This window comes from Moorena producens 3L (genome assembly GCF_000211815.1).
GTDB lineage: Bacteria > Cyanobacteriota > Cyanobacteriia > Cyanobacteriales > Coleofasciculaceae > Moorena > Moorena producens.
In genome coordinates this window covers 1-115343 of record NZ_GL890964.1, presented here as the reverse complement: position 1 = coordinate 115343, position 115343 = coordinate 1, and the positions used below count along the sequence as shown (strand labels likewise).

Annotated in this window: 99 protein-coding genes and 4 pseudogenes (1 of these 103 running past the window's edge); 59 read left to right on the top strand and 44 right to left on the bottom strand. The window is 43.1% G+C overall.

Features of this window, described 5'->3' with window-relative positions:
- The 3 genes from LYNGBM3L_RS26375 to LYNGBM3L_RS26360 form a co-directional block, all read right to left on the bottom strand.
- Positions 1–1302, bottom strand: the 5' portion of a protein-coding gene (locus LYNGBM3L_RS26375) for a TMEM143 family protein (RefSeq protein WP_008188605.1). It extends 12 nt beyond the left edge of the window; only the first 1302 of its 1314 coding nucleotides appear in the window; the start codon lies at positions 1300–1302; its stop codon lies beyond the left edge, outside the window.
- Positions 1303–2601: 1299 nt separating this feature from the next.
- Entirely contained in the window at positions 2602–4218 is a 1617-nt protein-coding gene (locus LYNGBM3L_RS26365; protein ID WP_008188599.1) for an iron uptake porin, read from the bottom strand.
- Positions 4219–4629: 411 nt separating this feature from the next.
- Entirely contained in the window at positions 4630–6423 is a 1794-nt protein-coding gene (locus LYNGBM3L_RS26360; RefSeq protein ID WP_008188598.1) for a sensor histidine kinase, read from the bottom strand.
- Between the two features lie 515 nt (positions 6424–6938).
- On the opposite strand from LYNGBM3L_RS26360, the gene urtA reads away from it, so the two are divergent.
- From urtA to urtD, 6 genes are all read left to right on the top strand, one after another.
- Positions 6939–8222 carry an urea ABC transporter substrate-binding protein gene (urtA, locus tag LYNGBM3L_RS26355; protein WP_008188596.1) on the top strand — a complete coding sequence of 428 codons (1284 nt, stop codon included), beginning with the start codon at positions 6939–6941 and terminating at the stop codon, positions 8220–8222.
- Positions 8223–8463: 241 nt separating this feature from the next.
- Complete coding sequence (locus LYNGBM3L_RS26350) at positions 8464–9633, top strand: ABC transporter permease subunit (protein WP_008188594.1); 1170 nt, start codon at positions 8464–8466, stop codon at positions 9631–9633.
- A 14-nt stretch (positions 9634–9647) separates the two neighbouring features.
- The gene (locus tag LYNGBM3L_RS44350) at positions 9648–9824 is read left to right on the top strand and encodes a hypothetical protein (protein WP_154659923.1); all 177 of its coding nucleotides are present in this window, start codon (positions 9648–9650) and stop codon (positions 9822–9824) included.
- Positions 9808–10974 (top strand): urea ABC transporter permease subunit UrtC, encoded by a 1167-nt coding sequence (urtC, locus tag LYNGBM3L_RS26345; protein WP_008188592.1) that lies wholly within the window; start codon positions 9808–9810, stop codon positions 10972–10974. The genes LYNGBM3L_RS44350 and urtC overlap by 17 nt, the downstream gene beginning before the upstream one ends.
- The gene (locus tag LYNGBM3L_RS49025; protein WP_267872103.1) at positions 10964–11095 is read left to right on the top strand and encodes a hypothetical protein; all 132 of its coding nucleotides are present in this window, start codon (positions 10964–10966) and stop codon (positions 11093–11095) included. The genes urtC and LYNGBM3L_RS49025 overlap by 11 nt, the downstream gene beginning before the upstream one ends.
- Positions 11096–11277: 182 nt before the next feature.
- Positions 11278–12414, top strand: coding sequence for an urea ABC transporter ATP-binding protein UrtD (urtD, locus tag LYNGBM3L_RS50630; RefSeq protein ID WP_008188589.1), 1137 nt, complete (start codon positions 11278–11280; stop codon positions 12412–12414).
- Positions 12415–12434: 20 nt separating this feature from the next.
- On the opposite strand, the gene LYNGBM3L_RS49020 is transcribed toward urtD, so the two are convergent.
- The gene (locus LYNGBM3L_RS49020; protein ID WP_267872102.1) at positions 12435–12566 is read right to left on the bottom strand and encodes a hypothetical protein; all 132 of its coding nucleotides are present in this window, start codon (positions 12564–12566) and stop codon (positions 12435–12437) included.
- Positions 12567–12738: 172 nt separating this feature from the next.
- Here LYNGBM3L_RS49020 and urtE point away from each other — a divergent pair, with 172 nt between their 5' ends.
- The 3 genes from urtE to LYNGBM3L_RS26325 all read left to right on the top strand — a co-directional run bounded on the left by urtE (position 12739) and on the right by LYNGBM3L_RS26325 (position 14398).
- Positions 12739–13440 (top strand): urea ABC transporter ATP-binding subunit UrtE, encoded by a 702-nt coding sequence (gene urtE / locus LYNGBM3L_RS26335; protein ID WP_008188588.1) that lies wholly within the window; start codon positions 12739–12741, stop codon positions 13438–13440.
- 301 nt (positions 13441–13741) lie between these two features.
- Positions 13742–13966 carry a hypothetical protein gene (locus LYNGBM3L_RS26330; protein WP_008188586.1) on the top strand — a complete coding sequence of 75 codons (225 nt, stop codon included), beginning with the start codon at positions 13742–13744 and terminating at the stop codon, positions 13964–13966.
- Positions 13967–13972: 6 nt separating this feature from the next.
- The gene (locus LYNGBM3L_RS26325) at positions 13973–14398 is read left to right on the top strand and encodes a PIN domain-containing protein (protein WP_008188582.1); all 426 of its coding nucleotides are present in this window, start codon (positions 13973–13975) and stop codon (positions 14396–14398) included.
- Between the two features lie 137 nt (positions 14399–14535).
- Here LYNGBM3L_RS26325 and LYNGBM3L_RS26320 read toward each other — a convergent pair whose 3' ends face one another.
- Complete coding sequence (locus LYNGBM3L_RS26320; protein WP_008188580.1) at positions 14536–15021, bottom strand: PIN domain-containing protein; 486 nt, start codon at positions 15019–15021, stop codon at positions 14536–14538.
- The gene (locus LYNGBM3L_RS26315) at positions 15014–15265 is read right to left on the bottom strand and encodes a UPF0175 family protein (protein WP_008188577.1); all 252 of its coding nucleotides are present in this window, start codon (positions 15263–15265) and stop codon (positions 15014–15016) included. Before LYNGBM3L_RS26315 ends, LYNGBM3L_RS26320 begins: the two co-directional genes overlap by 8 nt.
- A 282-nt stretch (positions 15266–15547) precedes the next feature.
- Here LYNGBM3L_RS26315 and LYNGBM3L_RS26310 point away from each other — a divergent pair, with 282 nt between their 5' ends.
- The 3 genes from LYNGBM3L_RS26310 to LYNGBM3L_RS49015 all read left to right on the top strand — a co-directional run bounded on the left by LYNGBM3L_RS26310 (position 15548) and on the right by LYNGBM3L_RS49015 (position 18889).
- A complete protein-coding gene (locus LYNGBM3L_RS26310; RefSeq protein ID WP_008188574.1) occupies positions 15548–18154 on the top strand; it encodes a COR domain-containing protein in 2607 nt (868 codons plus the stop codon).
- A gap of 250 nt (positions 18155–18404) precedes the next feature.
- Positions 18405–18629: a hypothetical protein gene (locus LYNGBM3L_RS26305; RefSeq protein ID WP_008188571.1), complete on the top strand. Its 225-nt coding sequence runs from the start codon at positions 18405–18407 to the stop codon at positions 18627–18629.
- A 125-nt stretch (positions 18630–18754) separates the two neighbouring features.
- Positions 18755–18889: a hypothetical protein gene (locus tag LYNGBM3L_RS49015; RefSeq protein ID WP_008188569.1), complete on the top strand. Its 135-nt coding sequence runs from the start codon at positions 18755–18757 to the stop codon at positions 18887–18889.
- Positions 18890–18979: 90 nt separating this feature from the next.
- Here the strand turns inward: LYNGBM3L_RS49015 and LYNGBM3L_RS26300 are convergent, their stop codons facing one another.
- Both LYNGBM3L_RS26300 and LYNGBM3L_RS41775 read right to left on the bottom strand, forming a co-directional pair.
- Positions 18980–19192 carry a hypothetical protein gene (locus LYNGBM3L_RS26300; protein ID WP_131827246.1) on the bottom strand — a complete coding sequence of 71 codons (213 nt, stop codon included), beginning with the start codon at positions 19190–19192 and terminating at the stop codon, positions 18980–18982.
- Between the two features lie 197 nt (positions 19193–19389).
- The gene (locus LYNGBM3L_RS41775) at positions 19390–19665 is read right to left on the bottom strand and encodes a hypothetical protein (RefSeq protein ID WP_008188565.1); all 276 of its coding nucleotides are present in this window, start codon (positions 19663–19665) and stop codon (positions 19390–19392) included.
- A gap of 152 nt (positions 19666–19817) precedes the next feature.
- Between LYNGBM3L_RS41775 and LYNGBM3L_RS46720 the strand changes: the two genes are divergently transcribed.
- Entirely contained in the window at positions 19818–20408 is a 591-nt protein-coding gene (locus tag LYNGBM3L_RS46720; protein ID WP_008188564.1) for a pentapeptide repeat-containing protein, read from the top strand.
- Here LYNGBM3L_RS46720 and LYNGBM3L_RS46715 read toward each other — a convergent pair.
- Complete coding sequence (locus LYNGBM3L_RS46715) at positions 20362–20529, bottom strand: hypothetical protein (protein ID WP_202799261.1); 168 nt, start codon at positions 20527–20529, stop codon at positions 20362–20364. The two genes, LYNGBM3L_RS46720 and LYNGBM3L_RS46715, sit on opposite strands and share 47 nt — an antisense overlap.
- A gap of 4 nt (positions 20530–20533) precedes the next feature.
- Between LYNGBM3L_RS46715 and LYNGBM3L_RS49985 the strand changes: the two are divergent.
- Both LYNGBM3L_RS49985 and LYNGBM3L_RS46705 read left to right on the top strand, forming a co-directional pair.
- Positions 20534–20662 (top strand): annotated as a pseudogene (locus LYNGBM3L_RS49985) (pentapeptide repeat-containing protein); the annotation flags it as partial.
- Positions 20663–20785: 123 nt separating this feature from the next.
- Entirely contained in the window at positions 20786–21916 is a 1131-nt protein-coding gene (locus tag LYNGBM3L_RS46705) for a pentapeptide repeat-containing protein (RefSeq protein WP_008188561.1), read from the top strand.
- A gap of 122 nt (positions 21917–22038) precedes the next feature.
- Here the strand turns inward: LYNGBM3L_RS46705 and LYNGBM3L_RS26290 are convergent, their stop codons facing one another.
- A complete protein-coding gene (locus LYNGBM3L_RS26290) occupies positions 22039–22596 on the bottom strand; it encodes a Uma2 family endonuclease (protein ID WP_008188559.1) in 558 nt (185 codons plus the stop codon).
- A gap of 522 nt (positions 22597–23118) precedes the next feature.
- Here LYNGBM3L_RS26290 and LYNGBM3L_RS26285 point away from each other — a divergent pair.
- From LYNGBM3L_RS26285 to LYNGBM3L_RS26270, 4 genes are all read left to right on the top strand, one after another.
- Positions 23119–23301, top strand: a complete 183-nt coding sequence (locus tag LYNGBM3L_RS26285; protein ID WP_008188557.1) for a hypothetical protein — start codon at positions 23119–23121, stop codon at positions 23299–23301.
- Positions 23294–23458, top strand: coding sequence for a hypothetical protein (locus tag LYNGBM3L_RS26280; protein ID WP_008188555.1), 165 nt, complete (start codon positions 23294–23296; stop codon positions 23456–23458). Before LYNGBM3L_RS26285 ends, LYNGBM3L_RS26280 begins: the two co-directional genes overlap by 8 nt.
- Before the next feature lie 503 nt (positions 23459–23961).
- Positions 23962–24126, top strand: coding sequence for a hypothetical protein (locus tag LYNGBM3L_RS26275; protein ID WP_008188552.1), 165 nt, complete (start codon positions 23962–23964; stop codon positions 24124–24126).
- 307 nt (positions 24127–24433) lie between these two features.
- Positions 24434–28750: a type I polyketide synthase gene (locus LYNGBM3L_RS26270; RefSeq protein WP_008188550.1), complete on the top strand. Its 4317-nt coding sequence runs from the start codon at positions 24434–24436 to the stop codon at positions 28748–28750.
- Between the two features lie 141 nt (positions 28751–28891).
- Here the strand turns inward: LYNGBM3L_RS26270 and LYNGBM3L_RS46700 are convergent, their stop codons facing one another.
- A complete protein-coding gene (locus LYNGBM3L_RS46700) occupies positions 28892–29077 on the bottom strand; it encodes a hypothetical protein (RefSeq protein WP_008188549.1) in 186 nt (61 codons plus the stop codon).
- A gap of 936 nt (positions 29078–30013) precedes the next feature.
- On the opposite strand from LYNGBM3L_RS46700, the gene aroF (LYNGBM3L_RS26260) reads away from it, so the two are divergent.
- From aroF (LYNGBM3L_RS26260) to LYNGBM3L_RS26195, 15 genes and pseudogenes are all read left to right on the top strand, one after another.
- Complete coding sequence (gene aroF / locus LYNGBM3L_RS26260; RefSeq protein WP_008188548.1) at positions 30014–31111, top strand: 3-deoxy-7-phosphoheptulonate synthase; 1098 nt, start codon at positions 30014–30016, stop codon at positions 31109–31111.
- Positions 31112–31217: 106 nt separating this feature from the next.
- Positions 31218–31796, top strand: a complete 579-nt coding sequence (locus tag LYNGBM3L_RS26255; protein ID WP_131827247.1) for a chorismate--pyruvate lyase family protein — start codon at positions 31218–31220, stop codon at positions 31794–31796.
- Between the two features lie 39 nt (positions 31797–31835).
- Positions 31836–33374, top strand: coding sequence for a class I adenylate-forming enzyme family protein (locus LYNGBM3L_RS26250; protein WP_008188546.1), 1539 nt, complete (start codon positions 31836–31838; stop codon positions 33372–33374).
- Positions 33375–33423: 49 nt separating this feature from the next.
- Positions 33424–33678 (top strand): acyl carrier protein, encoded by a 255-nt coding sequence (locus LYNGBM3L_RS26245; RefSeq protein ID WP_131827248.1) that lies wholly within the window; start codon positions 33424–33426, stop codon positions 33676–33678.
- Between the two features lie 84 nt (positions 33679–33762).
- Positions 33763–36363, top strand: coding sequence for a condensation domain-containing protein (locus LYNGBM3L_RS26240; protein WP_008188544.1), 2601 nt, complete (start codon positions 33763–33765; stop codon positions 36361–36363).
- Positions 36364–36431: 68 nt separating this feature from the next.
- The gene (locus tag LYNGBM3L_RS26235) at positions 36432–38159 is read left to right on the top strand and encodes an NAD(P)/FAD-dependent oxidoreductase (protein WP_044494878.1); all 1728 of its coding nucleotides are present in this window, start codon (positions 36432–36434) and stop codon (positions 38157–38159) included.
- An 83-nt stretch (positions 38160–38242) separates the two neighbouring features.
- Complete coding sequence (locus LYNGBM3L_RS26230; protein ID WP_008188542.1) at positions 38243–39445, top strand: 4-hydroxybenzoate 3-monooxygenase; 1203 nt, start codon at positions 38243–38245, stop codon at positions 39443–39445.
- A 129-nt stretch (positions 39446–39574) separates the two neighbouring features.
- Positions 39575–41035 carry a cupin domain-containing protein gene (locus tag LYNGBM3L_RS34295; RefSeq protein ID WP_161603191.1) on the top strand — a complete coding sequence of 487 codons (1461 nt, stop codon included), beginning with the start codon at positions 39575–39577 and terminating at the stop codon, positions 41033–41035.
- Positions 41036–41128: 93 nt separating this feature from the next.
- Positions 41129–41434, top strand: coding sequence for an FAD-dependent monooxygenase (locus LYNGBM3L_RS46695; protein WP_008188540.1), 306 nt, complete (start codon positions 41129–41131; stop codon positions 41432–41434).
- Positions 41435–41601: 167 nt separating this feature from the next.
- Positions 41602–41787: a hypothetical protein gene (locus tag LYNGBM3L_RS46690; RefSeq protein WP_008188539.1), complete on the top strand. Its 186-nt coding sequence runs from the start codon at positions 41602–41604 to the stop codon at positions 41785–41787.
- Complete coding sequence (locus LYNGBM3L_RS34290; protein ID WP_008188538.1) at positions 41784–42959, top strand: cupin domain-containing protein; 1176 nt, start codon at positions 41784–41786, stop codon at positions 42957–42959. The genes LYNGBM3L_RS46690 and LYNGBM3L_RS34290 overlap by 4 nt, the downstream gene beginning before the upstream one ends.
- Positions 42960–43072: 113 nt before the next feature.
- Positions 43073–44161, top strand: coding sequence for an SGNH/GDSL hydrolase family protein (locus LYNGBM3L_RS26205; protein WP_008188537.1), 1089 nt, complete (start codon positions 43073–43075; stop codon positions 44159–44161).
- A gap of 299 nt (positions 44162–44460) precedes the next feature.
- Positions 44461–44541, top strand: a pseudogene (locus LYNGBM3L_RS49010) (glutathione S-transferase family protein); the annotation flags it as partial.
- Between the two features lie 99 nt (positions 44542–44640).
- Positions 44641–44946 carry a glutathione binding-like protein gene (locus LYNGBM3L_RS47885; protein ID WP_008188536.1) on the top strand — a complete coding sequence of 102 codons (306 nt, stop codon included), beginning with the start codon at positions 44641–44643 and terminating at the stop codon, positions 44944–44946.
- Between the two features lie 500 nt (positions 44947–45446).
- Positions 45447–46520 carry a sulfite exporter TauE/SafE family protein gene (locus LYNGBM3L_RS26195; RefSeq protein WP_008188534.1) on the top strand — a complete coding sequence of 358 codons (1074 nt, stop codon included), beginning with the start codon at positions 45447–45449 and terminating at the stop codon, positions 46518–46520.
- Positions 46521–46659: 139 nt separating this feature from the next.
- Here LYNGBM3L_RS26195 and LYNGBM3L_RS26190 read toward each other — a convergent pair whose 3' ends face one another.
- Together LYNGBM3L_RS26190 and LYNGBM3L_RS41765 are read right to left on the bottom strand one after the other, a co-directional pair.
- Positions 46660–47766 carry a glycosyltransferase gene (locus LYNGBM3L_RS26190; protein ID WP_008188533.1) on the bottom strand — a complete coding sequence of 369 codons (1107 nt, stop codon included), beginning with the start codon at positions 47764–47766 and terminating at the stop codon, positions 46660–46662.
- 123 nt (positions 47767–47889) lie between these two features.
- Positions 47890–48084, bottom strand: coding sequence for a hypothetical protein (locus tag LYNGBM3L_RS41765; protein WP_131827249.1), 195 nt, complete (start codon positions 48082–48084; stop codon positions 47890–47892).
- A 2-nt stretch (positions 48085–48086) separates the two neighbouring features.
- Here LYNGBM3L_RS41765 and LYNGBM3L_RS26185 point away from each other — a divergent pair, with 2 nt between their 5' ends.
- Positions 48087–49487: a hypothetical protein gene (locus tag LYNGBM3L_RS26185; protein WP_008188531.1), complete on the top strand. Its 1401-nt coding sequence runs from the start codon at positions 48087–48089 to the stop codon at positions 49485–49487.
- On the opposite strand, the gene LYNGBM3L_RS41760 is transcribed toward LYNGBM3L_RS26185, so the two are convergent.
- On the bottom strand, positions 49450–49635 hold the full coding sequence (locus LYNGBM3L_RS41760) for a hypothetical protein (RefSeq protein ID WP_143764235.1): 186 nt from the start codon (positions 49633–49635) through the stop codon (positions 49450–49452). The two genes, LYNGBM3L_RS26185 and LYNGBM3L_RS41760, sit on opposite strands and share 38 nt — an antisense overlap.
- Before the next feature lie 146 nt (positions 49636–49781).
- On the opposite strand from LYNGBM3L_RS41760, the gene LYNGBM3L_RS26180 reads away from it, so the two are divergent.
- A complete protein-coding gene (locus LYNGBM3L_RS26180) occupies positions 49782–50816 on the top strand; it encodes a sulfotransferase family protein (RefSeq protein WP_008188530.1) in 1035 nt (344 codons plus the stop codon).
- An 81-nt stretch (positions 50817–50897) separates the two neighbouring features.
- Here the strand turns inward: LYNGBM3L_RS26180 and LYNGBM3L_RS26175 are convergent, their stop codons facing one another.
- The 3 genes from LYNGBM3L_RS26175 to LYNGBM3L_RS49005 are packed head-to-tail and all read right to left on the bottom strand — an operon-like array spanning position 50898 to position 52831.
- A complete protein-coding gene (locus LYNGBM3L_RS26175) occupies positions 50898–51473 on the bottom strand; it encodes a DUF4276 family protein (RefSeq protein ID WP_008188529.1) in 576 nt (191 codons plus the stop codon).
- Complete coding sequence (locus LYNGBM3L_RS26170; RefSeq protein WP_008188528.1) at positions 51473–52657, bottom strand: AAA family ATPase; 1185 nt, start codon at positions 52655–52657, stop codon at positions 51473–51475. The genes LYNGBM3L_RS26175 and LYNGBM3L_RS26170 overlap by 1 nt, the downstream gene beginning before the upstream one ends.
- A gap of 51 nt (positions 52658–52708) precedes the next feature.
- Positions 52709–52831 (bottom strand): hypothetical protein, encoded by a 123-nt coding sequence (locus LYNGBM3L_RS49005; protein ID WP_008188527.1) that lies wholly within the window; start codon positions 52829–52831, stop codon positions 52709–52711.
- Between the two features lie 216 nt (positions 52832–53047).
- Between LYNGBM3L_RS49005 and LYNGBM3L_RS26165 the strand changes: the two genes are divergently transcribed.
- Positions 53048–54250, top strand: a complete 1203-nt coding sequence (locus tag LYNGBM3L_RS26165; RefSeq protein WP_008188526.1) for a glycosyltransferase family 4 protein — start codon at positions 53048–53050, stop codon at positions 54248–54250.
- Positions 54251–54452: 202 nt separating this feature from the next.
- On the opposite strand, the gene LYNGBM3L_RS35095 is transcribed toward LYNGBM3L_RS26165, so the two are convergent.
- Positions 54453–56738 (bottom strand): alpha/beta fold hydrolase, encoded by a 2286-nt coding sequence (locus tag LYNGBM3L_RS35095; RefSeq protein WP_008188525.1) that lies wholly within the window; start codon positions 56736–56738, stop codon positions 54453–54455.
- A 1357-nt stretch (positions 56739–58095) separates the two neighbouring features.
- Between LYNGBM3L_RS35095 and LYNGBM3L_RS26155 the strand changes: the two genes are divergently transcribed.
- A complete protein-coding gene (locus tag LYNGBM3L_RS26155) occupies positions 58096–59247 on the top strand; it encodes a DUF1972 domain-containing protein (protein ID WP_008188523.1) in 1152 nt (383 codons plus the stop codon).
- Between the two features lie 398 nt (positions 59248–59645).
- On the opposite strand, the gene aroA is transcribed toward LYNGBM3L_RS26155, so the two are convergent.
- Together aroA and LYNGBM3L_RS26145 are read right to left on the bottom strand one after the other, a co-directional pair.
- Positions 59646–61007, bottom strand: a complete 1362-nt coding sequence (gene aroA / locus LYNGBM3L_RS26150) for a 3-phosphoshikimate 1-carboxyvinyltransferase (protein ID WP_008188522.1) — start codon at positions 61005–61007, stop codon at positions 59646–59648.
- Between the two features lie 294 nt (positions 61008–61301).
- Entirely contained in the window at positions 61302–61691 is a 390-nt protein-coding gene (locus LYNGBM3L_RS26145) for a hypothetical protein (RefSeq protein WP_008188520.1), read from the bottom strand.
- Between the two features lie 139 nt (positions 61692–61830).
- Between LYNGBM3L_RS26145 and queA the strand changes: the two genes are divergently transcribed.
- Entirely contained in the window at positions 61831–63015 is a 1185-nt protein-coding gene (gene queA / locus LYNGBM3L_RS26140; protein WP_008188519.1) for a tRNA preQ1(34) S-adenosylmethionine ribosyltransferase-isomerase QueA, read from the top strand.
- Between the two features lie 216 nt (positions 63016–63231).
- Positions 63232–63975, top strand: coding sequence for a Uma2 family endonuclease (locus tag LYNGBM3L_RS26135; protein WP_008188518.1), 744 nt, complete (start codon positions 63232–63234; stop codon positions 63973–63975).
- A 161-nt stretch (positions 63976–64136) separates the two neighbouring features.
- Here LYNGBM3L_RS26135 and LYNGBM3L_RS50625 read toward each other — a convergent pair.
- From LYNGBM3L_RS50625 to LYNGBM3L_RS48990, 4 genes and pseudogenes are all read right to left on the bottom strand, one after another.
- Positions 64137–67378, bottom strand: a pseudogene (locus LYNGBM3L_RS50625) (efflux RND transporter permease subunit).
- Positions 67379–67627: 249 nt separating this feature from the next.
- Positions 67628–69223 carry an efflux RND transporter periplasmic adaptor subunit gene (locus LYNGBM3L_RS26125; protein WP_008188515.1) on the bottom strand — a complete coding sequence of 532 codons (1596 nt, stop codon included), beginning with the start codon at positions 69221–69223 and terminating at the stop codon, positions 67628–67630.
- A gap of 520 nt (positions 69224–69743) precedes the next feature.
- Positions 69744–70541: a PEP-CTERM sorting domain-containing protein gene (locus tag LYNGBM3L_RS26120; RefSeq protein WP_008188514.1), complete on the bottom strand. Its 798-nt coding sequence runs from the start codon at positions 70539–70541 to the stop codon at positions 69744–69746.
- 1148 nt (positions 70542–71689) lie between these two features.
- Positions 71690–71812: a hypothetical protein gene (locus tag LYNGBM3L_RS48990; RefSeq protein ID WP_267872101.1), complete on the bottom strand. Its 123-nt coding sequence runs from the start codon at positions 71810–71812 to the stop codon at positions 71690–71692.
- Between the two features lie 367 nt (positions 71813–72179).
- Between LYNGBM3L_RS48990 and LYNGBM3L_RS44345 the strand changes: the two genes are divergently transcribed.
- Complete coding sequence (locus LYNGBM3L_RS44345) at positions 72180–72326, top strand: hypothetical protein (protein WP_154659922.1); 147 nt, start codon at positions 72180–72182, stop codon at positions 72324–72326.
- A gap of 135 nt (positions 72327–72461) precedes the next feature.
- On the opposite strand, the gene glyA is transcribed toward LYNGBM3L_RS44345, so the two are convergent.
- Positions 72462–73745 carry a serine hydroxymethyltransferase gene (gene glyA, locus LYNGBM3L_RS26115; protein ID WP_008188512.1) on the bottom strand — a complete coding sequence of 428 codons (1284 nt, stop codon included), beginning with the start codon at positions 73743–73745 and terminating at the stop codon, positions 72462–72464.
- Positions 73746–73971: 226 nt separating this feature from the next.
- The gene (locus LYNGBM3L_RS26110) at positions 73972–75231 is read right to left on the bottom strand and encodes an RNA-guided endonuclease InsQ/TnpB family protein (RefSeq protein ID WP_008188511.1); all 1260 of its coding nucleotides are present in this window, start codon (positions 75229–75231) and stop codon (positions 73972–73974) included.
- 730 nt (positions 75232–75961) lie between these two features.
- Here LYNGBM3L_RS26110 and LYNGBM3L_RS26105 point away from each other — a divergent pair.
- Together LYNGBM3L_RS26105 and LYNGBM3L_RS26100 are read left to right on the top strand one after the other, a co-directional pair.
- Entirely contained in the window at positions 75962–76159 is a 198-nt protein-coding gene (locus LYNGBM3L_RS26105) for a hypothetical protein (RefSeq protein ID WP_008188510.1), read from the top strand.
- Positions 76160–76328: 169 nt separating this feature from the next.
- Entirely contained in the window at positions 76329–76805 is a 477-nt protein-coding gene (locus LYNGBM3L_RS26100; RefSeq protein WP_008188509.1) for a Tic20 family protein, read from the top strand.
- Here the strand turns inward: LYNGBM3L_RS26100 and LYNGBM3L_RS26095 are convergent.
- Positions 76802–77602, bottom strand: a complete 801-nt coding sequence (locus tag LYNGBM3L_RS26095) for a fumarylacetoacetate hydrolase family protein (protein ID WP_008188508.1) — start codon at positions 77600–77602, stop codon at positions 76802–76804. The genes LYNGBM3L_RS26100 and LYNGBM3L_RS26095 overlap by 4 nt on opposite strands.
- A gap of 564 nt (positions 77603–78166) precedes the next feature.
- Between LYNGBM3L_RS26095 and rpsF the strand changes: the two genes are divergently transcribed.
- Positions 78167–78496, top strand: a complete 330-nt coding sequence (gene rpsF, locus LYNGBM3L_RS26090; protein WP_193374718.1) for a 30S ribosomal protein S6 — start codon at positions 78167–78169, stop codon at positions 78494–78496.
- Between the two features lie 424 nt (positions 78497–78920).
- Here the strand turns inward: rpsF and LYNGBM3L_RS26085 are convergent, their stop codons facing one another.
- Complete coding sequence (locus tag LYNGBM3L_RS26085; protein ID WP_008188506.1) at positions 78921–81593, bottom strand: carboxypeptidase-like regulatory domain-containing protein; 2673 nt, start codon at positions 81591–81593, stop codon at positions 78921–78923.
- A gap of 286 nt (positions 81594–81879) precedes the next feature.
- Here LYNGBM3L_RS26085 and LYNGBM3L_RS26080 point away from each other — a divergent pair, with 286 nt between their 5' ends.
- Positions 81880–82410, top strand: a complete 531-nt coding sequence (locus LYNGBM3L_RS26080; RefSeq protein WP_008188505.1) for a hypothetical protein — start codon at positions 81880–81882, stop codon at positions 82408–82410.
- Positions 82411–83387: 977 nt separating this feature from the next.
- Here the strand turns inward: LYNGBM3L_RS26080 and LYNGBM3L_RS26075 are convergent.
- Positions 83388–84212 carry a fimbrial biogenesis chaperone gene (locus LYNGBM3L_RS26075; RefSeq protein ID WP_008188503.1) on the bottom strand — a complete coding sequence of 275 codons (825 nt, stop codon included), beginning with the start codon at positions 84210–84212 and terminating at the stop codon, positions 83388–83390.
- Here LYNGBM3L_RS26075 and LYNGBM3L_RS26070 point away from each other — a divergent pair.
- Both LYNGBM3L_RS26070 and LYNGBM3L_RS26065 read left to right on the top strand, forming a co-directional pair.
- Positions 84199–84414, top strand: a complete 216-nt coding sequence (locus LYNGBM3L_RS26070; protein WP_008188502.1) for a hypothetical protein — start codon at positions 84199–84201, stop codon at positions 84412–84414. The genes LYNGBM3L_RS26075 and LYNGBM3L_RS26070 overlap by 14 nt on opposite strands.
- A gap of 535 nt (positions 84415–84949) precedes the next feature.
- Entirely contained in the window at positions 84950–87034 is a 2085-nt protein-coding gene (locus LYNGBM3L_RS26065) for a tetratricopeptide repeat protein (protein ID WP_008188501.1), read from the top strand.
- 274 nt (positions 87035–87308) lie between these two features.
- Here the strand turns inward: LYNGBM3L_RS26065 and LYNGBM3L_RS37135 are convergent, their stop codons facing one another.
- On the bottom strand, positions 87309–89600 hold the full coding sequence (locus tag LYNGBM3L_RS37135) for a DNA polymerase III subunit gamma/tau (protein WP_008188500.1): 2292 nt from the start codon (positions 89598–89600) through the stop codon (positions 87309–87311).
- A gap of 1008 nt (positions 89601–90608) precedes the next feature.
- Between LYNGBM3L_RS37135 and LYNGBM3L_RS26055 the strand changes: the two genes are divergently transcribed.
- The 6 genes from LYNGBM3L_RS26055 (at position 90609) to aroF (LYNGBM3L_RS26030) (ending at position 95789) form a co-directional block, all read left to right on the top strand.
- Positions 90609–90911, top strand: coding sequence for a hypothetical protein (locus tag LYNGBM3L_RS26055; RefSeq protein ID WP_008188499.1), 303 nt, complete (start codon positions 90609–90611; stop codon positions 90909–90911).
- 410 nt (positions 90912–91321) lie between these two features.
- Positions 91322–92578, top strand: a complete 1257-nt coding sequence (locus tag LYNGBM3L_RS26050) for a GNAT family N-acetyltransferase (RefSeq protein WP_008188498.1) — start codon at positions 91322–91324, stop codon at positions 92576–92578.
- A gap of 109 nt (positions 92579–92687) precedes the next feature.
- Positions 92688–93143: a Holliday junction resolvase RuvX gene (gene ruvX / locus LYNGBM3L_RS26045; RefSeq protein WP_008188497.1), complete on the top strand. Its 456-nt coding sequence runs from the start codon at positions 92688–92690 to the stop codon at positions 93141–93143.
- A gap of 60 nt (positions 93144–93203) precedes the next feature.
- Positions 93204–93473 carry a 30S ribosomal protein S15 gene (gene rpsO, locus LYNGBM3L_RS26040; RefSeq protein WP_008188496.1) on the top strand — a complete coding sequence of 90 codons (270 nt, stop codon included), beginning with the start codon at positions 93204–93206 and terminating at the stop codon, positions 93471–93473.
- A gap of 35 nt (positions 93474–93508) precedes the next feature.
- On the top strand, positions 93509–94018 hold the full coding sequence (locus LYNGBM3L_RS26035; RefSeq protein ID WP_008188495.1) for a PAM68 family protein: 510 nt from the start codon (positions 93509–93511) through the stop codon (positions 94016–94018).
- A 706-nt stretch (positions 94019–94724) separates the two neighbouring features.
- On the top strand, positions 94725–95789 hold the full coding sequence (gene aroF / locus LYNGBM3L_RS26030) for a 3-deoxy-7-phosphoheptulonate synthase (RefSeq protein ID WP_044494869.1): 1065 nt from the start codon (positions 94725–94727) through the stop codon (positions 95787–95789).
- A gap of 98 nt (positions 95790–95887) precedes the next feature.
- Here the strand turns inward: aroF (LYNGBM3L_RS26030) and LYNGBM3L_RS26025 are convergent, their stop codons facing one another.
- The 4 genes from LYNGBM3L_RS26025 to LYNGBM3L_RS49525 all read right to left on the bottom strand — a co-directional run bounded on the left by LYNGBM3L_RS26025 (position 95888) and on the right by LYNGBM3L_RS49525 (position 98778).
- Positions 95888–96700: a carbon-nitrogen hydrolase family protein gene (locus LYNGBM3L_RS26025; RefSeq protein WP_008188493.1), complete on the bottom strand. Its 813-nt coding sequence runs from the start codon at positions 96698–96700 to the stop codon at positions 95888–95890.
- A 113-nt stretch (positions 96701–96813) separates the two neighbouring features.
- Positions 96814–97134 carry a universal stress protein gene (locus LYNGBM3L_RS26020; RefSeq protein WP_229414721.1) on the bottom strand — a complete coding sequence of 107 codons (321 nt, stop codon included), beginning with the start codon at positions 97132–97134 and terminating at the stop codon, positions 96814–96816.
- A 160-nt stretch (positions 97135–97294) separates the two neighbouring features.
- A complete protein-coding gene (locus LYNGBM3L_RS49530; RefSeq protein ID WP_324293513.1) occupies positions 97295–98176 on the bottom strand; it encodes an alanine/glycine:cation symporter family protein in 882 nt (293 codons plus the stop codon).
- Positions 98146–98778 carry an alanine:cation symporter family protein gene (locus LYNGBM3L_RS49525; RefSeq protein WP_008188489.1) on the bottom strand — a complete coding sequence of 211 codons (633 nt, stop codon included), beginning with the start codon at positions 98776–98778 and terminating at the stop codon, positions 98146–98148. Before LYNGBM3L_RS49525 ends, LYNGBM3L_RS49530 begins: the two co-directional genes overlap by 31 nt.
- Positions 98779–99054: 276 nt before the next feature.
- Between LYNGBM3L_RS49525 and rplU the strand changes: the two genes are divergently transcribed.
- Both rplU and rpmA read left to right on the top strand, forming a co-directional pair.
- Positions 99055–99492 carry a 50S ribosomal protein L21 gene (gene rplU, locus LYNGBM3L_RS26010; RefSeq protein ID WP_008188488.1) on the top strand — a complete coding sequence of 146 codons (438 nt, stop codon included), beginning with the start codon at positions 99055–99057 and terminating at the stop codon, positions 99490–99492.
- A gap of 76 nt (positions 99493–99568) precedes the next feature.
- Positions 99569–99841 carry a 50S ribosomal protein L27 gene (rpmA, locus tag LYNGBM3L_RS26005; protein WP_008188487.1) on the top strand — a complete coding sequence of 91 codons (273 nt, stop codon included), beginning with the start codon at positions 99569–99571 and terminating at the stop codon, positions 99839–99841.
- Positions 99842–100266: 425 nt separating this feature from the next.
- Here the strand turns inward: rpmA and LYNGBM3L_RS26000 are convergent, their stop codons facing one another.
- The 5 genes and pseudogenes from LYNGBM3L_RS26000 to LYNGBM3L_RS25985 all read right to left on the bottom strand — a co-directional run bounded on the left by LYNGBM3L_RS26000 (position 100267) and on the right by LYNGBM3L_RS25985 (position 105358).
- Positions 100267–101178 carry a CoB--CoM heterodisulfide reductase iron-sulfur subunit B family protein gene (locus tag LYNGBM3L_RS26000; protein ID WP_008188485.1) on the bottom strand — a complete coding sequence of 304 codons (912 nt, stop codon included), beginning with the start codon at positions 101176–101178 and terminating at the stop codon, positions 100267–100269.
- Between the two features lie 82 nt (positions 101179–101260).
- Entirely contained in the window at positions 101261–102007 is a 747-nt protein-coding gene (locus LYNGBM3L_RS25995) for a sulfotransferase family 2 domain-containing protein (protein ID WP_008188484.1), read from the bottom strand.
- Between the two features lie 154 nt (positions 102008–102161).
- Positions 102162–102305 carry a hypothetical protein gene (locus LYNGBM3L_RS46120; protein ID WP_165691865.1) on the bottom strand — a complete coding sequence of 48 codons (144 nt, stop codon included), beginning with the start codon at positions 102303–102305 and terminating at the stop codon, positions 102162–102164.
- Positions 102284–103972, bottom strand: coding sequence for a glycosyltransferase family 39 protein (locus LYNGBM3L_RS25990; RefSeq protein WP_008188482.1), 1689 nt, complete (start codon positions 103970–103972; stop codon positions 102284–102286). Before LYNGBM3L_RS25990 ends, LYNGBM3L_RS46120 begins: the two co-directional genes overlap by 22 nt.
- A gap of 187 nt (positions 103973–104159) precedes the next feature.
- Positions 104160–105358: pseudogene (locus LYNGBM3L_RS25985) on the bottom strand (glycosyltransferase).
- Between the two features lie 1063 nt (positions 105359–106421).
- Here LYNGBM3L_RS25985 and LYNGBM3L_RS25980 point away from each other — a divergent pair.
- The 4 genes from LYNGBM3L_RS25980 to LYNGBM3L_RS25970 all read left to right on the top strand — a co-directional run bounded on the left by LYNGBM3L_RS25980 (position 106422) and on the right by LYNGBM3L_RS25970 (position 110467).
- Complete coding sequence (locus LYNGBM3L_RS25980; RefSeq protein ID WP_008188476.1) at positions 106422–107111, top strand: glycosyltransferase family 2 protein; 690 nt, start codon at positions 106422–106424, stop codon at positions 107109–107111.
- 10 nt (positions 107112–107121) lie between these two features.
- On the top strand, positions 107122–107310 hold the full coding sequence (locus LYNGBM3L_RS41755) for a hypothetical protein (protein ID WP_008188473.1): 189 nt from the start codon (positions 107122–107124) through the stop codon (positions 107308–107310).
- A gap of 9 nt (positions 107311–107319) precedes the next feature.
- On the top strand, positions 107320–109335 hold the full coding sequence (locus tag LYNGBM3L_RS25975; RefSeq protein WP_008188472.1) for an ArnT family glycosyltransferase: 2016 nt from the start codon (positions 107320–107322) through the stop codon (positions 109333–109335).
- 307 nt (positions 109336–109642) lie between these two features.
- Positions 109643–110467: a metallophosphoesterase gene (locus LYNGBM3L_RS25970; RefSeq protein WP_044494886.1), complete on the top strand. Its 825-nt coding sequence runs from the start codon at positions 109643–109645 to the stop codon at positions 110465–110467.
- Between the two features lie 559 nt (positions 110468–111026).
- Here LYNGBM3L_RS25970 and LYNGBM3L_RS25965 read toward each other — a convergent pair.
- The 5 genes from LYNGBM3L_RS25965 to LYNGBM3L_RS48985 all read right to left on the bottom strand — a co-directional run bounded on the left by LYNGBM3L_RS25965 (position 111027) and on the right by LYNGBM3L_RS48985 (position 114768).
- Positions 111027–111446, bottom strand: coding sequence for a hypothetical protein (locus LYNGBM3L_RS25965; RefSeq protein ID WP_008188465.1), 420 nt, complete (start codon positions 111444–111446; stop codon positions 111027–111029).
- 758 nt (positions 111447–112204) lie between these two features.
- Positions 112205–113872: a CTP synthase gene (gene pyrG, locus LYNGBM3L_RS25960; protein WP_008188463.1), complete on the bottom strand. Its 1668-nt coding sequence runs from the start codon at positions 113870–113872 to the stop codon at positions 112205–112207.
- A 195-nt stretch (positions 113873–114067) separates the two neighbouring features.
- Entirely contained in the window at positions 114068–114334 is a 267-nt protein-coding gene (locus LYNGBM3L_RS41750; RefSeq protein ID WP_154659921.1) for a hypothetical protein, read from the bottom strand.
- A complete protein-coding gene (locus tag LYNGBM3L_RS25955) occupies positions 114321–114527 on the bottom strand; it encodes a hypothetical protein (RefSeq protein WP_044494884.1) in 207 nt (68 codons plus the stop codon). The genes LYNGBM3L_RS41750 and LYNGBM3L_RS25955 overlap by 14 nt, the downstream gene beginning before the upstream one ends.
- 109 nt (positions 114528–114636) lie before the next feature.
- On the bottom strand, positions 114637–114768 hold the full coding sequence (locus LYNGBM3L_RS48985; protein WP_267872100.1) for a hypothetical protein: 132 nt from the start codon (positions 114766–114768) through the stop codon (positions 114637–114639).
- Positions 114769–115343 lie beyond the last annotated feature (575 nt).

Here is a 115343-nt window from a genome sequence, read left to right as displayed (position 1 = left end):
ATTATCCCAAACATAATCGATCAAGGTTTTAGCCTCCTGTAGGGGTAAGACTTGACAACGACCTTGGTGATCATAGGTCAGCAGAGGGATTGGACATCTACTCCCTTGTTCTAGGTTATCCTTTACAATTTTGCCCTCTATTTCTTCGAGGTTACGCAGGCAATTATTGATATCAAAGTCAATTTTGGTGTCAAATTTATCATCCATCCATGCTTCAATGTGGTTATCCAACTCTTTAGGGTTAAGTAGCTTTTTACTAGTTAATAAATGATAATAAACTAGAATAATCTCCTTACATTCTTCTTCTTCAGCGTCATCAATCAAAGACTTAAACACACCAGCATTAATGGCCAAATTTTTGAAGAAAAGGGTCTCGGTAACACTTTTTTGAAATTTAATCTGCTTATTTTGATAACTTGTGTACTGTTTAAATGCAAATCCGCCGAAGGCGATCACCACAGATAAAGTAGTGAGCAGTACAGCCATAATATCATGGGATTTTTCTTGGTCAATTCTGAAGCTTTCCACTCCCATAGCGAACAAAATTATTCCCAGGATAAAGATAAGTTGGGGTAGAACTTTGACCAGAAGAGGAATGGCAGCTCCAATGGCAGGTAAACCAAATAATAGGCGGTCTTTCCAGGTCATTCCTATTTGAACATTTGGAAATAAGAATTCTAGATCAAATTTGGGAATATTGCCATAGAGATAAACATAAATTTTACCGGGAACAAAGTTGAGATTTTTCAGTTTTTTAGAAGTTTTTGATTCAAAATAAGATTTATCTTTGAATTTAATCAATAAAACTACTCGTTCATAGATTTCAATGTTTTGTTCAGTTGGTTTTAAAAGTTTGTTCAAAAAATAAATTTTAGATTTGTCTCCTCTACCATAGCAAACTAGTTCCTCAAAGTCATCAAAATCTATCTCAGTCTTTAGTTCAATCAATGAGTGTTCTGACACAGCCTGTTCCAGGATATTTTTAGGTAAGGAAAAGTAATTTGCACTTTTCAGGAGAGTTGTCAAGGTCGATATCAATTTAGTTTCCCTCTCACTCTTCTGATCTGGAGTCAGTTCCTTGATCGACTTGGTGTCAGCATCAGGATTAAAGGGAGCAAAGTTATCCTTTAAATTCTCCAGGGTTTCATGGAAGTTAAAATGATAATAGGCTGACAGAATTTCGCAAAAATCCCGAAACTTCTGGGAGTTGGTAGGGTCAAGTTTTCCATCTTCAAGACAAAGTTCGATCAAATCGGTTCGACGGTAAGGGATAAAGGCTTCCCGGTCTTGATATATAGCCATCATTGTCCCACTAAATTGCTGTATAGTTCACGTTAAAATTATGTTGGTTAGAGAATGAGCACCGGTTAACGAACAAATTGACTGGAGCTATAGTTATTGAGTTACCAGCCAATCCTGGAAAGCTAACAACTCACCAGGACTAAAATTAAAATTTTTTTCTAATCAATCAATGGTCTAAGCTAGAAGCTTCCGAAAAGTTGTTCAGCCTTAGGATTGGAATTGTCTAGGATTGCTTAAATGATGAGTAACTACTATCATCAAAATAACCCACAACCGCCAGACCAGGTTAGTCTGGGTTAGGTTATTATCTAACCACCTAAGCTGTTTCCAACTTTTAGATTGGGAAGTTATTTCAGAATTGATATAATTAATTTGTTTATTTTTGTTAAGTTGAACCAACATTAATTGCTGGCTCGGTTTTTTTATTGTGATCATGTTGCTACAAACTTACCCTTTCCCCCTAACCATAATCAGGTATGACTACACTAGCCAAGTCGGCTTAGTGGGGATGAGGGGGAAAGGTCGATCTGGATTTAAGTTATTAATTTATAGTAGAACCAAGGGTAACCAGCTTAAACAGCAAGAACAAAAATCTTAAAAAAGCTTAATACCCGGTATTGATTGACAAATGACCAAGATTATGCATAGAGGACAAAGAAGCGATCGCAATTTCTGATCGCAATTCCTGAGACAGTGAGCGCTCACTACCTTATTAGTTACAATAATTCAAGCAAATTAACAATAAATAATTCGATAAGATCAAGCATTGACAGCAATTTCTAAATCATTACTGGCAATGCTATCCACATATCTGAGGGACTGGAGTAGTAATCGATTTCATCCACGCGATAGCGACAATCTTTAGCTAGCTGAAGCGGCTTAAACAAGTTTAAACAAACTGAAAAAAATCTTAAGACGTCTCAATAATTGTAAGCTATCAGCTATCAGCTATCAGCTCTCAGTTATTAGCTATTAGCATATGCTTATATCAGGTTCGGATAATTAGTTATAAAAAACTTTATCCCTTGAAACCTTACTCCTTTACTTCTGCCATTCCCCTCCTGGGAGGGGTTAGGGGTGGGTTCCAAATGCCAAATGCCTTGCTTTCGCCCCTAGTATAAGTATTCAAGCGGACATGATATTACTAATAATTTGCTAATACCGAGCCCGGTTAACTTCTTATAATTTTTTGCTTTTCGTGACTTGAAAGTTAACAATTTTCAATTTTCAATTTTCAAGTCATGAAAAGCCATGGGTTCTACAGTATTATAAGTGATTAACCGGACTTGGGATCAGGTCTTAGAATTTGAAAGTAGTTCTAAGAGCACCAATCACGACATCCTCGTTATCACTGTCTCCAAAGGGAGCAGCAATCCAGATTAATCCGGGAGTAATCGAGATATTATCATTTACCTGATACTTGTAGAAGCCTTCAACATGAATGGCGGTATCATCATCACCACCAACATAAGGCTCAGAACCGGCAACTATACCAAGTAAGTTACCTTCTTTGCCAAAGTCTGGTAATGCCAGTCCTAGACCGTAGTACCAAATCTCAGCATCACCGTTGCCACCAGAAGCTTGTTCAGCATCGGTGTAGCCGCCATAGGCATTAATTACTAAATTGGGAGAGAATTGAAAAGAGGCTTCTACGCCGTAGGAGTTAGTGTTTGCTGTGACATCTCCTCCATCACCAAAGGGTGCCCTGGCGTTTTCAGTTCCAACACCTGTATCAAAGATAGCGTTGTCATCATCAAAGTCATTGAAGTAGGCACGAACGTAAGTGAAGGCTAACTGAAAGCTGTCGCTAGGGGAAAATGTCAGCTGACCTAAGGCAGAAAACTCACCGTTGAATAAACCCTGACCTTCAGAGGGGTCAAAGGAATTGCCACCAAAGTAACCTGCACTCAATACTACGGCATCGGCGAGGCTAAAGTTGATGCCTAGTCCACCACCTGCGCCTAAACCAATTTTATAGATGGGGCTCGATTCAGCATAGCTGGAAAGAACACCGCTAGCGCCAGTGAAGTCATCCAGGTAGGGGCTGATGGTGGGGACAAAATCTTGCCAAAGGGGAAAGGCAGCTGGCAGATAGACATCAATATTATCCCCAATCGGGAAGTAGTAGGCTAGCCAACCAATACCCAGGTCGTTGCCGCTGTCAAAGCTGTAAGTAAAGGCACCTTGGTCTGTGCCATCAAAGGTAGCTGCATTACCGGCATCCAGACGGGTGTAGAGGGCATCTTTACCGGTGAAGCTGGAGACAAACGCTAAACGTACCCGGTCTTGGAACACGACTTGGTTGTCACTGTCTTCACCAAAGGCGTTGGCAATAGAGAAGACCACTTCCCCTTCTAGCTTGGTGGTGGTAGAAAACTGATGGTCTTCTAAAAATGCCACCCGTCCTTCTAAGTTATCCACTCGTGCACCGAGAGTAGCCAATTCTGATTCAAACTCCTGAATCAGCCGTTGCAGGGTTTCTAAGTCCTCACGAGTGATAAAATCGGCGGTAGACGCAGCAATTAAACGCTCAATCTGGTTCAAGCAAGCATTTAAACCAGCGGCAAATTCATACCGGGTTGTTGCGCGATTCCCGCGAAAGGTGCGATTGGGATATCCTGCAATACAACCGTAGCGCTCTACCAAACTCCGTAGCGCTTCATAAGCCCAGTCTCCAGGAGATACATCACGCAGTTGGGAAACACTGGTGACTTGACCCATGGAAGCTGACTCTTGTTTACTCTGTTTGATCAGTTTATCAACTGACACCTGCTTTGATTGTGCAGGCATTTGCCCCAGGTTTACTGGGTCAAGGTTTGGTGAAACCTCTTGTGCGATCGCGACCTTGGATGCTGCCCATTGGGATACCAACATCAATGGACTCATCAGTAACATCGCGCGTAATTGTTTATTCATTGTTCTCACTCACACCTGTCATCAGTCTAATGGATGAAAGTAACAAACCTCTGACCAGGTGTTTGTAGTCCTTGATACAAAATATTACTTATATAGTTGACTGTTGATGGTACGCTGTCAGGACTTAGGCTCAACTGCGCACGAAACCCTATAAGTAATAGGAATTCTTTACTTGTAAGCATTCAGCCGTCAGCTATCAGCTAATGGGTTTGGTCCGATGCGTCGAAGCTTGTGCCACCAGCTAGAAGCCTGTGCTACCAGCACCCCCGATTCTTGTTTACGACCGTTGATTAGCTGACTGCTGACGGCTGATAGCTGATAGCTTACCTTTACTTAACCCTTGTCGCAGAAGGTGCGACCTGTGGCGAATTTAATTCTTAATGGGTCAATCGCACCTGAGGTTTTCAGATTTTATCTTGGCAAACTAATGACAAACTCGGCTCCCTGACCTGGTTCTGAAGCCACCTCAATTTTTCCTCGATGCTGGGTAATAATTTGGTAGGTAATGGCGAGTCCCAAGCCAGTTCCCTGGCCTGGGTCTTTGGTAGTGAAAAATGGGTCAAATATCCGGTCTTTAATGGCTGCGGCAATCCCAGGGCCATTGTCAGCGATTCGGATAACTACCCAGTTTTGATCAACTAGCTCCGTTTGAATCCGAATGGTGAAGACTGGGGATGGGCAAGATTCGACACTCTTGTGTTCTATAGCCTTGTGTTCTGTAGCATCCTGTTCTATGGCATCAAGGGCATTTTCCAAGATACTCAAAAATACCTGATTCAGTTGAGCTGGGTAGCAATCCACCACAGGTAAATCCCCATACTGCTTGATCACCTCAATCCCTGGCTTGAGGCGGTTGCTGAGCAGAACGAGGGTATTGTCAATTCCTTCATGGATGTTAACCGGTTTGATCTCGGCTTCATCCAATCGGGAAAAATTCCTCATCGAAAGCACAATTTCACGAATGCGCTCAGCTCCGCCTTTCATGGAAGCGATGATTTTAGGCAAGTCTTGGGCCAAAAATTCCAGATCAATCTCTTCGAGCCGATTTTTAATCTCTGGGTCAGGGTTGGGATAATACTGCTGATAGAGTTCCACCAGAGAGAGTAAATCCTCAATATAATCGCTGGCAAAGAACAGATTGCCGTAGATAAAGTTAATCGGATTGTTCATTTCATGGGCAATACCAGCAACCATAGTACCCAAACTGGACATTTTTTCGTTTTGAATCAGCTGGATTTCCGTTTGCTGGAGTTCCTGGGTGTAGTCAGCCATACCGTGAATCAGCTGATTGAGAGAAGTGGCTAACACACCCACTTCATCTCGGGTCGTGACTGGTGCTTGCAGGGTAAAGTTAGACTCCTGTTTGACCTGTTCGGTGATCTCAGTCAGGCTTTTGATTCGCTGTGCGATCGCATTACTGGTATGAATAGCTAATAGGATTGCGATCGCAACTGAGGCGATCATACTGCTGACAATGATCCCAAAGCACAACTGATCAGCACGGTTAAGGGCGCTCAACCCTTGCTGCTGTTTGACTTGAGCTGCTCTAATCAGCTGGTCTGACTGCTCAAAAAAGCGTTCTAGGGCAGTGGTTAATTCAGGATTGTTCTGTGGCAACAGTTGCCTTTGGGCAAGTTTAAGCTGATCATCAGGTGCGCTTTCCGGCAACAGGGATTGAATGAGAGTGTTGTAGGAATCAATAATTATCCTGTAGGTCTTGAGTAAATCCAGTAAATGATTGGTATTTGTTTTAGAACAGGTATCAAACTCTCTGACAAACCGTTGCGCTTCCAACAGCAGTTGCTGAGCTTGGTCAATTTTCTCTTGAAGCGGCTGTAGGTCTTCCAAGGGCACAGCAACAGGAGGTGCGACCCGTGATGGCGAGGGATTGCTCGCCATCACGGAAAGCGCACCTAAGTAGGGATAGGAACGTAGGTCTAAAATCGCGATTTGTAAATTCTTCAGCAGATGTTCTTGTTTTTGGGCACGAGTGAGTTCAGCTAGTGCTGACTTTTGGTAATGCTGGCCAATCCCTAATCCAGTCGTTGTTCCCAAAATGGCCAAACCAATGGAGAGTGCATAGCCAACAAAAACTTTCTGCCGAATGCTCGCACTGGCTAGGAATTGATTGATCCAGTTGATTCTGGATGCCCCTGAGTTCGGGTGACATCCAGTGTGACATCCTTGGAAATCCTCCCCTGACAAAGCTTAAATCTCGCCAAATGTTAGCGCATGAGTCGTTAGTGTTTATTAATACATCAACCTTATGGTCAATCTGTACACTGAGTTACAAGACAATAGGTTACAAGACAACCGTAAGTTTAGAAGTTGAGCAATAAAGCTTGAATAGATGATGCCTAATGGCGGCAATATTATATTTTTAGGCAAAAATAGGCTTTTTTCGAGGTTATTGAACCATAGTAACCGGTCCTGGCTTCGCCTGCTCTCTCTTGCTTTTGTAAAGGAGGTTTTGCTTATCCAGGCTGTAAAGAGTTCATTAACAGAATGTGAATAGATAGTGCTCAGCATGGGTAGATCTGATTCAAAAAAATGTTAAAAAATGTTAAAAAATGTCAATTTTTCATGAACTGATCGAAAGTTTAGCTTTTTTGTATCCTAATTAACAGTTTACTTGCAATCCTAGGTCTAATATCACACCCTAGCTTCGCAATTTTTTCAATGAGGCTACGCCTAAATTTGGTAGAGGATTGTACGAAAGTATGGTAAGTGGATTAGGACGACGTAAATTTCTGCTTTATAGCTCAGCGGCATTGGGAACTAGTCTTCTGTTGAAGGCTTGCTCCACAGCCACCGAGAGTTCAGATGCTAGTGGTGAAGACACGATCAAAGTGGGTATTCTCCACTCCCTGACCGGTACTATGGCAATTAGTGAGACCACTGTGGTGGAAGCTGAAAAGCTTGCCATCAAGGAGATTAATGAAGCCGGGGGGGTATTAGGCAAGAAAATTGTGCCTATTGTTGAGGATGGTGCGTCTGACTGGCCAACCTTTGCTGAGAAAGCTGCCAAACTGATTGATAAGGATCAAGTTGTTACTATTTTTGGTTGCTGGACATCGGCTAGCCGTAAGGCTGTGCTACCAGTGTTTGAATCCAAAGACCATATGCTTTGGTATCCTGTGCAGTACGAAGGGCAGGAGTGTTCCAAGAATATTTTCTACACAGGTGCTGCACCAAATCAGCAGATTGAGCCAGCGGTAGATTGGTTGCTGAAAAACAAGGGCAAAAAGTTTTTCTTAGTGGGCTCGGACTATGTTTTCCCTCGTACCGCTAACACAATTATTAAGGAGCAACTCAAAGCCCTGGGTGGAGAGACCGTGGGCGAGGATTACCTTCCCCTTGGTAATACAGAAGTTACCCCGATCATTTCTAAGATTAAAGCCGCCCTACCAAATGGTGGCGTAATCTTCAACAGTCTCAACGGGGATAGTAACGTCGCCTTCTTTAAACAACTCAAGGGTGCTGGACTCACTCCAGACAAATATCCCACGATGTCGGTGAGTATTGCAGAAGAGGAAGTCAGGCAGATTGGTCCAGAATTTCTAATTGGTCACTACGCCGCCTGGAACTACTTCCAATCTGTTGATAGCCTCGACAATAAGCAGTTTGTGGAAGCCTTCAAAGCCGAGTATGGCGAAGACCGGGTAACCAACGACCCCATGGAAGCGGCTTACATTATGGTTTACCTATGGAAGCAGGCGGTAGAGCAAGCTGGAACTACTGACCTAGAGCCTGTGCGCAAAGCTGCTATCGGTCAAAAATTTGGCGCACCAGAAGGAGCAGTAGAGATGTATCCAAATCATCACATTTCTAAGACAGTGCGCATTGGTGAAATCCAAGCCGATGGTCAGTTCAAAATTGTCTCATCCACACCTAAACCCGTTCCTCCCATCCCCTGGAATCAATATGTAGCAGAAACGAAAGGGTATGGGTGTGACTGGAGCGATCCCAATAAGGGAGGGAAGTACAAAAAGGAGAAAGCATAAGTGATCAAGGATGAATTATGACCTATGAAGTAAACTACAGGCGCGACCCAAGGCCGGGTTCCCCGGCCATTGGAAAGCGCGCCTTAAGGCATTTAAAATTGAGTTTTGTTAGTTGAGTATTGAGTGCTTACTATAAACTTCAAAAACATAAAAATCAAGTAGTTTTCACCATTCATAATTCATAATTCATCCTTCATAATTCACCCTTCATCCTTCATAATTCATATTTAATTATTAAATTGTGCTGCCACTTTTAGAAGGAATTTTTAACGGGATTAGTATTGGCTCCGTGCTACTGATCGCTGCCCTAGGACTAGCTGTTGTCTTTGGACTGATGGGCGTGATTAATCTTGCTCATGGCGAGTTAATGATGTTGGGCGCTTATACAACGTATGTTGTCCAAAATACCTTTAAAGCCTTTTTTGGCGATTCGTTGTTTAATGTCTACATCTTATTTGCCCTGCCCATGGCTTTTCTGGTGGCAGCGTTGGTAGGACTGGTATTGGAGAGGGGGGTCATTCGTTATCTATATGGGCGACCGTTGGAAACCCTTCTCGCTACTTGGGGGGTAAGTTTGATATTGCGGCAGTTTGTCCGCAGTGTAAATTGGGTATTGGTGATTGGAATTGCGGTATTTTGCCTGCTGTTTTTTGGGTCAAGGTGGGTTCTCAGCCGTCGTTTAGATTGGCAGAGAATTCGCAATTGGACGATGGCTTTGATGGTATTCTTATCTCTAGGAATTGCGATCGTAACTGGGGTGTTGTTAGGACAAACGGGTCAACGGGGAATTACTCGACCTTGGTTTAGTGCCAGAAATGTAGACGTGACTGCACCAGCATGGCTTCAAGGGGGATTTCCGATTGGTAACTTCCAATTGCCCTATGCCCGGATCTTTATCATTATTTTGACGATTATTTGTCTATTGGGAACCTACTGGTTCTTAAATCGCTCCAGTTGGGGATTACGGATTAGAGCTGTTACCCAAAATCGCAATATGAGTGCTTGCTTAGGTATCCCTACACAAAAGGTAGATGCGTTAACATTTGCCCTAGGTTCTGGTTTAGCTGGTGTAGCAGGTTGTGCGATTACATTACTAGGTTCTGTCGGTCCCAATACTGGTCAAAATTATATCGTCGATACCTTTATGGTGGTGGTGGTTGGCGGTGTCGGAAACTTATTCGGAAGCATAATAGCCGCCCTAGCAATTGGTACACTTACCTATATTATTGGTTCGGGAAGCATAGCCTTTATGTTGATGCCAGTAGAGTTTCTTAAACCGGTAACGGACTTCTTTACCTTCTTTGCGACCACCAGTATGGCAAAAGTTATGGTCTTCGCTTTAATTATTACTTTTTTACAAGTGAGACCTTCAGGAATATTCCCACAAAAAGGACGCACGGCGGAATTATAGCGTTTTCAACATTTATGAGGTACAGTCAATTTTATTCCCCCGATTCCCTATTCCCGATTCCCTACTCCCGATTCCCTACTCCCGATTCCCTACTCCCGATTCCCTGTTCCCTGCTCCCTTTGCTAACGTACCTCACCAAATTGATAAATGCTATAGTTGCTATTTTCAGAAATTATGACCTATGTATCTAGAACACAAGCCATTAAAAAGCAGCGGCGACGAAAGTTAATTATAGAAATAGTAGCAATCGTAGCAATTGCTCTAGTTTTCGCGTTATTAATGCCAGTGATTTTGCCGGATTTTCGCCTCAAGCTGTTGGGGCGTTTTTTGTCATTATCTATTGTCGCGATAGGGATTGACCTGATTTGGGGGTATACCGGACTGCTGAGTCTAGGACATGGTATATTTTTTGCGTTGGGGGGCTATGCCTTTGCTATGCACCTCAAACTGCAATTACCAGAAGGAGAAATACCGGAATTCTTTACCCTCTATGGTGTAAAGGAACTGCCATTCTTCTGGCAACCATTTTATTCCTTTCCTTTTACCCTAATTGCTATTGTTTTAATTCCCAGTATCGTGGCTGGATTGCTGGGTTATCTGGTATTTCGTAACCGGATTAAAGGGGTTTATTTCTCGATTTTAACCCAAGCCGCACTGCTGGTTTTATTCAATTTTTTCAATGGACAGCAAAAGCTAATTAATGGTACTAATGGGTTAAAAACTGATACAGAAACCCTGTTTGGGATGTTAGTAAGTTCCAAACAAGCTCAGTTAGCTTTCTACGAAATTAGTATCCTGTGTGTGGTTCTGATCTACTTATTGTGCCGTTGGTTAACCAGTGGACGTTTTGGTCGGTTGTTAATTGCCATACGGGATGATGAGAATCGGGTGCGTTTCTCTGGCTACGATCCTACCGGATTCAAAGTCCTGGTATTTGCGGTTTCTGGGGGAATCGCTGGAGTGGCTGGGGCCCTTTATACGGTCCAATCAGGGATTGTTACCCCCAGCTATATGGAAGTAGCGTTTTCCATTGAGATGGTGATTTGGGTGGCTGTGGGAGGACGAGGAACTCTAATCGGAGCAATTCTGGGTACTTTATTAGTCAGACTAGGTCAAACCTTGTTGAGTGAGCAATTTCCCGAAGTTTGGCTATTTTTCCAGGGCGCGCTGTTCCTAATTGTAGTGACAGTACTGCCTAATGGTATTGTCGGCTGGTTGCGAGACGAGGGAATTGAACAAATGCGATCGCTTTTTGGTACCGAAAAACCAGTGATAACAACTTATCCCAGCCTAGAAAAAGACCCACTAGTCCAACGGGAAAAAGAAGAGATTGGTCATTAAGCTGGTCTTGATTTCCATTGCATGGTTATTACAGCAAGGGAGTAGGGAGCAGGGAGCATTCAGCCGTCAGCTGTCAGCTGTCAGCCGTGAGCTAAAAGCTCACGCTACGCGAACAGCTTAAAATAAACCCAGCGTAGCGTGCGCCGATACGCAAACGAGAGAATTTTATACGAGATTCATGAGATATTGAAAGTCTGGGGAAAAGCCCATCTAAGCATATGCTGATAGCTGATAGCTGATAGCTGATAGCTGATAGCTGATAGCTTACAACTTCTAAAGTCATTAACCATTAGCAAACTACAAATGAACTCAAAAATTCTTGAAATTGATAACCTAACGGTAAGTTTTGATGGCTTCAAAGCAATTAACCAGTTTAACTTTAGTATGGATGCTGGGGAATTGCGAGTGATGATTGGTCCTAATGGTGCTGGGAAAACTACGTTTCTGGATGTAGTGACTGGGAAAGTACAGCCAACGGAGGGACGGGTGTTGTTTAAGGGAGAGGATTTGCGAGGCTTATCTGAACACCAAATCTCTCGCTTCGGCATTGGTCGAAAATTTCAGACACCACGAGTCTACCTAAATCTAACGGTTCGAGAAAACTTAGATTTAGCCTGCAATCGTGATAAGAATGTGTTTTCCACCCTGTTTGGACGTACATTACCCGGGGAAAAACGGACAGTAGCAGGTTTGCTGCACACCATTGGTTTAGTGGAAAAAGCGAATTTACTGGCGGAGTTACTCTCCCATGGAGAAAAACAGCGGTTAGAAATTGGGATGTTAGTGGCTCAGTCTCCGGATTTATTACTAGTAGATGAACCGGTGGCTGGTTTAACGGATGAAGAGACAGAAAATGTCGGAGATTTGCTGTTAGCTCTAGCCAAGAGTCATTCCATTATTGTGATTGAACACGATATGGAATTTGTGCGCCAGATTGCTAGTCAAGTAACCGTATTACATCAGGGGTCAGTGTTGTGTGAAGGCACAATGGATCAAGTCCAAAATGACCCCCGCGTGATTGAAGTGTATTTAGGACAAAAGCCATCGATTACAGCGGAGCAAATGAAAATGCTACGGATTGTGTCTGCTATGGCTTGGTCTGATGGTAATCTGGCACCAGAAGAAATTGATGTGATGATATCTCGCTTTAGCGAAGTGTTTGCTACAGATGCAGAACAAAAGCAACAATTGCAACAAGAGTTACAGAATTATTTAGCACTTAATGTTTCCATCGAAGAGTTGACTACTGAAATAGAAACTATTGAAGAACGAAAACTAATCGTGAAGCTGGCTTATGAAGTGATTAAATCAAGTTCCCGTACACCTAGCGAACCAAAGATTAACGATGCTGAAGCAGCGGCTTACCAAAACTTGGTGAAGCTGTTGGATCTGCCAGCAGAAGTGGTAAAAAGCTTGGAAGCAGAAGTAGGAGAAGAGTAAAGGGTAAAGTGTTATAGCATTTAAGGCAATAGGTAATAGGCAAGAGGCAATAGGCAAGAGGAACCCACCCCTAACCCCTCCCAGGAGGGGAGGCAAGAGGCAAGAAGCAAGAGGCAAGAGGCAATAGGCAATAGGCAATAGGCAATAGGCAAGAGTTAATCTACTATATCGGGATTTTTGCGATTCCCGATTCCCGATTCCCGATTCCCGATTTCCGATTCTAAATTCTAAATTCTAAATTCTAAATTCTAAATTCTAAATTCTAAATTCTAAATTCTAAATTCTAAATTCTAAATTCTAACTTCTAACTTCTAAAAAACTCTTATGCTGCAAATTTCCAATTTAAATGTCTACTACGGTGAAAGCCACATTCTCAGAAATGTAGATTTGAATGTACCAGCAGGACAAATGGTTTGCCTGATTGGACGGAATGGTGTGGGCAAAACTACTCTACTCAAAACGATTATGGGATTACTCAAACCCCGCACTGGCACCATTACCTTTGCTGGTCAACCGCTGACCAAACTATCGACGGATAAACGAGCCAGATTAGGGATTGGCTATGTGCCCCAAGGGCGGGAGATTATCCCTCGGGTAACGGTGAAAGAGAATTTGTTGCTGGGTTTAGAAGCACGTCGAGGGGGTAGAAAGGCTGAAGACGACATCCTAGACAGTATCTTTGAGCTGTTTCCAGTCTTAAAATCAATGTTGTCCCGGATGGGTGGTGACTTGAGTGGTGGACAACAGCAACAATTAGCGATCGCACGGGCATTAATGGGACGTCCTCAGTTATTAGTGTTAGACGAACCCACCGAAGGGATTCAACCGTCGATTATTCTGGAAATTGAAGCGGCTGTGCGGCGGATTATTGAAAGCACTGGGATTTCTGTGCTCTTGGTGGAGCAGCATCTACATTTTGTCCGACAAGCTGACCGCTACTATGCCATGCAGAAGGGTGGAATTGTGGCATCAGGGGTGACTAGTGAACTGAGTCAGGATGTGATTCAGCAATTCTTAGCGGTTTGAATCGGCGTAAGCATTCAGCTATCAGCTATCAGCATTCAGCTTAAAATAAAATTGAAAGTCTGGGGAAAACCCTTGGCCTTGGCCAAAGGCCACGCTACTTGAGATGCTTTGTGGCACAGGCTTAATGGATGTAACGTAACTCAGATTAAACTTTTGCTTACCTGTTCCCTTGCTGCATCGCTTATTCAAAAGCTGTTCGCAAAGTACCTCAATTAGCGCATAAGCTGATAGCTGATAGCTGATAGCTTAATGCTTACTTATATGGAATATACTACAATACTACTGTATTGGATTATAACTTATGTCTAACAATCCTTATTACAATCTTAGTGTTGATGACCAAACGATCATCATCAAGATTGATAAGACAGCAATTGATTATCAGCAACTGACCCAACTCCTCAACTATCTTGAACTCAAGTCAATCAGCCAGCGCAGTCAACTCACAGAAGAGGTGGCGGCTGAATTAGCTGATGAGATTGACTCTACGGTTTGGTCATTGGTTAAATCTAAACTTGATAAGTAGTAAATTGTGATTGGACAAAACCAACCAGTTATAGTTGATACCAACATTTTGTTCTCAGCATTACTCAGAGACAAATCCCGTTTTAGTGAGTTACTACTCGACTCAAATTATAACTTTTTTATCTGTGAGCAGGTGCTGGTAGAATTATTTAAGCGCAAGGAGAAGATACTCAAAGCCAGTCAGTTAAGAGAAGAAGAGATTGTTACGATTTACCAGATATTGCTCAAACGTATTAATCTCTATAAAGAAGACTTGATTACAGCAGAACATTTAGCAACAGCTTATGAGTTGTGTCGGGATATTGACGAAACCGATACTCCTCATGTGGCTTTGACTATAGAATTAGGGGGCTTGCTTTGGACAGGAGATAAAAAACTTAAAGAGGGGTTGCAAAGGAAGGGTTTTGTCCAGTTATTCGAGCTGAATAATTAGTAATATGGCTGCGAGGGGATGAATTTCTGCTCTCCTGTCTAAACAACCGATTGTGTTGACAAATGACTCTTTTTATGTATCTTGTAAAAAAAAGCGATCGCTTAGTGATCAATAGCCATATCCATAGTTGATTCGTCTTATTCCCCCACCAACGCCAATGCTTGATTCATCACTCGGTCAGATAAATACATCCCACACAAGCGCAATTGTTCTAAAACTGGGCGTGCAGCAGGTATTACCCCCCTTTGTTTAGCGGTAAGAACTATACCTAATGTCCCCCGTACTGGAATACCCAAAGCAGTGGCACAACGACGGGCGGCTAAATCATCTAGGATTACTTCTGTACCGGGCTTTGCATATCCCAACGTGAGTACGGCTGACTCTCCCGGTCCCAAATCCCAACTTTGAATGACTGTAGGGATGGTTGGTGTGTCTTGTACTACTAACCAATCAGTATTCTTGAGGGCAACTGCTGTTACGTCTGTCTCCCCATATGCCTGAATTTCCGTGGCAACAGCTTGAGGGACAATTATGGATGGGCTGATTATTTGTAACAAGTCGAGACAGCTACCTTTGGTTAGAAAAATTAGGGGGGATGTGTTGATAGCAGGAAGTTCAGCCACGGTTTAACTCACGCTCTAGATCATCAAAGTCAACAGCAAAGACATCAATTTGTTCCCGCGATAGGGCGGCAAGAAAGTCCCTACGGTTTAACCCAGCGACGGAGGCTGCTTTTTCCATGGAGATTTCCCGCTTTTGATACCAGTAGATAGCAGCAGCAAGCCGCATTTCCTGCACAAATTCTTCTGGGGGAAGGCGACGGGCACTAAAAACGTCTTCAGGTAAGTTAATTGTGACTTCTGACATTAGTTATGTCCTAAAATTTGGTATTCTTGAAAGGGTGCATCTCATTTTTGCCGTTTGGATGGTGCGTTACGGGAGGGATTATCCTAACACTACAATCATGCCTCCCCCGTCCCTAACGCACCCTACGAACTTGATAAGTATAGCAGTTTTTATTTTAATGAGGTACATAGGATTTTTTACCTCTTGCCTTTTACCTGCTCCCTGCTCCCTGCTCCCTGCTCCCTAAAAAAAAATGTACCTCACCTAAAAACCGCTATAATTTCTAATTAATAAATCATAAAAATGGCTGTCCCAAAACATATTGTTAAGATAATAACAAAAGCAAAAGAGAAGCAGCTTAAGCATTTATATTTAAGCAATACTGTTATTTTTGATGATGATCAGTTAACTGAAATACCAATTGAAGTTTTTAATTTATCACAGTTGGAAGAATTGGATTTAAGCGACAATAAATTAACAACAGTCCCAGAATCCATCGGAAAGCTTACCAACTTAACCCAGCTTGATTTAAGTATAAATAAATTAACAACAGTCCCAGAATCCATCGGAAAGCTTACCAACTTAACCCAGCTTGATTTAAGCGGAAATGAATTAACAACAGTCCCAGAATCCCTCACCAAGCTAACCCAATTAACCCAGCTTGACTTAAGCGTAAATGAATTAACAACAGTCCCAGAATCCCTCACCAAGCTTACCAACTTAACCCAGCTTGATTTAAGCTTTAATGAATTAACAACAGTCCCAGAATCCCTCACCAAGCTTACCAACTTAACCGAGCTTTATTTAAGCGATAATCAATTAACAACAGTCCCAGAATCCCTCACCAAGCTTACCAACTTAACCCTGCTTGATTTAAGCGATAATCAATTAACAACAGTCCCAGAATCCCTCACCAAGCTTACCAACTTAACCGAGCTTTATTTAAGCGATAATCAATTAACAACAGTCCCAGAATCCCTCACCAAGCTTACCAACTTAACCGAGCTTGATTTAATGGTAAATCCCCTTGAAACTCCACCAATAGAAATTGTAAAAAATGGGATTGAAGCAATCAGAGATTATTTCCGACAACTGCTGGAAGAAGGAAAAGATTATATCTATGAAGCAAAACTCCTGATTGTCGGTGAAGCAGGTGCTGGAAAAACAACACTAGCCAAAAAGATAGAAAAGCCAGACTATCAACTACAGCAAAATGAAAAAACTACAGAAGGAATTGACATTATCCAATGGGAATTTCCACTGGAGAACGGTCGAGACTTTCGGGTTAATATCTGGGACTTTGGGGGACAAGAAATTTATCACGCCACCCATCAATTCTTCCTGACCAAACGTTCCCTTTACACCCTAGTAGCAGATACCAGGAAAGAAGACACAGACTTCTACTACTGGCTTAATATAGTAGAACTATTAAGCGACAACAGTCCTCTCTTAATTATCAAGAATGAGAAACAAGATCGTCATAGAGAAATAAATGAGCGCGCCTTACGGGGACAGTTTACCAACTTGAAAGAAACTCTAGCAACAAACCTAGCTACTAACCGAGGTTTAGAGGATATTCTTACCCAAATTAAATTTTATATTAGCAACCTCCCCCACATCAAAGAAGCAGCTTTACCTAGAACATGGAAACAAGTCAGAGAAGCTTTAGAAGAAGATAGCCGTAATCACATCAGTCTGGATGAATATCTAAACATCTGCTCAAACAATGGGTTTACTTTATACAACGATAAATTACAGTTAAGCGGGTACCTACACGATCTGGGAGTGTGTTTGCATTTTCAAGATGACCCTCTATTAAAGAAAACGGTAATTATCAAACCGGAATGGGGGACTTATGCTGTCTATAAAGTGCTGGATAACAATCAAGTTATTCGGAATCTAGGTCGCTTTAACCGCGCTGATTTAGAAAAAATTTGGTCGGAAGAAAAATATGCTTATATGCAGGATGAACTGCTACAATTGATGATGAAGTTTCAACTTTGCTATCCAATCCCTGGAAGTGAATATAGCTACATCGCGCCACAACTACTAAGTTTAAATCAACCTGAGTATGATTGGGATGAATCTGACAATCTAATTCTCCGCTATACCTATGAATTCATGCCCAAAGGTATTATTACTCGGTTTATTGTGGTCATGGATAAGTGGATTTACCAGCAGCAATATGTCTGGAAAAGTGGAGTTATCTTAAACAAAGATAACACCAAAGCAGAAGTAATTGAATATTACGAAAAACGAGAAATTAAAATTAGAGTTACTGGTAGACATAAACGAGACTTGTTGACTACTGTTACTTACGAACTAGATCAGATCCATAAGTCTTATAACCGATTGAAGTGTAGTAAGTTTATCCCCTGTAATTGTTCTACTTGTAAAAACAGTCAAAATCCTCATTTCTATGAATTTGATCAATTAAGAGAGCGGATTGCTTATGGTAAGGATACGATTGAATGTGGTAGTCCTCCCTATAATACAGTTAAGGTGTTACGTTTAATTGATGATGTGATAGATTTAAAGCAGTTCACAAAAGATGAACAACTAGATATCTATCGACAGCTAAAAAAAGCTGATCCATCTATTACTATTAATATTGAAGCTACAGGTAGTAAAACTATGTCTGAAAAAAGCGAAATCAAGGTTGGGGACGGAAGTACGGTCATAGGAGCAGCAGGTAGAGATTCTAACAACAAGAATTTAGAAGTTACCTTGAATGAGTCACCCACAGAGAAGAAATGGAATCTCTCCAATAAACTTGCTCTGATGAGCATAATAGCGACCTTATTTGTAGGATTAGGGGCTTGGCTGTTTGGCGGACTTCTTAATGACAAGGTAATGGAATGGTTTAGTCCAGATCCAGCAACACAACAAGAGCAACTAGATGAATCGTAGGGTGGGCAGTGTCTAGCAAGGGGCTTTTTAAGAGGATATATATTCAGCACTGCCCAGCCTACATAAGCTAGATGAATCGTAAGGTGGGCAGTGTCTAGCAAGGGGCTTTTTAAGGTGATCCCTATTCAGCACTGCCCACCCTGACAATTTCTCCTAAAATTACCTCCCCAAAAAAAATTTTTCAAAACCCTTGAAAATTAAACTATAATCATTACAATAATCATTATAAACGTAATTGAGTTTTTTAGTCATGTCTACAGACTTTATTCCGAATCAAGACAATAATGCTGATGATTCTAAGCCGAAGAAAAAACGTATTAAGTATATTAAGGGTTCTCCTGAAGCAGTAACTAATACTATTTACGGCCTTTATGTACTGGGGTATGCAGATGTTTCCGAGTGGAGCCCTTTGCAGCCGACGGGTATTCCAGGGGAAGTAATTAGTTTTGCAACCAAGTATCGGACTTGGCGTTAATAGGTTAAATTTCTGGGGGGGTTTCCCCCCCCGGTCAAAGGATCCGATTTGTTCGCGTAGGATCACATGCGGATTGATTCGGAAACTGATAGATATGACATAGGGTTTACAGCAGTGAAATAGCCGTGGATAGTATTTCTACGGCTATTTTTTTTGGTTTTAATTTAATGGAATTGGGAAGTGCGATCGCGCCCCGCGTGGCCAACGGCCAATCCGATCAGATTCCGATTGGGGCTACACCGATGGTGGGCAGTGCCTAGCAACGGGCTTTGTCAGCTGATCTGATCTGTATCAAGCACTGCCCACCCTACATGAACTATTTATATATAGTGCAACTTATTATCTTAGCACTATTGATAACTACTATCCTGCCCCGGGTCTTTAGACCGGAGAGTGTCAACATAGACTTGTCTTAAATTTGTCAGATGATAGTCGTGTTTTAAGATTGAGCTGTCACGAACGTTGTACTTAATCTCTTCTAGGAAGAGCAGTTCAACCACGGACGGAGCCAATTCGGGGTTGTCCATGGCAGTTTCAAACAGCCAGTTGGTGTCGCGGCTCAAAAAGAAGTCCAACATAGTAATTTAGTAATCAGTAAGATGCACCTGTGTGATCAGCTGTGCGGGTATACACAGCTGCTAATGGTTTATCTCATATTTGTAAAAAATCCGGAAAGAATGTGCTGGATATACGAAGATGGCAAAGAAACTGGGAAATAGCTGGAGCCTCTAAACTTAGCTTATTCTTGAACAAGTTTTAATTAGCGATGGGCTTGAATTGGGATGATTGGTTTTTGCCAAAGAGTGCGATCGCGTAGCGTTGCCGTAGGCCAATCGCGTTTGAATTGGGATATTGGTTCTGGTGCGATCGCGTTTGAATTGGAATGTTGGTTCTTGGTACTGGTGCGTTCGCGTAGCGTGGCCGTAGGCCAATCGCACTGCTGGTAACAGTGTTCTAGTTCAGATGAACCTAACTGAATACCTGCGTTCGCGTAGCGTGGCCGTAGGCCAATCGCCTTTGGCTGTGCGTAGCGCATCCCAGGGGTGGGACGGTAACAGGGTTACAATAAAACCTATGTGACCAAGTAAATTTATTCCTACGTAAGTATTTCCGGAATCCTGATTCATCGACTGTAGTTTACATCGAGGAGCGATTCGGCCTTCATTCAACTATATATAATTATCGCTAATGAAAGCTAAAGAAGTTCTGAGACGATATGCAGCAGGACAACGGGATTTCCAAGGGGTAAATCTTAGAGGTCAATCGTTTCAGGAGAAAGACCTTTCAGGAGCAGATTTTAGTTACGCTGATATTCGAGGAACAAATTTTAAGAATGCTATTCTAAAGGAAACTCAGTTCTGTAAGGCAAAGGCTGGATTACAAAAACGGCAGGTAATTGTTCTTCTGTTGGTTTCCTGGATAACGTCAGGACTATCAGGAATTATTTCTTTATTGGGTGGGGTGTTAATAACGTCAATATTTGTGTCTAGCAAGGTAGAGGTACAAATTTTCGGCTGGATAGCACTGGTTGTAATAATTGTCTTATTTTTTGTTATCCTTCGTCAAGGCATCGGAGGAGCCGTAGCTTTCGCCGTAGCCTTAGCCGTAGCTTTAGCCGTAGCTTTAGCCGTAGCCGTAGCCGTAGCCAAAGCTGTAGGCGTAGCCTTAGCCGAAGCCGCTAGCCGGAGCCTTAGCCGAAGCCGTAGCCGTAGCCTTTGCCGTAGCTGTAGCCTTAGCCGTAGCCTTCGCTGTGGCCGTAGCCGTAGCCGTAAGCCTTAGCCTTAGCCGTAGCCTTTGCCGTAGCCGTAGCCGTAGCCGTAGCCTTAGCCGAAGCCGTAGCTTTCGCCGTAGCCTTAGCCGTAGCCTTAGCCGGAGCCGTAGCCTTCGTTTTACTTGGCACTTACCTGGGCTGGCGTGCTCTAAAGGGGGACCCCAGAGATGCCTGGATTCGCACTATTGCTATTGCTTTTGCTGCCACAGGAGGAACAAGTTTTTACAAGGCTAACTTAACCGATGCTGATTTTACGGGAGCTATTCTTAAAAGTACAGATTTAAGAGAGGCTAATCTTACTCGTACTTGTTGGAAAAATACTATTAAGCTTGACCGAGCTAGACCTGGTAATACTATCTTAGCTGATACGGCTGTTAGAAAATTATTGGTTAGTGGTAATGGTTACAATAAGTCTTATGTTAATGGTAATCTTAGAGGTACAAATTTAAAAGGGGCTAATTTAAATAAGGCTAATTTAAAACTGGCTGATCTTAGCGAAGCAACTTTAGAGGATGCTAATTTAGAATGGGCTAATTTAACTAAAGCTAATTGCGTTGGTACTGATTTTACCCATGCTTATCTTACGGGAGCTTGTTTAGAAGCGTGGAATATTGATTCAACAACTACCTTAACTAAGGTTGATTGTCGGTTTTTATTTTTACTAGAGAATCCCAATGATATGGGAAGTCGAGAGCGTCGTCCCCATGACTTTAATCGGGTTTTTGAACCAGGGGATTTTGACAAGCTTTATAAGCAGATTACGAATACGGTGCAGATTCTTCTGCGTAATGGGGTTAATCCAGAAGCATTTCGTCAAGCCTTTCAAAAATTAATGGCGGAAAATCATGAAATTACTGGTGATTCGATTCAAGGAATTGAGAGGAAGGGAAATGATGTTTTACTTACTTTGGAAGTTCCAGAATCAATAGATAAGGGTAAGGTTGAGAGACAATTTTTGGAAAGTTATGATAATGCTAGGTTGGAAGATGCTAAAAGAATTGCTTTTCTAGAGGGTAAATATGAGGCTAACAATCGCTATGTTCATAACTTCAAAGATGTTATAGACGCTTTGATCAGTAACCAGTCATCCAATTCTATAGTCAAAGTTATAAATAAAGCTGAAGCGGAGAATAATATGTCAGATAATTCACGTAATTTTAATATAGACCAAAGGCACGCTATTAATGCTAATGCTCCGGTCGCAACAGGCGACAACGCTACACAAAATATTGAGAATAATAATGCGACACCAGAGCAAAAACAAAGCCTAGCCGAAGCAGCAGCTGAAATCCAGCAACTTCTAAACCAACTATCCCAGAGTAATCCCACTACAACAAGTCAAGAAAAGATGATAGTTGTCAGTGAAGTTGTTGACCAAATTGAGAATAACCCAACCCTAAAAGCTAAGGTTATCAATGCCCTGAAAGCAGGAGGAGTGGAAGCTTTCAAGGAAGCCCTAGACCATCCTTTAGTTAACATTTTGGTAGCTACCATTGAGGGATGGGGGGAGGCTTAGGGGTAAGCTATCAGTTATCAGCTATCAGTTATCAGCTATCAGCTATCAGTTATTAGTTATCAGTAAGCTCTTGTAGGGTGCGAAGCATCAAATGTAACGCACCAAATTAAGATTGATACGGTCTACCCTAGGGTTAACCACCCAAAAACTTCCTCAACTGTTAGTTCTAACTCTACTCCATTGAGAATCGGTAACGTAGACGTTGCTGAAAGAATTTCCAATCGTTGAGTCTGATCGATCACGATAATACTTTCTTCTTCCGGATCAATTAACCATCCTAGTTCAGTTCCGTGACGCAAACAGTGGATCAGGTTGCTCAGGACTTTGGTTTGTCTTTGGTCTGGGGAAAGAATTTCGATTGCCCAATCTGGAGATATTTCAAAGCGGTTGGCAATTTTGCCAGTTGGTTCAATGGGGATGTTTTCCCAACGAAAGACTGTGATGTCGGGAATAATTGATTGACCCCCAAAGGTACAGCGCAGTTCGGGGAAAGCCTTGGCAATTTTGTTGGGATTAGCGACTCGATTGATAGCTTGACACAACTCAATCTGAAGCAGACTATGTTGGCCTTGTGGCATGGGCTTAATCACGATTTCCCCATTAATAAATTCTGATCGGGGTTTGGTTTCTGGGAGTTTGAGGAACTCCTCTAAGGTTAGGGGTGGAGTGGCAGTGGTCATATATAGCGGTTTTGAATTAGGTGAGGTACTTTTTTTTAGGGAGCAGGGAGCAGGCAAGAGGCAAGAGGCAAGAGGCAATAGAAAAAAAAATTGTTTACCTCGTACCTATGAAAAACGCTATAGTTTCTATGTTTATTGAGATGGTGCGTTACATTATAGTAACTTACCCTACAAGATTGCTATGGTGGGCAGTGCCTAGCAACGGGCTTTGTAAGGTTATCTGTATTAAGCACTGCCCACCCTAGGTGAACTACCTCCCGTTAATTAGCTGACGGCTGTTCGCACCTCAAGCAGCGTGGCCATTCGCGTAGCGTGGCCAACGGCCAAGGCCAAGCGTGAGCCTTTGGCTCACGGCTGATAGCTGTTCGCGCAGCACCTCAAGTAGCGCATATGCTTACATACAACCTAGAGGGGCGCTTGTCGCCCCTCTAGGAATAAATTAGATTAAATTAGAGTAAAATAAGATTTTTTTTGACAAAAGAGGAAAAAATTATAACAAGTAACTTCAATCAAATTTTATAAATGATTGACGCTCTTTATTTAGATGAACAGAACGATTTAATTAATATTGTTAGACATAGACAAATTGAACAAAGAAGAGAAGAAATCACTGTTAATATTACTAAAGCTCACCAAGAATATCAACAAGGTAACGTTTTTCGGGGTACAGTTGATGATGTTATCGCCGAATTAAACAATGACTAATTTAATTTTAACTTCATCATTTAAACGAGCTTTTAAGGCAATCATTAAACGTCAACCGAATTTAAAGCAAAAAATTGAAGCAAAATTAAGATTACTGGCTGATAATCATTATAAGCCTAATAGCTATGAAAAACGCTATAGTTTCTATGTTTATTGAGAGCGTTACATTATATTAACGTACCCTACTGGACTCCTGAGATCTGGCACCATTGTGATTAATCCGATGGTGGGCAGTGGCTACCAACGGGCTTGGTCAGCTAATCTGATCTGTATCAACCACTGCCCACCCTACATCAACTCCCCATCTCCCCATCTCCCCATCTCCCCAAACGCCCGCCCCCTGGTAACTTTTACTACCATTGCAGAAAAATTATAAAGTTTTGTAAATAGCTGCGTAACTTCTCTGAGTGACCCAGACAAATAAATAGAACAACTTGGTACAATAAGTTGAATATCATACCCCTTCTCTAAAAGGGATGCAACAAAAGATTGTCGGGTTATTGGTAATCGATGCTCGGTAAAATTACCGCTATTATCAATTGCAAATTACCAATTACCAAAAGGCAGTAAAACGTTGTTGCAGGCTGACAGGATAATTGATATCCAAACCAAACCAAACCTTACTGTAGTCACCATGAAAAAAATACCAGAGTTAGGCAAATGGCCCAATCTATTACTATTACTCAAGACGAAATTAAAACTTGGTTAATTGATCAGTTAGCTGAGCGTCTGGAAATGGAACCAGCTGATATTGATATTAATGAGCCTTTTGATAACTATGATTTAGATTATAGCCAGGCTTTGATTTTGCTGGGACGGTTATAAAAGTGGCTTGGACGTGAATTTAATCCAGTCTTAATTTTTAACTATCCAACAGTTGAATAACTTGCTCAGCGCTTAGTTCAAGATTCATAGTTTTAACAATAAATCGGAGCATTACAATTTGGAAAAAGTATCATGAAAAAATGCTGTTATCTCTAGTATTGCAATTGATTGGTTTAGATCCTAGATTGACAGCAATGGGATGCTCCCCAATAACTTTAGTCTTGACTATTACACGCCACACATAAATTGACTAATCAATAAGACTCAATTTCAAGACTATTACGTTGTAATTAAAAGGATTTTTAACATGGAACCAATTGCAATAATTGGCATCGGGTGTCGTTTTCCTGGTGCCGAAAATCCAGAGGCTTTTTGGCAATTATTATGTGATGGAGTCGATGCCATTACTGAAATCCCCAAAACCCGTTGGGATCTCGATGACCTCTATGATTCTGACCCAGATACTCCTGGCAAAATGAACTCTCGCTACGGGGGCTTTTTGCCCCAAGTAGACCAGTTTGACCCCCACTTCTTCGGCATCTCCCCCCAAGAAGCCACTGCCATGGACCCCCAACAACGGCTATTGCTAGAGGTGGCTTGGGAAGCCCTGGAAGATGCAGGACAGGTGCGAGACCACTTGGCTGGCTCCCGAACTGGAGTATTTGTGGGAATTTCCAACAATGATTACAGCTACACTCATCCAGATTATTCCACTCAGCCCCAAGGATACGATCTGACCGGTAATGCCTTGAATATTGCCGCTGGTCGCCTTTCCTATTTATTCGACTTTAAAGGCCCTGCGATCGCAATCGACACCGCCTGCTCTTCCTCAATGGTTGCAGTTCACCTGGCCTGTCAGAGTCTTTGGACTCGAGAGTCTACCTTGGCTTTGGCTGGGGGTGTGAATATTATCCTGTCACCCATTGGTCACATTGCCCTAAGTAAGCTAAAAGCCCTGTCTCCCGATGGTCGCTGCAAAGCCTTTGATGCCAAAGCCAATGGCTACGTTCGCAGTGAAGGAGCAGGTTGCATTGTCCTCAAGCCCCTATCCCAGGCATTAGCTGATAATGACCCGATTTACGCCACTATCCGAGGCAGTGCGGTTAACCACGATGGTCGTAGCAAGGGACTGACGGTTCCCGATGGTTCAGCTCAAGAAGAACTGATCGCTCAAGCCTTAGACAATGCTGGCGTAGCACCCTCGGAAATTAGCTACATTGAAGCCCATGGTACTGGCACACCCCTGGGAGATCCCATGGAAATGATCGCCCTCGCTTCCGTGCTTGCCACTGATCGTCAGGAGGGAAACTATTGTGCTGTCGGAGCAGTTAAAACCAATATTGGCCATTTGGAAGCTGCTGCTGGCATTGCTAGTTTAATCAAAGTTGCCTTATCCCTCAAACATAAACAACTACCCCCCAGCTTGCACTTTGAAGACCCTAACCCCGATATTCCCTTCGATACTCTACCGCTACGGGTTCAGCAGACTCTAAGTCCTTGGCCTGAGGAGTTTGGTTTAGCCAAGGCTGGGGTCAGTTCCTTTGGGTTTGCCGGTACTAACGCCCATGTGATCTTAGAACAAGCTCCTGAATCCTCCCAAGTCCCGGATCAGACAAGACCCCTCAAGCCACCCTACTTACTACCGCTCTCAGCCCATAGTCCAGAAGCGGTCAAATCCCTGGCTCAGGCTTATCAAGACTGGTTAGCCACTAGAGATATCGACCCTACCTTATTAGAGGACATTTGCTACACCGCTAGTGTCCGGCGCACTCACCATCAACACCGCTTAGCTGTGGTAGTTAACTCCCCTGAAGACGCGAAGGAGCGCCTGCAAGATTTACTCCAAGACCCCTCAGATGTTGACCTAGCTGGTGGTAGTGAACCGGGCAACCGCCCCCCGAATGTAGTTTTTGTTTGCTCTGGTCAGGTGCCTCAATGGTGGGGGATGGGACGGGAGCTACTGCAATCGGAACCAGTATTTCGAGGGGCTATAGACGAGTGCGATGCCCTGATTCGCTCCCAGGCTAACTGGTCATTGTTAGCGGAGTTAACAGCGGACGAGTCTGAATCCCGCCTTGGGGAAACGGAAATTGCTCAGCCTGCTATTTTTGCCCTACAAGTTGCCTTGGCTCGGCTGTGGCGTTCTTGGGGCATAGAGCCAAAAGCAGTGGTGGGTCACAGTGTAGGTGAAGTTGCAGCAGCTCACATTGCTGGTACTCTGAGCTTAACCGATGCTGTGAAGTTAATTTGCGATCGCGGTCGCGTGATGCAGCAAGCTACAGGCAATGGCAAGATGGCAGCATTGGAACTCTCCGTAGCGGATACAGAACAACTGTTGTCTGAATACGATCCTATTTTCGAATCGGCAAACCCCAACCTAGGCATCGCAGCAATTAACAGTCCCACCTCAACGGTGGTGTCTGGAGAGTCTACAGCAATGGAATTATTCCTTGAATTCCTGGCACAGCGGCAACGGTCGGTGTTATGCCAATTGCTGCCAGTGAATTATGCCTTCAATAGTTCCCAAATGGAACCCTTTCAGCAGGAATTGGTGCAGGAACTGGAAGGGCTCGAACCCCAGCCAGAAACTATTCCCATCTACTCTACAGTTACCGGTAGCTCTAGTGAAGGTTCAGCTTTCGATGCTATCTACTGGGGGCAAAATATCAGGCAACCTGTCCGCTTTGCTCCAGCTATTGAAGCGCTAGTGGAAGCTGGTCATACCATCTTCTTAGAAATTAGCCCTGACCCTGTCCTTTCCGGATATATTGCTCAAACCCTCAACCATCTCGATCAAGCGGGGGTTGTCTTACCCTCCCTACGCCCTAGTCAGGGGGAACGGGCCACCATGCTCACCTCTCTAGGTAAACTCTACACCCAGGGCTTTACAGTCGCGTTGCATAAACTATTCCGATCTTCCAATTCTCGGGTTGTGAGTTTACCCTGCTACCCTTGGCAGAAAGAACGGTATTGGGTAGAGCAGAAATCTCAAACACCATCTCAAACACCACTACCGAACTTGTTGGTAGGGGAAGAGCAACAGGAGGTTACCCCAGAGTCCCTGACCGATTCCCTGGTCGAGGATTCCCTGTACGAGATTCAGTGGCAACTTCAAGAGCGTACACCCGAAGCAGAAACTCAGGCCACTGAAGCAACTGAGCCTGGTCAATGGGTGATCTTTGCGGATTACGGTGGCGTAGGACAGGCATTAGCAGAAAATTTGCGATCGCATGGTCAGAGCTGTTGCCTGATTTATCCAGGTGAAGTTGACCAAAGCCTACCAGGAGGACTTGGAACCATCAACCCTGCTGATCCCAATCATTTTAAGCGGCTGTTCCAGGAAATTCTTGGAAATAATCCATTGCCCTGTCATGGAGTAATTCATCTGTGGAGTCTAGAGACTGAACAGTCTGAAGCACTCACACCATCCTCTCTCGAAGAGTCTCACGTATTGAGTTGTGGAAGCGTACTGCACCTAGTTCAGGGACTAGTTCAGGCACTGGTCAATACTGGTAGTTCAACCTTACCGAAATTGTGGTTAGTAACCTCTGGCAGCCAAGCAGTGGAAGCCAACCCTGCTCCGGTAGCACTGGCTCAAGCCTCTTTGTGGGGCATGGCACGAGTAATTGGCCTAGAACACTCTGAAATTTGGGGAGGGCTACTGGATTTAGACCCATCTATATCTGATAATTCTGATAATTCTGATAATTCTGATCATAAGGGTGCTACGCAACAGGCCATGGCTCTGTTCTCAGAAATTTGGCACGGAGACGGGGAAGACCATGTAGCATTCCGCCAGGGAAAACGCTATGTGGCTCGCCTGGTATCTAGCAAACCCACTCAAACCGAATCTTTAACTCTACAGGCTGATGGTATCTACCTGATTACTGGTGGCTTGGGCAGTTTAGGACTCCAGGTTGCCCGGTGGATGGTTGAACAAGGGGCAAAAAACCTAGTGCTACTAGGACGCCGAGAACTTCCACCATCAGATCAGTGGGCAAGCTTACCCCAAGACAGTGAGTCTTGGAAACGGGTTAACGCGGTTCAAGAACTCAAAGCCATGGGAGCCAAGGTGATTGTGGCTCAGGCTGATGTCAGTAATCAGGATGAGATGTCTGAGGTATTTGAACACTTGCGTAACACTCAGATTCCCCTCAAAGGTGTTATCCATGCTGCCGGGATTGAAAATTATCAGGAGATACAAGGGATGGACCTGAATGTACTTCAGGCTACCCTGCAACCTAAAGTAATGGGGGCATGGCTGCTGCATAAACTTACCCAAGAGATGAACCTAGACTTTTTCGTATGCTTCTCCTCAATTGCCTCCCTGTGGGGCTGTCAGGGAAAAGCCGATTACGCTGCTGCTAATGCTTTCCTGAATGCGATCGCACATCATCGTCAAGCCCTAGGATTACCTGCTTTGAGCATCAATTGGGCACCCTGGTCTGGAAGTGCCATGGTGTCTGAACAGGTCAAGACCTTATTGAAGCGCATAGGAGTAGACCCATGGCAACCAGAAGAAGCCATGAGCATTTTGCCATACCTTCTGGGGTCGAACAGCCCTCAACTAATCGCTGCTAAGTTCAACTCGGATGTCTTTAAAAAGAAGTTATCCAAGTCCTAGTTTGGATCCATCATTCTTCCCCAAGGGGCAAAGATGGAGTTAGTTTTGTCCTGACTATTACCTGTTTCGTAATCCAGTCAGCAGCCGGATATCTGGCTAGTGCTAAGTTTTTCGTGGGTGGTTGCTCTACCGCGATCGCAGCTAGGAGTTCTTCCAGGGGGTTTCCTGATCTTCTGCCTCCCTGGGCTGATCAGGATCAACGGTGATGATGGCAGACCCCCCTGCTTCCAAACCGGCTTGATTCCCTTGAGATACCACCACAAAGCGACCAAATGATGCGGCTTCGGCAATCGGTAGTCCAAATCCCTCCCGGTCAGACAGAAACACTACCGCTGTTGCCTGTCGATACCAAAGAGCCGCGAATGCGATGGCCTTTCGGCCACGCTACGCGAACGCGCTATGTGACCATGATAGTGAACCCAAGGCAAGCTCTCAATTGACTTCAGGAACGCTTCACCCCTAGCTTGGGTGGAAGTATTCATTCCTGCTAGGACTTACGAAGTTGACTTGGTAATCGGTAATTGGTAATTGGTGTACGCCAATTTTCCTGGAGTCCAGTTTTGAGTAAGTCCTGTTGCCTTGATGAGACCTAGGTGTGGAAATTGGTTTCAGCTCAAGTGGGGCAAGGCTTCGGTGAATATTGTTCACCCAATGGTCTAGGTCAGTTTTGAGAAGTTTCGAAAAAAAAATCGTTCTTCGGCATAAAACATACGCTGAACCCCGAAAAGTTTTTAGAAGCTAACAATCAAGGGTTTTTCAGTATGCACAGCAAGACCTACACACTCTACATATCAAATTCTGATCTTCGTCCAAACTAAGTTGATGTTAGATCAAGTCCGGTTAATCACTTCCCAAATCAGACAACCCAATCTCAAGGGCTACTGGTAGGGTGCGTTACTAACTCAACTTACCACTTATAGGGTTTGGATTCCAGTTTTGAGTAAGTCCTGTTCCCTTGATCAGACCTAGGTTTGGAAATTGGTTTGAGCTCAAGTGGAGCAAGGCTTCGGTGAATATTGTTCACCCAATGGTCTAGGTCAGTTTTGAGAAGTTTCGAAAAAAAAATCGTTCTTCGGCATAAAACATACGCTGAACCCCGATAAGTTTTTAGAAGCTAACAATCAAGGGTTTTTCAGTATGCACACCAAGACCTACACACTCTACATATCAACTTCTGATCTTCGTCAAAACTAAGTTGATGTTAGATCAAGTCCGGTTAATCACTTCCCAAATCATAAAACCCAATCTCAACGGAAATAAAGCATGATAATTGTCCTCAAAGCAGCCACTCCGACAGTCGAAATTGAACGCATTAAACACGAACTGTCCCAATACAAAGTCAGCGTCGAAAAAATCATCGGCAAACACCGAGTGGTGATTGGTTTAGTCGGTGACACGGCTGAACTCGATCCCTTAAAAATTCAGGCTGTCAGTCCTTTTATTGAAAAAGTATCACGAGTTGAACATCCCTTTAAACGGGCGAGTCGAGACTTCCGACATGGTGAACCCAGTGAAATTATTGTTGAAACACCGAACGGTTCTGTTACTTTTGGCGAACACAGTCCCATCGTTCAAACTGCCGGCCCTTGTTCGGTTGAAAATGAACAGATGATTGTCGAAACCGCCCAACAAGTTAAAGCAGCAGGTGCTCATTTCCTACGTGGTGGAGCCTACAAACCTCGGACTTCCCCTTATGCTTTTCAAGGGCATGGTGAGAGTGGTTTGGAATTGCTGGCCATTGCACGTCAAGAAACAGGCTTGGGAATTATCACCGAGGTAATGGATGCAGCCGACATTGAAAAGATAGCAACTGTTGCAGATATTCTCCAAGTTGGTGCTCGTAATATGCAGAACTTTTCTCTGTTAAAAAGAGTTGGTGATCAAGAGAAACCGGTTCTACTGAAGCGGGGAATGTCCGCAACCATTGAGGAATGGTTAATGGCGGCTGAATATATTTTAGCAGCCGGAAATTCCAATGTTATTTTGTGTGAACGGGGAATTCGCACCCATGACCGCAAATATACCCGCAATACCCTCGATTTATCCGTGATTCCTGTCTTGCGGACATTGACTCATCTTCCCATTATGATTGACCCCAGTCACGGGACTGGTAAAGCCGAATACGTCCCGGCAATGGCAATGGCTTCAATTGCAGCAGGAGCTGATGCTCTGATGATAGAAGTTCATCCCAACCCTTCCCAAGCCCTGTCTGATGGCCCTCAATCCTTGACGCCTCATCGTTATCAAGAACTGATGCAAGAAATGGCAGTTATTGGTGAAACAGTGGGTCGTTGGCCGGAAAAGTTAGCCCTCACCCCTTCATGCCCTCAAGCTACCCAAAAATTCAGTGCCATTGTTTAAAACTTGTTGTGAGTTGAAGAAAAAATTGAAGGCTAACTTAGATTGATTCAACTCACAATATCTCATCAAACAGATCTTTTTGCCCAATTCTAGAGAAATAATGCAAATGAACGCTCAAACCCTAGTCTTAAGGCCAATTTTTTCCCAAAACTTTCCGAGAAAACGGAATTATATTCAACCTGTATTACTCAGCCCATTCCAGCGAATATTGCTGACGACAAACGGCACTGTTACGGATATGATTGAAGCCTATTCGGGGGAAGCAATCAAAATCAAAAAGCTGTTTGAAGACCAGATTACAATCACAGAAGACATCCTGCCGATGAACCTCAAAAAAGGCACAGAAGTCATCGCTCGCAAAGTGCTACTTCAAGGTAAGATGAGTGACCGCAATTATGTCTATGCCGATTCAATTTTAGTTCTCGACAGACTGAATGAAAAAATGCGAACCCAACTGTTACAGACCAAAACTCCCATTGGGAAACTCTGGGTCGAAAATAAGGTAGAAATCTTCAAAGAAAATGTCGAACTTGGCAAAGAACATGCAGGTGATTTAGCCGATTATTTCCAGATTGAACCCGAAGAAAATCTCCTGTATAGAACCTACTGCGTCATCTCCAATCATCAGTACACTATGATGATTACAGAAAAGTTTCCGGAAAATAATTTTAGGCGAAAGCTCTAATAGTATCGGTTGATAAGGTCCCATAATAGAGGTAAAAGTATGATTATTAAACGGTTGAAAGAAGCTGCCCATTCCTTTCCAAAACATACAGCACTTGTCTATAATGAGTCCCGAATTAGCTATGAGCAACTTGACTCCAAAGTTCAAGGATTAAGTGAGGGATTAAGTTCTCTAGAAATTGGTCAAGGTGATTGTGTCGCTTTTGTTTTACCCAACTGTCCTGAGTTTGTTTATAGCTTCTATGCTGTTGCTCAGTTACAGGGAATTGTTCTGCCCCTCAATCATTTATTCAAAGCCGAAGAACTGAGTTATTGTCTCAGTGATAGCAAGGCAAAAGCAGTAATTACTGACCTCAAGCGTGCCAAAATTTTTCAGGATATTATTGCAAATATTGACCGAAAAATTGAGTTAATTGTTGTGGATGGTGTTTATCCGGGAAGCCACTATCTCTACCATCTAATTCTGCCAGGAAAATCTCAACATCAAGAGTATTCAGAAAACGCTCTTTCTTCTGAGCTTCTGTATCAATATTCATCCGGATCAACGGGGAAACCAAAACGAATTGCACGCACCCAAGCGAGTCTTTACCATGAGGTTAAAAACTTCGCAGAAACCACCCAAATTCAGCCCTCAGACAAGATTCTTTGTGCAGTTCCGATGTATCATGCCCATGGGTTAGGAAATTGTCTCCTCGCAGCAACTTGTAATGGTGCAACCTTAGTTATTTTAGAACAGGTTTTGCAAAAGGATGGTACACCTGTTGAGGTTCCCTTTGTCTTCCGGTGTCCGCGAGTTTTTGAACTGATTGAAACGGAGAAGATTACAATCTTTCCAGCAGTGCCTTATATCTTCAAGGCTTTAGCAGAAACTCGAACAAAAACCTCGGTGAACCTATCTAGTTTGAGATTATGCTTTTCAGCCGGAAACTTCTTGTCCAAAGACATTTTCGATAAGTTTTGGCAGCGATTTAGGATTCCTATTCGACAGCTTTATGGCTGTACTGAGGCTGGCTCTGTGGCAATTAATTTAGAGGAAGACATCAACAAAATTTATCACTCTGTTGGGTTTCCGCTCAATAATGTTGAACTCAAAATTGTTAATGAAAGTGGGAATGAACAACCCATGGGAATGAGTGGAGAAGTTGTGATAAAAAGTCGTTCTCTAACCCAAGGTTATATTAATCAGCCAGAACTGAATCAACAAGCCTTTAAGGAGGGATGTTTCTATACAGGTGATTTAGGGAAAAAAGATGAGTGGGGTCGAGTGTATATTACCGGTCGCAAGAAGCTGCTCATTGATACCGGAGGTCGCAAAGTTGACCCGATAGAAGTAGAGGATATTTTGATGAATCATCCTCACGTTAAAGAAGCTGTTGTTGTCGGTGTAAAAGGGTCTTATGCTGGCGAGTTGGTTAAAGCTGTAATTGTCAAAAAAGGTCTAAAAAATTGTGAGTATCAAGAGATTCTTTCATTTTGTAAGCAGCGTCTAGCGGAGTTTAAAGTTCCAAAAATCATTGAATTCCGCCCAGAAATTCCCAAAAGTCCACTCGGAAAAATTATGAGAAAGGAATTAGTTTAAACCGATATCATCACAGTCCAAATACTGAAATTTTAAGGAGCCTAACACCATGATGACAACTACAACAATTCAAGAACAAGTTCAAGGGTTAGTTTTGGAAGTTATACCCGATGTGACCCTAGAAGATTTGCAATACGATGTAGATATCTTCAACTTGGGTCTAGATTCGATTAACACGATGACTCTAATTTCTAACTTGCAAGAGACTTTTGAAATTCAGTTAGATGTGAGTGAGATTAGTTTTGATAACTTTCAAAATATCTCAACAATTGTGGAGATGATTGAAGAAAAAAAAAGTTGTTAAATTTTTAAAATCTATCTAGGCTGCGAGTATTTTTTACTCCAGCCGCTTCCTCACCAACTCTCTGGACAGTATCTAGGCTCTGATATGTCACTCGAAACATTGAACAAAAAACAACATAAAACTTCTCCAGTTGCCAATAATTCAACTCAATCAGTGGCTGCTAAAAAGGAGCTATGGGAAGCAATTAGAACGGTCATTAGCTTACAAAATCAAGCTCCACCCTTAGTCTCTGTTTCCCGAGAAAATCCACTTCCTCTCTCTTTTCCTCAAGAGCGGTTATGGTTTTTACAACAGTTGGAACCAAGAAAAGCTGCTGCTTATAATATGCCGTTTGGGTTTCGCATTTCCGGCTCACTCAATCCATTGGCTTTAGAGCAAAGTCTGAATGAACTTATTCAACGTCACGAGGCTTTGCGAACGATTTTTACCTTAGTTGAAGGTCAACCCACTCAAGTCATTCACTCCTCTTTCTCCTTTAGTTTATCTGTAATTAATGTACAGAGCTTCCCTCAAAAACAACGGGAAAAGAAGGTAATGGAATTAGTGAAGGTAGATATTGAGCAACCGATTGAATTGACTCAACTGCCTCTGTTTCGAGGAAGACTTTTTAAACTTGATGAACAGGATTATTTTCTGTTACTGAATGTTCACCATATTATCGTCGATGCCTGGTCAAAAGGAGTTTTATTTCAGGAGTTAGCAACACTCTACGAAGCATTTTCTCTCGGTCAATCTTCACCCCTCCCAGAACTTCCAGTGCAGTATGCGGACTTTTCTGTTTGGCAACGTCAATGTATTCAAGGTGAGTTTAAAGAGACTTTGCTAAACTATTGGAAGCAACAACTTGGCAATAATTTACAAGCTTTAAAGCTGCCAACTGACCATCCTTATCCGACTAATCCTACCCATTCTAGTGCCTACAATAAACAGTTACTTTCTGTTGAACTCACGACTCAACTTAAAAGCTTCAGTCGAAAAGAAGGAGCAACGTTATTTGCAACGTTATTAGCTGCATTTAAGGTGCTATTATATCGCTACACTGACCAAGACGATTTTTTTGTGTGTAGTCCAATTGCGAATCGGAGTCGGAAAGAAACAAAGGGATTAATCGGTTACTTTGCGAATTTACTGATTCTACGGACACAGTTTAAAGTAAACCAAACTTTTCGGGAGTGTTTGAGTCAAGTTCGTCAGGTTGTCTCCGGAGGTTACGCTTATCAAGATTTACCCATTCAAGAAATTATTAACGCTCTAAATTTACTGCAAACCCCTATATCTAAGGTGATGTTTGCACTGCAAAATACAACAATTCATACCTTAAAATTACCAGGTTTAAATGTCGAAACATTCAATCTTGATAGCGGAACAGCGGATTTTTATCTCTATCTCTATCTGATTCAAGAAGGTGATACTTTGGCTGCTATATTCAAATACAATGCTGATTTATTTGAGGAAGCAACCATTGCTCAAATGCAGGAGAATTATCGTACTATTCTGGAAAACATTTTAATCAATCCAGAGCAGTCTATCTTGGATGTACTCCCTTTAAGCGCAACTGAACAGCAACAATTAGAGGAGAAACGAGCCAATCAATCTACATTCAAACCATCCAGGAATTCGTCTAAACCTGCTTATATTGCACCCCGCAATTCAACTCAACTCAAACTCGTTCAATTATGGAGTAAAGTATTAGGAATTGAATCCATTGGAATTCGAGATAACTTCTTTGATTTAGGTGGACAGTCCTTAATGGCGATGAGTTTGTTTACTCAAATTGAACAAACCTTTGGTAAAACTTTACCCTTGGTAACACTACTAAAATCTCCAACCATTGAACAACTGGCCGAAATTCTTGCTGAAAACGAATCTTCTCTCCCTTGGTCTTCATTAGTTCCACTTCAACCTCGTGGTTCTAAACCGCCTTTCTTCTGCATTCATGGACAACAAGGAAATGTGTTGAACTTACGAGAATTAGCCAAATCTATAGGTTCAGAGCAACCGTTTTATGGATTGCAAGCTAAAGGGTTAGATGGCAAACAAATGCCTGACTTTACAATCGAAGCAATGGCGGCTAATTATCTTAAAGAAATTCGCAGTGTTCAAGCCCATGGCCCCTATTTTATCGGAGGAAACTCTATGGGAGGTACGATTGCTTTTGAGACCGCACAACAACTTCAACAGCAAGGAGAAAAGGTGGCATTGCTGGTGATGTTTGACACTTTCAATAAAAGTGCTTTTCCTCGCCTTGTATTCCGAAACCAACACTACTTCAAATACTTATCCCAATTGGGACTATCCAAGTCACTATTTGAGGAACTCAAAGACGTTACTAAACGCCAACTGCAAGCCATCCTTTGCAAGCTTTATCTAGGTTTAGGAAAACCTTTACCTCATCATCTCAGTCGTGCTATCGTAGCTGAGGCGAATATGCAGGCAAAGTGGGCTTATTCACCACAGGTTTATTCCGGTAAAATTACCATGTTTCGGGCTAAAAAACCTGCTAAATTCAATAAGTTTTATTTACCGAATCAAGCAGATTGGGAAACTCGTGACCCTGAACAGGGCTGGGGTAATTTAGCAAGCGACAAATTAGAAATTTACGATGTACCGGGAGACCATTATTCAATTTTTGATCAACCGAATGTACAGGTCTTAGCTGAGACTTTAAAGGCTTGCTTAGGTTAGTCTCATTTTTCTTTGAATTAATGTTAACTAAAATCAGGTTTACTCTCAATACAGCAGGAGATTTTATAATGAATACAATGACTTATGATGTAGCAATTTGCGGTGGTGGTTTAGCGGGTTCAACTTTAGCTAGACAGTTGAAGTTAACAATGCCTGATCTTTCTATTATTGTCTTCGACCGTTTGGCTCGACCTCTACCTGAAGGTGCTTTTAAAGTTGGAGAATCAACGGTTGAAGTCGGTTCCTATTATCTTGCTGAAATACTTCAGTTTAGCGATAATTATTTTAAACTGAATCATATGCCAAAGTTGGGACTCCGTTTCTTCTTAGGTGATGCTCAAGGTAAATTTGAAGAACGTCCTGAACTCGGACTCTCTAAATTTCATTCCCCTTCCTCTTATCAAATTGACCGAGGTAAGTTTGAAAATGATCTGCGAAACTTAAACATCGAAGCAGGAATTGAATCTTTAGAAAATTGTAAGATTATTGATATTATACTATCTAAAAATAATCAAGAATTCCATGAAATTGTTTACACTCAAGATGACACGAAGCAAAAAAATATTATTAAAGCTAAATGGGTTATTGATGCGATGGGTCGTCGTCGATTTTTGCAGAAAAAACTGGGTTTAGCTCAACGGAATAGTTCTAAACATAGTGCGGTTTGGTTCTGGGTCAATGAACGGGTGGATGTCAGTGATTTTGTTCCCAAAAGTAACCAAAACTGGCATGAGCGTGTCCCTGGAAATCAACGATATTATTCAACTAATCACTTGTGTGGAAAAGGCTACTGGATTTGGATGATTCCGCTCCCCGGTAACTATACCAGTATTGGGATTGTCACTGATGAAACGGTTCATCCTTTCGGAGAACATAACACTGAGGAAAAAGCATTTAATTGGCTCCAAACCTATGAACCTACTTTAGCTAATCATCTTCAAGGGATTTCAACTCAAAAATTTATGAAGATGCCTCACTATAGCTATTCCTCTAAGCAAGTTTTCTCAAATAATCGTTGGGCTTGTGTTGGTGAAGCTGGGGTATTTCCCGATCCATTCTATTCTCCTGGCACTGACCTAATTGGATTTGGAAATTCTCTCGTCACTCAGATGATTGAAGCGGATTTGCAAGGCAAGTTAACTTCAGAAATAGTGGCGGAAGCAAATCGCTTTTTACTCACCTATTCCGAAGGGGTAAAAGATAATATTCACAAAGTTTACTCCTGCTTTGATCAAGATTTGGTCATGGCCATTAAGGTGATTTGGGATACCTTATCCGGCTGGGCATTTAGTGCGCCTCTGATGTTTAATTCGATTTTCCTTGACTCTGAAAAACGGGCAAAAATTCGTCAAGGTTCAGGTCAATTCTTTTTGTTAGCTCACCGGATGCAAAAGTTGTTTATAGACTGGGCAGAACTCTCGCAAAATCGGGGAACTTATGAGTATCTTGATTACTTAGAAATGGATTTCATCAAGCAATTGCGATCGCGTAATTTACAATCCAATAAAACTGAGCAGCAACTCATCGATGATCATATTGCTAGTTTAGAAATGTTTGAGGAACTTGCCCAGGTTATTTTTCGCATGGCACTTGAAGATACAATGCCTGAAAAATTAGCTGATTTTCCGGAGTCTGCCTGGTTAAATGCTTGGGCAATTAGCCTCAATGAACACCGATGGGAAAAGGATGGATTATTCCGCCCCAGAACTCAACCCCGTGACTTACATCCAATGACTCAACAGCTACGAAAAAAAATTCATTTTCCTTCAGTTGTCAAGCAACTTGTGACGGTTTAATGATTCACTTAAACTGAGCAATAATGTTGGTATTTAACTCACATTATTGCTCAACCAAAAATGACACATATCAGGAGTTTACTATGAAAAATTATACACAGTTAAAAACATCGGTCTGTATTCTCGGTTCTGGCCCTGCTGGTATTGTGCTCGGAAGTATTTTGCTGAGAAATGGGATAGACTGTATTATCATTGATAAATACAATCGTGAAGAAATTTATGCCAGAGGAAGAGCCGGAGTGATAGAAAGTACAACGGTTGAAATCCTCAGAAAAAATGACCTGGCGGATACCCTGCTCAAAAAGGCTTATACTCACGGTTCTTGTGAATTTCGCTATCCCGATAAAAGCCTAAATTTTGAATATGGAAACTTAAGTGGAGGAGATGTTCATTATGTTTATCCTCAAAGCGATCTCAACGATGATTTGATTGAAAAATATATCAAGGATGGCGGTAATTTACTCTTTCATCATGAAGGCAAAAAGATTATTCAAAGTGATGACAAAGTCGAAGTTGTATGTTCTGATTTAGATAATCAAACAACTGTAACGATTCAAGCGGATTTTGTAGCTGGATGTGATGGTTATCATGGCTTAGCTCGTCAATCTGTTCCCTCTGAAGCTGTAGACATTTACAGCAAACAATATAACTATCGCTGGTTAGCCATTTTAGCCTACGCTCCCCCTTCGGCTCAGCATACTCTTTATGGTGTACATCCAGATGGTTTTGCGGCTCATATGCTTCGCAATAGCAAGATTTCTCGCTATTACCTTCAAATTCCCAGCACCGATACTTTAGAAGATTGGTCAGATGAACGCATCTGGGCTAATTTACACCAGCGGCTTGCTAAAGAAGGATGCCCATTAAATGAAGGTGAAATCTTTCAAAAGCGTATTATGGAGCTGCGAAATTATGTGATGGAACCCATGGGTTATCAGCGATTATTATTAGCAGGAGATGCGGCTCATATTATTACCCCAATGGGTGGAAAAGGCTTAAATTTAGCGGTGCAAGATGCGGGAGTTTTAGCAGAAACACTGATTAGCTACTACCTCGAAAACCATGATATTTCTTATCTTGAGCGGTACTCCAAAATTCGCTTGCCCTACATCTGGCGTGCTCAAGAATTCTCTTACAGCTTGTTAACCATGCTGCACTCACCGGAAGGAGAAGATTTAGAAGATGTGCGTTTCCGACGCAAATTAAGTGAATCCAAACTTTCTCAATTGACAACTTCATTAACTTTTGCTAAAAATTTTGCCCGAAACTACGTTGGTATTGTATAATTTTTTAAATTCCTTGGGAGAGCAGGGAATTTCAGACTATTACATTGTCAAAATTTTTAGTTAGGTATACCCATGCATCCTAATACTAAGTCTACCGTATTTCACGTCGCTAGCTCATTTCTCTTAACTTTGGGAATCAGTTTTCCCGCAGAAGCTCACTTTAGTTGGGATTTCCATCAGCATGAACAACAGGATTCTTCAAATGTTTCTTCTTTTACCATTCCGACCAATGCTACTGAAGCTTCAAATACTCTTGAAATCACAGCAGATGGTGACACTCCAGTTGTATTACCTGATGTAGATCGTCCAGGGTTTTGGCTATTCAGTGACAACGCAGAGTTTGTTGAAATCGGTGACAATACTGATGGGCAATTAGCAGTCTTTGATTTCACTACCTTACCGGGTGGGCCACTCCCTCACTATCACACCCTTGAAGATGAGTTTGTCTACGTTCTTGATGGAGAAATCACGTATCAACTGGAAGATCAACTCTTTACGGCGACACCTGGAACCTTCATTTCTAAACCGAAAGATGTTCTCCACGCTTTTGTTAATGCAGGTGAACAACCTGCCCGTCACATAGAGTTTGTAATCCCAGCTGGAATTGATGGCCTATTTGAAGGGCTGGGTCAACCGGGAACCTCTGATAATCCACCTTTTCCTCAACTTCCAACCCCTGAATTGATAGAGGGTGGCTTCCAACTGTTGAGCGATTTTGGGGTGGTGGCACCTGACTCATTACTCATTACTCCCCCTCAATTTGGAATTACCCAAGAGGGTGATCCTGAACTTGTGGTTATTCGTCCGGGTGAAGCTGATGGAGAAGCGAGTGCGACACTGATTGTTAGTAATCCTGAAGATGACTCAACTGTTGCTGAAATTCCTGTTACCTTTGGGGATGGAGAACGAATTCAGAACGTAGAGATTACGGGTATTGAAGGTGCAGAAAATCAGAACTTTGAACTGACCTTAGTTGATCCGATTGATACCAGTATTGCACTCCTACAAAATAAAGCCCTTTTAACCTTGGGTGAGGATAATACTTACACCTTAATTGATGGGTATTCTCCGGATGATTTTCCTCTGTTACTCCCTGATCCGAATCCGAATTCTTTTTGGTTAGGTGGAAGTAATTATACACAGGTTGCTAACGTGAATCAAACGGAAGGACTGCTCTCATTATTCGATGTATTTATTCCCGAACAAAACTCAGGGCTTGAAGAATTATTAATAGCTCCAACTGATTTAGCACTCTACACGTTGGATGGAGAGCTAACTATTAATGTTGCCGATCAATCTTTTAGTGCTGATCCGAATACCTTTATTTACTTGCCAGAAGGAAGCAAGTACAGTTTTAGTAACTTGGGACAATTGTCCGCTCGCACTCTACTATTTACGGCTGATAATCCGTATAAATTAGAAAACTTTGTTAAAACATTTGGTGTTACAAATGATGAAGAGAATGTAAATATTCCTGAGCCTTCTTTGATTTCCGGTTTACTACTCATGGCTTGCAGTGCAGGCGCTCTGTTGAATAAAAATCGTAAATCATTAAATGAGAATATTAATTTTCGAGTCAAATTAATTTGATCAAGGTTTCCTGAGACCATTATAACAAACATTTATCTTGGAAATTTAGGGGGAATTAAATATTTTAAATTTCCCCACAATAAATAGACAAGCATGAGTCGTGTGTTTTCCAAAGATGAGCAAGATAAACCAGGGTTTCCATTTCCCAGCACCGATACTTTAGAAGATTGCTCAGATGAACGCATCTGGAGTAATTTACACCAGCGGCTTGCTAAAAAAAGATGCCCATTAAATGAAGGTGAAATCTTTCAAAAGCATATTATGGAGCTGCGAAATTATGTGATGGAACCCATGGGTTATCAGCGATTATTATTAGTAGGAGATACGGCTCATATTATTACCCCAATGGGTGGAAAAGGCTTAAATTTAGCGGTGCAAGATGCAGTAGTCCTAGCATAAACATTGATTAGCTACTAAGCTGTTGCGCATTTAAATGGTTGTTTTACTGTTCCCTATTCCCTGTTACCTGTTCCCTTTGAGCAATTTAGGTATCCCAATCTAAATGCTCAACAGCTTATCTCGAAAACAATGATATTTCTTATCTTGAGCAGTACTCCGAAATTCGCTTGCCCTACATCTGGCGTGCTCAAGAATTCTCTTACAGCTTGTTAACCATGCTGCACTCACCAGAAGGAGAATATTTAGAAGATGTGCGTTTTCGACGCAAGTTAAGTGAATCCAAACTCTCTCAACTGACAACTTCATTAACTTTTGCTAAAAATGTTGCCCGGAACTACGTTGGTATTGTATGATTTTTGAAATTCCTTGGAAGATCAGGGAATTTCAGACCATTACATTGTCAAAATTTTTAGTAGGTATACCCATGAATCTCAAAACTAAGTCTACCGCATTTTACGTCGCTAGCTCATTTCTATTAACTTTGGGAATTAGTTTTCCCGCAGAAGCTCACTTTGGTTTTGATTTCCATCAGCATGGACAACAGGATTCCTCAACAGTAACATCTAGCTCGATTGATATCTCTGATTTTTTGAATGGCCCCATTCCCACGCCTATCACTGATTATTTAGCCGGGTTAGATGATACATCATCGACATCTTTATTCTACCAAGATTTAGAAACTGCATGGGTCGCAGGTGGACGAATTTCCTTTGTCGAAACAGGCGAGACCACTGATGAACAGTACACACTATTAGATGTCGTTGTTGTCCCTGGCGGTGGTACTCCATTACACTTCCATGAAGATGAAGCTGAGTGGTTTTTCATGCTGGATGGTACTTTAGAGTTTCAATTAGAAGACCAAACAGCACTGACACCATCTGAAACGCTTATTTTTGGCCCCCAAAATGGCAAGCACGCCTTCCGAAATCAGACATCAGATTTGGCGAGGCTACTCATTTATTATGAACCTACAGGAGTTGAAGACTTTTTCCGGGAAGTCGGTCAGCCCGTAACAGATCCATTTAATCAACCTCCTGTAAATCCTGAAGAACTTTTGGAAGCTGCCCCAGCAAACGGGCTTATATTTCCTAGCTCACTAGAGTTTGCCGGTAATCAATTCTTCACTGAGAAAGGGTCTTCTGTAGCAACAGTAGACGTAATCCGCACTGGTGCTGTTGAGGATATCGTTGGTGGTAGCATTTTTCTAGGCACTGGAACTGAAATCCCCATTGAGTTTGGTATTGGCCAGAGTTTTCAAAGTATAGATATTCCCCTACCTGATGACATTAACACCATTGACTTATTCTTAAAAAATCCTACGGGTGGAGCTTTTATTGGTCTGCTAGCAGACCAGGCTATTATTAGCACAATATCAATACCTGAGTCTTCTTTCCCTATTGGTTTGTTAGCTTTTGGTGCAATAGGTGCAGGCTTAATGCTCAAAAATCGTAATTCAAATCAATGGAATGTAGAACGTCATTTCATGTTTAATTCATCTAAAAAAAAGTATTATAAAACGGTATAAACAGAAGTTTAGCGTCAGACTTTTTCAATATTAAAAACTCAAAACTGGAGTGGGTAAAAATCCCGCTCTAGGACTTAAATTGATAAATCAACTAGGACAAGGATAAATTTTTGATGAGCATCACTATCGATCAAATCTTTGATGAGGATTTTTATCTTTCTCAATATCCAGAAGTGGCTGATGCGATCGCAAATGGTACAGCCAAGAGTCCCATTGATCATTACCTAACAGTTGGTCAATATCAGGGTTATCTTCCCGGCAAACTTTTTAGCGATGTTTATGTTTTTGGAGATAGTTTTTCTGATGATGGGAATTTGTTTGAACTGACTAACGGTATTTTTCCAGAATTTCCAAATTTTGAAGGACGTTTTACCAATGGGATAATTTGGATTGAAACTTTAATCCCTGAGTTGGGTTTAGAGATCAATCCTGAAAATAATGTCGCCCATGGAGGTGCAACGACAGGAACCGATAATGTTCTCAATCCGAGAACAGATGTTTTACCCGATAACCTACTGCCTTTACCGGGAATCCAAACACAAATTGATGATTTTGTCGCCGAAAATCCCGTTGCCGATCCCGATGCACTTTATATGGTTTGGGGAGGAGGTAATGATTATGTGGGTTTAAGTTTAACGGAAGTTGATACACCCATTACCAACTTATTAACAACAATTGATAAGTTAGCCGATGCAGGGGCAAAAAATATTATGATACCTAATATTTTTGATTTAGGTGCAATTCCCCTTGCTGTTAATGGTTCTCCTGAAGTTCAGCAAAGACTGGCACAAGCTACCCGAGATCATAATGCGGCGTTGCAAATAGCTTTAGAAGAAGTTGAACAAAATTCAGACATCAATATTATTCAGGTTGATATGTATTCAGCCCTGAATCAAGCTATAGAAAATCCAGCTAACTTTGGCTTTTCTAATGTCACAGAGGCTTTTTTAGATACGAATGCAACCAATCCTGATGAATTTGTATTCTGGAATCCCATTCATCCTACTGTTCGTTCTCATAATTTATTTGCAAATCAGGCTCAGAAATCTCTTTCTGAGGTTTCTGAAGTGCTGAGTATTGTCAAAGCGACTCAAGAATATCCCCTTCAATCTGTACCTGAACCTTCAATTTTTAATTCCGGATTAGTGATTGTATTGGCATTATTATTTGTGAGTAATAATTTATCAAAAAAAACAAGATAAATCATCCGGAATTAAGCTACAATTAATTGTAGTAATATAAAGATATTGAGAGTATAAAAAATTAAAACAAATCAAGCAAGATTTAATTATTTTAAAACAATTAAATCTTGATGATTTCCTCTCAAGTTCACTGAACATTTCACTAATCAACCCAAGAGTCTTCAATGATTGAACTGTACACACACAATACCCCAAACGGTCACAAAATTTCTATTTGTTTGGAAGAACTTGAACTTTCTTACACTGTAAAGCATATAAATGTCTATGAAGGAGAACAATTTAAATAAGAATTTGTTGCACTCAATCCTAATGCTAAAGTTCCAGTAATTGTAGATCAAGAAACTGGACAAACGGTATTTGAATCCTGTGCAATTTTACTCTATCTTGCAGATAAAACTGGACGGTTAGTACCGCAATCAACTCAAGGTCGTTGGGAAGCAATTCAATGGCTCTTTTTCCAAGCGGCTTCTATTGGGCCAATGTTCGGACAACGAGCACACTTTGCCTTGTTTGCTCCCGAAAAAATCCCTTACGCAATTGAACGCTATACCAAAGAAACTGAAAGGCTGTATGGTGTCCTTGAACAACGTTTGAAGCAGCAAAAATATCTCTGCGGTGATGAATACTCCATTGTAGATATTGCCCATTGGGGTTGGATTTATACTGCTAAACGTATGGGATTTAGCTTCGATCAGTTTTCCAGCTTAATCCCATGGCATGATCAAATTGCAGAACGTCCTGCGGTTCAGAAAGGAATTCAAGTTCCTGGGCCTCTTCCTTTCTAAGTTCATCACAATAGATAGAGATGTCTGGTGCTATTTCAACATAAATATTATGCATTCTGCAATTTTCTGATTCCAGACATCTTTCTTATCTCTCTCTAGATTTTTACTTTTACTCCCTTCAGATCCCCCTTATTGAGGCAGGGCTGTTTCATAGTTCGACTAAAATTTCACGGGTAGGGAGATAGGGATATTTTTCTTACTAAAAATACTCTCTCTCCAGCACCCCAGCTCCCTTTCAACCGATTGACCTGTAAATTTATTCCTGAAAATGAAACAGCTCTGCCCTTATTGATGGTAGTTGAACTCGACTATTTAAAAACACTATTTATCAAAGATCAAAAACCCTTCACTTTCTGATGCTCAACTGATTAGATTTTTTGTTACAACTGATGAAACTTAACTCAATAGTTTGTTTGTTGATTAAATTATCATATTTTGATGATGCTTTAAATCTCTCTCATGTCATTTTTTGATAATCATAAAGCTAAACAATAGTAATTATGTTTTACCAAAACCGAAATCAAAAAGCTTCTAAAATTATTTTCCATATCAATCAAATAATATTCAATCTTTTAAATTTTATGTATTCATTGTTTCAGTTTATTTTATCCCAACGTTCTATTCGTTATAGTCTATTGTGTGTACTCACAGTTTGGACAAGCTGGCTGATTATTCTTGAACCCAGTCGAGCTATTTATAAGCTGATTGAACATTGGGAATTTGCCTTCACAATGGTCTTTGGTTCCATGGTTGCAGGAGCGACAAGTATGGGAGGAGGCGCAGTTGCTTTTCCAGCTTTAACAAAGTGGCTTCACGTCTCTCCCCCCGATGCAAAACTCTTTTCTTTAGCCATTCAAAGTATTGGAATGAGTGCCGCATCTTTTACGATTGTTGCTATGAAAACTCCAGTAGAATGGAAGTTAATTCGTTGGGTGAGTTTAGGGGGAATTCCAGGTATTTTTATGGGAACAGCTTTTCTGGCTCCTTTACTTCCTCCCGAAGTCATAAAAATTTCATTTACAATGATGGTGAGCAGTTTTGCCCTCATTTTAATTCAATTAAATTTAACTAAGACTGAACGTAATTTTACGATTGAACACTGGGGTAAACGAGAAAAAATTTTATCTCTAGTCGTCGGAGTAATGGGCGGTATGATTAGTGGGTTAGTTGGGAGTGGAATGGATGTTTTTGCCTACTCTGTAATGGTGTTACTGTTTGGTTTGTGTGAGAAAGTTAGCACTCCAACTTCAGTGATTTTGATGGCAATTAATGCCGTCACAGGCTTTTTAATTCATAACTTTATCCTGGGGGATTTTGTCACTCCCGTCAGTAATTATTGGTTAGCAGCGGTTCCGGTTGTGGTAGTGGGTGCGCCAACCGGAGCAATTCTTTGTAGTCTTATGGAACGCCAAATGGTGGTTGGGATTTTGATTAGTTTAATTGTAATTGAATTGCTGACTTCTTTACTGTTGATTCCGCTCACGACATCCGTAGTTTCGGCTGGATTGTTTGCCCTGATTTTATTTACTTCATTTTATTATCTGATGTATCGCACAAAACTGAGACGCGCTTAATTGAGTGATTCTAGGTTTTATCATTAAAAGTGAAGCATCAGTGGGAGTAAACACAATCGTGTGTCCTCCCACTTGAGGTTCCCCTTTGACAAAACGGTACAACCGGGAGCAGGGTAAGAGATTTCAGCAGCCCCCTGCACTATAGTTCATTAATGGCATCAGCATAAGCCATTGCTGCTGTTTCCCACTTCGGCAAATTACTACTAATCTCAGCTAATTGTTTTTCTTTCAAGCCACCCATTACCTTCTCGGCTGCCTCCCTGGGCTGATCAGGGTCAACGGTAATGATGGCAGACCCCCCCGCTTCCAAACCAGCTTGATTCCCTTGAGATACCACCACAAAGCGACCAAATGATGCCGCTTCGGCAATCGGTAGTCCAAATCCCTCCCGGTCAGATAGAAACACTACCGCTGTTGCCTCTCGATACCATTGAGCCAGAATGCGATCGCTTATGTGGCCATGATACTGAACCCAAGGCAAGCTCTCAATTGACTTGAGGAATGCTTCACCGCTAGCTTGGGTGGAAGTATTCATCCCTCCCACTAAATGCAATTCCCAAGGTTCACCACTGAGCTCTCTGAGTTGAGTGGTTAATGCCACAGCTTCCGGTAAACGCTTAGCAGCTGGATCGATCCGACCTACGGATAACAAGAATGGACCAGTGGGAGCAGGAATTGAGACGGTCGGTAACTTAGCTAGGGCTGAGTCTACTCCATTGGGAATAGTTTTCAGCTTCTGTTGAAGCCTTGGGTTAGGGCGAAAGTGTAGCAGGTCATTCTCGGTAGCTTTGCTGACGACTATAATCTGCTGGGCAAAACGAATCGAGGCATCCAGGTAAATTAGCGATCGCAAAGCCGTTTTTATGCGATCGCCATACTTATTAGCCGCTTTCCATTCATTCACATCATGAAGCACTGCAATAGTAGGTGGATGCCACGGCAGAACGATCGGGTTAGATAGCCAGACAAGAGCCTCTACTCCTGCTTGAGCACAATACCCATTAAAGCGAGTCGCCACCCAACCATACCGCTTAGCTGGGGAGTAATCCAGCGGTGGTAGGATATTAACACTATCTGCCAACTCCTGTAGGGTAGGGGTATTCTCAAACGCATTCGGAGAAGCCAAGATTTTCACCTTAGTGCCTCGGCTGATCAGTTCCTCAACTAGAGGTGGTAGTAATCGATTTAGATACTGCCCAATGCCTAAGCGAGGACCAAGGTAATGGGCAATTAAAGCAACAGACATAGCTTATAGCACCGGAAACAGGGAACAGGGAATAGGGAATAGGGAATAGGGAATAGGGAATAGGGAATAGGGAATAGGGAATAGGGAATAGGGAACAGGCAAAAAATCCGTGTGTGTACTCCACTAATATGAAAACCGCTGTAGCTTAGATGTAGGCATAATTTCTAACTTAGTTACAATACCACTGAATAAAATCATAAAGGAACAGGCATTTAGAAAATTTTCCACTTTCCACTCCCGACTCCCGACTCCCGACTCCCGACTCCCGACTCCCGACTCCCGACTCCCTACTCCCGACTCCCTACTTTCAACTTCCAACAATGAACAAAATAATTGCCTGGTATAGATGGGCGATGCAAACAGGGCAACTACCATTTGCTATAATTTTAACCCTCACCATCTACCAACCCTTTGAAGACTTTGTTCTCAACTGGCTGCCCTTACCCTCACCGTTAATCGCCTTAATACGTTTTGTTCCCGAAATTATCCTTTACATCCTAATGGTAAGGGTAATTTACCTGCGGCTATCCTCTGGTAAAGGTATACGAAAAACCCCCCTAGATATCCTAATTATTGCCTTTTTCATTGCTAGCATGATTTCCATTGTGGTTAACCATGCTGGAATTCCAGGCAGCATAAAAAACTTACGCACTAATTTTCGGTATATCTCCGTTTACTATACTGTTGTTAATATTGACATTTCTATCGAACAGCTTGCCACCTTATTAAAAAGTATTAGACTAGCCAGTTTAATCCAGGCAGGTATAGCCTCCATCCAATACTTCTTACCCGCCAGCATCAGTCAGAAACTATTCACCAGGCAAGTCATCCACTCCGGCACAATGGCTGCCAAAAATGCCAGCATTGGCACCTTTGGCGACAGTGCCATCCTCTCAGGATTCCTGATGTTAGCAATTTCAGTATTTATTAGCCATGTCTACACCAACTCTAGTCATATTATTCCCACTTTCAAAGACTCCGCTAGTATTTTAGTGCTCTATTTCGCTAACTTTGCTTCCAAAAAGCGAGCTGGACTGATGATATCGCTACTAATTCCTATTCTAGTCTTAATTCATCTCAACAGAAAAAGAGATACTGCCCTCATCCTCTGGTTTGCTACAGCACTTTTGATAACTGTAGTATTGATTTCCCCATTATTGAATCTTCAAACATCAGCAGCTTCAGTGTCTGAAGACGGTGAAATACCTGATCTGACTTCCTATTTCTTCTCGATTTTTTCTCCAGATTACTGGCAACACAACTTAGAAGCTCAGCGGGGTTGGGCAGCCAAGACTATTGTTAATGGTTTAATGAATTCAGGAGGCTGGTTTGGCTTTGGTCCAGAGCCTGGAGCCTTACAAAGAGGAATAGAAAATTCGGTGATTCTCTCCCCAGATGAACAACGGCATTTATCCTGGCATGTGGAACTCCTAGAAGATGCCTACTGGTTTGCCTTCCTGGGATATTTTGGAATTGTTGGTTTGGGGATTTTTTGGCTAATCTTGCTACGGCTTTACCAAACCTCTCAATCTCTAATTAAATCCTCTTCATCCCTGGAATACAAATCCCTTGGAGTGATGCTTTGTACTATAATTATTGTTTCTTTTTTGTACACCTTTGTGGAACGGACATTTAAACTGCGACCCTTTAGTTTTTATTTTTGGTTACTGGCTGGACTAGTAGTTAATTCCTGGTCTGTTCAACAAGAGAATAGGGAGTAGGGAGTAGGGAATAGGGAGTAGGGAATCGGGAATCGGGAATCGGGAATCGGGAATCGGGAATCGGGAACAGGCAAAAGGAGTAGGGTGCGTTAGGGGCGGCATTACCATCATATTCAACTTTGTAGCCAGTAGCCCCGTAACGCACCACTTTTTAAGGAAAAAGGCAAAATGCAAAAGAGAACAGTATCAAAAAAAGACAAGGATTTTTTTGCTATGCTGAATCCTTAGTGCTGATATACTTATCATCATACTGTTGGCAATTCCCCCATCACCCTATCACCCCATCAGCCCATCATGATTGATCATCAACCCAGAGTGGAACAGATATTTGTAGTGGGAAACTCCCGTAGTGGAACTACTCTGATGGGTCTAATCTTGGGATTAAATTCAGAGGTTTTCACCTTTGAGGAACTCCATTTTTTTGGGCAGTTATGGTCCGAGCAGCATCGGGACTCTTACCTGACTCAGGCAGAAGCAGAACAGCTAGCCGCTCGCCTCTTATCAATTCAGCATAGTGATGTTCTGCGTCCAGGGGATCCCAGTCATTTTAGTGAAGAAGCCAAAGTAATTATTTCCCAGCTTCCGGAGTCAAGACTAACCTCTGGGGATGTCTTTAAGGTATTTCTGGAATACAAAGCTGCCAACAACGGTAAGAAGATTCCTTGTGAACAAACTCCGCGCAATGTCTTATACATGGCTGAAATCCTCGAACTTTATCCCGAAAGCCGGATTATTAATATGGTTCGTGACCCCCGAGACGTACTGCTGTCACAAAAATATAAGTGGCGAATCAAATTCCTGGGTGCCAAGAATATTCCCTATCGAGAAGTCTTCCGGTCTTGGTGCAATTATCATCCCTTTACCATCTCAAAACTTTGGAATGCCTCGATTAACGCTGCTGAAAAATTTGCCAATCATCCGCGATGTCGTACGGTGAGATTTGAAGATTTGGTAACAAATCCAGAACAGACCCTGGAACAGATTTGCCAGTTTCTGGGTCTGGAGTTCCAACCTAAAATGTTGGATGTTCCTCAAAATGAAGGTGGTGTCTCATCCCATAAGCAAATTACACCAAAAAGTCGGGGGATTGACCCCAATACCACTGGAAAATGGCGGCGTGGCGGACTTTCCGTCACAGAGATTCATATTTGCCAGCAAGTAACCTATACTAACATGCTCAACCATGGTTACTCCTATGCTTCGATGAAACCCAACCCCTTGATGTTAGCATTAAGCTGGGCATTTTTACCGGTAAAATTGACCCTAGCCTTGTTAATGAATCTTCACCGAACCCGAAACATTGTAGAAGCAATTCGCAGACGCTTGTAAATAGACCTCTTGCATAAGTCTCATAAACCGTGGATGTTGACAAGGCAAAAGGCAAAAGGCAAAAGGCATAGATTTTGTTGGTCATGGTGATACCGATAGGAGATGTTTAATACCTTTAATAAAGACTTGAAAACTGTGGGATGTATTGTCAGTTAAAGATAAATGAGGTGCAATTTTTTTAGAATGGGTTCCTGGATAATATTCCTTAACTAAACGTTTAAGCTCTTGTTTTGCAGAATCAAGCTGATCGGGGTTACGGTATTTCTGTTTACTTTGTTGTTTACTGAGGCTATCAGGTTTCATTCTATAGGCTTTTTCGACTGCGGCTAAGTCTCCTAAGAACCAGGATTCTAATTCATGGCAGATGATCCGAATCATCACATTCTTGGATTTTCCGGCAGTTTGACAAATTTCTAATAGTTCGGATTTTAGTTTTTTGCAATCATGGGAGTCTTGGTCATGGACGATAATGAATCTAGTGTCAGGACTATATTGAAAGGCTTGAATTTTCTTGGGAATAGATTTCCATAAGTCCTGTTTGCCTTGGTGGGTAATACAAATATAGGTAATTTCATTGGGGATAATTTGGGGTAGTAGTTGATCTAAAACGTTTTTCATGGAGGGTTCTTCTAGCATAAAAATTAGGTCGTAACTCATTAGGGGGCAACTCCTTTAAACCAGCCTTGATTCCAGAGATAGCCGGGTAAGTCTCCAGCTTCGACTAGATTGACAAGGGTTGGATTATCTTTAGCCCTTGAAAATTTGGTGATCCCATGTTCTTTGGTCAGCCAAAAGATGCTCTCCAGGGGAACGGCATTTAAAAAGTCAGGGGAGTGGGTAGACACAAAGACCTGGCCACCACGATGGGCATAGCTGGCAAATTCTTCGGCGAGTTCATGTAAAAGGCTGGGGTAAAGTTGGTTTTCGGGTTCTTCGACACAGAGCAGGGGGTGAGGCTTAGGATCGAAGAGCAATATTAAATAGGCAAACATTTTCATGGTGCCATCGGAAACATAGCGATCGATAAAGGGGTCTTTAAAGGCTTGATCTTGAAATTTTAGGATTAGTCTGCCGTCTTCGGTGTTTTTGGCTTCTACTTTGGAAATGCCGGGGACTCGCTCTTGCATTCGCTGGAGAATTTTCTCGAATATTTCGGGATGTTCTTGATAGATGTATTGGGCTACTAATGCCATATTATCTCCTGTGGGGGAGAGGTGTTCGGCATAGAGTGCGTCTTTGCTGCCTCTAGCTTCATTGATATGAAAGTCGGAAACATGCCAGTTTTCGATCAGGGAACGAAAGGCACTGGCGGCTTTGAAGCGTTGGAATTGTCCTAAGCCTTTTATTGCTAAAATGTCGCTGGATTCAAGTTGTTGTTCTTCCCTTTCTAGTTCTGTGTCAGCTTGTTCAAAGTTTTCTTCGTTAATGATAGCGAATCCTTTTCCTTCTCGAAAGTCTAGGAAATGAAAAGGTTTACCTTGTTTGCCACGTTTATAACGCAGAATTTCTCGTTTTATGAACGGTCGTCTCTTCTCCTGTCCAATGATCAGAATATAGGTGACCAGGCGCTGAGTTCCAAGAATTTTCATACGGAACTGCAGTTCTATTTCGATATCTTCTTGCTCTTTCCCTCGGGTAATAACTTCATTGAAACCGCCACGAACTTGGAGAGCTTGACGAATATTATTTTTGAGAGCATCGTGGATAAAACCAAATATGTCAAATAGGGTTGATTTACCGGTACCGTTGGCACCAACGATCACAAAAAATGCGGGAATATTTTTTATTTCAAGGTTTTCAAAGACACGATAGTTTTTGATTTTTATGGAAAGGATTTTCATACTATTTAATTTACCTAAACAAACATTTAAGGAGCATCTATCCCCAACTAATCACAAAACTCCCTCGATCGTAGCATCAATTTCTACCAAATCTCGATCGACTTCCTTCAACTCCGCCGCCACCACCCCTAGATTAATCTCCGCTGACTGTTCCCAAGTCTGCCATACAGCCATTACAGCCCAATCAAGTTCTCAAGGCTAGCTCTGTTTTTGGTGAGCACTGACCCACACTTGGATGTTTCTATAGTGCTTCAGGATAGTCTATCCTGTGATCGGAGGGGATCAATTTACCTAATTCCAAAGGTAACATACTCCCTAGTCAGACGCCTAAGTCTGTTAACTGTTAAAATATAACTAATTATCAGCTGAATTAATCAGGGAAAAAGAATCATGAATATCCTGATTTCTGCTTATGGCTGTTCCCCAGTAAGAGGGTCTGAATATGGTATAGGTTGGAATGTCGTAAAACAAATAGCTAAAGACCATAGCCATAAGTGTTGGGTGCTCACTAACATAACTGATCAATCTCAGATTGAACAGGAATTGGCTAATTCACCTTTAGACAATGTCACCTTTATCTTTGTAGCAATGTCTGAAGGGTCTCGGAATTCAGGATTGTCCCATTATTTGTACTATATCGCCTGGCAGATTAGAGCATTTTTTGTGGCCAAAAAACTCCAGAGCGAAATTGGCTTTGATTTAGTTCACCATGTCACTTATCAAAATTCCTGGTTGCCAACATGGATAGGCTGGCTAGATGTACCATTCATTTGGAATGGTGGAGCTAAAGATAAAATTCCTTCGGTACTCTTGAAGACATTATCCCTACAATCGGCCATGATGGAACGGATTCGGATGGTGTCGATGAATCTTCTAGGTGGCTTTACCCAGTGGTCTGTTGCTTCTCGCGCCCAATTAATTCTATCTCGGGAAGCGAGCCAATGGTCAGACAATTTACCAGTTAAGGCTTTTCCTCCCTTTGGTCTTAATCAAAAGGATATTGAAAGATTAGGTCAACTGCCCCAGCGCCAAGACGAACCCTTTCGAGTGGTTAGTATCGGCAGATTTTTGGGTTGGAAAGGGTTTGCATTGGGCATCCGTGCCTTTGCCCAGTTCCATCGTGAACGACCTACTAGTGAATACTGGCTGATTGGTGATGGTCCTGAAAAGGAGAGGCTACAGAAATTGGCCAAGGACCTTGGATGCGGTGATGCTGTACGTTTTTGGGGGAAGCTTTCCCGTGATCAGGTGCTACAACGGATGGCAGAGGTGGACGTGTTAATGCATCCGAGTTTCCATGATCATTGGCCGACGGTGGTGTTGGAAGCAATGGCTTCTGGTAGACCTGTGGTTTGTCTCGATATTGGTGGACCGTCGTTGATGGTTCAAGAAGACTGGGGAATTAAAGTGCCTGTCGATAACCTATCCCAAGTGATCAATGATTTAGATCAAGCACTGTTGCAGTTAGCAACTAATGGGGAAAAGCGCATATCTATGGGACTAAAAGGACGAGTGATAGTTTCAGAGAATTGGTCATGGGAGATAATCGGTGAACAAATGTTGAATCTATATCAGGAAGTTATAAATTCGTAAGCATTCAGGTATCAGGTATCAGGTATCAGCTCTCAGCATTCAGCTATCAGCTCTCAGCTCTCAGCTTATGGACTACAGATGGTGATACTTGAGGTGCTTTTGAATAAAGCTGTTCGCGCAGCGTGGCCAATGGCTGATGGCTGACAGCTGATCGCTGACGGCTTAATGCTTAGGTTTAAATTAACAATTACCTGACAATTACCTAATCTATGCAAGCCCTAATTTTTTGAGCTAGTAGCTCTACATGGGGGTCTTTGAGAAAACTCCCTGGTTGGTCATCTAAGTGCTTACCAGAGATTTCCTGGATTTCCAGGTTTCCAGTAACTAAATCTATCCAGCCTTTTTGGAGTTCTGGAGACTGGGCAATCCGCTCACTGGTCAAGAACATTGTTACTGGGTTTGGATAGTAGCGTTTGGCCACATAGTTTTTTGAAGCGAAGGTGTTAGCTTCTTGGACTTTGATGATTTGGAGAGATTGCGGTAAAGAAATCCCAAAGGACTGATATAATTTAGAAACAAGCTTTAGGAATTGCTGCTTGATTACGTCTTGAAAACCTCTGTGAATCAATCGCTGAAACAGTCCTTTTAATCGGTCACTATAGCTGCGCTTATAGGGAAGTTGCTTTTCACTTGTGGAGAATTCAAGAGGGCTAGGTTCAAGGAGAGCTAGCAAAGCCACTGTATCACCGTCTAAGCGGAGCAGCTGAGCAATTTCCAGAGCAATCTTACTTCCAAAGCAGTATCCTGACAGAAAATAGGGACCCTTGGGCTGAATACTACGTATTTCCTGGAGGTAGCAGCGAGCCATATCTTCAACTGTGGTCAGGGGAGTCTGTTTGCCATCGAGACCCAATGATTGTAGTCCATAAAACGGTTGCTCGGAACCCAAATAATGTGCCAAATCCCGAAAACTGAGAACATTACCACCGGCTCCATGAATACAGAATAGAGGCGGTTTGGAACCATTGGGCTGAATTGATACTACTGAGGACCAAGGTGCTGCTCCTTGGTCTTGGCGCAGCTGGTTGACTAATTGGGCTACAGTTGGAGCCATCAGCAGAGAAGCTAAGGGCAGTTTTTTCTGGAAAACCTTCTCAATCTCAGCAAACAGGCGCACGGCTAGGAGAGAGTCTCCTCCTAGGTCATAGAAGTTATCTGTAACACTGATAGATTTGATTCCTAAGACGTTTTCCCAAATTTTGGTCAATTGACGTTCTAAGTCATCTCGGGGAGCAACAAAGGTGTTGGATGAGTCTGGCTGAGGTTGGTCAGGTGCTACCAGAGTACTGTTGTCTTTTTGGGCATCCTCTTCTTGGCCTTTGTGCCTTGGGATGTCTTGCTGGTCAGGTGTCTGACCATAGCATCCATCCCAATCCACTGATACCCCTGCTTCCCTGAGCTGTTCTACGGTAGTGAGCAAGAAGCTTAGATCCGATTGCTCCTGTCGTGGATGACGTACCGACGTTAGCACCAGCTGCTCAACCGCTTTCTGAGAGTGTCGTTTAGTTAATGTGCTCAAGGTTCGCCCAGGCCCTACTTCTAGCAGGATCGTCTCTGGTTGTTTCAACAGCTGTTGCACACCTTGAGAAAATCGCACAGTTTGCCGCAGATGCTGAGCCCAATAGCCTGGATTGACTGCTTGCTCGGCTGTAATCCAAGTGCCAGTAACATTAGATAGGTAGGGAATTTGTGGGGGATTGAGACTAACCTGTTTTACCTGGTTGGTGAAGGAGTCCAAGATCGGTTCCATCATCTTGGAATGAAAGGCATGGGAGGTATGTAGCCTGCGGTACTCTAGCCCTTGTTGATCCAATTGGTTTTGTAATAATGCGATCGCATCAGTAGGACCAGAAATCACTGATTGGGATGGCCCGTTAATCACTGCTAAGGATAGTTCCTGACCCAGCAGGGATTGCAGCTCTTGTTCTGGTAAAGGAACAGCAAGCATTGAACCACCAGGCAGTTGTTGCATCATCTGCCCTCGAAGGGCAACCAGAGATAATGCATCCTCTAAGGAGAAGACCCCAGCTACACAGGCTGCCACATATTCACCGATACTGTGACCGATCATCGCTTGGGGACTGACTCCCCAAGACATCCATAACTGAGCTAGGGCGTACTCGATCACAAACATGGCTGGCTGGGTAATAGTAGTCTGTTTCAGTTGCTCTGTGGCCTGATTCGTCTGTTCCTGCTTTGGGTAGAGTACATGGCGCAGGTCAATACCCAGATGGGGTTTGAGGAGTTCTGAGCATCGATCAATCAAATCACGAAATGTTGATATTTCATGGATTAGTTCCAGCCCCATATTGACATATTGTGCTCCCTGTCCTGGAAACATAAATGCCACCGGCTGAAGCTTGGGCTGTTGGCCGTTTATCAATAATTGTTTCGGTAATTGTTTCGGTAGTTGTTGGGGTTGGCGAGTACTCGGTTCTAACACATCCCTGATTTCCCAGTTGCTGATTAGGTTACTTGCGGGAGCCATGATTGCTCAGATTTCACAGCAAAACTAATATAGCAAACGTTACTTATTCAATTCATACAGTATAGCTTTTTTTTGGGATTTCTTCAAGACTGAGCCTGAAAACAGGGTAAAACGATTTACTGTAAGCCAACTCAGCGCGCTGTTTGAGATTTTTTTTGAGATTTTTTTGATCAATCAGGACTTACCCATTGCCCCCGTTCCTACACCAAACTTAGTATATTTTTTGAGTATTACCCCCCATATTTGGTGGGTTAGCGAGCCAAAACCAACTAAATTTAGTAACTCCTATAAATCCTGGAACTTTTATCATCAAATCTACGTCACTAGGTAGTTTATTACCTTAAAATAGCTAATTGTTTACTCTACCGGATAGATGAGTTCACAGTTTTTTCACAAAGTCTGATTAACCTGTTACCCAAGTCTGATCACTCAAGTCTGATCACTAATCAGATGTTGCTTCAGCTCAATTTAATTGTTGGAGGTTTTTCCATGAACTCGCTCAGTGCCACGTCGATCACCGTTGAGTTGATTGAATGGGAGATACTACAATATGTAGCAGTTTATTGATAATTGATTGACCGCTGTTTACAACATTAACTTTTGTTAAAATATCGAATTTGGACAGGGATTTTAAGATACTGTGTGAAAGGCTGATTAAATAGCAAAGCCATCGTTAAACCGTTTGGAAAACTAATGGTGATTCTTGCATCTATGGTCAAGTTATTCGTCCTAAAAAATCCTGAAATGGTAACAGATTATGGCAGTTTTGACAAGTTGGCACAACCGCTTCAACGACCGCCTAAAGTTCAGAGACTATTGATCACACAAATCCTAAATTTGTAGGGGACACAGCGTGAAGCGCGTCACATCCCCTCTGCTCCGGGTAGTGCGTTCCAGCAGTATTACAATCAAATCAAGTCTGACATTAACAACCGCGCTGGAACGTATTATACTTAATGGTTTTAAGGGTTTGTTGATAAATACTATCTCAGTAATGGCAGGTAATAGTCCATTGTCAAACTGCGCCAAACTAACAGAGTTTTGACAAATCATGGCCTAGCCTTATCCTAGAAATCTACTTGATTGATAAAGCAGCTCAAGGTAGGCAAAAAAAATTATCGGGTTTATCTACCTGTCTTGATGCAATAGCGAGTGGGGGTTTCCCCCAAGACCGCTTAGGTGCGCTTACAGTCGTCGAATTAAATTCGCCACGGGTCGCACCTCTGCATCGCTTTGATAGCCGTTTGTTATCGGCTGTTCGGTGCATTTTCGTGATTTAGCTCACTTAGTCCAAGTAAATCGTGAATTGGGAAGGCAAGTTTTTTCCTTTGTATACTGTTAGACTCGGGCATCTAAAATGTTGAAACTATCAATTCTTGGTATCCGTGGCATTCCCGCCCAATATGGTGGATTTGAAACTTTCGCGGAACGGCTGTCAAAATATCTTGTATCTCAGGGATGGGAAGTCACAGTATATTGTCAGGAAGAGCACAAAAATCAGATGTTTGAAGAATACTGGCATGGTATTCGTCTGGTTCATATACCGGTTCCCTATGGCAACGCACTGGGATCGATTATTTTTGACTGGAAATCTACATTACATGCGGTCAAACAAAAGGGTATCGTGCTTACCCTTGGCTATAACACAGCCATCTTCAGTATTTGGTATCGCCTCAAAGGGATTACCAATTTTATGAATATGGATGGTCTGGAATGGAAACGCAGTAAATGGAGGCTTCCTGAAAAAATTTGGTTATATCTCAATGAATGGGCTGGGTGTTGGTTAGCTAACAGTTTAATTGCTGATCATCCAGGAATCAAGAGTCATTTATTGACCCGAAAAGTAGCTTCTGATAAAATCACGATGATTCCTTATGGAACCGAGAAAGTTGTTGATGCCGACTCACAACTTTTAACCCCCTATAATCTGGTTCCGAAGGAGTATGCTTTGGTGATTGCCAGACCTGAACCAGAAAACTCGATTCTAGAGATTGTTTCTGGCTTTTCCAGGCGACATCGGGGTCTTAAATTGGTGGTGCTTGGTCGCTATTTACCTGATCAGATACCCTATCACAAACAAGTTTTAGAAGCAGCCAGTGATGAGGTGATCTTTCCTGGTGCTATCTATAATAAGTCAGTGGTTAATGCCTTGAGATTCCACGCACGACTCTATATTCATGGACATCAAGTTGGTGGCACTAATCCTTCTTTAGTAGAAGCCCTCAGCGCTGGTCAACCGGTTCTGGCAAACAATAATCGCTTCAATCGTTGGGTTGCAGGACCTGGTGCTCACTATTTCAAAAATGAATCGGAATTGGACGAGAAGCTGGAGATACTGCTAAATGATGGTGATGAACTGCAAAAAATGAAACTAGCCAGCAAAGAGCGCTACTATCAGGAATTTGCTCAGGATAAGGATATTAAAGCCTACGAAAGGTTGTTCCTATCCAAAGCCAAGCAGCTGCATAAACTAGCTTTGTTAAGTTCTCCAATCCCTGAAATAGAGTGATAGCCTTCATAAGTTAGGCTAGCTGCTCGGGGAAAAATTTGGGTTAAAGGGTAACTAGTAAAGGGTAAAGGGTAATGTTAGAAACTTTTACCCTTTACTTTTATTTATTTTGAGCGGTCAGCCGTCAGCCTAATGCCGTCAGCCTAATGCTTAAAATAAACCTCTAAGGATAGAATTTAATAGTTCAAGATTAATCAGAATTGAAAGTCTGGGTAAAAGCCCTTGGCCATTCCCGTAGCGTGGGCGTAGCGCAATCGGTGCTTTGTGGCACAGGCTTCTTTGTGGCACAGGCCACAAGCGCTGTGCTTTCGTGACTATTAAACGAATGCTTACCTCTTGTATTCAAAAGCTGACAGCTGACCGCTGATAGCTGATAGCTGATAGCTGAATACTTACGGTCAACAAGCCTTAATTACCTCTTGCAAGGTGGTAGTGAAGTTTGGATAGGAGATGGCAGCCGCTTCAGCACCGTGAATGGTAGTTGTACCTTGGGAATTGAGGGCTGCGATCGCTAAACTCATGGCAATACGGTGGTCAGTATGACTATCCACGTCTGTACCGGTTAAGGGAGTACCACCAATAATCTCTAGACCATCGGGCAATTCAGTGACCTTAGCTCCCATCTGGTTCAACTGGGATGCCATCACCGCTAAGCGATCGCTTTCCTTAACTCGCAGTTCTGCTGCATCCCGAATGATAGTAGTTCCTTGGGCAAAGACTGCTGCTACTGCTAAAATCGGAATTTCATCAATCAGGCGGGGAATCAAGTCACCCGCAATGGTGCATCCTTTGATGAGGTTACCGTGACGTACCCGCAAATCTGCCACCGGCTCCCCAGCCACTACTCGCTGATTTAACAGCTCAATATCAGCCCCCATCATGGATAGGGCTTCTAAAATACCTGTACGGGTAGGGTTAACACCCACATTTTCCACAATCAGTTCTGAACCGGGTACAATCGCTCCGGCTACTAACCAAAAGGCAGCTGAGCTAATATCACCAGGAACAATTACGGCTTGCCCTTGCAACTGAGCCGGTCCTGTCACCGTAACACTATTGGTTTTTGGGTCAGTAATAATCTGAGCTCCAAAGGCTTTGAGCATCCGTTCGCTGTGGTCACGGGAGAGGGCTGGTTCAGTGACAGTTGTTTGTCCTTCGGTCATTAAACCAGCGAGGATAATACAGGATTTTACTTGAGCTGAGGCGATGGGAGAGTGGTAGTGAATTGGTTTAAGAACGGAGCCTTTAATGGCCAGGGGAGCGAGCGTTGCACCTTCACGCCCCCAGATGCTGGCTCCCATTTGTTGTAGGGGTTTCACCACACGGGACATCGGACGCGATCGCAAAGACTTGTCACCGGTTACAGTAAAAAATCGGTCAGCAGCAGAGGCGAGTAGTCCCAGAATCAGTCGTAGGGTAGTACCCGAGTTACCTGCATTTAAGACATCAACGGGTTCTTGCAGTTTCCCTAGTCCTATACCCTTAACAATCACTTGTTCAGTATTAAGTTCCGAGATATCTGCGCCCAAAGCACGAAAGCAGCTAGCAGTGCTTTGGGGGTCTTCTCCCAACAGTAACCCTTTAATGGTAGTTTTTCCTGAGGCTATCGCTCCCAACATTAAGGCTCGGTGGGAAATCGATTTATCCCCTGGTATGCTGATAACTCCCTGCAAAGATAGACCAGAGGTTGGGGGATTTATGCTTAAAGTCTGTTGATTTTCCGTCGTAGTTAGGGTGACTAGATTTGCTGGCAAGGGCATAGACTTCGGTTACATTACCGTGCTGAATCATAACCGATTTTATCAAAATTCTAGGTATTACTGAGATCTGGCACCGTTGTGATTAATCCTACGGTGGGCAGTGCCTAGCAAGGTGCTTGGTCAGTTTCTGGATCTGTCTGATCCACTGCCCACCCTACATGAACTTCCTCCAGTGATTAATCCTACGGTGGGCAGTGCCTAGCAAGGTGCTTTGTCAGCTTCTGAATCTGTCTGATCCACTGCCCACCCTACATGAACTGATCCACTGCCCACCCTACATTAATTGAGCGTTGCTCAAGCCAAGGTTTCTGGACAATATCCCAAACCCATGGTAAATTGTTCGCAAAAAGCTTCTATGTCGCTCTGGTTTGGACTACCATGAGAAACCACAGCAACTTGGTAGCGACGCATGACCTCTACCGGTGACTGTCCGGTTTCCAGACTCCACAGAGCCATTTGCACACGAATGTCAGGGCTGTAGGGAATCCCCAACTCGTTCATATAAGCCCGAAAGTCTCCATGTTGTTGAGCGGTTAAAGGTGTGTCCATCTTGACCTTAACCACCCAGCCATCAATCCGATGAATCACCGTGGCAAATTTGATAGGTAGCTGGGGCGAGTCTTTTAGATACTCAACGACTCGCAGAGTTAGACTGGCATTAGCTAAAAAGTAAAGGTAATCCATAGAGAGGAGTTAGTTAGTAACCAACTGAGGCTTGATATCATATCCGATATCTTTATTTTCGCAAGCCAGGATTGCTAACTGGTAGGGGATACTCCCCCGATCTTAGATAGGGGATATTCCCCAATGTAGGAATAACAGCATGACAGGGATTGACAAACAGACATCCAAGCACCAAATCGACCAATTAGTCTCAAGCTATGACTATGAACTACCCCAAGAGCAAATTGCCCAAACACCCTTGAGCGAGAGGGATGGTTCAAAACTGCTGGTGGTAGATTCACCAACTCACCATAGCCACCACATCTTTAGGGAATTACCTCAGCTACTGCAACCGGGTGACCTATTGATCCTCAATAACACCAGGGTTATCCCCGCTCGACTCTATGGGCGTAAATCCACTGGTGCGCCTGTGGAGATATTGTTGTTAGAAGAGCGAGAACATCAGGGACAACACCAGAGTTGGCTAGCTTTAGTGAAACCAGGTAGGCGTCTTAAGCCAGGAGCAGAGATTTGGTTTACCCCCTCATCCCAAGTTGGGCTCAACGATAGTAGCGTCTCGAAACAGCTAACTACCCCCCTACCTCCTCTTAAAGCAACTGTTCTGGCAACAGATGAAGCAACCAGTGGGCGGATATTGCAGTTTGATTTCCCAGAGGGAGTATCCTGGGAAACCCTGTTGGAGTTGTATGGCCAGGTTCCTCTACCCCCCTATATCCAAGACTCTCAAGCTACCCCAGACCAGTATCAAACCATTTATGCTCAAAAGAATGGTGCTGTTGCGGCTCCCACCGCTGGACTCCATTTCACCAATGAGCTATTGGAAAACTGCCGCCAACGGGGAATTCGGCTAGGGTATATCACCCTACACGTGGGGGTTGGTACATTTCGACCTGTAGAAGTGGAGGATATTACCGAACACGACATGCACGGAGAGTGGTTAGAAGTCCCCCAATCAACTGTGGAGCAAATTCAGGAAACTAGAGCAACGGGAGGTCGAGTTATTGCCGTAGGCACAACGGTAGTCCGTGCTCTAGAGGGAGCTGTTGTGGATGGGGAATTACAACCCTATTGTGGTAAGACTAACTTATTTATCTACCCAGGTTATCAGTGGCAGGTAGTGGAGGGATTGATTACCAATTTCCACTTACCTCGGTCGAGTTTATTAATGTTAGTTAGCGCCATGGTAGGTAGGGAGCGGTTACTGACCTTGTACCAGGATGCGATCGCTCAGGGTTATCGCTTTTATTCCTTTGGTGATGCGATGTTAATTTTGCCAGAAGCTAGAGATGTTCCCAGGGAACAGGGAATAGGGAATAGGGAATAGGGAATAGGGAATAGGGAGTAGGGAGTAGGGAATGGGGAAGAGGTAAAAAATCCTGTGTACCTGGTTACTATCAGAAACGCTATAAACAATAATTTAATTTTGAACTTCCGTACCAGATTTTTAGCCAAAAAGATAGATCCAAGCGCTGGGTTTTTTCCCAAATTTCAACGATACCGTAGCTATGGGCGTTAAATTTGAGTAGGTAATGCGATCGCTATGTCTAAAACCATGACCTCTGCTGTTGTACCTGATACTCCTTTACTGCCAACTCAGTATGACCTTCCCTGTGATGACGGTATTCCGATGGAAACTGAACGACATAAACTCCAGATGCAATTGCTGATTGATCCGTTATTGCCGTGGTTAGCCCAGCGGGAAGATGGCTATGTGGGCGGTAATATGTTTCTTCATTTCAGTGAAGCACAACTTAAAAATCAAGACTTCCGAGGTCCAGATGTCTTTGTAGTGCTTGGAGTTCCCAAAGGCGAACGACTTAGTTGGGTAGTTTGGGAAGAAGGTAAAGCACCTGATGTGATCATTGAATTAATTTCTGACAGTACAGCCAAGACCGATAAAACTACCAAAAAGCTAGTTTATCAAGACCAAGTTAGAGTACCAGAGTATTTTTGGTACGACCCGTTTAATCCAAAGGATTTTGCCGGATTTAGCTTAGACAATGGAGTCTATCAACCTTTAAGTGAAGATGAACAGGAGCGACTAGTTAGCGAAATATTAGGGTTAGCCTTAGTGCGTTGGTCAGGCTTTTACAAGGATGTGGAGGCCACTTGGCTGCGTTGGGCTACTTTGGAGGGAATTGTGCTACCTACTCCTGAAGAAAATGCGGCGATCGCTCAAGAACAAGCGGCGATCGCTCAAGAACAAGCGGCGATCGCTCAAGAAAGGGCTGAAAAACTGGCTGCTCGCTTACGAGCAATGGGAGTGAATCCAGATCAAGTTTGAAGAATAAGAATTAATAATTCTCTAAGCATTCAGCGGTCAGCGGTCAGCGGTCAGCCGTCAGTCTTTAGCTGATAGTTGAGAGCCTTTAACTGATAGCTGATAGCTGATAGCTGATAACTGACAGTAAAACCAACGTTTGCCTCTTGCCTCTTGCCTATCTTTTAAGAATTAGTATTAGCTGGCGTCAACTGTAAATATAAACAAGGAATCACCAGCAACGCACTCAAGGTTGAGGCACATAAACCGAAGATAATTGCCATACACAAAGGAAACCAAATGGGATCACTTAGTGCTAAAGGAATCAAACCAACCATGGTGGTAATACTGGTGGTGAGTACCGGGCGCAGTCGGTCAGAAGCACCATGAGCTGCAGCTTGTCGCACTTTCATTCCACTTGAACGATGCTTGTTCATGGTTTCTACGATCACGATGGAATCATTAACTACAATCCCCACTAGAGAAATAATCCCAATCATGCTAGGAAACGAAAGGGGTATCCCGAGCAAAGAGAAACCACTAAAAGTGCCAATCAAAGCAAAGGGGATAGAGAGCATAATAATGAAAGGCTGGCTGAAAGAGCCAAATTGCAGCACCAGTACCGAAAAAACTAAGAAAAGTGATACATAGGACATGTTAACTGCGGAACCAAAGGTCTCACTTTGAGTTTCAGCCTGTCCGCCAAATTTGTAATCATAACCTGGAGACCATGTTTTCTTCATTTGCTCTAATTTTGGCTGTAACTCTGCCAAAATCTCTCCAGGAGTGCGACCTTTAGCTTTAGAATAAACAGTAACTGTGCGTTCGGTATCTGTATGGGTAATCGATAGGGGAGCCATGCTCTGCTCAATATCCAATATCGCCTCTCCCGATATTGCTCCGTGGTCTGATGAAAACAGTTGAATCATTCTCAACTCATCACGACGAGTGGGACCACCTACAGCGCCATTGCGGGAGGGCCACGCAGTACTCAGGCGAATTTCTAAGTCGTCTTTTCCTGCTCTAATGGCAGAGTCTGTAATCTCGTTATCGGTCATAATGTAGCGTCCCTGCAGGGCTAGGTCATTTTCACTGATGCCATAAAAATCCATAGCTTCCCGTTTGGGTCGAAGTTTGATATCGTTGCGCAAGTCTCCCAAGCCATCACGGACATCTTCAGTCCCATCAATCTGGCGCAGTGCTAATTGGACTTCACCGGAAATCTGCCGCAGTGTGTTCATGTCATTGCCTTTTAGCTCAATGGCAATCGGGTCTCCGCCTTCACCAGTACCAGGAACATTGATGACTAGGGATGCTCCAGGATAATTACGGATGGCCTGATTCAGTTCTGTTCGCAAGTCATCTATATAGTCATAGGAGAACTGGTCGCGCTCGTTTTTTTGGTAAATAGTGCTGAGAAACCTAGTAAATAGTTATCCTGTGTCGGCTTAAGACCACTCTCTGCCACTAAAGCACTTTTTTGACCAACTAATTTGGTGACACTTTCAAAATAATCCTTGGAACGCAAAATTTCTCCTAAATCATCTGCCACTTGTTGAGACTTTGCCAAGGTGGCTGTGGGGGGTAATTCCACATTGATACTGATGGGGCGGGTGTCAGCATCAGGAAAAAGCGTTCCTGGTAATTGCGCAACCGCAACCAAAGAGGTAATAAAAATAACTACAGTTCCGACAATCCAAGCACCAGCTATTGCTCGGTTACGTACTGTAAACTTGAGACTCCAGTTTTTAAACCATTCAGAGGCGGATTCGGTTAGTTTATCAATGCGGGTTTTTTGCATCCCGCCTTTGACATTACCTAACACAAAGCGAGACAAGGGTATATCGATTAATAAAGCGATCGCATAACTGAGCAACAGACAGATAATTGCTGTGATGGGCATCAACCGTACAAACTTGCCCATCGTGCCACTAATTACCAGCAGGGGTGCCATAGCTAGAATGGTTGTGAGCTGACCGGAAAACGCTGGTGCTGCATAGGTTTTCACAGTCTTAAGGGCTGCCTGATTAAAGGTTAACCCCTCCACAAACAGTGCATCATGCATCCCCTCCATCATTAAGATGAATACATCCACCAGCAATCCTAGTGCTATGACCATCCCATATAAGATCATATTGTTAAGGGTGTACCCACTAAGCCAGAGCAGAAATATAGCTCCGAGAAAGGTTAAAGGAATCGATAACCCTGCAATTATGGCTTCTCGCCAGGTCAGGGCAATGAACAAGATGATAAAAACACCAATAACTGCCTGAATCACATTACTGATCAGGTTATTCTGCTCATCGTGAATCTGTTCGTCCTGCCTGTAGGTAATCCGATAATCCATCCCAAAAGGCCAGACATTGAGGTCTTGCTTGAGAGACTCCAGTTCTTCTAAGGTTTTTTCGATGACCTTAATTGAGTCAGACCCTGGTACTTTCACTACATCCATGCTGACGGTGGGTTCAAACTCAGAACCCTGCCAACTAATGAAGGCACGAGTCTTTTCCCTTTCCAAATCCCGACGTACTAAGGCAACTTCATCGAGGCGCACTACCCTACCATCAGCACCACCCAAACGAGTGATAGGCAAGCTACGTAAATCTTCCAAGGTACGAAACCTACCGTACAATCGTACCTGAGCCCCAATCTGTTCATTTTCAATCTGGTCCCAGGGCATATCCTGGTTAGCAACTCTGAGGCGGTCACTTACTGTTGTTGGGGAAATCCCCAAAGTAATCATGCGGCTGGGGATAAGTTGGACATTGATAACTTCTTTCCGTTGTCCTGCTACATTAACCTCCCGTACACCCGAGACTTTTTCGAGTCTTTCTTGAATATCTTCCGCCGCCCGACTGAACACTGCCGGATCGAGATTACCATATAAAGCAATCGAGAAAATTGGGACATCTTGGGCAGAGATTTGCTCTATATTGGGTTGCTCAGCCTCTGAATTAATCTCCGGTTCAGCATCATCCACTTTTTGCCGCAGCAGTGCCATCGACTCCTGAACATTGGCATTAGCTTGAAATTCAACTAATATCTGGGAGAAACCGTTGAAAGAAGCACTCTCAACTTTCTTCAATCCCTTGAGGGATTTGAGTTCTTTTTCTATTTTATCGGTAACTTGAGTTTCTATGGTTTCTGGGTCAGCCCCTGGCCAAGTAGTAGTCACTATCGCCATGGGAATTTCCACATCTGGATCGGCTTCTTTGACCATCGACTGATAACCCATCAATCCACCCAAGGTTAGCAAAACGATCAAGAGAATACCAAATACTGTTTTCAGGAAAAAGAATTTAGCTAAACCTGAGGCTCGGTTAACATCAGGCACATCATGCCCATTATGCCCATTATGCCCATTATGATCTAATTTATCCTGTAAAACCTCAGGTTTAGAGTTGGAGGAAACCAGCTTACTACTCATCAATTACCTACCAAAGGAAAACGTCATCTTAGCAATTACCGTAAGCATTCAGCATTCAGCATTCAGCATTCAGCATTCAGTTAATAGCTATTAGCTATTAGCTATTAGCATTCAGCTTATGGGCTACGCGCAATCGGTGCTTTTGAATAAAACAGGTAACCATTTGTTTAATCTGAGTTACGTCTGCATGATAGCTGACCGCTGACCGCTGAATGCTTACCAATTACCAACTGCCCAAATTATTCCTTACTAGTTAATAACTTCAACTGGTGTGCCATCAACTAAGCGATTGAGTCCTTCTGTGACAACTAAATCGCCAGGTTCAACACCACTTTTAATTTCTTGCATAGAAATCCCCTTAATACCCTCTGTTACCGGACGCAGTTGAACGACGTTTTCTTGTTGATTTACAACAAATACATAGGGTTTATGGTCGCGGTAGACAATTGCATTAATAGGAACACTTAGGGCTGTGGGGTTTTCTTCCACAGCAATCCAAACAGAAACTCGCTCCCTATCCAGTACATTCTTACTTCCTTGGTACAGGCGGATGGTCACGTTTACAGAACGCTCACCAGGGTTAACCGAAGGACTGACTGAAAAAATTGCGCCTCGGGCTTTAGCAAGGCGAAACAATTCCTGTTGGGTCATGCCTCTACTAGAGGCACTACTCATGTCTTGATCTAACACCACATAAGCTGATTGACCGGGTTGCACCAATGGGCCATAAAAGGTCGGGAGTTCGACATCGACTTCATAAGCGCTAGGGTCATTGACAATGATCGGCACTGAATCGACTACAGTCTGATAATTACTAGTGTTTACACTGTTTAAAATTTGGGTTGTCCAGAAGTCTCCCTCTCGGATATTAAGGTGGGCTACAATTCCATCAAAGGGTGCTACAATCTCCGTATCTTCTAAACTAATGGTAGAGCGAGTTTGCCCAGCCTTGGCTGAAGCAATCTGGGCTTGAGTAGCAGTTAATTGTGACTGGGCAGATGCTAACTGACTTTCAGCAGCTTTGACATTGCTCAAGGCAGCATTAACTTGAGCTTGTGCTGCTCTGACTTGGGATTGACCATCCTCGGCTCTATTTCTGTAGACATCAACATCACTCTCTGAGATTACACCGGCATCGAAAAGTTCTAGACGGCGTTTGAATTCAGATATCGCTAAATCAAAATCATTTTTTGCTGCTTCAAACTGGGCTTGGGCGCTGAGTACTTGTGCTTTGGTTTGTTCTACATTTGCTTGAGATTGAGACAAATTTGCTTGTGCTGTTACCCGTTGGGTCTGAGCTTCAGCAGTTTGGGCTTGAGCTTGTGCCAGCTCTGCTCGCAGTCTGCGGTCATCTAATTTTGCTAGTAATTCACCCTTTTTGACAAAATCTCCCTCTCGTAGATCCCGTCCATTAACTTTTTTGAGATAGGTGATAGTTCCTGAGGTTTGGAAGGTCAGGTGTTTGCCTCGCACTGCTGAAACGAAACCATTGCCAAAAACTAACTGTTGCAGTGGATAAATTTTGACTGGGGTGGCTCGTACAGGTAACCGGTTAGGTTCAGCTGGGGCTGCTGTGATGGTGTTTTGTGATACCTCGGGATTAGGTTGGGACTGTTTGAAAGCGATCGCACCCAATGCTATAATACCGATACCTAGCAACAGAAAAGGCCACATCGGTCGCTTTTTACGGGAGGGATTGGCGGGGGTATTGGTTGCTTCCCTGGCAGCTTCCGTTTCTACTTCGGGTAATGGGTCTTGTGGTTGCTGTTCAACCCCTTGATCAATGTGTTCCTGAATTGGTTGAGGTGAGGACAAGTGCTTTTGAGGCAAAGGATTTGATTTCATTGTTTATTTCCTGTAGCGTCAAGTCTTAAGTACTTTTGAGTTGCACAGTATGGGGTTAGTTGCCCAATATACGGATATCGCCTGTCACCAAGGAGTTTGTTTCGATAGAAATGCCACAGGCGCGCATCAGAACAAGCAGATATCTACCATATATCAGTTGGAGCAACCCTGCCATAAACCCGTGTTATAGCATTCTCTGAAGTTTTGTCAAGTATACAGCTTCAAAACCTGTGTTGAAATCAGGATAAGTACTAAAACCTAGGGATAATTTTATTAAGGGAGTAGGGAGTAGGGAGTAGGAAGCGGTTAGCCTTCTATAGGCTTTCACCTGTACGCCAGACGGTATAAATTAATTGCTGCATTTAAATATTGATAAATTTGTAGACAAATTATATCATAAATTAACCCCACCAGTGTCTTAAACCAGTGGGGTTTTTTGAGGATTAATTTAAACTAATTAGAAGGATTTATTTGTCTGCTGACTGCTGAGCGCTGAACGCTGTTCGGGTAGCGCATATGCTTAAGCAGTCTTTTTTTTGAAAGCTGCACCTGTTCCCAAAGCACCTAATGCTAGTAAGCCCAAAATTGAAGCAGGTTCCGGAACGGGTGTTAGCTGAACATTGTCAATCAGCAGTCCAGAGTCAACAAAAGGATCATCCTCGTCCAAGACTCCAAGTCCTAAACTAAAGGTTCCAGAAGTTTCAAAGGTATAAGAAAAACTCTGAAAGCCAGTCTCTTCAAAGAAAGGTGTCTGAAAGAAAGGTGTCAAAGATTCTATGAATAGTGGGGAGTTGGTGTCAGCTAGTCCATCTACCATTTGAGAGATGCTGACGAAGGAAAAATCGTTAAAAACTTCTGGATTAACAAAGGGAAGACCGTTAAAATCTTCTGGATTCAAAGATGATGTAAATTCATTCGTGAGAAAGTTCCAATCAAAAGTCAAAATATCTCCGGCATAGGCAGTGAAGGTTTGTTGAATTGCAGAACCCTCTGTGGGAGTATCTACATTGGGAAGATTAGGGATAGTAGCTAAGCTTCCAGCTGTTAATCCTAGGAATGTTTCTATATCCGAGACAGGAACTGAGCCAACACCAGTAGTTAGTAAAGCTTGGAAGTCTCCATCTGTTGGACCACTTCCAAACTCTGCTGTCTCAATACTAGTGTCGCCTATGGTTGCCCATGGGTTGAAATCACCAGTCTCAAAACTGCCATTGACAATTGCCAAAGCTGGGTTAGCACTTAAAAGAGTTGCGGCACTAACTAAACTTACTGTACCTGAGCATAGGGTTAAGACATTGAACAATTGGCGAGTAGACATAAACTTGATTACTCCTTTGTTAGGGAAAATACGATGGTTTTCGCGACGACACTATTTGCTGTAACTATGTCTTGATGCAGCGCGGCAAAAGGGGGTTTATCCTATGAGCCACTGCATCGGTTTGGAGAGTATTGGAGAATTTATTAATATAGCAATTCTCTCTTCAATGAGGTACAAAGCGATCCCCCGTTGGTCGGGAGCATCCCATTTTGGAAACAATATTACCCAAAGCAACGATATTTCAAGGGTTTCAGCCCCCTAAAAAGAGCTAACGTGCCAAATTGGGATGCTCCCCGTTGGTCCCCATTTGTAAGGAGGACTTTGAGGTTGATAACCATACCTCATCAAGGCCATAAAAGCTATAAGTCAGAACATCTAAATATCAAGGGGCTCAAATCAATTAATTCTAAAATCTAGAGCCTCTTAATACGCAAGCACCATGATCTGACACATCCAAGCCAACTAGTTTAAGCATGGATGTAACTAATCAGAAAAATCGCTACGAACTCAAGCAGCGCTCTCTCAAGATAGAGTTCATTGTTGATTATTATCCCCAGAGGGAGGTCTTTTCTTTTACTGCTTTAGGTTGGTAGCTATGACAAGAACGATTTAACGTTGATGACTGATTTATTTCCCAAGAATAATATTACATATAAATCTGGAAAAATTGAGCTAATCCAAGTAAAATTTACTCAATCTTTAAAATAATCAAGTTTTAATGAAAAATTCTTTGATAAGAGATAATTCAGTCAATATAGCATTTACCAATAGGTCATAAACAATATTGCTGTGTCTTGATGCAGTCGGTCATGGGGGGAACCCCCATGACCGCGCTGCATCGCTTTCTGATAACATCAAAAACTATTCGGAGCTCTTTCCTACTGGGTGCATCTCAGTTTTGCAATTAGGCAAAAATTCGGGCGAAAATTTCTACACTCCCCGCGCCCGGGCCCCACACTCCCCGCGCCCGGGCCCCACACTTCCGATCTTTTTTACAAATATGAGATGCACCCTTCCTACTCTTCCCTGTTCTCTGTTTCCTGTTCCCTATATTGATGCAGTCCTATGTTTACATCTCAAATAAAAACGCTATACTTGGGTTCCCTAAGATGCATTTAAATTTCCACCTCAAGTAGCGTGACCTACGGTCAATCGCGTAGCTTGGCCAACGGCCAATCGTTCCCGTAGCGTGACCAACGGTCAATCCACTTGTGAAAAAGCCGGTCTACCCTCTGACCATCTCCCCATCTCCCCAAAGCGCCCCTATTCACAATTTAAATGTGTGAATAAGGGCTGTTCCATTATTGATGTTGACAGAATAGGACTTAGAAACTGTTTATAAAGTGACATACTCCCACACGCTCATCGAAGATTACAGTGTGGGCTTCTTACCAACTCCAGCCATCACTATCGGCTTTCGCCGACGCGGGGCGCGAACGGATACACGGGTTACTTTATTAACGACACGGGATGCCCCGACCCACCGGAACAATACAATAAGTTCTATTTTTTAGGCACGTAAGTGGCTGACTTGCCCAGCATTTAAGGCCGTAGGCCACGCTACGCGAACGGCTTTGTTTATCAGTACATATATTATAGCAATTTTATAATACCCTGTGCAAAATTCATCCCACACCTATGCTACGCATTAGGTGTGGGGCTTCTTTTGCCGGACAGCTAAATCTTAAGACAACTGAAATCGCTGACTATTGGTGGGTTACGGCGGACAGTTCTTTTAATCCGAAGTTACCGACTCCCGACTCCCTCGGTGCGCTTGACCCGTAATTTAATTACGGGTCAAGCGCACCGCTCCCGACTCCCTGATAAACCAAAGCGAAGACTACAGTAGGGTGCGTTATTAGCCCACCCTACTGTTGGTTTTATGCTGACGCTTAACCCTCAACCGTCAACCCTCAACCCTTAGACCAAACTTGGTAAAGGAATGGTCAAATGGGGATACAGAGGAAAGCGATCGCATAACTGTGCCACACGCTGGCGACATTGAGTTGCCACTTGCTCATCCTCTCGATTCAGTAAGCGATCGGCAATAATATTACCAATCTCAGTAAATTCTGCCACTCCCATGCCTCGGGTAGTCATGGCGGGGGAACCTAGGCGCAAGCCACTGGTGACAAAGGGCGACTCTGGGTCAAAGGGAACAGTGTTTTTGTTAGCCGTAATCTTGACACCGCTCACCAGTTGGTCAGCTCGCTTACCTGTCATACCAATAGAGCGCAAATCTACCAGTAATACATGGTTATCTGTACCACCAGAAACAATCTTTAACTCCCGGTTTTGCAGTGCCGTTGCCAAAGCCTTAGCATTTTCAATCACCTGGGCAGAATAGGTTTTGAATGCTGGGGTCAAGGCTTCCCCAAAGGCAACAGCTTTACCAGCAATCACATGTTCCAACGGACCCCCCTGAGTTCCGGGAAACACTGCCTTATCGAACTTTTTACCCAAATCCGATTGATTGGTCAGAATCAAGCCACCCCTTGGACCACGCAGGGTCTTGTGAGTGGTAGTAGTGACCACATGGCAGTGAGGAAGGGGGTTAGGGTGATGACCAGTAGCAACTAAACCAGCAATGTGAGCCATATCCGCCATCAGGTAGGCACCCACTTCATCAGCAATGGCCCGGAATTTCTCAAAGTCAATGATTCGGGGATAGGCGGAATAGCCGCAAATAATCAGTTTGGGACGCTCTTTCAGAGCAAGTTCCCGAATCTGACCATAGTCCAATTGTTCAGTCTCCTGGCTGACACCGTAGTGACACACCTCAAACCATTTGCCCGACACATTGACCGGTGACCCATGGGTAAGGTGTCCGCCATGGGACAAATCCATCCCCATAATCTTGTCACCAGGTTTTAGTAAGGCTAGAAATACTGCAAAGTTCGCTTGAGCGCCAGAATGGGGCTGCACATTGGCATGAGCAGCACCAAATAGTTCTTTAGCACGGTCAATCGCTACTTGTTCGACTTTGTCAATGAACTCACAGCCGCCATAGTAGCGCTTTCCGGGCAATCCCTCAGCATATTTGTTAGTTAGCACTGAGCCTTGTGCTGCCATCACCGCTGGGGAGGTGAAGTTCTCACTAGCAATAAGTTCCAGATGCTCCCGTTGGCGTTGGAGTTCCTGTCCCAGATACGTGGCTATCGTGGGATCGGTTTCGGCGAGAAAATCTAAGTTAGTTTGAGTCACTTTCTTTACTTCTAGGATCGATCACGTTTGGGTATTGACACAACAACCTTAAAGGTGTAAGTGCTTACAAAAAATCCTCTGAGGCAATAAAGCCCCGTCTAGGCAGGAGCGGGAATCAAAAACTGAGGTAGCGCTTTGATGCACGGGTTTATCCCATCAGCGACTACCGGTACCGACATAGCAGCTTTAGTCGCCCTGAAGATTTTGTGACCACTCCCACATCAAATCAGAGATTATGATGTGGGCTTCTCAAATTCGCAAATGAGACTTGCTGCTCCTCGATATCCTGTATCGATTTACCACAGCCATTGAGCGGCAGTCCAACCGCCATTAATGCACGATTCAAAATGTTGATGCCACTATTCCAATCGCGGTCAATTTTTACTCCACAATCAGGACAATGATGGACTCTGTCAGCGAGATTTTTCTCAACTGAAGCTCCACAATTGAAACACTCGATACTTGTACCCCGTGGATTAACTTCCTGGACTAACAAACCGCGTTTGACCGCCACTGCTTGTAAGATTTCTAGAAATGACCCCCACGCAGCATCATGTATTGATTTTGCGTGTCTTATTCGAGCAAGTCCTTTGATATTTAAATTTTCGTGAGCAATTAAGTCATATTTATTACACAACCAATGAGCAACCTGATAATGAAACTCTTTTCTGCAACGAGCTAAGTGAAGATGCAACAAGCTAACTTGCTTTTTAGCTTTTTTCCAGTTGTTAGAACCCTTGACACGACGGGACATCGCTTTTTGAGCTAATGCCAGTCTGTCTTGAGCCTTCCTGTAGAACTGTGGGATCGGTACTGCTTCACCGTCAGATGTAGTTAAAAACTTTTCTAAGCCAACATCAATTCCGACAGCAGACTTAACTGAATCTATAGGTAATATTTCAGGGACGGTATGATCCTTCATTGAAATGCAGCAATACCAACCATCAGCTTTTTTGACAATAGTACACTGCTTGAGAGTGAATCCATCCGGCAATGGTCGATGCATTACCACAGGAATAGAACCGATCTTGCTTAGTTTTAAAACTCCATCAATTAAGTGCGCCCCCGCTTTAGAACTATTCACCCTAGGAAAGACAAAAGATCTAAGTTCTCCAGGCTTCTTGAAACGAGGTCTTCCACCCCGCTTGCCACCCTTGACAGGTTTCCTCCATCTTTCCCACGCTTTATTAAGTCGTTGTAGATTAACTTGTTGAGTTTCTGCGTAAATTTTTTTGTACTCAGGGAACAACCGTTTGGTTTCCTTGAGGGCTGATTGCTGAGTGTAATAATTGAGTGGTTCTGGTATTTCACCAATTGGTTCACTAACGATACTACATCTATCAATAGAGCAACGACTCCTATTGAGCCAATCAAGTCTTTGCCCTAGAGCATAGTTCCAGTGACGGCGCAATAGTTCTAGCCATCTTTCCATGATGGCTACTTGTTCGGTGTTCGGCTTAATTCTGTAGCAGTAGGTCAGTATCATCAGCCCTTAGTTAAACAACTCAAACAATATCTCAAGAACCAATATACCCAGTCGGGCAATTCCCCGGAGACGCGCGCCTTAGACAGTTTAGCCTTTATAAGCGACAGTCTGTGAGTCATAAGTTTAAGTTATATGAAATAAGGCTCAACTGTCTTACGGTAACTTCTAACCCGTTAAATCACGCGATTATAACGGGAGACCCCTTGCCCGTTTAGTTGGACACGACCCTTAAACAGGACTTACCCAGTAAATATACCTACAGGGTTGGTTATTAACGCACCCTATTACTTATCCCTACTACTTATCCCTACTACTTATTCCTACTACATATGGGCGTTTGATGCCCAGTTTTTCACCAGTTTTTCATAAGTCCTGTCAAACAATTCATCGGTAAGGATGAGCTTAAAGCTTGATTCTGGAACGATTCAGACTCAGATTAGGCCAATTTTTAGCAAAACTTAAAGTTTTTATTATGTTAAATTATTTATTATACAACACTTATCATCCAGGGGATCTAATAAGATAAGAATAGGGTTAAGCAATAGTTCTAATCAACAGCACTTATAAACAAGACTTAAGCACTAAGGTGATTGGTCAAGAGTTTCTCGATTAGTATGGGCATAAGGTGTCGTGAGCAAATAAACATTTTTCCCTATCCTCCAGCCTGTTGAGAAGACCTTAGAGTATCTTGCTTCGGCATCAGCCCTGATAGCGTAACAGGATTAGTGCTATGTTAGTAATTCTAACGGACAACCAAGTAATTTCCCCCGACCTTGTCTGCCAATGTTGTTTACTGGCTGACCCAAGTGGTCAACCTCGCTGGCATCAAGGCAAATTGGTGTGTGCTCATCTCCTCAAGAAGCTAAGTGAGAAGCAAGCTCAACAGTATGAGTGTGAAATGGGCTTCCGTCTGGTAAATATGGAGTAAACTTTTGTAGTAAGAACTTTTGTAGTAAGAACTTTTGTACTAAGCGATCGCGAAGCGTGACCAAAGGTCAATCGCATTTCAGGTTGCGATGGGGTAGAGTGTTGTGCTGCGCTATGCTGAATAATAGTTAGTGTAACCCTGATCTGAACATCTTCAAGGAGAAATCACGATGACTTGGCGCGGATCAACAGATGTTAAAGACCGGATTTTTGCAGCCCTTGCATATATACTGCCTCTAATTGTGGTTTTGCCCTTTGGTCAATTTCTGCTAAGACAGTTTCCCATTCTGGGCATTATTTACCTGCCACTACAACCATTAATTTCAATTTACTACCGTTTGCCGTTGGCGGGGTTAATTATTTTCTTTGTTTTGTTCTTAGCCGTAGTCAGAAACCCACGAATCAGCCATTTTGTTCGCTTTAACACCATGCAGGCGATTCTTTTAGACATTCTTTTAGTTTTGGGTTTTCTATTGTTGCCAATTTTACGCCAAGCACTAGGGGTTAACTTGCTAACAGAAACCTTGTATAATGTAGTATTTTTAGGAATCCTTGCCGCCTGCGGCTACTCCATGATTCAATCATTGATGGGTCGTTACGCAGAAATACCAAGCCTTAGTCAAGCCGTTTACAGCCAAGTCCCCTAGTATTCCTTAGTCTTGGCCTGTGAAGGGCGTAAGCTCACCGTATTTTCCAACTGGCCAATTCCCTCAATTTCCACCCGGACGCGATCGCCAACTTCCATTGGTCCTACTCCTTGGGGTGTCCCCGTAAGGATCACATCTCCTGGTACTAGGGTCATCACCTGGGAAATGTAAGATACCAGAACATCTGGCGGAAATACCATTTGACTAATTAAAGCTGATTGTACTGGCTCAGGGTTGTCATTCAGAAATGTCTGCAATTTTGCCCCAGCACTCAATTCCCGGACTATCCAGGGTCCGAGGGGACAAAAGCTATTAAATCCCTTAGCCCTGGTCCATTGGGCATCCCGCTTTTGTAAATCCCGAGCCGTTACGTCATTAGCGATCGTATAACCCCAAATTTTGGATTGAGCTTCGTCTGGTGTGCAGTCTAAGCAATAGTCACCGATTACCAGTGCTAATTCTCCCTCATAGTCTACTCGCTGAGACTGAGGCGGATACTGGATGGCTTGAGAGTCAGGAATTATAGTGGTAGGGGGTTTAAGAAACAGTAAAGGTTCCTCAGGAACTGATGTTCCCAATTCCGCTGCGTGTTCAGTATAGTTTTTGCCTACAGCCACGATTTTAGTTGGTGCACACGGAGCCAGCAATTGATAGCTTTCTGGTTCCAACTCTAAATCTATGGGTTGTCCCTGTAACCAAGGTGGTGCATCCAGCACCTGAATAGTGCGGGTCACCTGTAACAAGCCGTAGTAGGTCTGTCCTTTAGAAGATTTAACTCGAACGTAACGCTGTGTCATAACAATAGATGTTCCTTAATAATATTACGAAAATTCTCTACTTTACCTAAGGTAGTATTGAGTTGGTAGTACGTCAGTACTGAGTACCGATAACAGATTGTCCTTAACAGTACAATAGATAACAAGCTGCATTCAGACATAGCATCTTCTAGTAGTGTCTGGTGGTGTCTAGTGTTATTCCCCTTTGACGAATGTACTTTCTTTGAGCACAACTTAATTGAAATTTAATTGAAATTGGTTGCACAAGGGGTTAAAATGCTGAAGGGTAATGCTTGTAAAGTATTGAGATCAAAGTATTGAGATCAAAGTATTCAGATAAGTGTAACAACCCCANACACTTACCGATCCGGTAACTGTCCGCTTGAGTAGCGGTAGATCAATTCCTGCTTCTTTAACTATCCAGTAGCAAGCAAGTCAATTACCCAACCTTGACTCTCACCTTTGGTGTGGTTCAAGGAAAGCTGATTGTTAGTGCTGATTGTTAGTGCTGATTGTTAGTGCTGATTGTTAGTGCTGTGTATCGGATAAAAAGAAGCCAAATTGTCCATAAGGAGATTAATACCAGTGAAAAACACTTACGAAATGATGTACATCCTGCGTCCTGATTTGGGCGAGGAACAAGTAGATCAAGCTATCGGCAAATATCGAGACCTGTTGCAGGAACTAGGTGGAGAGCAAATCGAGATTCAGCATCGTGGCAAGCGTCGTTTAGCCTATCCCATAGATAGGTACCGGGAAGGGATTTATATCCAAATGAACTATAATGGACCAGGTACCCATGTGGCCAAGATTGAGCGAGCAATGCGTCTAAGTCAAGATGTGATTCGCTACCTCACCATCAGACAGGAATCATCCCCAGCCCCTACACCAGAACCAGCAGAAGTTGAAGCTTGAACTCTCGGTATTCCAGGGGGTAATCGGTAATCGGTAACAGGTAATGGGTAATGGGTAGTTGAGGATTACCTATTACGTAAGCATTCAGCTATCAGCGTGTCGCGTATCAGCATATGCGCTACACGCATGCTACTTGAGGTGCTATCAGCTTATGGGCGGGCACGGTACTTGATGTGCTTATGGGCATAGGGCAAGCTACACCGAACAGCTTTTGAATAAGCGATGCAGTCAGCCAAAGGGGGTTTCCCCCACTCGCGCTTGGGATCAAGAAAACAGGTAAGCATTCGTTTAATATCAGGAAAGTCCCAGGGTCGAAGCCTGTGCCACAAAGCTGTTCGCCCAGGGTGGGCCAAAAGCCCAGGGCTGACCGCTAAGGGCTGAATGCTTACTTCTTTGCTGGCTACAAAACACTAAGGATTAAAGACTAAGGACTAAGGAGTATCGATAAATTCAGTTCTTGGAAAGGTTCGGAATCTGGCTTAATCTCGATTTGATTGGGTTGAGCCGATTCACCATTAATCAGTAAATTATACTTACCCTGCTGCAACCCTTCTAAATAAAAGACCCCAGCACCGTTGGTAATCGAAAAAATCGATTTTCCTGAATCAACTGGTACTGCTTCTACCTTCGCACCCTCCACCGCTTCTCCCCCAGCATCAGTGACTACACCTGCAAAGGTGTAGGATAGTACCATTGGCACAGTAACTGGAGTATAGCTACCGGGCACCACCTCCACCGCATAGGCCGATTCCTCGGGTTTCCAGTCGATGGGATATCCGGCGGGGTCAAGGTCAAGGCGATAGGTGTCAGGGTCGAGTTTGACAAAAATCCCATTGTTGCGAATGTCTGGTCGAAAAGAGGTAATCGATTTATTATTCAGCAGTAACAGTAAATCCGGCTCTTCGAGGTAAATCTCTTCCCCTTTATCTCGTTTACCATTGCCATTGTTGTCAAAGAAAGGCTGAATTAACAATCCCCCTCGGCTGCGTAAGCGGTCAAAGCGGGTGTCGGCAGCGCTAATCCCTGATTGGACATTGATATTGGGAGAGACCTCAATCCTGAACGTGCTGCCATCAGAGGTAGTAGATATTTCCTGATAACGTAACCGCAATACTAATCCGGGAATCACGGCACTGGAAGCTGAGGCAATCAATCCATTACCCCGAGAACCGAAGCCATAGCCGAAATCCAAGTCCCATAGATATCGACCATCACTAGACTGTTGTGGAGAACGATAGCGCCAAGCTAAGCGAGCGAGGTGATCATCACGGTTATTTGAATCCCGGGTTTCGTAACCCAGTAGCAGGGAATGTCCTTTAGAGGCACTGCTATCGGACAAATAATAGATTAGTTCGGAATTGGTGGTGATTTCATTGCCTCGATGGGACAGTCTCAGACTTCCCAGGTTAGACCTCAAACTCCAGCGCAAGTTATTATTGGTGTCCATGTCAGCACTGGCAAAGAGTGAGAAATTTTGGCTAGTGTGGGAAATGCTCATACCAGCAGCTAAGGCTTCTTCCCGAGTGTTACCACTGGCTCTCAAGGTTAAACCACGAAAGACTTGCCAGTTGACCCGAAACCGCTGCGCTAGACTATCACTGTTGAAGTTAAAGCTCAGCTTAGGGGAGGGTTGGAAGTTAATACTGGCATCATAGTCTATCCCCTCATCCTCTGTACCCAAAAGAGCCGACACTTTTACCTTTAAGGGAAATCCAGCAGGTTGATAGAATAGTTCCCCTAACCCCAATACTGACTCGTCGTAAACCATCCCCATCCCCAAAGTCAGGTCTTCTGTGACTCCTAAGCGATAGGCAATTCCCCCCCGCACGTCTGTAAACTCACCAAAGAAATTCCCATTCTGGCTCGATTCCCGACTCAAGCCAGTGGAAACAACTAAAGCAGAGGCTCCCTTGGTCAATTGACCCGGTATAATAGAAAATTTTGCCTCTCGAATTTCCGGTTCCGCAGTAAGCTGTCCATCGGGATATAGAAAGACGCGATAAGTATTGCTACCGCCTCGTCCAGTTATGACATTTTCAAAGCGGTAAACCCCAGAGGAGTCCACTAGGATTTCATCCACTACCACATCATTAAAACCTTGGGTCAGCTGGACTAACGTACCCGGTTCAGCTTCCCCAGTAATGCTGCGTCCAATGTCATTGGCTTGTAACCGTTGGCTAGGACTAAATCCACCCCCCGATGACCGTGGTGGGATAAATCCCCAGCGCTGGATAGTGGTCGCACCCCAATATTGACCTGTCCCTTGACTTCGCCAAAAGGTGGGCTGGGAACCTAGGACATAATCCGCTGCATCGGTTTGGCGAAAATACTGGGCTTCCTGTAACCGAAACGTCCCAGTATCGGTTAAATCCGGTTGGCGAGTCCTCAGAAACCAGCTACCTCCTAATAAGGTGCCGATGGTGGTAAATTCTCCAGTATAGTTAGTGGAATTAGACAGAGAACTGCTACCACCCCCTCTGCCACTAATATTTACCCGTTGTCTGATCGCGGATATGCTAAAGGCAGGGGCATCAATCTCAGATAATCCTTCAAGTACGACTGGGATTTCTGGAGTTCGCCGACCTTTGCGCCGCACATTCAACCAGGGGGGATTAAACCTAATGGCGTATTCAATCATGTCAAACTCCGTCGGGACTCCTAGAAGAGTTTGGATGGTTTTGACGGGAATGACTAATCCTAATTCTGGGTCAGTTGGTAAGTCTTCTGGATTGATGCGGGTGACTAAACCAGGCGATCGCACTTCTAATTGACCATCTTCTAAGGGTTTGACATCTAATTTCAAGCCCTTAATCACATCATCTAAGGGAATCAGCCACTTTTCAAAATTAATTGCCTGGGAACCATCTTCAAATCCCCGCACTAAGGTACTAGGAATCACATTCTGTTTTCCCAGATTGACGCCTACAGGAAGAATAATCAATTGATCACTATCGTTTCGCCTTGGGCTAGAGGTAGTGGCGGCGACTTCCGGTTTTGGGATTTCAGGTGCTAGTGTTTGGGCAACAACGGAAGTTATGGTAATCAAAGAAGACAAGAGAGTTGTTACAGCTAGATAAGCTAGTGAAATAATTTTCATCCAACACCTATGAGCTGACTAAATGCTGACTAAATTTTTTAAGGGAAACTACATACATACTTTCCAATTTGGTCAGATCAAGTAACAGTAACTAAGGGGTTTGATACATCGGGTTTATTGCAGTAGCACTACTATTCCCTTATTCCCCGTAATTTTATCCACCTTAATCAAATTCAATGAATTTTAAATTCGGTATCTTTCCGGATGTATCCAGTTAGGAAATTAGGAAACAATAGAATTACAAACAAATTACAAACAAACAGTTTATTCCCACCAGATAAAGGACATGAGAAACCAATTCGGTAAATCCTTATTTATTTCCGCCTTGACTGCTTTAGGTGTTGCTGTTGGTGCTACCAGTGCCTTTGCTCAGGAAGCTCCTGAGACAGAGCAGGAGTTTGAATTCCACGGCACAGTAGAGGGAACATGTTCTTTTTTAAATGTTCAACCTGGTAATTTAGCAAACCCTTTTCCCGAAGTATTAGTTGCTAATGACGTAGAAGGTGATCCTGCTACAGGTGTGATGGTGTGTAATAGTGGCGCAATTGTCTCTCTTGGGGATTTGATGCCGATGAATCGTCTATCTGAAGAACTTTTAGACACCGCCAATAACTACGAGTATGGAGTTACTTTTTTTGATCTTGGGGGTGGACCAGTTGGCGAGATTGGGCGTAGTAAGGAAGGACCTGCACTGCCACCCCAATCGTTACCTCCTAACCAATACGATGTTGAAGCTAACATGGAGATCGAGGGACTTTTACCCCTTAAAGGTGGTGATTATGCCTATAAGTTTACGGTGACAGCTACAGCTGACTAAACTCAACTATTGGCTGGAAGCCAGCGACGTATTCCGCTGGAAAATTGAACTGCAATTAACCTCTATATTTTTAGTTGTCTCCGTGGGAATCGGCTTCACCCGATTTTTCCTACGGAGACTTTACCAACAAACCGTTGATTTATAATAATCTAACATCAGCTAATTGTTCTGTCAATATCTAGAACAGCCTTTCCAGACAGATTTAAGTAAAAACAATTAGGGTCTGTATTATTTACTATGGGAATAAAAACCACCATAATCCTATAAAAAATATTACTATATTACCCGTAATTTTCTACATATTAATCAAGTTAAATTAGTTTAAAATTTCGGTATCTTTGCTGAATGGTTACAGTTTTTATTTTTTTAAAATAATTTCTAAAAATTTCCTTTACACCACCAGTTTACCCTAGCTCAAGTAGATGTAAGCATTCAGCTATCAGCCGTTGGCCGTAGGCCACGCTACTTGATGTGCCGTCAGGTAATCAAAGGGAGGTAGTAAACCAGCTGGGGGGTGGTGGTATGGCTGGTTGAAAATCCCTGCTCGTTGTACTCATCCGACCCCGTGCAGTTAAAGCGCCTGCTAGCACCTCAACTAGCACCATCTGTAGCGCATAAGCTGATACCTGTTCCCGTAGCGTGCGCGTAGCCCATTAGCTGACAGCTGAATGCTTACAACTGGAGTTTATCATAATTAGTTTTTAAAAGAAACAGGAAACAGGTAAATTCGGAGCAGATAACCGGATAATTTTTAATTAATAAAAAGATAATATCTGTGTTAAATACTACCTTTTTAATTCAGTCTTTGCAGTCTTGTAGAGAGATAGCATGCTACCTCTCTACTTTTGCTTAAGTTAGTGCCATTCGACTTAATCAAATCGGCTTCTTGGAGAAGTAGATAACTTTGGATATTGGCAGGATTGTGGAGACTAGTTTTGGACTTTTGCAAGAGGTCTGCTGATTGGCGTACTCTGAATTTACCTACTCTGAGCAGTGGTGCTGCTGGGCATAGTCAGATTAATACTAAAAGGCACACTTTGTCGATTCTCTTCTTCGCCCCAAAGCAAGGTTCCAGTCAATTGGTATTGTCCAGCTGTCAATTCCTTGGCATCACTAGGATATCCGATAGAAATCTTCCGTTCCCCCCCAGCAATCACTGTCCATTCGTTTTGTTTGCCAGTGGTGACCGTAGTGGTTCCCTGCTTGAGAGTCCACTCCACCTTGGGTCGTGCAGTGGCATTGCCACTGTTGCTAACCTGTAACAGAATCTGCTTACTCTTGTGATCAAAGCTCGCTTCCTCTACGGTCAATTTGGGAGAAATATCTCCATGACGTACATAGACAGTCACACCAATGCGAGGTACGATGCCCATACTGACACCACCACGGTTATTCTGGGAATGTTCCAGATTTTCTGTGAAAATCACTGCCCGATATTCCCCTTTTTCCATACTAGGAGGAAAGCGGGAAATCATTCGGATGCGGCGAGTTACGCCTGGTTCTACCACCAATTCACGAGGGGAGAATTGTAGATAAGGGGTTAAATCATTAGAGCTAGATTCCAATGCTTCAAACCCATTTTCATCGTAGGTGAAAGGTGTCGCATAGACACGGGCTCGAAATGCCTTATTACTGCGATTGGTGACGTTGATGATACCTCTAGCTTGACCTCGTTCTGCTTCTTCTTCAATAACTAAGGGAGAAACTTGAACCTGAGCTTTAGCTAATCCTGGAAATAGCACCAGTGCAGATAAGGCGCAGCTACCTAAATAAGTTATTAAATGTTGATTGAGTTTAATCATTTCTAGGGAACAGGGAACAGGGAACAGGGAACAGGTCATCGGGAATCGGGAATCGGGAATCGGGAATCGGGAATCGGGAATCGGGAATCGGGAAAAATATTTGTACCTATTTACTATACAAAGTAAGGATTTAGCTTATGCGCTACGTCCCAGCGTCGAAGCCTATGCCACGATAATTGAGGTGCCAAAGGCCAACGCCTGACAGCTGACGGCTGACAGCTGATAGCTGATAGCACCTCAAGTAGCACCATCTGTAGCGCATATGCTTACGATAATTTAGTAAACAGCGATATATAGCACTACCCATTAAGGTTAGGACATTTATAAAAGCAGCAAAAGCTATTATATTCAGCTATTGCTAGCATGCCTATTGCCTATTGCCTTGCGCGTAGCGCTATACTTTAATCTATTGTTGACTAAATTTATGGTAATAGCTATGGTTAAAATTACTGATTTTTATATACTATTATTTTTCAACAATCGTTATAAATACGGATATAGCAATGCTAAGTGATTTGTAAGTAGTCACACAAAAAAAATTACCTGTTTTACAAAATAAAAATCCTGATGTTATAAGCCTTACCGATAATAGGAAGAGGTAATTTATTTTGTAATGATACTTAAACAATACTTACCTTAAAATCGTCCTGAGTGCTAAGTAGTGATAAATTAAGCCACGATCACAGAATATTCAAGTTCAATCCTGACTTAGGCAACAAAACCAGGAAAAGGTTGATATGGAATCCCTTTGCTCTGACACCTATGCCAGCATGATAGTAACGGACATTGCCTCAAATCAAGAAATTTCCAGTTGGAATCGGCAAACCTATCAACGTTTGAAACTCGCTTTGAGTATTGGTCTGCGCCGCCAGCTTTTTTTGGCAGTGTGTGATGACCTGAATCTGCGCAACCAGCTAGCAGATCAATTATACCGGGAGTTAGGCTTATGTGCAGCAAACGGGTCAATGAACCACCAAGGTTACCCAAACTTGGTCAGCCTGAATTTAAATCTGAGCGAACCCAATCCCTTAGCTCAGATTAGTCAATGGTTAACCGACCATGAGGAATCTTACACTTCTGAAAGTATACCGGGATTTCAGATTCTGGGTATAGAAAACTTAACACGGCAACCCGCAGCACTGCAACGATTGTTTCTCAGGCATTTACAGTCAATTGGGAATAATCTCAGCTACTGGGAACTGACTTTCTTGCTCTGGTTGCCACGACCTTGGTTTTATTCCATTCAGCAGTCGGTACCAGAATTTTGGCAACAGCACACTGGTTTCTTTGAGTTTGAAGGAGAACCAACACCCCTATCCCAAAGGGTGGCTGATACAGCACAGGCTTCTTACACATTACCCCCCTCAACAACAGTAATCGATCCTGGTCAGGAAGATGTGGAGACACTGTTAGGGCAAGAGGATATGTTGACAGTTAAAAGTTTTAATGTTGAAGCTTTAAACGATAACTTTCAATCAAAGAATGTGCGACTTGAAAATCACAGTGAAACACCACAAGATAACTTACAAATAAATAACCTGCGACCGACAACTGAAACTGAAACACCACAAGATAACTCTGAACCAAATAACTTGCAACCTGGAACTCAAAAACCATCTACAGGCCAAACCTATCTTGAATTGGGCAATCATTATCGCTACCTGATTGAACAAGGAGATGCCTCTGAGGAAAACTTAGTGATCGCAATCCAGGCTTATGAGCAGGCGCTGCAATGGTCACAATTCACACCTATCGAAGAATCCGCTATCCTCAATGATGTGGGAAATTTCTACTGGATGCTATCTCGTTGTCCGAACAATGACAACCTGATGCTCTCTTATTTAGAGCAAGCCATTAAATGCTATCAAGTAGCACTAACTGACTTTTTAGCGGAACAATCTCCCGAAATTTTTAGCATGATACAGAATAATTTGGGAACAGCTTATGGAGAGTTAGCCCAGTACCAAGATTTAGCTAAAAATCTGGAAAATTCTATTCGCGCCTATGAAGAAGCTTTGCGCTATGGCGGTGCTGACCATGACTTGGTTAAATATGCTTCAACCCAGAATAACTTAGGAACGGCTTACTGGAATCTAGCGCAACATCAATCACCAGTGCCGAATTTAAAGAAAGCGATCGCAGCCTACCAAGAAGCCATCTCTCATCATGACACCACAGCCAATCCTCAGAATTGGGCAATGATTCAAAATAACCTGGGTACGACTTACTGGAGTCTTGCCCAGCACGAACAACCAACAGTCTGGTTGAAGCTAGCCATATATGCCTATCAAGATGCTCTCAAATACCGGAAACCGGAGGTTGACCCAGCTGGCTATGCTGCAACCCAGAATAACCTAGGTACCGCCTACTGGCACTTAGCCGACCAGTTAAAGGAGGAATATGGGGCAAAAGCAGAATACTTTAAGCAATGTATAACGGCTTATGAAAATGCTCTTGCGATCGCAGGATATCAACCACACCCTTCTGACCAAGTCTCTAACCATAACAGATCACCTGTACCAGTTAATTTTGATATTATAGCTACCTACAACAACTTGGGGCTAGTTAATTTCCAGCTAGCGACACACCCACAATTTTCCTTAAGCAAAGGGTCTAAGTTAACTCATTTAGAAGCTGCCCTACACCAACATGTCCAAGCTTGTATGGGTACAGTTGAGCAACCGGAAACCTACCAAATTTCTCTGAATTACCTAATCCACACCATTCGAGCATTCTCTCGGGAAAATGGTCCTGCGGGACAAAGCTTTGCCCTTTCTAAAGTGCCAGGTCAGCTATTACCAGAAATTTTGCATCGCCTATAGGGTTTGTCTCTGGGTTGTAAACACACGAATTGGGGCAAAAGGCAAAAGGCAATAGGCATGCTAGCAATAGGGGAAAGAGAACCTCAGTTTTATTGTCCAATAAAAAAAGACCATACAGGTTTCCATCTCAAATACCAACGCTATAGGAGCCTAGTAATTTAAATTTAAATTTAAATTACCAATTCTAGATATCAAAAATTATCACAAATAATTTTTGATGCCATATTCCCTACTCTCTGCTCCCTTTGCTAGCCCAATTCCCAAATTTATAATTCTAAAAAGATAGTTCACCATCTTGATCATATTGTAACTGTTGAGGCTTGTTGTGAATCTTTCTAGGAAACGGTCTTGGATCAGGTTGATTTTCGGCTACTGATGATTGGGGTTGCTCTTGGTCAAAGATAGCCTGAGTATCATTGACAAACGATTCTACTAATGGCTCCTTGGGCATCACTTCATTATTACTCAGCTCATCATTTAAATCAATAATTTCTCCGCCAAAACAATCTTTAATTTTCCCTAAAGCTTGCTCTATTTGATCAGCATCCCAGTCTAAGTCAGAGAAATCATAACCTCCCTTGGATAATACAGTGTCCACTGCTTCAGATGCTTCAGAATTGCTAGGAGGGGCAAGGTTTTCTGGCTGGGATGGTTGGGAGGAGGGGTTTACTGCTGGCTTTGAAGAGTCACTGGTGCTAGGTGGCACAACTAGTTTGGCCTTGGTTGAATCCCCCTTTGAATCCCCCTTGCTGTTTGAAGATTCCTGTGGTGCTGGGGTAGTGATTGGTGGAGGTAATTTCTGAGTTGGTACTGCTGCTAGGGTCACTCTTGATTGAGGAGCGGTCTGGGACGGGTTTGCTCCTACGAGTTGGAAATTAACTTTCACATGACCTGGATGGACTTTGGCAAATGCCTTTTGAATTTGGGGCAACATTCCTTTTATAAGCTGTTGTACACCCTTCTTTTTGATGCCAATAGATGCCTCTCGGCCATTGAAAGCTAATAAACAGCCGTTGCTACGCAGTATTTCTCTAGACCCATCCAGTTCAATATTACGAATGACCTGTTGCCAAACCTGCTCGATTTCGTAGGGCTGGTTGCTAACCTCGCTATCTTGCTCAACAATAGCGCTATGGTCAACCTCCTGATTCGGTATTGAGGTTGTAGCTAAATCAGGGGTTTTGGGTATGCCATTGGTAGAGGTGTCTGGGTGTGGTTGAAACCCTAACCTTTCTGAAGGCTTAGGCTCCTCAGTTTTCTGAGTCTTGGGCTTCTGAGCTGGTTTACTTGGATGCTCTGGTTTAGGAGTAGTCTGATCTCGAGCAGAGGTTGATTGATTGTATGGCTCTTTTCTGGGCTGATGTTTCCCAACTGGTGGTAGTTTAGGCTGGTGCCTAGGTTTAACCGAAGGTGCTGAGGGTTTGACTGATGGATTTTCAGGGAATAACTTTGAGGTTTCTACGGATTGAGAGGCAAGAGCCGCTGGCAATAAACCCATTAGGGTTACTTCTAACCAGAGACGGGGCTGGGTAGTGTTTTTGATCTGAATTTCACTGTCTTTTAGATGCTGTTGACCACGTAAAATACTCTCCACATCCAGCTGTTTAGCTAACTCACACAGCTTCTGCCAGGTGGGGAGGGTGATGGCTGATAAATTATTACGAGCAGGAGCAGTTTTAGCAATCAACAAATCTCGGTAGAAGCTAGCCAGATTTTGTAGGATAACTAGGGGCTCTCGACCTCTATCGATCAGATAGCCACATTGTTCTAGTACTGCTACTGCTTCAGAAGATGCGATCGCGTTTAGCAATGCCAGCAAGTCTTGTTCAGGTAATGCCCCCACTAAATCCCAAACCTGCTCTACCGTGACCTGTTCATCTAACAAACTCAGTTGATCTAGCAAACTTTCTGCATCCCGGAGCCCGCCTTGAGCCCCTTGTGCCACTAAGGTTAAGGCATCTGGTGTAATAGTTATATTTTCCTTAACTGCAATATCCTTCAGATGAGACACCATTGCCTCTAGGGGAATGCGGCGAAAATCAAAGCGTTGGCAGCGGGAAATAATGGTGGGTAATACCCGTTGAGGGTCTGTGGTAGCCAAGATGAAGACTACCCGCTCCGGTGGTTCTTCCAGGGTTTTGAGAAGGGAGTTGAAGGCTGCGGTACTAAGCATATGGCATTCATCGATCACATACACTTTGTAGCGGCACTGGACTGGGGCAAATTGAGCCCGTTCAATGATTTCCCTGATATTATCTACACCTGTATGACTAGCTGCATCCATCTCAGTCACATCCAAGGATAAACCACCAGCGATCTCACGGCAGACGTGACATTCCCCACAAGGAAATGGAGTTGGCAAATCAGTCTTGAGACAGTTGAGAGACTTAGCTAAAATCCGTGCTGAAGAGGTTTTCCCGGTACCTCTAGGGCCAGTAAACAAATAGGCAGGGGCAATGCGCTCACTCTCGATGGCATTGGTTAGGGTTTTTGCGATCGCATCTTGCCCCACTAAATCTGCAAATCTCTGGGGACGATATTTGTGATGTAGGGGTTCGTAGCTCACGACTTTGTGCTGTGGGGGGCTTACCAGATTGCTCTAGTAGTGTTTTAGTGACATACTCCCGACGCTGCCAAGCACGGGACAGTGCGGGCTTCTTTCCAACACCAGCTACTGCTTAGGTTACACGGGTTACTTTATTAACGACACGGTCAGAAGTTACCCCAGCGAGCAATCCCTCGCTGGGGCAGCCTTTATGGCTAGGAGGCTTGGCTGAAAGGGTTAAAACTTTGAGGCGCGACCCATGGCGAATTAAATTACGGGTCAAGCGCGCCTCCATTTGGCATTTCGACGTTCCGACCCTTGCCCCGCGCTGACCATAGTACACTTAGCCTATCCGGTAAAGTGCGGGGCTTCTCGCGGTTTAGCTAATAGTGTTTTAATTTTAGGCAAGACATATGGGGGTCTTTTTAGGGATTGCTGGAGACAGGGGTTTGTTAAACCTTTATCTTCGGTGGTAATCTTTCACCAAAGATAGTAACAGGGATATCAGACTCCTATACTACTGATGGGTTACCTTACTTGACACTCCCCACAGCTATAAGCAGGGGGATTCTTGGCTCACCGAATTGACTTGCCGTGACAGGTTTACACCAACCACAGTAGAGGTCAAATCTCCCCAAGCGTTCAGAATCATTGATCTAAGTTCCGGTGTGCCCCACCGTACTCAGGGTTTTTCCTCAGACTTGCCAGGCTTTCTCTAATTTCTTGCCCAATGACTTTCATAGGCCATCATATCGTTAGATTGAATTACGCAATGTGCATTCTCAAGACACATTTTTTACGTTACCTACTTATATCAAAGGGTCATCTCCAATACTGGCGTGCCTTACTATCTGATTATATACTACCAGAGCCAGTATCAGCATTCGAGATCAAAATTAGCTGACGGGGAATAAATTCCCTTCGGGCTCATCCCCATAACGATAAGTTAGGGGATGAGCCCTCAGAGCTTTCGGTAAACTATATAATCGAGCATTTCTACCTCATCGATATATATCTTCTGTTTTAATTATGGAATCAGCTATTTCTTCTTCTGTTAGTACTACTGACGAATTACCCCGCGAGGTGAGAGTTGCTCAACTGCGTAATCTGGTAGAAACTCTACACATCGCGGATGAAATTGCCAGCCAAGGCTACCTGATTAGTAGTTCTGAACTGGCCGATTTAATGGATGTGAACGCCAGCGCTGTCACTAGTCGGGGTAACCACTGGTCTTGGCGCAACTGGGTTGTCTCAAGGGTCAGGCGTGAAGGTAATCAAATTCTGTGGCAGTTAGAACGGGTAGACAAAGGGAATATAATGGATGAAGACTAAGCCTTACAAGACTAAGCGCTAGATAAGGGCATGCCTATACTACCTTGAGACTATGTTGGTAAGCAGTCAGCAGTCAGCGGTCAGCAGTCAGCGGTCAGGTTATTTGATTCAATTGCGGTGTACTCCTCAAGTAGTGTGGCCACAGGCTGATAGCTGATACGCGACACGCTGATAGCTGATAGCTTACCTATGTTGAGACTATGTTGAGTGTTCACCCTTGACCGACCCTTAACGATTAACACTCAACACTCCCAGTGGTTGATTAAACCCCATGAACACAACTTAATATTACTCATATGTCTTGTCACAACTGGGATGATGGGAAAATAGCTAATATATTGGCAGTAACCCTAGTCTTGCAAATGTAGGTTACAGCGCAAGAACATGGGTCAAACAGAGCGAGCAGCTTCATGGCATCCGTACCCAAAATGACTTCACCTGTCTCGGAAAACCCGAAGAACTTGATCCGCCCATTTCAATACCATGATTTGGCAGCAATTGAGAAGCTACTGCAACAGGCAACTGATGGGCAGAGTAAGATCTGCCCATCAGTTGACCAACAGCCACTTAAACACGTTAGACGCTGGTATTGGTTGCTGAAGTTTTTGAGTTGGTTTCCCAACCCCTATCAGTACAGCTTTTGTATGTATGTGGCTGAGCAACTCCAAAAGCTGTGCGGACTGATCAAAATTTCCCCATTTAATCACACCCGTAGTACTTGGCGGGTGGAGCAGGTGTTAGTTGATGCCAACAATTCTCTAGTGAGTAACACCCTGGCAACTCGAGACATTGGCTCGGCTCTGTTGCGCCATTGCTTTGAAAAAATTTGGCAAGCGCGAACTTGGTTATTGGAAGTCAATATCAATCATAAAAGTTCACTGGCTCTTTATCGGCAAAACGGATTCCAACCCCTAGCTCAGATGACCTATTGGGCGATTGAGCCAACACTGCTGGAAAAATTGGCGGTTCGTGAACCAGATTTGCCGAACCTGTTGCCTGTCAGTAACGCAGATGCTCAGTTGCTCTATCAGCTGGATACGGCATCAATGCCACCAATAGTGCGTAAGGTTTTTGACCGCCATATCCAGGATTTTCAAACCAGTATGTCACGGAAAATCATTGATTCACTGTGGCAGTGGCTAAATCATACTGAAGTGATCAGTGCCTATGTATTTGAACCACAGCGTAAAGTCGCCGTTGGCTATTTTCGGCTGCGACTGTGCCGTGATGGTAACCGTACCAACTCAGCTGAGTTAACAGTTCATCCAGCCTACAATTACCTATATCCAGAGTTACTGTCTCAAATAGCACGGATTGCCCAAAAACTGCCTTCCCAATCCCTACATCTGGCAACGGCTGACTATCAAGCTGAGCAGGAAGAGTATCTAGCTCAGCTGGGAGCAGAACGGATTGAGCATACTCTGCTGATGTCCCGTTCTGTCTGGCATAAGTTGCGAGAAACCAAGTCTGTTACTTTTGAGTTATCGGATGTGCTTCAGGGGCTACAGCCAGCCCGAACCCCAATCCCCAGCCGCATATCCTGGTCACAATCCCCATCGAAGAAACACCGTGCTAAGGGTAAAAAGGTCTCTATTGGGGTTTCCCAGTCTAAGAGTGTAGTCTCTCAAGAGGAGACGGTGTCGGTTAAATCTTCACCACAGAAGTAGTTAGAGATTCCAAGTTGGGTTATAGCTAATGTAAGAAAGCTTCATACCTAATGTGCCATTTCCAAAATTAGCTCTGTGACTGTAAATTTATAAGATAGGAGCTTAAGTTATGGAAAGAATTTCAGCACTGGGATTGGATTTGGGAAGCAAACGTATTGGTGTGGCTGGTTGTGATGGGACGGGTTTGATTGCTACTGGTTTAACTACTATTGATCGTACCTCATTTCAAAGGGATGTTGACCAACTGCGAGAGTTAGTTGAAACCAGAGAAGTGCAGCTACTGGTGGTAGGTTTGCCTTATTCGATGGATGGGACTCTGGGTTTCCAGGCACGAAAGGTGCAAAAATTGGCGACGCGATTAGCAGCAGCACTCCAGCTGCCGGTAGAGTATATCGATGAACGGCTTACCTCTTGGGAGGCTGAATCGCGACTCAAGGCGAGTAAGCGATCGCTTACCCAAAATAAAGGACTGATTGACCGTCACGCTGCTGCTATTATCCTACAACAGTGGTTAGATAGGCGGCGCTCAGCTAATCATAACAATCCCCCAGCCTCTGGGAATTGAATCCCTTCTTGATGGTGATAGAATAGAAAACTGTTGACTTATACTAATTAAACTTTATCAATGAGTCTAACTCAAGAACGTAAAACTGAAATTATTAATGGCTACCAGGTCCATGAAACTGACACTGGTTCGGCAGAGGTGCAAGTGGCTATCCTGACTGAGCGTATCAATACATTGAGTCTCCATCTACAAAGCCACAAAAAAGATTACTCGTCTAGACGGGGATTATTAAAGATGATCGGTCGCCGCAAGCGCTTACTTAGCTATATTCGTCAAGACGATCAACAACGGTATCAAAAATTGATTGAGCGCTTAGGTATTCGGGGTTAGACCCTAGTTGAATAGACCCTAGTGTAAAAGAGTGTATGTCTACTGAACCGTCACGGGAGCGATTGCCTTTTGAACCACGTCAAAAGCGCAAAAAGAACCCTAAAGCCCAAAATTCATCAACAAATCCCCAAACTACTCCAAAGGAAAAACCCAGTCAAACTACTGTCAAGCAAGATAAGAAGCAAAATAAGAAGCAAGATCAGCCAACGGCAGCCTCAAATGACTCAATGGCAATCCCCGATGTGGTCAGTAAAAGGATGGTGCGTCGGATGGGTCTAATGTGTGGTATTCCCAGTTTCTTAGGGATAGTTACATTTGTGGTTAGCTATTTATTGATCACACAGGTTGGGGTAGAGTTACCCCATGTGGCAGTGATTCTGGTGAGTATGGGATGCTTTGGTCTAGGTGTGTTGGGGTTGAGCTATGGTGTTCTTTCTGCTTCGTGGGAGGAAGATATACCAGGAACTTTTTTTGGTTGGCAAGAGTTCACCACTAACCTAGGCAGATTGACATCAGCATGGCGTGCTGCTAAGACAAAGAGTTAACCCTTTGGGAATCCTATGATCTCAGTTTGGGGATAAGTTTACCAGGTAGGAAGCCCAAAAGTGCTTCCTAACTAACCTGGGTAAGTAATTTGTTATGGTAATTAACATATTATTATATTAATTAGTTATATTTTTGCGTTCTTCCGCCTAAATCAAAGATTGTAGACAGGGAGTTCCCTCAAAATTTTGCTTAAAACAGATATCGCGACTAGTTAAACATTAATATAAGCCAAAAAGGCATATCTAGAGCAAGAAAGTGTTCTGTAGAATAATTAAAGCACTCTGTCAACAGCAAAGGGAGTAAAAGGGAGTAACTCGACCATCTCCCACCCAAATTCCCTGAGTGGGGCTAAAATCCCTAAGCTGTTGAGAATCTAGTTGTATTAGACACTCTAAGGGAAATCTTGGGTTTCAGCCTTAGAATTATGTTTGTTTAGTAGGGTAATCAAAATTAAGAGCTAACCGCCACCTACTAAATACAATAGAACTTTTTGTATTGTTCCGGTGCGGAGGGGCATCCCGTGTCGTCAATCAAGCTTGCCAAGTATCCGTTCGCGTAGCGTCGGGCAAAGCCCGATACCGTTGGGTGGAGTTGGCAAGAAGCCCACACTGTAATCTCTGATAAGCGTGTGGGAGTATGTCACTCGGCTCGTTTCTCATCCCCGGTCATTAGACGCGGGGTTTATAAACTCACGAGGATTTTTTTATGATAGTAGTAATGAAGGTAGGCTCTCCAGAAGTCGAGGTGACTCGCCTGAGCCAGGAATTTAGCCAATGGGGGCTGACTCCAGAAAAAATTGTTGGTAAGCATAAAGTGGTGTTGGGTCTAGTCGGTGACACCGCTTCTTTAGACCCCCTACAAATTCAGGAAATTAGTCCGTGGATAGAACAGGTACTGCGGGTAGAGCAACCGTTTAAACGGGCTAGCCGTGAGTATCGTCATGGGGAAGCCAGTGAGGTATTAGTGCCAACGCCGAATGGACCTGTTGTGTTCGGTGAACACCATCCCTTGGTAATTGTTGCCGGTCCGTGCTCGGTGGAAAACGAGGAGATGATCGTGGAAACAGCACGGCGGGTTAAGGCATCAGGAGCCAAGTTCCTGCGGGGAGGTGCCTACAAACCCCGGACATCCCCCTATTCGTTCCAGGGTCATGGAGAAAGTGCCTTGGATTTGCTAGCCAAGGCACGGGAAGAAACTGGGTTGGGCATCATTACTGAAGTGATGGACACGGCTGATGTGGATAAAATTGGTATGGTAGCAGATGTTCTGCAAGTGGGTGCCCGTAACATGCAGAATTTTGCCCTACTGAAAAAAGTGGGGGCTCAAGATAAGCCAGTACTCCTGAAGCGGGGGATGTCAGCAACTATTGATGAGTGGTTGATGGCTGCTGAATATATCCTAGCAGCGGGCAATTCTAATGTGATTCTTTGTGAACGGGGAATTCGGACATTTGACCGTAAATACAGCCGGAATACCCTAGATCTTTCAGTAGTGCCAGTCTTACGGCTCCTAACTCACTTGCCGATTATGATTGACCCCAGTCACGGCACAGGGAAGTCGGATTATGTTCCAGCTATGGCAAAAGCAGCGATCGCAGCTGGAACTGACTCGTTGATGATAGAAGTTCACCCCAACCCCGCTAAAGCCCTATCTGATGGACCACAATCTTTGACACCGAATCGGTTTGATGAGTTGGTGAAAGAAATGGCGGTAATCGGCAAAGCCGTAGGGCGTTGGTCTGAATCTGCTGTGCCTGTTGCTACTCATTAGTAGTTAGTTCTTAGTGATGACCTGAGTTCGAGATTACTAACTTGATCCAGAACTCAGGTTAATTAAGACTGATAGCTAATAAGATAACTAAGAACTAATCAAACAAACACTCTGTGTTCTAGACAAGGCATCTGTTGGCGGACTTGTTGGAGGCGGTCTGGGTCAATTTCTGCGATCGCAACTCCTGGTGTGTCTCCAGCATCTGCCAAGATTACCCCCCAAGGGTCTACTATCATAGCATGACCATGGGTGTAGCGCATGGCATAGTGACGACCAGTTTGGGCTGGGGCAATCACATAGCAAGTGTTTTCTATGGCTCTAGCTTGGAGCAGAACCTGCCAATGGTCTTTGCCAGTGTAGGCAGTGAAGGCAGCAGGCACAAACAATACATCCGCTCCATTCTGGGATAAGTGTCGATAGAGTTCCGAGAATCGGACATCATAACACACAGATAATCCCAAATTGCCGAATTCTGGGGACGAGTAGACCTTGGGTAGTTCAGTTCCAGCCTTAACTGTCTCTGATTCTCGATAGGTATTCCCATCAGGAAGGTTAACATCAAATAGATGAGCCTTATGGTAGCGAGCTAGTTCATTGCCACTCGAACCGATGAGTAGGGCTGTATTGTAGACTTTACTACTACCCACTGGTACCGGAAAGCCACCACCAAGGATGGTGACCTGGAACCTTTGCGCCATAGTTTTGAGGAATTGTTCACTTTGCTCTGCGATCGCATCAGCGTGGGTAATTTTGTCTTCCTCTGTACCAAGAAAAGAAAAGTTTTCCGGTAAGCTAATCAGCTCAGCACCACGACGCACGGCTAGGTCGATCAGTTCTTCTGCCTGAACTAGGTTTTTTTCTAGGTCAGGGGAGCTAGTCATTTGAATGGCAGCTGCAAGATAGCACTTCATTATGATTCAACCCTAGAGTTTTCAATATAGACAGATATTAAATCTGATATTAAATCTATTTTCTATATTTTCCCCAGAATGCCCCAAACCAAATTAAAAAAAATTAATCACTGTTAGACTTCCCGTCGCAGAACCAGCACTGGACAGTGGGCAAATCGAACCACTCGCTCAGCTACTGACCCCAAGACAAATCGTTTCAGACCGGTATAGCCATGAGATGGGATCACAATCAGGTCAATAGCTTGTTCCCTGGCGTAGTCGATGATGTTTGAGGCAGGATTTCCGATGGTGACGTTGATATGAATTCCTTGGTATAGAGGTTCCTTGAATCTCTCAGAAAGCACGTTTTCCACATGGGATTTACGAGTCTGGCTATCTACCGTACGCCACATAACTCCCGGTTCACCAGGGTTGAGAGGAGGTAGGACATGGATAACGTATATATGAGATGCATCCTTGACAAAGTCTATTGTTTTTCTAAAGCCTCAAAGGAGGTTTCAGAAAAATCAATTGGGACAAGTACACGGTCGGTGGCAAATAAGCTCATAGATTCAGCCCTATGGCTTGTTTTAAAATACTATAAATACTGATGCTCTAGGAAGATTGAGTTACCGGAACTATTTTTCCAGAATTCAAGCGTTCCATATAGTCTTTGAGTTCAGTGGCTACTTTGCCACAGAGAAAATAGATACCGAAAAGATTAGGTAAACCCATAGAAAAAAGCATACTATCACTGAAATTAATGACTGGTTCTGGGTTAGCCACAGCTCCAATAAAGATGGTGATCAAAAATAATACTTTGTAGACAATTAACGTTCTCGAACCAAACAAATAATCCCAACAGATTTCACCGTAGTAACTCCATGAAATCATGGTAGAGAAAGCAAAGAAGAACACAGAGATGGCTAGGAGGATGGGAAACCAACTAATTACACTACCAAAAGCAGCGGCGGTCATTTCGGCACCACCGAAGTTAGCAAACTCAGGATTTTTGTATACTCCAGTGATGACTAATACTAAGGAAGTCATATTGCAGATGACCACAGTAACAATAAAGGGTTCGAGTAGGGCTACAATCCCTTCCCGCACTGGTTCCTCAGTCCTGGCAGCGGCGTGGGCAATGGCAGATGAACCAATACCTGCCTCATTAGTAAAGGTTGAACGCCTTAATCCCTGTACTAACGCCCCAATCAAACCTCCCTCAACGGCTTGGGGAGAAAAGGCTTCTGTCACAATAGTTTCGATGGCAGATGGGATGGTGGAGAAATTGAGCATCAGAATCCAGAGGGATGCCAAAATGTAGATCCCACACATGACGGGTACGATGGTACCAGCCACTAAGCCAATACGTTGAATGCCACCAATAATCACCAATGTCACTAGACCAACCAGAATTAAGCCATAAACCCAGCCTCGATTGATCAGCCAGGGGACTACGCTGGCCATTACTTCAAAGGATTGGTTAGCTTGAAACATGCTCGAACCAAATGACCCAACATGGCAAAGATGCAGATAGCAGGCTCACAATTTTTGCCCCAGTTTTTGATATCCCCATTTTCGGCTAAACCAGCCGAGAGGTAATACATTGGACCACCAGCTATAGTTCCGTCTGGTCTGACCACTCGATATTTTTGAGCCAGGGTACATTCTACAAATTTACTACTCATGGCGAATAAGCCAGCAAGGGTCATCCAGAAAGCAGCTCCTGGTCCTCCGATACTGATGGCAAAGGCAACACCGCCAATGCTACCGAGTCCAACACCAGCGGATAGGGCAGTTGATAGAGCTTGAAAGGAAGAGATTTCACCGTTTTGGTTGGGTTGCTCGTATTTGCCTAAGGCTATGTCAATAGCGTGTCGAAATCCCCAGATGTTGATGAAGTTCATCCGGAAGGTGAAGAATACAGTACCACACACTAGCCACAAGACAATCAGTGGCATACCACCGATGCTAAAGAAGAGTACATTGGATATGCCATTTAAGATTTGGTTAACAATAGCCGTGAGGTTAGTTAGAACCGAGTTGTTTGCTGCTAGAGCTAGAGTGGGTAAATTGAAAAAAATATGATCTAGTGTCAACGTCTTTTAGCAATACTTCTTTACAAATTTATCAGGACTTATGAAAAACTGGGCATCAAATCTACCAGTAAGATCACCCTACTGGTAGATTTGCTGTCAGGATTCACGGTTATGGTCTTGACAAAGAGTAACTAATCAAAGATAATCATAGATTACGTGTCGATTCCTGCTCGGATCAGGTGAAGGCATACCAAAAGCTGGCACAACCAAGAAATCCTATCCATCGGAACAAACACTAACCAGCTACCTGTACGGCAACTATAGAAAAACAAATCCATGACCTACGCAATTATCGAAACTGGTGGCAAGCAACTGCGAGTCGAACCCGGTCGCTTTTACGACATCGAACTACTGCACGTTGAACCAGAGCAAAATGTCACCATCGACAAAGTCCTGTTCGTTAATCATGATGGTGAAATCAGCATCGGTCAGCCCTTAGTTGAAGGAGCAACCGTACAAGGAACGGTGATGCGACACTTTCGCGATCGCAAAATCATCGTCTACAAAATGCAGCCCAAGAAGAAAACCCGTAAGAAGCGGGGACACAGACAGGAAAAAACCCGTCTGATGATTGATGCTATTAGTATGAATGGTTCTGTGCTCGCCTCGGTTTCCAAAGCAGAGGAAGCACCAGTCTCAGCAGAAACTGCCCCTGAAGCACCAGCAACTGAAGCACCAGCAACTCAGGAAACCGCTGAAACTGCTCCGGAATAGTTTATGGCTCAGACTTGTGCATAGGGCAAAATTACCTCAAAATTCCCGTAAAAACACCTAAATATAAAGGAACATTATGGCTCATAAGAAAGGAACAGGAAGTACTCGTAACGGTCGTGACTCTAATTCCAAACGCCTAGGGGTCAAGCGCTACGGTGGTCAGTTTGTCAAGGCTGGCAACATCTTGGTACGTCAGCGAGGTACTAAGGTTCATCCTGGTACCAATGTTGGTCGCGGCGGTGATGACACTCTATTTGCCATGGCTGATGGCATAGTCACTTTTGAAAGAAGGGGCAAAAGCCAAAAAAAAGTCAGCGTTTACCCGGTTGAAACCGAAGCATCAGCTTAGATACAACAGTTTATAGTTGAGACTGAAATCCCTCCATCAGCAGTTGGCTGCTGTTGATGGTAACTGATGAGGCACCCCCGAGGGGGTGCTTTTCTCTTGAAAATATGTCTGGCAAAGACAAAAGGTAATGGGTAATGGGTAATCGTTAACTACCAATTACCCATTACCCGATAAGGGAGATGATAATTAGTCAACCGGTAAGCATTCAGCCGTCAGCTGTCAGCCGTCAGCTTTTAGCTCACGGCTGACAGCTTAAAATAAACCTTGAAAAGGATAATTTAATAGTTCCAGATTAATGAGAATTGAAAGTCTGGGGATTTGCCCTTGGCCGATAGCCACGCATCGCGCATAAGCTGATAGCTGATAGCTGATAGCTGAATGCTTACGTCAACCGGATTTAGACTTCACACTTGATAGGTCACACTTCATACTTTATGGCCCAACTTCTCTAATACAGGTCCAGTCGAAACCACGTGCCGTTCTAAACCCAGTTGCTTTGGACTAACCCCTAGGGCTAGGGCAACTAACTGGGGTAAATGCAATACTGGTAACCTTAACTGACGCCCAATCACCTTTTCTACCTCTGGTTGACGGGAGTCCAGATTAAGATGACACAATGGACAAGGCGTCACCATGCAGTCCGCACCAGCATCCAAGGCTTCCTGAATATGCATCCCTGCCATCTTGAAGGATTGTTCTGTGGCATAACTAGAAATTGGCCAACCACAACATTGAGTACGACCTCGGTAATATACAGGTGTTGCTCCTACAGTGCGAAATACAGTTTCCATGGATTCTGGATGCACTGGGTCATCGTAGGGGATGGATGTCTGAGCTCGCAGCAAATAACAACCATAGAATGCAGCACACTTGAGTCCAGTTAGCTTGCGACTCACCTGTGCTGCTAGGGCTTCCATGCCGTAATCTGCCACCAATGCCCACAGTAAATGCTTGACTTCTGTAGTGCCTTTGTAAGGAGAACAGCCTTCTTTTTTGAGCAAGCCATTCACTTTTTCCACATAAGCGGTGTCGGTATCTTGGAATTCCTTTAAACGCTCATCTACATGACCAATTACTCCCTGACAGGTGCTGCAATGAGTTAACAGGGGTAGATTCAGCTGCTCAGCTAGGGCGATGTTGCGAGCGTTAACAGTGTCTTCTAGGAGTTGGGAATCTTCTTTGAAGGTTCCAGAACCACAACAAGCAGCTTTTTTCAACTCAACCAGTTCAATTCCTAGCGCTTGGGTTAAGGCTGACGTAGATTGGTATAGTTCTCCACAGGCTCCTTGAGCAACACAGCCGGGGAAATAGGCATATTTGAGCGTAGCAGATGGCATAGTAATTTATACTTAATCGCCTTAAAGCGGTTAGAGATCAGCTCAAGGGTAACAGCTGATGCCCTAACCGTTACTAGCTTGTTCAAAATTCGTAACCGTAGCGCTTTAGTTCTTCGTGAAAAACGTACTGGACAATTTTTCGCGATCGCTCATTATAGTACTCTCGATAGTTTTTCTTTCTTTCTTCGGTTTTGTTGATCACTGGTATTTGCACTTTGAAGGGCACTCCAGCTTTATCCAGGACTCTGTCAAAATCATCCTGAAGGGTTTCAAAACGCATTACACTATCCATACCTTTGGTATAACTTCCATAGAGTGTATACGGTTCAGCGGGAAGACCTACAAACTGTTTAAGTCGGTTTCGATTAGTATTCCGAACCAGGGATTGAACGGTTCGTTTCAGTCCATTGCCGTAAATAGAGCCATAGTGTTTTTCAATCCAATCATTAAATGAATGGGTTTTGCAAAATTCCATGTCTTCTATATAACCCGGTAGACGGTGAACCCATGACGTGGAGTCAGCGATAAAGTGTTGGTATTTTGAGGCTCTTTTTACATAGTCGGAAGCTAAACTGTCAAAAGGGTTGCGAATACAACTAAATTTTAGATAAGATGCTGCCTCTTTTTCTGTCAAAAGATTGCGTCTGAACATCTCTCGTAGAGAATGATGTCTTCTGTGCATCAAAAATTTTCCGTTGGCGTCTAGGATGTCTTGGGGGGGGACTAGTTCACCTTCTAGCTTTTTTTCGAGGACATCTTCTACTGCTGTGCAACCAGTTCGCGGTGCCATCAGGTAGAGTAAGCCGTATTTACGGCAAATCATTGCCATGAGCAAGCTCCTGTTATTCTAGGGATTATTATAAACAAGACGTAAGCATTCAGCTATCAGCATTCAGCTATCAGCATTCAGCTATCAGCATTCAGCTATCAGCATTCAGCTATCAGCTTTGGGCCTGTGGTCAGGCTACTGTTTGCGCAGCACCTCAAGTAGTGTGAGCTCTTAGCTGACGGCACCTCAAGTAGCGTGGCCAAAGGCCAACGGCTGACGGCTGACGGCTGACGGCTGACGGCTGATAGCTGACGGCTGATAGCTGAATGCTTAAGTTTATTGCTTTACTAGTTTCCACAGAAACGTTTTAATTTCGTAGGTTGGTTCAAGTTTATGGTTCCATTTGCCAATAAGTTCTGATTTATAGTTGTATTGTTTTTCGAATTTTTCTCGCAATTCCTTAGATGGATTATATAAAAATAAATCACTGAATTCATCGGTATTTTCGGGGATGATTAACTGTTTGCTTTTTTCGCCATTAGGCATCTTTACGGATTTGTCGCTTAACCAAGAAAACTTCACTTTGGAGTCGAGAAGGTAAGACAGGGAGATCACTTCCAGACTTTTTGTCAGCAAGAGGGGTTGGTCAGCCTGGTTAATGATTGCTGCTACCTGGGTATGGTTAGCACTAGTATACTTGTTCCACCAAAATTCTGCTTGAGAACTGATCACACAGGATAGAATTCCACCAGACAGTAGCAAAATCATTCCGAGTCGCCATAGCTTCTGTTGCCATACTCCCTGAAAAATACTAGTTACTTTGTTAGTTATTTTGTTAGTAAATAGGTAAGCAACTGCTAGCTGAATACCAAGATAACAGGGAATTAGATAGCGAGTTACGCTAGAACGCTTGCCTCCGGAAATTAAATCCGGTAGCACTAGGGCTAAGGCGGTAACTCCAATTAATGTCAAGATGAATAGACTAACTCGTTTGGGACTATGACGACAGAGAAAGTAAATGGCATAGCCGACTAGGATTAAGATTATTACAGAGACCACTACGCTGGGGAAATTTAAGCCTTGGTTGAGATCAAAGAAACTCCGATTAATATTAATCAGCCAGGTTTGGGCTAATGATGATAAGGGAACTTCTTTGAGTGCCCATTTGGTTTTGCTGGATACCTTAGAAAGGTTACTGTTAGAAACCAGTAACCAAGGGACAAATACCATCAAAGCCATTAACGATGATAGCCCATAGTAAACAATAATTTTACTGAAGCGGAACCGTTCTGTTACCAGTACATAGATGCCATGGCTGATGGCTACTAAGATAGAAAATAAAAAGGTATAAAATCCTGTCACTAACGTGAGGGCGTAAATTCCCCAGGTAGAGATAAAGTGTAGGATGTCTCTAATCTTACTGGTGGTGTTTCTTGGTTTGGTTAAGCGTATTGCCCGTAACAGTGCTGCACTTGATAGCAAAATAGTTACGCCCCATAAGCCATACTGTCTTGCTGCTTGGGCATACAATACCTGAAAGGGAGAAACGGCAACTAAGGCCATAGCTACCCATCCCACCAAGGACGACTCGAATAATTCTTGACATAACCAATAGATAGCAGGAAACATCAGCAAGCTAATCAGAGCTGAAAAACTTCTCCTCACTGCTACTGAATTCCCAAATAACTGCCCCCAAAATCGCGCCATCACGTAATATAATGGGGGATGTTGAGGTTCTTCAAACGCCAATCCCTTAATCGTACCAATCAAAGTTTTTTCCGGATTTGTCTGCTGATACTTATGTAATTCTTTAATAGCGATCGCATCCCCATTGGAAATTTCTGGTATCATGTCTGACAATCGATAACCAGAAATCCGTAGCGAGGTAAAGGTTTCATCAATCCAGTAGTTTTTTTTGTCAATATTTACGAATCGAAACACTATTCCTAGCATCAACAGGATAATAATTAAAAGCCCTAACCAAGTTGATGTAAATCTACGAGTTTGCTGCAATTTGTTTACCATATAGGTTTACCATAGATGATATTCATTGTTATGAAGTACATTCAATTTTCTTACCGCGACTCCCTCGGTGCGCTTTCCGTTGGCGAATTAAATTCGCCACGGGTCGCACCGCTCCCGACTCCCTAAAACCTTTTGCTGTTGACGGTCAACAGTCAACAGTCAACAGTCAACAGTCAACCGGTTATCATTATTTTTGCGTCACTCGCCAGTTGAGTTTTAGATTAATCCAGAAATTCCAGAAAGTAACGGCTGCGATCGCAATACCATTTGCAATCAGATAGTTAATTCCCAGGAGATTAAACAACAGATTCAACAACAGCACATTTAGGCACAAACCGATCAAACAGACCAGGTTAAACTTCAAAAACCGTTTCAAGCGCTTACCCCATCCCCACTGCTGACTCGCTATATCCCTAAATGTCCAGGCATCGTTCCAAATAAAGTTATTCATAATGGCCGCTTCAGCAGCAATAATTTTACTGCGGGTGAGTCCCCAACCCAAACTAGCAGGGTCATGGAGTAAGTAAAGCACAGTCATATCCACAAATACCCCACTGAATCCCACTAAGCCAAAACGAATAAACCGCTTTAAGGGGAAGGGAATGCCTTTCTAAGTTTACCAATGGTTCCGAGAGAAAACCTTAACCGGAGTAAGTGTCTAATATAGTCTACATACTGTTTCCAGGTAACTTTGCTCTCTCCTGAGAGTCTCTCTTGAAATACATAGCCAACTTCTGCAATTCGGCCAATTTTTCCCCTAGCCAGCACTTCAATTAGAATCTTGTACCCCAGAGGATTGAGGTCTTTTTCCTGAATGGCACTACGGCGTACCATAAAAAAACCGCTCATTGGGTCAGAAACACGACCGATAACTTCTGGTAAAATCGATAATCCTAAAAGTTGAGCACCTCTGGATAAGAAACGCCTCACTACACTCCAATCACTAACACCACCATCGTCTACATGACGACTGGCAATAGCGATATCGGCTCCATCCTCCATTGCTACCAAAAGTTTTACTAATATCTCTGGTGGATGCTGTAAATCCCCATCAATTACCCCCAAAATTTTTCCAGTACCTACCTTCCAGCCGTGAATAACTGCTGTAGATAACCCCCGTTCATGCTGACGGCGAATTACCTGTAACTGTGGATAGTCCGACATCAGAGCCTGGGCGATTTCCCAGGTACGATCAGGACTATCGTCATCTACTACAATTAGTTCGTATTGGTTTGGTATAGCTTCATCGAGCAAATTGCTCAGGATTCTAATTAGCTCCCCGATGTTTCTACTCTCGTTATAGGTGGGAATCACCAAGGATAAGGAAGAATCACTAAGGTGAGATTCTTCTGGTGTTATGTAGTCATTACTGGTATCCAAAGACATACTCTCTTGGTTGATGGAATTTTTTTTAGGTTAATGGTGCTAGATGTTAGATGTTAGGTTTTGGGTTAATGGTGTTAGTACTTAATGTCTAGCGCGCCTAATACCTAGTGCTATCAAGCCTATGGCATTAGTCATTAGTTTAGTTATTAGTCACTAGTTATCAGTCATTAGTCAAAATACGTAAGCATTCAGCTATCAGCTATCAGCTATCAGTGCTATCAGACCAATTAAAGTAGGGTGGGCAAAGTAGTATAATCTAGAATACTCAAAAGAAGCAAACTGTTTTTGCCCACCCTACAAGCTGCTATCAGCTATCAGTGCTATCAGACCAATTAAAGTAGGGTGGGCAAAGTAGTATAATCTAGAATACTCAAAAGAAGCAAACTGTTTTTGCCCACCCTACAAGCTGCTATCAGCTATCAGTGCTATCAGACCAATTAAAGTAGGGTGGGCAAAGTAGTATAATCTAGAATACTCAAAGGAGGCAAACTGTTTTTGCCCACCCTACAGGCTGCTATCAGCGTGTCGCGGATCAGACCAATAAAAGTAGGGTGGCAAAAGTAGTATAATCTAGAATACTCAAAAGAAGCAAACTGTTTTTGCCCACCCTACAAGCTATCAGCCAAAGTCTGACGGCTGACCGCTGACGGCTGAATGCTTACCAAAATACTAATGAGTAATGAGCAACGACTCCCCAATCAGGCTTGAGCGTAATGGTTTAGTAGTTGCTCTATGTTAGTTGCTCTATGTTGCTCTATTTAGTTGATCTATTTATAATCCTACAGTAGAATTATACTAATTTATTCAGGGTGTCAAGTAGTCAACCTCAAACCTGTCTATCAATCCTGGTCGTGCCCTGAATTTGAGGGTTCAATCCCATCTAATCACGGGGAAACTTCCCATAACTTTATGTAACTGACGTTATGTAAATATTTCGTGATGTGTTTAGGGGCTCAAACTCTCTACTTAACCAAAGGCTAGGGGAATTAGGCGGGGATTATGTAAAGATTATGTAAAGTTTTAAGCTAATCAAATTATTTGCTTATTATTAAGGATTAAGCTTATGAAGCTAAGTGTTGTAATACCCTGTTTTAACGAAGTCAACACAATTGCCAATGTTATTGAAGCTGTCAAAGCATCTCCGGTTAAAGAGTGCGAAATTATTGTTGTCGATGACTACTCAACGGATGGCACTAGAGAGATTTTAGAGTCATCACTAGAATCCCAGATTGACCATGTTGTCTATCATCACAAGAATCGGGGCAAAGGAGCTGCCTTACGGACTGGGTTTGGCTTGGCTACTGGAGATATCGTAATCGTTCAAGACGCTGATTTAGAGTACGATCCCCAGGAATATCCCTTGTTAATGCAGCCGATTATTGATGGCAAAGCGGATGTGGTTTATGGCTCCCGTTTCGCTGGCGGTGGTCCCCATCGGGTAGTGTACTACTGGCATATGGTGGGCAATAAATTTTTAACCATGCTCTCCAATATGTTTACCAATATTAACCTTACCGATATGGAAACCTGCTATAAGGCATTCCGGCGTGATCTTATCCAATCTATCAAAATCGAAGAATCTCGGTTTGGCTTTGAACCAGAAATTACTGCTAAGGTTGCCAAAAAGAAATGCCGCATCTATGAAGTAGGAATATCTTACTATGGTCGCACTTACGAAGAAGGAAAAAAAATTGGCTGGAGGGATGGGTTTCGGGCAATATTATGTATCCTAAAATACAATCTTTTTCCTTAGTCATAATCTGATGGTGGGCAGTCATAATCCGATGGTGGGCAGTGCCGAGCAACCCTATTACAAACTTCGGAATCTGTCTGATACACTGCCCACCCTACATGAACTTTTGGTTAATCACTTACTCCCTATTCCCTATTCCCTATTCCCTATTCCCTATTCCCTATTCCCTATTCCCTATTCCCTACTCCCTTTGCTATAATAACTAACTATGTTGGCTTTGCTCCCTCTGATTACCTTCACTGTTTTATTTCTCTTCATCTATCGTTACAATTATTGCTGGCGTAGTTCCCTATTGTGGGCAGCTATTACCTGGGGAGTCTTATTAACCTTTATCACTGAAGTTTTAAGTTTATTTAAGTTAATTACTTGGGGTTGGATAGCGGGAATCTGGGGTTTATTGAGTCTGACGTTGATTTTTGCTTACTTTCGGACTGTTAAACCAGGACGAGTCACCCGCACCCAGGATTCACAACATGGGATTGGGCAAAATGGGATTGGGCAAAGCTCACCCTCCACGAATGGGCAAAATCCAAACAATGGGAATGCCCAAATCTCTGGTTTTTTACTGGTATTACTTGGAGGTATAGGATTTCTGGTCGCTACCGTAGGCTTAACTGCTATCGTTGCGCCTCCCAATACCTGGGATTCCATGACTTACCACATGAGTCGTGTCCTTCATTGGATGCAGCATCACAGTGTTGCTCATTATCCTACCCATATTCCCAGACAGCTTTACCAAAACCCTTGGGCTGAATTTACGATCATGCATTTTCAACTCTTGAGTAGGAGCGATCGCTTAGCTAATCTTGTCCAATGGTTCAGTATGATTGGTAGCGTGATTGGGGTATCTCTGATTGCTAAAGAATTGGGAGCGGCGATACGAGGACAGGTTTTTGCTGCTGTAGTCGCTGCTACTATTCCGATGGGAATCCTACAAGGGTCAAGTACCCAGAATGATTATGTGGTTTCGTTCTGGGTGATTTGTTTGGCTTACTTTATTATTTTGACTCTCAAATCCAGAGTTAGCTGGATTAATATATTAGGGGTTGGTGCTACCATGGGGATGGCTATTGTTACGAAAGCAACAGCCTATATTTATGCATTTCCCTTATTTATCTGGTTTTCACTGATGATGATTAAGCGCCTACGTTGGCGATGGTGGAAACCAATTTTAACGGTAGGGGTTATTGTTATTTTAATTAATCTCGGTCACTATATCCGTAACTTCGATTTGTATGGCACTCCAATTGCCACGGCTTCAGAAGAACTACGATATACTAATGAAATTTTTACAACCTCAGTCTTAGTATCCAATATTTTGAGAAATATTGGTCTTCACATGGGAACACCGATTGGGATTATTAATGCTATCTCCAATAAGATAATTAATTTATTCCATCTCGTTTTAAGTGTAGATATTAGTGACCCCCGCACCACTTATACCGGAAAGTTTGGGATTCCTGGTGGATTATCAACTCTGGGAATTAATGCTACGGAAAACAACACTAGCAACACCCTTCATCTAGTTTTAATCGTTTTCTCCATCATCGCTTGTTTCATCCAACGACAGGGTCGAAAGCAACGCTATATACTCAGTTATATTGCTGTGATTATTAGCATATTTCTGCTATTTTGTTTCCTGTTGAAATGGCAATGGTGGAACAGTCGGCTTCATTTACCAATTTTCTTACTTTTTTCTGCAGTAGTCGGAATAGTATTGTCCCAAATTAAGTTACGTCAAGTTGCCAATGTTATAGCAGTGCTTTTGATTATCACATCATTACCATGGGCATTATCTGGCAGAGAACGACCTCTTCTGGGCGCTAACAGTATTTTCAACACTAGCCGTACTGAGCAATATTTTAACAGTAGGTCTCGAATCAAATCAGGTTACCTCGGTGCTATTGATGTTTTGAAAAGTAGTAAATGTACAGATATTGGACTGTATTTAGGTGACAATGACTGGGAATACCCATTATGGATACTTTTACAACAACAGACTGATTCACCAGTGAGGATTGAACATATAAACGTTAAGAATACATCAGCCAGCAAGTCTGAACTTTCCACCAATAGCAAATTTATTCCTTGTGGAATTTTTTCAACTAAACCTGAACCTGATCAAACTAACCAAGCTGAGGAAATAACTTACCAAAATAGAATTTATCCTCAAGCTTGGTCAAAAGATAAGGTCAAAATTTTCCTTAGTCAAAAAAAATCCTGATTTTATCCGTAATTCTAAATTAGATTTTAGCTATCAGGGGTCAGCGGTCAGCGGTCAGCGGTCAGCGGTCAGCTTTGTGGCACAGGCTTTGGCCTTTGGCCACGCTGTGCGAACGACGCTGTGACTTTCGTGACTATTAAACAAATGGTTACCTGTTTTATTCAAAAACTTATAGCTATTAGCTATTGGCTGATAACTGATAACTGATAGCTGATAGTTGATGGCTGATAGCTGATAGCTGATGGCTGATAGCTGATAGCTAAGCTATGCTGGAGGCAAGTGTTTAATGACCCTCACGATTAGCTGGATGAATTGGATATTTTCAGAACCCTTAAAGGTAGAAAAAGTCACCGTTGCGATCGCGGATTTACCTACGTCATTGCGAGGCACAAAACTTGTACAACTATCCGATTTACATTATGATCGACAGCAGTTACGAGAAAATATCTTAGCTGACGCTATTGAAGCCGCTAATCAAGCTGAACCTGATCTAGTCGTGTTAACTGGCGACTACGTAACCAATAGCCCGACTCCTATTTATCTACTAGCGCGGCGATTGAAGTACCTGGAAAGTCGCCATGGAATCTATGCTATACTGGGTAACCATGATTTAGCCTGGCGTCATTCAAAAGCAACAATTACTCAGGCTCTAACTAAGATTGGTGTGAAGGTGTTGTGGAATGCGATCGCTTATCCGTTTGGAGCACAATTACCTCTAGTAGGACTTGCTGATTTTTGGTCTGGTGATTTCAATCCTGGTCCAGTGCTCAATCAAATTGACCCCAAAACACCCCGGATTGTCTTATCCCACAACCCTGATACTGCGGAGATATTACAGCGTTGGCGAGTGGATTTGCAGTTGTCTGGTCATACCCATGGTGGTCAGATTGTGATTCCAGGAATCGGACCTGCGCCAGCATTGTTGAAAACCCTCCGGAAGTATATTCCTAAATCTGTGCAGCCCTGGATACCGTATTTGAAAGTATGTTCAAAAGTAACTAAGCACTGGGAATGGTCTGAGGGTTTACATTCGATCGGTAAAAATCAGTTGTATACTAATCGTGGTTTAGGAACTTATTGGCCAGGTCGTCTATTTTGTCCACCAGAAGTTACAGTAATTACATTGAATTAAGAATGTAGAATTAAGAATGTAGAATTAAGAATGGGGAATTAAGAATGTAGAATTAAGAATGGGGAATTAAGAATGGGGAATTAAGAATGGGGAATTAAGAATGTAGAATTAAGAATGGGGAATTAAGAATGGGGAATTAAGAATGTAGAATTAAGAATGGGGAATTAAGAATGGGGAATTAAGAATGTAGAATTAAGAATGTAGAATTAAGAATGGGGAATTAAGAATGGGGAATTAAAAATTAAGAATTAAGAATGTAGAATTAAGAATGTAGAATTAAGAAGGCAGAAGCCAGAAGCCAGAAGCCAGAAGCCAGAAGCCAGAAGCCAGAAGCCAGAAGCCAGGGGAGCATCTCATTTTGGAAACAATATTACCCAAAGCAACTATATTTCAAGGGTTTCAGCCCCCTAACAAGAGCTAACGTGCCAAATTGGGATGCTCCCGAAGCCAGAAGCCAGAAGCCAGAAGGTAGCATGTATAATTCTAAATTCTAAATTCTAAATTCTAAATTATTAATTCTAAATTCCCAATTCTAAATTCTAAATTCTAAATTCTATAATTACGTTAGTAAATAGCCAGTTTTTTGTTCAATGTAGTCTATTATCTTATGATAAATTTCTGGATATTTTTGTTCGCTAATAATGATGGGCATGGAACTGTCAGGTAACCAAAAGGTTAATCTCTGATTTGGGTAGTGACAAAAACTACTGATTTTGTTGAGGTCAAGGATATAATCATGACGCTCGTAACTGAATGTAATCCAAAAACCAGAAGGTGATCGTGCTGATAACTTTTGAATGTAGTTCACCACTCGTTGATAACCGTCTGGGTCACTTTGACGGTTGATAATAATGGGAATAGTACTATCGGGTAACCAGAAGGTTATTTTTCCGTTGGGTCCATGGGTGAATGTACTAAGCCGATCCAGATCAATGACATATTCTCGATGATCGTAATTAACTTTTATCCAGTAACTCACAAAACCTCCTTATTGACATAATGGGTTGGTAATACTAGCAATTACCAATTCGAACGAGTCCAGTTAATCACTTTAGCAAAGGGAACAGGAAACAAAAATTATCACAATTCCTATACGGATTGCTCTTCTTATTCAGATTACTGGTTACTTCTTGTTAATTAACACTTGTTACTTGTTACTGGGAGCATTTCACCTTTGTAATTATGTACATATATCCCCCCTAACCCCCCTTAATCAAGGGGGGAATTAGATTCAAAAGTCCCCCTTATTAAGGGGGATTTAGGGGGATCTGAATCAGGGATTAACAAAACTGACATGCTCCATTTGTTACTTGTTACTTGACTTTCAACCAATAAGGAGAAATAGTTAACCAGGATAGGAAAAATGTAGAATGTAGAATGTAGAATTAAGAATGTAGAATTAAGAATGTAGAATTAAGAATGTAGAATTAAGAATCCAATTCTAAATTCGCGCATTCTTAATTCTTAATTCTATTAAGATCATCCCTGAATTGAGCGAAAGTTGGAAGCCCCAACCTACTTCGTGTCGGTTGGGGTACTTCACTGTTACCTAGCTGCTGATCAAGCTAAGTCATATTTCAGGGGTTTATTCCTCAGAGCCGGATAATTTCTGTGGAATCATGTTTTGATGGAGGGTAATTATCCGGCATGATGTCATTGATCCCCTAATCTGCGACATATGTGACATCCGTTGCCCTATTTACCCTGATCAATACCGAAAGAACTTGCGTCACATACTTAGCAGCCTACTTGGGCAATGGATTGCTGGTTTTCGCTAGTACTGCCGTTAGTAGTGGACTGTTTAACCTGTGCTTTGTCAAGGGTAGCTTGCACAAATCCCACAAACAATGGATGGGGATGACTAGGACGGGAGCTAAATTCTGGGTGGAACTGAGTGGCAATAAAGAAGGGGTGTTCTTTCAATTCAATTATTTCCACTAGGCGACCATCGGGAGAAGTCCCACTAATCACAAAACCTGTTTCTAGAAATAGGTTGCGATAAGCATTATTAAATTCATAGCGGTGGCGGTGGCGCTCATAAATAACTTCTTCTTGGTAGAGGGAAGATGCTAGAGTATCAGGTGCTATACGGCATGGGTATAGCCCTAAACGCATGGTACCGCCTAAATCCACTACATCTTGTTGTTCTGGCAATAGATGAATGACGGGATTCTTGATATCAGTGAAAAACTCGGCACTATGGGCATCTTCTAAGAGGGCTATGTGCTGTGCCCATTCAACTACAGAACACTGCATCCCTAAACATAAGCCCAGCAAGGGAATCTGATTTTCCCTAGCATACCGAATGGCCTGAATTTTGCCATCTACTCCCCGAATCCCAAAGCCTCCAGGAATAAGGATACCGTTAAAACCGTTTAGGAAGGGTTCAGGGCCGTAAGCTTCCACATCCTCAGCACTAACCCAGTGTATTTTGATTTTGGTATCCTTTGCGATCGCAGCATGCTGCAAAGCTTCCACAACGGATAGATAGGCATCAGTTAGTTTGATATACTTACCAACAATGGCAATTTCAAGATGGTGAGTGGGATTATGCAAACGCTCAACTAACCGCTGCCAATGGGTTAAATCTGGTTCCCGTTGCTCCATCTGGAATAACTCTAGAGTTTGCTGGGCTAGTCCTTCTTTTTCTAGCATTAGGGGGACTTCGTAGATACTGCTGGCGTCCTGTGCAGAAATAACTGACTCTACTGGTACATCACAGAATGCTGATATTTTATCTTTTAATCCGCTTGGGAAAGCGCGATCGCATCGGCAAATTAAAATATCCGGTTGAATCCCAATGGCACGCAATTCCTTGACGGAGTGCTGGGTTGGCTTAGTTTTTATTTCTCCAGCCGCAGGAATCCAAGGTAATAGGGTGACGTGCATATAAAGGACGTGATTGCGCCCGACATCCTTACGGAATTGACGAATTGCTTCCAAAAACGGTAGGGATTCAATATCCCCCAATGTGCCACCAATTTCTGTAATCACTACATCAGGATTGGAATTTTGGGCAACTCGATGAATGCGCTGTTTTATTTCATTGGTAATGTGGGGAATCACCTGCACTGTTCCCCCCTGGTAGTCACCGCGACGTTCTTTATTGATTACGGCTTGATAAATCGAGCCAGTTGTGACACTGTTTAGGCGAGAGACGGAGGTATCCGTGAAGCGTTCATAGTGACCTAAATCTAAATCTGTCTCGGCACCGTCTGATGTTACAAACACTTCTCCATGTTGGTAGGGACTCATGGTGCCCGGATCTACGTTAATATAGGGGTCTAGTTTAAGAATCGAGACGGAATAGTTCCGGGATTTGAGTAAACGTCCCAAGCTAGCAGCAACAATCCCCTTGCCAATACTGGATACAACCCCTCCAGTTATGAAGACAAACTTAGTCATAATAGTAATAATATTATAGCGCGATATAGATTTTCTGGGTTCATTGTGCCATGGTACACCAGAGTTGTTTGGTGCTGCTGAGCTATCAGCTATCAGCTATCAGTATTCAGCTATCAGCTATCATTTACCAGCAATCAGCAATCAGCAATCAGTTATCAGCAATCAGCAATCAGCAATCAGTTATCAGCTTAAGCGCTACGCGCACGCTACTTGAGGTGCTATCAGCTTAAGCGCTACGCGCACGCTACTTGAGGTGCTATCAGCTTTCAGCCAACGGCTGACCACTGACCACTGAAGGTGACGGCTGACGGCTGACCACTGACGGCTGACCACTGACGGCTGACCACTGACGGCTGACGGCTGACGGCTGACCACTGACCACTGACCACTGACCACTGACCGCTGACCGCTGACCGCTGACCGCTGACCGCTGATCGATGCAAAACCCCTAGGATTCCTCATCCATTGGATTACCGAGGTCTAGATTACCGACGTCAAAGACAATGACAAATTGAGCATCAGGCATTAATCGTTTCAGAGCCCATAAGTGTCCTTCCGCATCAGACCGGTTCCGGAAGCGAGCAACGACTCTCCGCTGCATCTTGGGTAACAGCCGAATGACCACCCACGGATGAAGGCGTTCAGAATAACTCATAATCAAACTATCTCCTTTTGTAGGGGAGCCAGAGCTAGCCCGCCGACGGTCCAACATCTACGGGCTAGCTCTTGACTCCGGGCGTCTCAGCGCCCACTCTTTTATTCTATCATAAAAATTTTATATTATAACATATTTTTAAATTTTTTGTTAAAAACTGGTTGGGAATCGGGAATCGGGAATCGGAACCCACCCCTAACCCCTCCCAGGAGGGGAACGGGAATCGGGAATCGGAACCCACCCCTAACCCCTCCCAGGAGGGGAACGGGAATCGGGAATCGGGAATCGGGAATAAGGAATAGGTAAAAAATTTTATGTACCTTTATAGCTTATAGTTATGAAAAACGCTGTATAGCATTTATAAATAGGTCATTAACAATCTGGCGGATTTCTCATAACATCAAAAAGTCTTTGTAGCTTATTGATACAGTCGCTAATGGGGTAGCATCCTTTGACCGCGCTGCATCGCTCTTTTCTACTATTCCCGATTCCCTATTCCCTGCTCCCTGCTCCCTACTCGCTGCTCCCTAAAACCCAGAAATTTCTACCTCACAAAATTAACAACTACTTGACTTATTGCTATGGGTCTATTATTCTGTTTATTAGCTACTTTATCCACTTATATAATCCTTGGATACGTTAATCCTGTCAGTGGGAAAAGTGCATTTAATACTTCTAAGGTAAACGAATCTAGATCTATAACAATGTCTTATCCTACTCAAGAGTCAGAATTCAGTAGTCATGACAATTTTGAAGTCAGTCAATCATCTGCACAACTAAAACTTTATGGTGCTCTTCGGAGCCGAGCTGCGATTG

Excerpts from the sequence above, each read along its gene's own strand:
- LYNGBM3L_RS26365 (WP_008188599.1), bottom strand. The coding sequence starts at position 4,218 with ATGAATAAACAATTACGCGCGATGTTACTGATGAGTCCATTGATGTTG.
- urtA (WP_008188596.1), top strand. The coding sequence starts at position 6,939 with ATGGTAAGTGGATTAGGACGACGTAAATTTCTGCTTTATAGCTCAGCG.
- LYNGBM3L_RS44350 (WP_154659923.1), top strand. The coding sequence starts at position 9,648 with ATGAGGTACAGTCAATTTTATTCCCCCGATTCCCTATTCCCGATTCCC.
- urtC (WP_008188592.1), top strand. The coding sequence starts at position 9,808 with ATGACCTATGTATCTAGAACACAAGCCATTAAAAAGCAGCGGCGACGA.
- urtD (WP_008188589.1), top strand. The coding sequence starts at position 11,278 with ATGAACTCAAAAATTCTTGAAATTGATAACCTAACGGTAAGTTTTGAT.
- urtE (WP_008188588.1), top strand. The coding sequence starts at position 12,739 with ATGCTGCAAATTTCCAATTTAAATGTCTACTACGGTGAAAGCCACATT.
- LYNGBM3L_RS26330 (WP_008188586.1), top strand. The coding sequence starts at position 13,742 with ATGTCTAACAATCCTTATTACAATCTTAGTGTTGATGACCAAACGATC.
- LYNGBM3L_RS26315 (WP_008188577.1), bottom strand. The coding sequence starts at position 15,265 with ATGTCAGAAGTCACAATTAACTTACCTGAAGACGTTTTTAGTGCCCGT.
- LYNGBM3L_RS26310 (WP_008188574.1), top strand. The coding sequence starts at position 15,548 with ATGGCTGTCCCAAAACATATTGTTAAGATAATAACAAAAGCAAAAGAG.
- LYNGBM3L_RS26305 (WP_008188571.1), top strand. The coding sequence starts at position 18,405 with ATGTCTACAGACTTTATTCCGAATCAAGACAATAATGCTGATGATTCT.
- LYNGBM3L_RS41775 (WP_008188565.1), bottom strand. The coding sequence starts at position 19,665 with ATGCGCTACGCACAGCCAAAGGCGATTGGCCTACGGCCACGCTACGCG.
- LYNGBM3L_RS46720 (WP_008188564.1), top strand. The coding sequence starts at position 19,818 with ATGAAAGCTAAAGAAGTTCTGAGACGATATGCAGCAGGACAACGGGAT.
- LYNGBM3L_RS26290 (WP_008188559.1), bottom strand. The coding sequence starts at position 22,596 with ATGACCACTGCCACTCCACCCCTAACCTTAGAGGAGTTCCTCAAACTC.
- LYNGBM3L_RS26285 (WP_008188557.1), top strand. The coding sequence starts at position 23,119 with ATGATTGACGCTCTTTATTTAGATGAACAGAACGATTTAATTAATATT.
- LYNGBM3L_RS26280 (WP_008188555.1), top strand. The coding sequence starts at position 23,294 with ATGACTAATTTAATTTTAACTTCATCATTTAAACGAGCTTTTAAGGCA.
- LYNGBM3L_RS26275 (WP_008188552.1), top strand. The coding sequence starts at position 23,962 with ATGGCCCAATCTATTACTATTACTCAAGACGAAATTAAAACTTGGTTA.
- LYNGBM3L_RS26270 (WP_008188550.1), top strand. The coding sequence starts at position 24,434 with ATGGAACCAATTGCAATAATTGGCATCGGGTGTCGTTTTCCTGGTGCC.
- aroF (WP_008188548.1), top strand. The coding sequence starts at position 30,014 with ATGATAATTGTCCTCAAAGCAGCCACTCCGACAGTCGAAATTGAACGC.
- LYNGBM3L_RS26255 (WP_131827247.1), top strand. The coding sequence starts at position 31,218 with ATGAACGCTCAAACCCTAGTCTTAAGGCCAATTTTTTCCCAAAACTTT.
- LYNGBM3L_RS26250 (WP_008188546.1), top strand. The coding sequence starts at position 31,836 with ATGATTATTAAACGGTTGAAAGAAGCTGCCCATTCCTTTCCAAAACAT.
- LYNGBM3L_RS26245 (WP_131827248.1), top strand. The coding sequence starts at position 33,424 with ATGATGACAACTACAACAATTCAAGAACAAGTTCAAGGGTTAGTTTTG.
- LYNGBM3L_RS26240 (WP_008188544.1), top strand. The coding sequence starts at position 33,763 with ATGTCACTCGAAACATTGAACAAAAAACAACATAAAACTTCTCCAGTT.
- LYNGBM3L_RS26235 (WP_044494878.1), top strand. The coding sequence starts at position 36,432 with ATGAATACAATGACTTATGATGTAGCAATTTGCGGTGGTGGTTTAGCG.
- LYNGBM3L_RS26230 (WP_008188542.1), top strand. The coding sequence starts at position 38,243 with ATGAAAAATTATACACAGTTAAAAACATCGGTCTGTATTCTCGGTTCT.
- LYNGBM3L_RS46695 (WP_008188540.1), top strand. The coding sequence starts at position 41,129 with ATGAGTCGTGTGTTTTCCAAAGATGAGCAAGATAAACCAGGGTTTCCA.
- LYNGBM3L_RS34290 (WP_008188538.1), top strand. The coding sequence starts at position 41,784 with ATGATTTTTGAAATTCCTTGGAAGATCAGGGAATTTCAGACCATTACA.
- LYNGBM3L_RS26205 (WP_008188537.1), top strand. The coding sequence starts at position 43,073 with ATGAGCATCACTATCGATCAAATCTTTGATGAGGATTTTTATCTTTCT.
- LYNGBM3L_RS47885 (WP_008188536.1), top strand. The coding sequence starts at position 44,641 with ATGTTCGGACAACGAGCACACTTTGCCTTGTTTGCTCCCGAAAAAATC.
- LYNGBM3L_RS26195 (WP_008188534.1), top strand. The coding sequence starts at position 45,447 with ATGTTTTACCAAAACCGAAATCAAAAAGCTTCTAAAATTATTTTCCAT.
- LYNGBM3L_RS26190 (WP_008188533.1), bottom strand. The coding sequence starts at position 47,766 with ATGTCTGTTGCTTTAATTGCCCATTACCTTGGTCCTCGCTTAGGCATT.
- LYNGBM3L_RS26185 (WP_008188531.1), top strand. The coding sequence starts at position 48,087 with ATGAACAAAATAATTGCCTGGTATAGATGGGCGATGCAAACAGGGCAA.
- LYNGBM3L_RS26180 (WP_008188530.1), top strand. The coding sequence starts at position 49,782 with ATGATTGATCATCAACCCAGAGTGGAACAGATATTTGTAGTGGGAAAC.
- LYNGBM3L_RS26175 (WP_008188529.1), bottom strand. The coding sequence starts at position 51,473 with ATGAGTTACGACCTAATTTTTATGCTAGAAGAACCCTCCATGAAAAAC.
- LYNGBM3L_RS26170 (WP_008188528.1), bottom strand. The coding sequence starts at position 52,657 with ATGAAAATCCTTTCCATAAAAATCAAAAACTATCGTGTCTTTGAAAAC.
- LYNGBM3L_RS49005 (WP_008188527.1), bottom strand. The coding sequence starts at position 52,831 with ATGGCTGTATGGCAGACTTGGGAACAGTCAGCGGAGATTAATCTAGGG.
- LYNGBM3L_RS26165 (WP_008188526.1), top strand. The coding sequence starts at position 53,048 with ATGAATATCCTGATTTCTGCTTATGGCTGTTCCCCAGTAAGAGGGTCT.
- LYNGBM3L_RS35095 (WP_008188525.1), bottom strand. The coding sequence starts at position 56,738 with ATGGCTCCCGCAAGTAACCTAATCAGCAACTGGGAAATCAGGGATGTG.
- LYNGBM3L_RS26155 (WP_008188523.1), top strand. The coding sequence starts at position 58,096 with ATGTTGAAACTATCAATTCTTGGTATCCGTGGCATTCCCGCCCAATAT.
- aroA (WP_008188522.1), bottom strand. The coding sequence starts at position 61,007 with ATGCCCTTGCCAGCAAATCTAGTCACCCTAACTACGACGGAAAATCAA.
- LYNGBM3L_RS26145 (WP_008188520.1), bottom strand. The coding sequence starts at position 61,691 with ATGGATTACCTTTACTTTTTAGCTAATGCCAGTCTAACTCTGCGAGTC.
- queA (WP_008188519.1), top strand. The coding sequence starts at position 61,831 with ATGACAGGGATTGACAAACAGACATCCAAGCACCAAATCGACCAATTA.
- LYNGBM3L_RS26135 (WP_008188518.1), top strand. The coding sequence starts at position 63,232 with ATGTCTAAAACCATGACCTCTGCTGTTGTACCTGATACTCCTTTACTG.
- LYNGBM3L_RS26125 (WP_008188515.1), bottom strand. The coding sequence starts at position 69,223 with ATGAAATCAAATCCTTTGCCTCAAAAGCACTTGTCCTCACCTCAACCA.
- LYNGBM3L_RS26120 (WP_008188514.1), bottom strand. The coding sequence starts at position 70,541 with ATGTCTACTCGCCAATTGTTCAATGTCTTAACCCTATGCTCAGGTACA.
- LYNGBM3L_RS44345 (WP_154659922.1), top strand. The coding sequence starts at position 72,180 with ATGCTACGCATTAGGTGTGGGGCTTCTTTTGCCGGACAGCTAAATCTT.
- LYNGBM3L_RS26110 (WP_008188511.1), bottom strand. The coding sequence starts at position 75,231 with ATGATACTGACCTACTGCTACAGAATTAAGCCGAACACCGAACAAGTA.
- LYNGBM3L_RS26105 (WP_008188510.1), top strand. The coding sequence starts at position 75,962 with ATGTTAGTAATTCTAACGGACAACCAAGTAATTTCCCCCGACCTTGTC.
- LYNGBM3L_RS26100 (WP_008188509.1), top strand. The coding sequence starts at position 76,329 with ATGACTTGGCGCGGATCAACAGATGTTAAAGACCGGATTTTTGCAGCC.
- LYNGBM3L_RS26095 (WP_008188508.1), bottom strand. The coding sequence starts at position 77,602 with ATGACACAGCGTTACGTTCGAGTTAAATCTTCTAAAGGACAGACCTAC.
- LYNGBM3L_RS26085 (WP_008188506.1), bottom strand. The coding sequence starts at position 81,593 with ATGAAAATTATTTCACTAGCTTATCTAGCTGTAACAACTCTCTTGTCT.
- LYNGBM3L_RS26080 (WP_008188505.1), top strand. The coding sequence starts at position 81,880 with ATGAGAAACCAATTCGGTAAATCCTTATTTATTTCCGCCTTGACTGCT.
- LYNGBM3L_RS26075 (WP_008188503.1), bottom strand. The coding sequence starts at position 84,212 with ATGATTAAACTCAATCAACATTTAATAACTTATTTAGGTAGCTGCGCC.
- LYNGBM3L_RS26065 (WP_008188501.1), top strand. The coding sequence starts at position 84,950 with ATGGAATCCCTTTGCTCTGACACCTATGCCAGCATGATAGTAACGGAC.
- LYNGBM3L_RS26055 (WP_008188499.1), top strand. The coding sequence starts at position 90,609 with ATGGAATCAGCTATTTCTTCTTCTGTTAGTACTACTGACGAATTACCC.
- LYNGBM3L_RS26050 (WP_008188498.1), top strand. The coding sequence starts at position 91,322 with ATGGCATCCGTACCCAAAATGACTTCACCTGTCTCGGAAAACCCGAAG.
- ruvX (WP_008188497.1), top strand. The coding sequence starts at position 92,688 with ATGGAAAGAATTTCAGCACTGGGATTGGATTTGGGAAGCAAACGTATT.
- rpsO (WP_008188496.1), top strand. The coding sequence starts at position 93,204 with ATGAGTCTAACTCAAGAACGTAAAACTGAAATTATTAATGGCTACCAG.
- LYNGBM3L_RS26035 (WP_008188495.1), top strand. The coding sequence starts at position 93,509 with ATGTCTACTGAACCGTCACGGGAGCGATTGCCTTTTGAACCACGTCAA.
- aroF (WP_044494869.1), top strand. The coding sequence starts at position 94,725 with ATGATAGTAGTAATGAAGGTAGGCTCTCCAGAAGTCGAGGTGACTCGC.
- LYNGBM3L_RS26025 (WP_008188493.1), bottom strand. The coding sequence starts at position 96,700 with ATGAAGTGCTATCTTGCAGCTGCCATTCAAATGACTAGCTCCCCTGAC.
- LYNGBM3L_RS49530 (WP_324293513.1), bottom strand. The coding sequence starts at position 98,176 with ATGTTTCAAGCTAACCAATCCTTTGAAGTAATGGCCAGCGTAGTCCCC.
- rplU (WP_008188488.1), top strand. The coding sequence starts at position 99,055 with ATGACCTACGCAATTATCGAAACTGGTGGCAAGCAACTGCGAGTCGAA.
- rpmA (WP_008188487.1), top strand. The coding sequence starts at position 99,569 with ATGGCTCATAAGAAAGGAACAGGAAGTACTCGTAACGGTCGTGACTCT.
- LYNGBM3L_RS26000 (WP_008188485.1), bottom strand. The coding sequence starts at position 101,178 with ATGCCATCTGCTACGCTCAAATATGCCTATTTCCCCGGCTGTGTTGCT.
- LYNGBM3L_RS25995 (WP_008188484.1), bottom strand. The coding sequence starts at position 102,007 with ATGGCAATGATTTGCCGTAAATACGGCTTACTCTACCTGATGGCACCG.
- LYNGBM3L_RS25990 (WP_008188482.1), bottom strand. The coding sequence starts at position 103,972 with ATGGTAAACAAATTGCAGCAAACTCGTAGATTTACATCAACTTGGTTA.
- LYNGBM3L_RS25980 (WP_008188476.1), top strand. The coding sequence starts at position 106,422 with ATGAAGCTAAGTGTTGTAATACCCTGTTTTAACGAAGTCAACACAATT.
- LYNGBM3L_RS41755 (WP_008188473.1), top strand. The coding sequence starts at position 107,122 with ATGGTGGGCAGTCATAATCCGATGGTGGGCAGTGCCGAGCAACCCTAT.
- LYNGBM3L_RS25975 (WP_008188472.1), top strand. The coding sequence starts at position 107,320 with ATGTTGGCTTTGCTCCCTCTGATTACCTTCACTGTTTTATTTCTCTTC.
- LYNGBM3L_RS25970 (WP_044494886.1), top strand. The coding sequence starts at position 109,643 with ATGAATTGGATATTTTCAGAACCCTTAAAGGTAGAAAAAGTCACCGTT.
- pyrG (WP_008188463.1), bottom strand. The coding sequence starts at position 113,872 with ATGACTAAGTTTGTCTTCATAACTGGAGGGGTTGTATCCAGTATTGGC.
- LYNGBM3L_RS41750 (WP_154659921.1), bottom strand. The coding sequence starts at position 114,334 with ATGAGGAATCCTAGGGGTTTTGCATCGATCAGCGGTCAGCGGTCAGCG.
- LYNGBM3L_RS25955 (WP_044494884.1), bottom strand. The coding sequence starts at position 114,527 with ATGAGTTATTCTGAACGCCTTCATCCGTGGGTGGTCATTCGGCTGTTA.